The sequence below is a fragment of the Rhodopseudomonas sp. RCAM05734 genome (genome assembly GCF_052658035.1).
In genome coordinates, this window is the sequence record NZ_CP199742.1 from 283,655 (window position 1) to 392,206 (window position 108,552).

Below are 108,552 nucleotides of genomic sequence, written 5' to 3' on the forward strand. Positions count from 1 at the left end.
CGCGAGGCCTGCCCGCACAACCTGGCGCCGACCACCTCGTCGCTGATGCTGCTGGCGCTGGGCGACGCGCTGGCCATCGCGCTGCTCGAAGGCCGCGGCTTCACCTCGGTGGATTTTTCGGTGCTGCATCCGGGCGGCAAGCTAGGCGCCATGCTGAAATATACCCGCGACCTGATGCACGACGGCGCCGCGGTGCCGCTGAAGCCGCTGGGCACCAAGATGTCCGACGCGCTGGTGGAAATGTCCTCCAAGGGCTTCGGCTGCGTCGGCATCGTCGACGCCAGGGGCCACATCGTCGGCATCGTCACCGACGGCGACCTGCGCCGCCACATGCGGCCCGATCTGATGACCGTGGCGGTCGACGAGGTGATGACCAAAAACCCGAAGACCATCAGCCGCGACCTGCTGGCCGGCGAGGCGCTGGAGATCCTCAACTCCTCGAAAATCACCGCGTTGCTGGTCACCGAGGCGAAGAAGCCGATCGGCATCGTGCATCTGCACGATCTGCTCCGCGCGGGCGTGGCGTAACTCCACATTATCGTGTCCCGGACGCGCAGCGGCGCACTTGTGCCGCTGCGCGTCCGGGACCGCACCAAACACCGATGCTTGCATTCGTGACGACCTCAGCTCTGCGAAGCAATACTTCCGCGCGAAGCTTCGCTTCGCTAGGTTGCATCGCGTCCGAGGCACGAGAACGGTGCTCGTCTAAATCCCGGCCACCGTCAGGCTCGCCCCATCGGCCTGCACGATCCTGACCTTGCTGCCGGCGGGCGTATCCGGCCCCGCCACACGCCATACGGTGTCGTCGATCCGCACGATGCCTTCGCCGTCGACGATCGGCTTCTCCAGCGTGCAGATGCGGCCGACCAGCGCGTCGGAGCGCTTGTTGAGGAACGGGTTGGGATTGACGCCGGGTTTTTGCCGCGCGATGCGCCGCCACAGCGGCACGGCGGCGGCGGCGAACAGCGCAAACAGCAGGATCTGCGGCTGCCAGGACGGCGTCACCACGAAGGACACCACGCCGACCAGGAAGGCGGCGAGGCCGAGCCAGAACATGAAGACGCCGGGCGCGAGCAGCTCCAGTCCCATCAGCAACAAGCCGAAGATCAGCCAATTCCAAGTGCCCAGCGTGATGAACATGTCGGCCATTGTCAGCTCCTTGGCGGCACCGGCGGGACCGGCCCGGTCGGCGGCACCGAACCGCGGCGGGCCGCGGTCTGCGCCGAGGCGGCGCTTTCACCAAAGGTCGCCTTGGCAATCTCGCCGATCCCGGCCAGCGAACCCAGCACGCCCATCGCCTCGATCGGCAGCATGATGATCTTCTGGTTCGGCGAGTCGGCGATCTGGCCGAACGCCTTGATGTACTTGTCGGCGATGAAGTAGTTGAGCGCCGCGACGTCGCCGCTGGCGATGGCATTGCTGACCATCTCGGTGGCCTTGGCCTCGGCTTCCGCGGCCCGCTCGCGGGCTTGGGCGTCGAGGAACGCGGCCTCGCGGCGGCCTTCGGCCTGCAGGATCTGGCCCTGCTTGGCGCCTTCCGCACGCAGAATTTCCGACTGGCGCTGGCCTTCCGCCTGCAGGATATCGGCGCGCTTGACGCGCTCGGCCTTCATCTGCCGGCCCATCGCTTCCACCAGATCGGCGGGCGGCACGATGTCCTTGATCTCGATGCGGTTGACCTTGAGGCCCCACGGCGACACCGCGGCATCGACCACGCGCAACAGCCGCTCGTTGATCTCGTCGCGATGCGACAGCACCTGATCGAGGTCCATGGCGCCCATCACCGAGCGGATATTGGTCATGGTCAGCACCACGATCGCCTGGGTGAGATCGGAGACCTCGTAACTGGCCTTGGCGGCGTCGAACACCTGGTAGAAGGCAACGCCGTCCACCGTCACGGTGGCGTTGTCCTTGGTGATCACCTCCTGCTCAGGGATCGAGATCACCTGCTCCATCATGTTGACCTTGCGGCCGACGCGATCGAAATACGGGATGATGATGTTGAGGCCGGGCGACAACGTGCGGGTAAACTTGCCGAACCGCTCGATGGTCCAGTCATAGCCCTGCGGCACGGTTTTGACGCCGGCGAACAGGGTCAGGATGACCAGCACGACGAAGGCGATGGCAAAGATGTCGAAACCGGTCATCGAATTCTCCCAGCGAAACCGCGCAATGCCGCGCGTGATTAGGTCGCCGAATTCAGATGTAAGGTTCGATGCGGGGAAAAGCGAGCGATTGCCTCAAGCCCTTGCGAAACAAACTCCGCCGTCATCCTGAGGAGCGCGCACTTGCGCGCCTCGAAGGATGGGCCGCAGGTCCCGAACACCCATCCTTCGAGGCTCGCCCTGCGGGCGAGCGCCTCAGGATGACGGCGGAGCGCGTTGTCAGATCCAGCCCTGCAGCTCGCGCAGCACCAGCCGGCGGATCACGTCCATGCCAGGATCGCTGTCGTTGAGGCAGGGGATCGCTGAAAAATGTTCACCGCCGGCATGCTTGAAGATCTCGGCATTTTCCTGCGCGATTTCTTCCAGCGTCTCCAGGCAGTCGGCCGAGAAGCCGGGCATCACCACGGCGAGGCGCTTGACGCCGTCTTTGCCGAGCTGCTCGATGGTCTTGTCGGTATAGGGCTTCAGCCACTGGTCGAAGCCGAAGCGCGACTGGAACGTCAGCATCAGCTTCGATCCATCGAGCCCCATGCGCTTGCGCAGTGCCTGCATGGTGGCGATGCACTGCGCCTGGTAGGGATCGCCCTTGTCGATGTATTTCTGCGGCATGCCGTGGAACGACGCCACGATCAGTTCCGGCACGAACGGCAGCGCCGCCACATGGCTTTCGATCGAGCGCGCCAGCGCGTCGATATAATCCGGCTCGTCGTAATAAGGCGGCGTCACCCGCAGCGTGGGCTGCGCGCGCATGGTGCCGAGCACACGGAACGCCTCGTCGCAGACGGTGGCCGAGGTGGCCGCCGAATACTGCGGATAGAGCGGCACGATCAGGATGCGGTCGCAGCCCTGCGCGGTCAGCGCCTCGATCCGCGCCTGCATCGACGGATTGCCGTAGCGCATCGCCCAGTCGACGATGACATGGGTGTGGCCGGCGATGGATGCCGCCAGCTTGTCCGACTGCGCACGGGTGATGGTCTTGAGCGGCGATTCGTTGAGTTCGTTGTTCCAGATCTTCAGATAGTCCTTGGCCTTGCGGGCGGGACGCGTGTTCAGAATGATGCCGTTGAGGATCAGCTTCCACAGCAGGCCCTGATCCTCGATGACCCGGGGATCGGACAGGAACTCCTTGAGATAGACCCGCACCCCGCGCGCATCGGCGGTATCCGGCGTACCGAGATTGACCAGCAGCACGCCGACGCGTTGCATGGCCGTGGCGGTGGCCGCCGGGGCTCGCTCGATGGGAATGACGACGCTCATGGTATTGTGCTTTTCGTTTTGGCCGCCCCCGGACCCGGGCGCAGCGCGAAAGATCAGAAACAGGTGACGCGCTCGGCGGCGATATAGCCGAGCAGCAGGCCGACGCCAAACAGCAGCACCAGCCCGGCGGCGCCGAATTCGAGACCGCGCATCACCAGTGCCCCGCCGCCCTCGCGGGAACCGATAACGCGCCGGGCCAGGCCTTTGGCGGTAACAGCCATGACCGCGATGGTCGCCACCGTGATAGCAGTGCCCAGACCCATCACAAAGGTGGCGGCGACACCGGCCCAGAACAAGCCCTGCGCCAGCGCGAACACCAGCACCAGGATGGCGCCCGAGCACGGCCGGATACCGACCGTGAGGATCGCACCGAAGCCGCGCGCCCAGCCGCCCGGTCCGGCGAGCTGGTCCGGGGTCGGGCCGTGGGAATGGCCGCAATGCTCGTCATGGACGTGGTCGTGGTGCGCGTGCGCGGTCGCCTCGGCATGGGCGTGCCCATGGGCGGCATGAGCATGCGAATGGGCGTGTGCATGGCCGTGCTGATGACCGTGATCGTGATGCTCATGGCCGTGATGATCATGATGCACGCTGGCTTGCGCCGGGGCATGGGCCATCGCCAGTTGCGGCGCAGGCGGCGCTTGCGAGGCGCTCAGCGCGCAAAAAAAGCCGCGGCCCTTGCTCCACACCAGCCGGGCGCCGAACGCCGCAATCAGCGCGTAGCTGGCGATTTCGACGACGCGCTCGGCGCCGCACATGGTCTTCGCGGTGACGTTGAGCAGCCAGGCACCGATGCCGACAATCAGGACGGCCACCAACGCCTGCATCAGCGCCGAGACGAAGGACAGCACGATGCCGCGGCGAGCGGTCTCCTCATTGGCCACCAGATAGGACGAGATCACCGCCTTGCCGTGGCCGGGGCCGGCGGCGTGGAAGATGCCGTAGACGAACGAGATCACCAGCAGGGTCCACACCGCAGAGCCGTCGTTCTTGGCGGCGCGGATGGTCGACGACATCTCGCGGTAGAATTTGGACTGCTGCGTCAGCAGCCAGCCGACAATGCCACCGACCTGCGTGTCAGGCGCGGCACGCGGCGCGCCGAAGGGATTTTGCGCCAGCGCGTCGTGCAGCGAGGCGTCGGCGAGGACGGCAAGTGCAAGCACGGCTGCACATGACATGACCATAACCCAGGGCCGGGCATAACGGGGTGAGAGGCGGGGCGACAAATCGGCCATCATGGGCAGTTCACCGTGATTTTGTTGGCGAACATCGCGCCGAAGTTGGCATTGGCGCCGCCATCCATGAAATTGTCCTCGCCGATCTTCTGCGCCGTGGCGGCGCCGTCGCTGGGACGCTCGATCGCCGTGGTGCGGCTGGCCGGGGCGCCGACCAGCCGGATCGGGTCCTTCTTCTGCAGCCCGAAATCGACGAAGAACGTCGGATCGAACACTTCGAGCGCCAGTTGTTTGGTCTTGAACGGGGTCTTGAACGGCAGCGTGAAGTGCAGCACCAGCGCCGTGTCCTTGTATTCGAGATAGTAGTCGACCGGGTCGACAAAGCGCTGCTTCTTGCCGTCGGCCTTGGCGAAGGTGAAGAAGGCGAATTCCTTCAGCGACTCCACATTGGTCTGCGCCAGCGGCGCCAGTTCCTCGCGGGTGTAGACGCCCTTGGTCTTGGTCTCGATGCCCTGCAGCGCATAGGTCGAGAACATGTCGTCGAAGGTCCAGGCATGGCGCACGCCGGTGATGCTGCCGTCCGGCGCATAGACCAGTTCGCTCGCTGCGGTGACCCATACATGAGGGTGTGCGGCGGCGGAGCCGATGCTGCCCGCAAGAGCGACAACGAGCATCAGCAGACCGAGCGCGCGCTGAATCCCCCGGCGCACGTTACGCCGCCTCCGGCGTGTCGAGCAGGCCGCGGCGACGCAGCAGCGCGTCGGGCTCGGGTGCCCGGCCGCGGAAGGCGATGTAGGCATCCTCGGGGTCGCGCGAGCCGCCCGAAGCATAGATGTCGTCGAGCAGCCGCTTGGCTACCGCCTTGTCAAAGATGTCGCCGGCCTCTTCGAAGGCGCCGAAGGCGTCGGCGTCCATCACCTCGGACCACATGTAACTGTAGTAACCGGATGCATAGTGATCGCCGGAGAAGATGTGACCGAACTGGGTCGGCCGGTGGCGCAGCGAGATTTCCGCGGGCATGCCGATCTTCTCGAGTTCCTTCCTTTCGAAGGCCGCCACATCGGCCGACGCCGAGGCCGGCTGGGTGTGGAATTCGAGATCGATCAGCGCCGACGATACGAACTCCACCGTGGCAAAGCCCTGGTTGAATTTTCGCGCGGCGATGAAGCGCTTCAAGAGGTCATCCGGCAGCGGCTCGCCGGTCTGGTAGTGGGTGGCGAACTGCCTGAGCACCTGCGGCTGCTCCTGCCAGTGCTCGTAGAGCTGCGACGGCAGCTCGACGAAGTCGGTGAACACCGAGGTGCCAGACAGCGAGGGATAGGTGACGTCGGACATCATGCCGTGCAGGCCATGGCCGAATTCATGGAACAAAGTGCGGGCATCGTCCGGCGACAGCAGCGACGGCGCACCGTCGGCGCCCTTGGAGAAGTTGCAGACGTTGAGGATCAGGGGTGCCACGCTGCCGTCGAGCTTCTGCTGGTCGCGCAGCGAGGTCATCCAGGCGCCCGAGCGCTTCGAGGGGCGGGCAAAATAGTCGCCGTAGAACAGCGCCTTGTGCTGTCCCTTGGCGTCCTTGACCTCCCAGACCCGGACGTCGGGATGCCAGACTGGAACGTCCTTGCGCTCCTCGAAGGTCACGCCGAACAGCTTTGTCGCGGTGTCGAAGGCCGCCAGAATCATGTTGTCGAGCGCGAGATACGGCTTGATGGCGGCATCGTCGAAATTGGCGCGGCGCTGCCGCAGCTTCTCGGCGTAGTAGCGCCAGTCCCAGGCGGCGAGCATGAAGTTGCCGCCCTCCTCCGCCACCAGCTCCTGCAGCGCATCGCGGTCGGCCAGCGCCCGGGCGCGCGCCGGCTTCCACACCCGCTCCAGTAGCCCGCGCACCGCTTCCGGCGTCTTGGCCATGGAGTCCTCGAGCCGATAGGCGGCGAAGGTCGGGAAGCCCAGGAGCTTTGCGGTCTCCTCGCGCAGCTTGAGTATCTCGACGATGGTTTCGTTGTTGTCGTTGGCGTTGCCGTTGTTGCCGCGCTCGATGAAGGCCTTGTAGGCGCGCTCGCGCAGGTCGCGCCGCGTCGAGCTCTTCAGGAACGGCTCCATAGAGGAGCGCGAGGTGGTGATGATCGCCTTGCCCTTCAGGCCACGGTCCTCGGCCGCAGCCTTCGCAGCAGCGACGAAGGTCTCGGGCAGGCCGTCGAGATCGCCCTCGCCGATCTCCATGAACCAGTCCTGCTCGTCGCCTAGCAGATGGTGGCTGAACGAGGTGCCGAGATGCGCGAGCCGCTCGTTGATCTCGGCCATCCGCGCCTTGGCGGCGTCATTGAGGCCGGCACCGGCGCGGTGGAAGCGGGTGTAGGTGCGCTCCAGCAGCCGGGTCTGCTCCGGCGTCAGGCCGAGTGTCGCGCGATCGTCATGCAGCTTGGCGATGCGACCAAACAGCACGGCGTTCATCATGATCGGGTTCCAGTGCCGCGCCATCCGCAGCGACACGTCCTTGTCGATCTCCAGCAGCGCCGGGTTGGAATTGGCCGAGACGAGATCGTAGAACACCGCTGCAACCCGGTTCAGCAGCTTGCCGGACCGCTCCAGCGCGGTGATTGTATTGGCGAAGTCGGGGGCCGCGGGATCGTTGACGATGGCGGCGATCTCGGCCGAATGGTCGAAGAAGGCCTGTTCGAAGGCCGGCATGAAGTGCTCAGGCAGAATCTCGGCGAACGGCGGCGTCTCGAAGGGCGTCGTCCAGGCCTTGAGAAGCGGGTTGTCGAGCGCGGGCGAGGTGACCACCGTATCCAAGCTATCTGACATCATAAATCCTGATTTGCCGGCTATTTGAGGAGCGATCTATACCACGCGATGGGGCTTTTTTACGCCCTTTAGCGCTTGCCGCAGCGGGCTTTTTCAGAGAGATTGCCGGCCGAAACAGGACTTCGAGCCATGACCACTTCCACCGCCCCCCGCCGCATCTACTGGCCCAGCGTCGTCACCGTGATCTCCGCCGCGATTCTGATCGGCGCCGAGGTGTTCGGCGCGGCGTTCGCCGGCGGCTGGGCGCTGTCGATCTTGTTCGGGCTCGACACCATGGGCGAGCACATCCTGCAGGTGATCCTGTTCCTCGCCGGCGTCGCCATCATGGTGGGCTTCATCCGCAACGCGCAGCGCATCGAGCCGTTCACCCGCCGCGGCTGACGTAACGCTGTCGTCGCCCGGCTTGACCAGGCGACCGAGGAATCGCTGGCCTTGCGCTTCATCGCCGATGCCTGCGTTTACTGGCCCCCGCCTGCGCGGGGATGACAACTGAGTGCGTTACGCGCTCCGCCAACTCACTCACACTTCCTTCACGAAGCTTAACGCCCGTTCATCTTCGGTAGTTGAAGCACGCATCGCGCGACGCATCGCCACGCACGCGGGAAAAATTTTTCCCGCGACCAAAAAAATTGTTGCGCCCCCGAGTCAAAGGACCTATTTGCACTCTTGCCCAATTTCGCACGTGCCTGTGGTCGTGTGTCAGTCGGTAGGTATCCGGACAAGAGGCCGGACAGCCGCCAAGGGACAAGGAAGCCGAGGGTCGCCCGCTGATTTTTGCGGGAGGCCAGCATCTCTCTCCAGGGATGCCGTTGAAGGCGACTTTGATCCTTGCAACCGTGACTGGCAGCCGGAGGCGAACCGGCGCACCTCGTTCTCAACGGGGGACGCGACTTAAAGCAACGACGGATCGGGCTTTTTTGGTCTCTGCTGGCTTTCCATCAGCCAGCGCGAATACCGAAGAGGCTTGTCCTTCATTGCCAGGTGTGCGGGCGGGATCACTCCCAACCAATCCACGGCAGCACTTACGGTCTGAGCTTTTGGCTTTGCCGCGCCTCCATCGCGCGTCTGGGTCCGGAAGCGCTGAACCGTCATCATTTTTTGAACGTGACCCCTTTGCCGGGCCGTTTGGGAGAGTGCTATGACTGAACGTATTCAGGAATTCCTCCGCGCCCGCCGCAACGAAGGTCAGGACCTCGAGCCGTGTCTCGTGGTCGACCTCGAAGTCGTGCGCGACAATTTCCAGAGCTTTGCCAAGGCGCTGCCGGACTCCCGCGTGTTCTATGCGGTGAAGGCCAACCCGGCGCCGGAAGTGCTGTCGCTGCTTGCGTCCATGGGGTCGTGCTTCGACTGCGCCTCAGTGCAGGAGATCCAGATGGCGTTCGACGCCGGTGCCACGCCCGACCGCATCTCGTTCGGCAACACCATCAAGAAGGAACGCGACATCGCCCGTGCGCATGCGCTCGGCATTGGCATGTTCTCGGTCGACTGCAGCGCAGAGGTGGAGAAGATCGCCCGTGCCGCCCCCGGCGCACGCGTGTTCTGCCGCATCCTCTATGACTGCGCCGGCGCCGAATGGCCGCTGTCGCGCAAGTTCGGCTGCGATCCGGAGATGGCTGTCGACGTGCTTGAGCTCGCCAAGCGCCTTGGCCTGGAGCCCTACGGCATTTCGTTCCATGTCGGCTCGCAGCAGCGCAAGGTGAAGGCGTGGGACCGCGCTTTGGCGATGGCCTCGTCGGTGTTCCGCGACTGCGCGGAGCGTGGAATCAACCTGTCCATGGTCAACATGGGCGGCGGATTCCCGACCAAGTACCTCAAGGAAGTCCCCGCGGTCGTGCAGTACGGCCGTTCGATCTTCCGTGCGCTGCGCAAGCATTTCGGCAACGCGATCCCGGAGACCATCATCGAGCCGGGTCGCGGCATGGTGGGCAATGCCGGCATCATCGAGACCGAAGTCGTTCTGATCTCCAAGAAGAGCGACGAGGACGATGTGCGCTGGGTGTACCTGGATATCGGCAAGTTCGGCGGTCTCGCTGAGACCATGGACGAGTCGATCCGCTACGCCATCAAATCGCGCCACGACGGCGCCGAGATGACGCCCTGCGTGCTGGCCGGCCCGACCTGTGATTCGGCCGACGTGATGTACGAGAAGCTGCCGTATCCGCTGCCCGTAACCCTCGAGATCGGCGACAAGCTGCTGATCGAAGGCACCGGGGCGTACACGTCGACCTACTCCTCGGTGGCGTTCAACGGCTTCCCGCCGCTGCGCACCTTCCACATCTGAGCTTCGCTCGGACCTGAGTAAGCGGGGAGCCGGTCGTCCGGCTCCCATCCCGTCACCTTCCATTCCGGATGACAACACTCCGCCCCGGCGGAGTGGGGACCGACATGCCATGACCGATCTGCACGAGACCGCCACCGACACCCCTGTTGCCCTGCCCATCGCAGCCCGTCCGTACGAGATCCGTGCGGAAGTGGGCTCCGACGTCGCCGCCCGTGAATCTCTGCTGGATGTGTGCTTTGGCGCTGCGCGCCATGCCCGCACCTGCCAGCGACTGCGTGACGGACGACTGCCCGCCGAAGGCCTCGCCTTCTCGGTGGTGGCGCAAGGCCGGCTGGTCGGCACGATCCGGCTTTGGCATGTCGACGCCGGGGGCCGAGCCGCACTGATGCTCGGCCCCCTGGCGGTCGATCCCATCGTGCGCGAACTCGGCATTGGCGCCGCGCTGATGCAGCACGCCATTGCCGCGGCGCGGGCGCTCGGCCACAGCGCGGTCGTGTTACTCGGCGACGCGCCCTATTACAGCCGGTTCGGCTTCTCGCGCGACGGGATGGCGGAGCTGGCGCTGCCGGGGCCGTTCGAGCGCGTTCGCCTGCTTGGCCTGCCATTGAAGCCCGGTGCGCTGGACGGCGCCCGGGGGATCATCTTAGGGAGCGGTAAGTGGGTCCGCCGCACATCGACCCGCCGCCCGGAACTGGCCCACGCGGCTTGATTTGAACGCCAATAGACGGCATTTCCGCGCCTGTTCGCTTCCGAGGGACCCGCCATGACCCGCCGCCTGATTTCCACCGGATCGCCGTTCGAGAAGATCGCCGGCTACAGCCGCGCCGTGGTCGACGGCGATTTCGTCTTCGTGTCCGGCACCACCGGCTACGATTACACCACCATGACCATGCCGGCCGACGTCACGGTCCAGACACAGAACTGCTTCAAGACCATCGGTGCCGCGCTCACGGAGGCCGGCTTCGCCATGGCCGATATCGTGCGCGCGACCTATTACATCACCGATGCCGGCGATGCCGATGCGGTATTCGCGGTCACCGGCGCCCATCTCGGCGAGATCCGCCCGGCGGCCACCCTGCTGGTGGTCGCGGGCCTCTACAAACCGGAGATGAAGGTCGAAATCGAGGTGACGGCGAAACGTCGCAGCCGATTGCCAACGGCCGGTCGATCGGGCCGCACGCCCGTCAGCGCACTGTCAGCGGTTGACTTTCGCCACAGGACCCATAGGTTTCGACCATCATGACGAACCTGCCCCGCAACCGCCTACTGCTCCGCGCCGGTCACCTTCAAGCAGGAATGTGACCCGGACGCACGCGCGCGTGCCATCCGGGCTTGTTCGATTTCAACGTCGTCATCAACTTGAAATGCTCGTCGCGTTGCGCGCCGGGCCTCACTTGGCTGTGAAACCCATGATCCATTCCCTTCGCAAAGAACTGCCGTGCATCACGCTCCGCCGCAGCGACCGTGAGCGCCTTAACGTGCTCGCCGTGGCCGCGACTGACAAGTATCCGGTGACGGCCGAGTTTCTGGCCCGCGAGATCGAGCGCGCGACCATTGTGCCGGATACCGATCCCTTGCCCGGCATCGTCGGCATGGAGTCCGACGTCACGTTCCGCGACGACAATAGCGGGCAGGCAAAGCACGTCACACTGGTCTACCCGACCTCCGCCGATGTGGCAGCCGGACGGATTTCGGTATTGACCCCCGTCGGAGCCGCGCTTATCGGCCTTTCCGCGGGGCAATCGATGCCATTCGAGACGCCTTCGGGGGAACCGCGTTCGCTGACCGTTCTCGAGGTCGGCGAACGGCACTGAACGGCGTTCACGGCCGGCATGGATATTCGATCACGCGATTTCATTCCGACGTCACATCCCCACTGTCCTTTCTCAACCACGCGCGAAGCAGCGCATTCATCTTGATCCCGTCTGGAGCCCGAAGCTGATGTCCCCCTCCCCCGCCGCACCGATCTACGCGAAAATCACCGGCCCCATCGTCATGGTCGGCTTCGGCTCGATCGGCAAAGGCACGCTGCCGCTGATCGAGCGCCATCTCGACTACGACAAGTCGCGCGTTACCGTGCTCGATCCCAAGGACGAGGGCCGCAAGGCGCATTGCGAGAAGCAGAATGTGCGCTTCATCCAGCAGGGGGTCACCAAGGAGAATTATCGCGAGCTGTTGACGCCGCTGCTCACCGAAGGTGGGGGCCAGGGCTTCTGCGTCAACCTGTCGGTCGACACCGGGTCGAAAGACATCATGGAGCTGTGCAACGAACTCGGCGCGCTCTACATCGACACCGTCAACGAGCCATGGCTCGGCTTCTATTTCGACGCCTCGAAGGGCCCCGAAGCGCGCTCCAACTACGCGCTGCGCGAGGCCACGCTGGCCGCCAAGAAAGCGCGTCCCGCAGGCTCGACAACGGCCGTCTCCTGCTGCGGCGCCAATCCCGGGATGGTCTCGTTCTTCGTCAAGCAGGCGCTGCTCAATCTCGCCGCCGACCTGCAGCTTAATGCCCACGAGCCGAAGACCAAGGCCGAATGGGCGGACCTGATGCGCCAGGCCGGCGTCAAGGGCATCCACATCGCCGAGCGCGACACCCAGCGCGCCAAAACTCCGAAGCAGCGCGATGTCTTCGTCAACACCTGGTCGGTCGAAGGCTTCCTGTCGGAAGGCGTGCAGCCGTCCGAACTCGGCTGGGGCACCCATGAAAAATGGATGCCGGAGAACGCCCACACCCACGAGTCCGGCTGCGGCGCGGCGATCTACCTGATGCAGCCCGGCGCAAACACCCGCGTGCGCTCGTGGTGCCCGACCCCCGGCGCACAATACGGCTTCCTGGTGACGCACAACGAATCGATCTCGATCGCCGACTACTTCACGGTGCGCGACGCATCGGGCACGGCGGTCTACCGGCCGACCTGCCACTACGCCTATCATCCCGCCGACGACGCGGTGCTGTCGCTGCATGAGATGTTCGGCCGCGCCGCCAAGATGCAGGAGAAGCACCACATCCTCGACGAGAACGAGATCGTCGACGGCATCGATGAACTCGGCGTGCTGCTCTACGGCCACGGCAAGAACGCCTACTGGTTCGGCTCGCAGCTCTCCATCGAGGAGACCCGCGCACTGGCACCCTATCAGAACGCCACCGGCCTGCAGGTGACCTCGGCCGTGCTCGGCGGCATGGTCTGGGCGCTCGAGCATCCGAACGAGGGCATCGTCGAGGCCGACGAGATCGATTTCCATCGCCTGCTGGAGATCCAGGGCCCCTATCTCGGCCCGGTGAAGGGCTACTACACCGACTGGACGCCGCTGACGGATCGTCCCGGACTGTTCCCGGAAGACATCGACACGTCGGATCCCTGGCAGTTCAAGAACGTCCTGGTGCGCTGAGACTCTCCAAAAGTTCACATCGCGACAGTTCACCCGCGCAGTTATCCGCGCGGGTGAACGGGATGGTCGAGCGATGAAAATGATGAAGACCGCGGCGCCCTGACCCGAAGCTGCTGGAGCCATCGCAGATGCCGCATGTTCCTGCCCCGGTCCACGAGTGGCTCGTCCTAGCGGAACGCCACAAGAGCGAACTCAAGTTTCGATGGCGCCAGCCCCTGGATACTCGGGGTGATCGGCTTGCTCCGACAGCTTTAGCGAGTGGGCACCCCAGCGATTGATCGCGGCAAAGAATTCCGCCGGCTCAAATGGCTTGGATAGATAGTCATTCATGCCGGCGGCGAGATAGCCTTCGCGTTGCCCGACAAGTGCGTTGGCCGTGAGAGCGATGATCGGGACCAGTCGCTCGGGCCCGGGCAAGCCGCGGATCAGCCTGGCGGCTGTGACGCCATCCATCTCCGGCATCTGGACGTCCATCAAGACCAAGTCGTAGGAGATGCCCTGAACAGCATTGACCGCCTCCTTGCCGTTGCTGACCAGATCCGACCGATGCCCCCGCCTGGACAACAATTTTGATATCAACGCCTGGATCATCGGACTGTCCTCCGCCACCAGAATGCTGAGAGGCCGACCGATTTTCTCGGCAATCGGCTGCAACGAAGGCGCCGAGACGGTTGACCCCTTTGCGCGCCCGCACTGCACCGTAAACCAGAACCTGCTGCCATTACCGGGAACGCTGTCGACGCCGATCGTGCCTCCCATCATCAGACACAACTGTTTGCAAATGGCGAGGCCAAGGCCAGTGCCGCCGTATTTGCGAGACACCGAGGAGTCCGCCTGCGTGAAAGGGGTGAACAGGATTTCCTGAACCGCCCTCGATATACCTATACCGCTATCGCTCACATTGATGCGGAGTTCGACAACATCGTCGGCCAAAGAGCGATGCGACGCGATGATGTGGACCGCACCCCGCTCGGTGAATTTGATCGCATTGCTGGTCAAGTTCAGCAGGATCTGACGAATCCGGGAGGGATCGCCATTCAAGTACGCCGGCAGATCACCGTCCCTGGATGTCCTAAGCTGGAGACCCTTGGCGTGCGCCTTGGGGCCGAGCAACGATGTCACGCCGTTCACCAAGTCTTCGAGACTGAAGTCGATCGACTCCATCGCAAGCTTGCCGGCCTCCAGTTTGGAGAAGTCCAGAATGTCGTTGACGATGACGAGCAGTTCGTCAGCCGATTCGCGCACGATCGTGGCAAGACTCCGTTGCTCTTCGCTAAGCTCAGTGTCCGCCAACAGTCCGATGGTGCCCGTCATTCCGGTCATCAGCGTGCGGAGTTCATGGCTCATCATTGCCAGAAATTCGGACTTGGCTCGGTTGCCGGGGGCGCATGATGCGTTCCTCGGCAGGCACCGTAGTCCATTTCCGTCTTGCGGCGCAAATCTCGCAGTCAAGGTGACGCGGCGAACATAGCCACTCAACGTTGACCGGGGATGCTGACGTTCGATAGACGTCATCCGGCCTTTCGCCCAACAAGCGCACGACGGCGACAGGGACCGTACCATGTCCGATTCCGCCCTCATCACGCGACCGCCCCCCAGGGGCCCGCCGTGCGATCGATCTCCGGCAAGGCGCTGTTCGCGATCCTCATAGGCCTGAACGTCGCGACCTGCGCCTAGTTCGCCGATCTTGGCATACAGCGATTTGACATCGACTAAGGGCGCGAGCGCTGTGCCTCGCCCCCCGAAGACCCGAGAAGCGGCGCCCTCGAGTCGGGCCTTACAGGTCGTGATCTGTTTGGGGCGAACATCGAAAGGCTGGGCCAGCTACCCTGGTCATGCGATCTCCCTTGATGGCAGCAAGCGCCACCTTCGCGTTGAAAGCCGGTGAATAGTTCCCGCCCCGTCGTCTGTTCATGGTCGCCCCTTCACAGCGATTATCGCCGCTGTCAGGCGGGACTTCCACTTATCGTCCTGTGCAGGTTTTCGGGACCGGCTTTGACGGAGTTGGCATTTGTCTTGCTGGTATGACGGCGTAGCATTCTCGTGCATGTCGCCGTGTCGGAGTTGCGTCAGCATTTTGCGCAAACCCGACAAGGATCATAAGGCCAAACAACAGAGTGTCCCATGCCGGATATGGCGGAACTGAAGAAGAGAAAATTGCCGCTCAATCTGGCGATTGTCCATGTGGACCCGGACGCCTTCATCGCGAACTACCTGGGCTGGTTAGAAATCACGTCGTTCATCACCGCACACCAGGCTGGCGAAGCTACGATCCCCGCGGACGGAGAAACTCCAAAGCTGTCGCCGGAGCAATTACGCGAAGGCGGCGTTCATGATGTCGGCAACGACGCGATGTTCGCCTTCTGCATGACTGCAGCGATGAAGCAAGACAAAGCGGCGGTCGACAAGGTCGAGGCCGCCCTGATCGAAAGCATGGGAAAGGAATTCCCAGGCTCGTTCGGCCTCTGGCATTTCAGAGCGCAGATCGACGCGCCGGTCACGCTCGACGACTTCGTCGGCCAGGCCGGCAAGAAAATGCTGCTGGGCGGCATTTCACCGCCGCCGATGCGCGCGAAGGAAAACTGGAACAGCGGATTGCGCTTTTTCGAGAAGGCGCGCAAATCCAATTTCGTTCACGAGATCATGTATCCTCTCGCAAACTGGACCCGGGCGTGCTGGACCGAGACCCTGGAGAAAGGCGTCGCCTTCCTGCAGCACATCGAGGACAGTATTCCGGTGCTGCGCGCGGCTCTCGATGACCCCCGCAACGACCAGCCCTTCATTGCCAACACGCTGCTGAACCTGGCTCCTGCGGTGGATATGGAATTGACCGAGGAATACCAGGGAGTCCTGCGATCGCTGGCGCGGCGGGGTTAACGTTCTGCACCATTCGCCTGCAGCACTTCCGGTGCAATCAACGATCTGTCAATGATGGGCCTATCCGCACCTGAACATCGCGCGGCCGCGCCAGATAGGGTGACGACGTGACCACCACATCGGCGCCGACCTGCGCATAGGCAGCAACGTTTCCGGCATGGATGCCACCGGCGGCGGCAATGATCGGCCGTGGTCGCGCGGTCGATGCCACCCTTGCGACAAGGTCGACAATTTCGGTCGGCGTGAACTTCTCGGCTTGAATGACGTCAAAACCGGCGGAAGCCGCTACGATGGCGGTTTCCATCGTATTCACTTCGATCACCAACTTCTTCTCCGGCGCGGCGCGGCGCAGTCGTGCGACCGTTTCCTCGAGAAGTTCGTCGCCGAGGAACGTGCGGTGTTCCGGGAACACCAGCACCGTCTCCGATAGTCCGAGGCGGTGCATCATCGCACCTCCGGCTCTTACAGCGGCAACTGCGAAGCGCTTCGTACCTGGCGTATTCTTTCGCGTGCAGGCGACGGAAATATCGGGTGCAACGGCGGTGGCCGTTGCGACGATGGCGCGGGCGTCGGTTGCCACGCCGGACCAGATCTCGATCAGTGTCTGCGCGACCTTCCGGCTGCGCAACAAGCCCGCTGCCGGACCATGCGCGGTGAGTATCGGCGCCCCCGGCTCAAGGATGCAGCCGGAGGATGCGAATAGCTCGACTCCACAGCCGGCGATCTCGATGATCGCAGCTGCATCTTCCACCAGTGCCAGCACCATCGGGTCGCGCGCGGTAAATTGCATCATACCGACGGCGGCGCCGATACCCAACGCGTCGGTCGTCAGGTCGCCGTAAGGAATATCGTCGGCGATGAGCCGCTCGAGTTCGGCATGCGATGCGGCGGGCATCGGCGAGCCGATCGCCCCGCGCCGTTGAGCCGTCGCAACCGCTGGAACGAAGGATTTGCCTTGATGCATGGGGTCCTTCAGATGTTGTTCGGGTGTCATGTCGGGTCAACGACATGAATGTCGAGACTGCGACTATGACGCGCGCATTGGATCGGGATTTCGGCGCCAACGGCCCGTTACCCTCGCATCTAAGCAAGTCGTAGACCAATAGACGGCGGCATGCGGCTTGCTGGGATGACGGCATAGAACGGATCCCAAGGGCCATCAGAGCCGAAGCAGGAATTCAGATGAGATTTGCCAAATCAATTCGACATGTCACCTTTCTCGCCACTTGGGTTCTCACCGCCACCAACCTTCCGGCGGCCGAGACCAATGTGGCGGTCGCTGCCAATTTCACCGAACCCGCCAAGGAAATCGCAGCTGCCTTCAAGGCGAAATCCGGCCATGTGGTTGTGCTGAGCTTCGGTTCCAGCGGGCAGTTCTATGCCCAGATCACCCAAGGCGCGCCATTCCAGGTGCTGCTCGCCGCCGACGACGCCCGACCGAAGAGGCTCGCGGAGGATGGACTTGCTGTTCCCGCCAGCCGCTTCACTTACGCCATCGGCAAGCTGGTGCTGTGGAGCAAGATACCCGGCCTGGTGACCGGCGAGGAAACCCTCAGGGCTTCGAGCTTTGCGAAGCTGTCAATCTGCAATCCCGTTGCCGCCCCCTACGGTGCGGCCGCGGTTGAGGCAATGAAAGCCCTGAAGATCTACGACAGACTGCAATCGAAACTGGTCGAGGGCGCCACCATCACGCAAGCCTACCAGTTCATCGAGACCGGCAATGCCGAGCTTGGCTTCGTTGCGCTGTCTCAACTGGCGGGTCCGGCGACCGGCTCGCGCTGGCTGGTGCCCCAGGAACTCTATTCGCCGATCCGGCAGGATGCCGTGTTGCTGAAGGACGGCGCCGCCAACGAGGCCGCAACCGGGTTCATGACCTTCCTGAAGGGGCCGGAAGCCCGCGCCATCATCGAAAAGTACGGCTACGTCCTCGCCGGACAGAGCTGAACGGCATGGCTGGGCTGCCGGCTGTTCGTCCTGCAAGACTCCAAGAAGACAGGCTCACCGGACATCGGCACGGCACTTGTTGAAACACCCCCGGAAATTTAGTCGGACCACCCATGCGAGAACCCGCCATGACGCCAGACTTCCACGACATCAACCCCAACCATCTGGCTGCCATCGTTTATCGCCCCGACGACGACGTCGATGCGCTGCTCGCCGACTTCGCGACCGCTTTGCTGCGCGACGGCCAGCACATCGGCGGCATCGTGCAGCGGAACCTGAAGGATGAGCTCGGCCGCCCAAACGGCATGCACGTCATCGACCTGACGACCGGACGGCAGATCTCGATCTGTCAGCCGCTCGGCACCGGCGCCACCGCCTGCAAGCTCGATCCCGCCGGGCTGGCCGAAGCCTCGATCGCGGTATCACGTGCTGTCGTCGAAGACGCAGAACTCATCATCGTCAACAAATTCTCCAAGCAGGAGGTCGCCGGGCATGGCCTGCGCAGCGAAATCGCCGAGGCGATCATGGCCGGCTGTCCGGTTTTGATCGCCGTACCCGAAAAATGTCTGGATGCCTGGCGCGATTTCACCGGCGATCACGGCACCACATTGCTGTGCGCAATCAATGTCGTCGAGGAGTGGTGGCGAGACGTTTCGTGTCAACGAGCAGGCGCGCGCGCCGCCATGAAGGCGGGCGCGCCCCCCGGTGCTACTTTCCGATCATAACATCGGACGACTTGATGACGGCAGAAACGCTGTCACCAACCTTCAGCGCGAGTTCATCGACCGCCTCGTTGGTAATCGATGAGGTCACCATCAGCCCCGAGGCGAGCTCGATCTTGACATGCGCCGTGGTCGATCCCTTGGTCACTGCTACAATTTTGCCGGGCAGAATATTACGAGCGCTAAGCTTCATGAATTCTATTCCTTCGATATCGAGTAAGCAGATTTCTTTCCGCAGCATTGACGCTACTGCAATCTTCCCGATGCGTCATTCGGTTTCGCAGCAGCGCCGTACTTGCGACACGTCGGGCGACAGCGGTTATGGCATATCGATTGCTTATGCCTTCACATGGCGTTCGCCACAGGCAATCCCCACGGAGTTACGACATGCTCGGAATCGGAGACAAGCTGCCGTCGTTCAATATTGTCGGTGTCAAACCTGGCTTCCACGTGCAGGAGGAAAAGGGACAGAGCGCCTTCGAAACGCTCACGGAAACGAGCTTCCCCGGGAAATGGAAGATCATCTTCTTCTATCCGAAGGATTTCACCTTTGTGTGCCCGACGGAAATCGCTGAGTTTGCACGAATGTCCGGGGATTTCGCGGATCGGGACGCAGTCGTTCTCGGAGGATCGACCGATAACGAGTTCGTCAAGCTGGCCTGGCGCCGCGACCACAAAGATCTGCATCATCTGCCAATCTGGCAATTCGCTGATACCAGGGGCTCGCTGGTCGACGGCCTCGGCGTTCGCTCCCCCGATGGCGTTGCCTATCGCTACACCTTCATCGTGGATCCCGACAACGTGATCCAGCATGTCTACGCAACCAACCTCAACGTCGGCCGCAACCCGAAGGATACGCTACGCGTGCTCGATGCGCTGCAGACCGATGAATTGTGCGCCTGCAATCGTGAAACGGGCGGCGAAACCCTCAAGGTGGCGTGAGGCACATGTCGATCGATGATTTGAAGGATCGCATTCCGGATTTTGCCAAGGACGTCAGGCTCAACCTGTCCTCCATGGCCGCCGATGAATCACTCAGCGCTCAGGCCAAGTACGGCCTGTTCGTCGCTTGCGCCATCGCAACACGCAATCCGACGGTGATGGCGTCGATGGAAGCGGCGGCATCCGTCCATCTTTCACCGACAGCGATGACGGCGGCCAGGTCGGCCGCCCCCATCATGGCGATGAACAATATCTACTATCGTTTCGTGCACCTTGCCTCAAACAAGGAATACGCCACGATGCCGGCGCGGCTGCGCATGAATGTGATTGGCAATCCGGGCGTCGACAAGACCGATTTTGAACTATGGTCGCTGGCAGTATCGGCGATCAACGGCTGCGGCGCTTGTATCGATGCGCACGAGAAAGTACTTTTGGTCGCCGGCGTCACATCCACCGCGATCCAGACTGCGGTGCGATTTGCCGCGATCATCCAGTCAGTCGCGGTGTCGATCGAAGTCGGCGGACTCGAACTGGCTGCAGCGGCAGAGCAATCCTTACCCGCGCGGCACTGAGTTTGTTAAATATCCCGCGACGACTTCCGTCGCGGGATATTTTCATTCGACTTCCGAAATGTCGTGCGGCAGGCGGAAATCAAGCGGACTCGCTGCCGTTCCACCGACGAATGCGCCGAACCTACCCGAACTTGAACAGAACACCGTAACCGCCGCGCGGATAGCTCCACTCGATATCGCCACCGGGCTCACCGATGACCCGACAGGTACCACATTCGACACAGCCATCGACCGTGACTTCGACCTGGCCGCTGTCGCTGAGTTCGTAACAGCGGGCCGGACATACCTTCAGCAAGGTCAGCAGCGCCGGCGATGGTGTCGTATGCGGGCGCACCTTGATGTGCGCACGGCCGGCATCGACCAGGTAGCGGTTATAGAACAGCTTGTCCTCAACGCGGACGGCGGGCACTGTCGTCATGTTTCGATCTCCATGGTGAGGGTCGATCAGAGTCTTTCTCGGTCAGTCATCGCCAGGCTCGGGCGAACCGGAACGCATCCCCGAAGAGCCCGGTCCATGAGCGTGCCTTGACGAAGGAACGTATGGTGCTCTTTTCCTTTTCCACCTTTGGCGTGCCATCGACGCGCACGAAATTCTGCATCGCTTTTGACACCAGTTGCGGATAGGTGAGAAAGAAATTCCGCGACTGGATATGCATCAGCGCCGGCATATCCTTGTATTTCTTGAGATCCTTGATGACGAACGAAGCGTCCAGCATTGTCTTGTACAGCGCCAGATTCTTCGCTGTCATCGGATCCTTGCGCGACTTGATCTGGAAGATCGCTTCGGCGGCGATGCGGCCGGAGGTCATCGCGAGGTTCGAGCCCTCTCGGTGGATGGCGTTGTTAAGCTGCGCAGCATCGCCAACCACGACCCAGCCTTCGCCGTAGAGTTGCGGGATCGCGTTGTAGCCGCCTTCCGGGATGAGGTGCGCCGAATACTCCTTGACTTCCGATCCCTCGATCAGCGGCGCCACCGACGGGTGCTGCTTGAAGCGCTCAAGCAGGCCGTAGGGAGTCTCCCCGGTCTTCTGGAAGTCGGCGACGAGGCATCCGATGCCAAGCGACACGCATTCCTTGTTGGCATAGATGAACCCCATGCCCGTCATGCCTTGTGAGATCGTGCCGGCCGCTTCGATGACGGTGCCTTCATCGCCCTTGAGGTTGAACCGCGCCTCAATCGTCTCGCGCGGCAGAAAGTGCATTTCCTTGACTGCCAACGCGACATTGTCGGCCTTCGGCCGCTCACGCAGATGCGCGCGAGTCCCCAGCAACCCATTGACGCCTTCGGCCAGGACCACCACGTCGGCATGGACCTCGCCGTCGTGACGGTCGGTGCGCACGCCGATCACTTTTCCATAGGCGTCCTGAGCCAGTTCGACCACGGTGGTCTCGCACAGCACGACGGCGCCAGCTTCGCGAACCTTGGAGGAAAACCACTTGTCGAACTGGGCACGAATGATGGTGTATCGATTGGGTTTTTCTTCGTTGAAATCGTCGGAGCGATAATGCAGTCCGACATGGGCGCGATCGTCCATCATCCAGAAACGTTGCTCGACCAGATGGCGCTCCAGTGGCGCATCTTCGCGGAAGTCCGGGATCAGCTTCTCCAGCATGTCCGCGTAAAGGATGGCCCCCTGAACGTTCTTCGAGCCCGAATATTCGCCGCGTTCAAGCTGCAGCACCTTCAACCCGCGCTGCGCCAGGGTGAGTGCAGCGGCATTGCCGGCCATGCCGGCGCCGACAACGATCGCATCGAATCTCTCTTCGATCATGGCACGCTCCTCTAGCTTGCGAGTCGGTCGCGGGAATGCGGTGACAGCCGTGCACGGAACGCCTCGGTCAGCGCCGGCAGCAACCGGATGGCGTCGGTGACGATCCCGATATGGGCAAATTCGAAGATCGGCGCGTTCCTGTCGGTGTTGATGGCGACAATCATGTCGGCGCCCTCGACGCCGACGCGATGCTGAATCGCACCCGAGATGCCAGCCGCGATGTACAGCTTGGGCCGGATGGTCTTACCGGTTTGCCCGATCTGCCGGTCCGAGGTCACCCAGCCCTTCTGCACCAGCGGGCGCGAGCAGCCATACTCGGCCCCGAGTACTGCTGCGAGTTGCCGCACGAGCTGGAAGTTCTCCGGCGACCCCAAACCGAGCCCGCCGGCCACCACAACATCGGCGAAGGCCAGGTTCGAGTTGGCCGATTCACGGTCGGGGAGAAAGGACAGAACCTTGGTGACGATGTCCGCCTCGATCAGTCCGAGCGGATGGCTGACGATGCGTCCGACCGGGCGTTCGACCCGGTCCGGCATCTGCATCACGCGCGGCCGCACCGTGGCCATCTGTGGCCGGTAGTTGAGGGTGTAGATGGTGCACATCAGCGATCCGCCGAAGGTCGGCCGTGTCGCGGCGAGCGAGCCATCCGTATCGACATCGAGCGCCGTGCAATCCGCCGTCAGGCCGGTGAGCAGCGTGGTGGCCACCGAACCGGCGAGATCGCGGCCCAGCGTGGTCGCGCCGAGCAGCAGGATCTCGGGCTTGTAGGTGTTGACGACGTCAGTCAGCGCCTTGGTGTAGGACTCGTTGCGGTAGTCGGCCAGCAGATCGTCTGCGACAACGTAAGCGAGATCGGCGCCGTAGCAAAAGGCCTCGGCGGCCGCCTGACGCGTCGCTTCGCCCTCCGGCCCGACGACGACCGCCGCGAGTTCAACCTGGAGCTTGTCGGCAAGTTGCCGGCCAGCGCCCATCAGCTCCCACGACACCGGATGAACCAGGCCACGTTCCTGCTCGATGAACACCCAGACGTGCTTATAGCCCTTGAAATGCTCCGGCAGTTCCTTCTTTGTCGCTGCGCGTCCGGCAGCGGCAGGGGCTGGAGCTTTGATCGGTTCGCTCATCGTCGTTCCCTTCAATATCCGCGTGCCAGCGTGATAAGGTCCGCTTCGAGTTTCGGCTGCCGCTTGAAGATGCCCTCAATCAGTGCCTCAGCCGGCGGCTTGTCACCGATGTCGATCATGATCGCTTTCTCGGCGCGGGGTGCCGGTGCGAAGACCTTCTTGACGATGGTCGGCGAGCCCCTCAGGCCACATTTTGAGATATCCTCGACGCCGGCGTCCTGCGCACTCCATTTCACGATGGTGGAGCGAGCAGCGCGCAAGGCGTCGATCATGGCGCCGCGGCGGATTTCATTGGTCGCTTCCAGCATGGTGATGAGGCATGGCAGCTTGGTGCGCAGCGGCTGCACACCGCCTTCCGAGCGCCGCTCCACCTCAATGGTACGCCCCGCAAGATCGAGCGCACCGATCTTGGCCACATAGGTGAGCTGCAGCAGATCCAGCCGCTTCGCGATACCGGGACCAACCTGCGCGGTATCGCCATCGATGGTCTGCTTCCCAGTAAAAATGATGTCCGGTGCGCCATAGATCTCGCCGATCTTGCGGATAGCAGTAGCGAGCGCATAGGTGGTCGCCAGCGTGTCGGCACCGGCAAAGAAGCGGTCGGTCAGCAGGACCGCACGATCGGCGCCGAAGGTCAGCGCCTTGCGCAGGCTGTCTTCGGCCGACGGCGGCCCCATCGTCAGTACGGTCACTTCACCGCCAAACTTGCCGCGCAGCGCAAGGGCGGCCTCGAGCGCGAACAAGTCGTAGGGGTTGATGATCGTCGGTACGCCCTGGCGCATGATTGTGTTGGTGACCGGATGAACGCGGATCTGCGCCGAATCCGGAACTTGTTTGATGCAGACGACGATATGCATGCGATGACTCCGCGTCAGCTCGATGGCCTCAACAGAACAGGTTAGCAAGTGTCATACCAGCCGCCGCAGCGGCCGAAAATCGATGCTCACACAACGAATTGAACGAGAGCCGACATTCTTCGACGCGCATCGGCGCATGCTGAAACGAAACAATTGCGACACGCGTCGGGAAAGCGACAGCAGAGCGACGACGTACAATCGACGCGTCAACACGCCGCCAGGTCGCGCGCATGCATTGCACGTCTCCCCGCAGTCAGCAGGACGCGCCAAGCAAATGGAGTCTACGACCGTCGGCCTATTTCAGCGTCGTAAGCGAAACGAAATTCTGTGGCTTCGGAGGTGCAACAGCGTCTTTCAAGACCTTGAACACCCGCTGGTCGAGCGGCGACGACGCCAGGAAGTCCGCATAGGCCTGTTCGAGAACCGCCTTGCATCGTTGCGTGACATCGGCATCGGACATGCCTGCAAAATCTTCGCTGACGAGATATTGCCCCATCCGACGAAGAATATGCAGTCTCACCACATTGAGGTGCTTGGGGTCGTAATCAACGCCGAGCAACGCAAAAAAATCCTCCGCCGAGGATGCCTTGTTCAATTGATCGAGGACGCCCGACAGTTCCGATTGCGAGGTTGAAGAGCCTTTCATGGCGTGTCTCCTTCAGATCGATGAACTACATCCGCGCCGCCCCTGTCGTTGCGGTCCGGCGCGGTCCCTTCACGGACGCGCTTCTGCAGATGCGCGAGCCGCGCTTCGAGAAACTCGACGCGGTCCAGCACGACAGAGATCGCTTCGCTGACTGGATCGGAGATCAGGTGATGGTCGAGGTCGATGTGCCCTACGGCACGCCGGTGGCTCAATTGCGGGCGCACGACACGCGCGGGAATGCCGACGACCGTTACGTCCGGCGGCGTACTCTCTATGACGACAGAATTGGCGCCGACGCGGGTGCCTTGTCCGACAACGATCGGCCCCAGGATTTTCGCGCCAGCGCCCACAACCACGCGATCTTCCAGCGTGGGATGGCGCTTGCCGGGAAACCACGAGGTGCCACCCAGCGTGACGCCATGATAGAGCGTGACGTCATCGCCGATTTCCGCGGTCTCTCCAATGACAACACAGGCGCCATGGTCGATGAAGAACCGGCGGCCGATTTTTGCGCCGGGGTGAATATCGACGTTGGACAGAAAGCGGCCAAGCCAGGATAACAGTCGCGCCGAGAAGCGCCATTGGTTCGCCCACAGGCGGTGGGCCATACGATGCCAAATCAGCGCATGAACGCCCGGATAGGTCAGAAGTGTTTCAAACTCGCTGCGCGCAGCGGGGTCACGCAAGCGAACGCAAGCGACGTCTTCCCTGATGAGGCTCAGTAGCGACGGCTTGGCGGTCGTCGCCTCCGTGCTCGGTCTACTGACCGGAAATTCCATTGCGTCGGTCATGTGAGCCTCAAGCGCAATTGGGCAGGTGCTCGTTGCGGATCTCGCGCCAAATTTGCGCGACGGTCTCGCGGGCCACCGGACCCTTATGAGAAACCGCATATTCGCGGACGCGCGCCAGAATGCCGCGCGTCTGCTCCGGGTCCGCCGGCATGTGAAGATCCGAGAGCAGAGACGTGATTGACGCAAGGCCGGAGTGCTTGCCGATGACGATCCGGTTCGAGCGGCCGAACAACGACGGATCGAGCGACTGGTAGGTGTGCTGATCCTTCAGTAGCCCGTCGACATGGATACCCGATTCGTGGGTGAAGACGTGCTCCCCAACAATCGCCTTGTTGAGCGGAATCACTCTGGCCGCAGCCGTCGCCACGATTGCCGCAACGTTGCCAAGCTGGGACAACACAATGCCCGTCTCGCGCCGGTACAATTGCCGCAGCGCCACGGCAACCTCCTCAAGCGGTGCATTGCCGGCACGTTCGCCGAGCCCGATCACGGTGACGGAGGCATGGGTGGCACCGGCCTTGATTGCTGCAAGGGTGTTGGCCGTCGCCAGACCCAAATCGTCATGACCGTGAAACTCCAATTCGAGTTCGGTGGTCGCGCGTAAGGCTGCCATCAACGCGTAGCTGGCGTCGGGGTCGAGCACGCTCAGCGTATCGGCGACCCGAAACCGACGCGCGCCTGCTGCCTCTGCCTCTGCCACGACCTCGATCAGAAATCCGATATCGGCGCGTGACGAATCCTCACCACCAACAGCAACATCCAAACCCTTGCTACGCGCGTAGCCCACCACGCGTCGGAGCATTTCGAACGCATTGGAACGCTTCCCTCCGAGTTTCGCAGCGATTTGCACGTCGGACACGGGAACAGACAGATTGACCATCGAAGCGCCCGACGCTATTGCCGCGTCAACATCCTCGATACGCATGCGGCACCAGGCAATTGTGGTGAGCGGCAGTCCGGCCTCGACAATCGCGCGGATCGCGGTGATTTCTTCGCGACCCATCGCCGGTGTGCCGGCCTCGATCTCGGGAACACCCGCGCGCGCCAAGGCACGAGCGATTGCGACTTTTTCAACGGTGCTGAATGCCACACCCGGCGCCTGCTCGCCGTCCCGCAGCGTTGTGTCGTTGAGGACAACCCGAGCAGTTCGGCCGATTCCAACGGCTGCGCGATCAGAACGAAGGCCGCTGTGGGCCTTATCGAATTTCTGCGGCTCGCTCATCAATTAGGCCCCCTGATGTAACGGCGTCGCAACACGATCCCGGACGCACCCTCATAGGTGGATACAGAGCAACCGGCATGCCATCGCCCGTCGCATATATGTCATTGTTTTCGCTTTTATTTTTTGCTTCGACCAATTGTCGCAATCGCGACAGCGTCACGAACCTGACGCGATGTCTCGACACGTTCAGGGCTGAACCAGTATCTATTGCGGCACCAGATCGGGTCACGCACTCATCTCTGTTTTCGTCGCAAATGCACGATCACATCGATGCGCGAAATGGCGTATCCCGGCAGAGGCTCCGGCAGATTGTCAAGGATGACGCCTGGCGCGGGAACGTCGAGCAGCCTGTCCTCCTGATCGACGAAGAAGTGATGATGCGCTGTCGGATTCGTATCGAAGAAAGACTTCGATCCATCAACGCCGATCGACCGCAAGAGCCCGGCTTCCGTGAAGTGATGCAGCGTGTTGTAGACCGTCGCCAGCGAAATATGAACGTTCGCGGCCTTCGCCTCCTCGTGCAGCATCTCCGCACTGACGTGACGACCACCCTTTGAAAACAGCAGCCAGCCGAGGACCAGCCGCTGCCGTGTTGGTCGAAGACCGGCCCGGCGCAGCAGATTGACGTTATCGCTCTGGAAGATTTCCGTATCCCGAGCGCCGAACATGAGCTCAGATGGAACGTCGTTCTCGGCGGTGATGGTGGAGTCCGCCGAGACCATGTCCCAGTTCGCCGTTGTGACCTCCATGAACGCTACCTCGGTTACAATGAGAGAGATGCTGCCTGCGAAGCGGACGCCTGCAGCGAAGATTCGCGACGCCGGTCCGCCATCCGGCTTTCACCGGTTTCGTCGCCGAAGCAGATGTCGAAGTCACTGCAGTCAGTGCACACGGGCGTCGTGCACATTACGAAGCCGTCCTGCTCGCAGAGCATGCGATAGAAGAAGCGCTTCCACCGCATGTTCTGGGTATTGCGGCTGGCCATAGGAGCGAAATGTCGCAACAGCAGGCGCGTCAGCTCGGACCGATCGCGAAGGCCGAGATCCTCCCACAAATGGTTCGGCTCCATCGCCCGCCGGGCGATCATCGCCGCAAGCCAGCGACTAACGTCGCCATCGGTCGACCGATGGGTCAGCAACAGGTCGCGCACCATGGATGTTTCGTCGTCTTCCACCGCGACAGCATCGCGGCAAGCGAATACAGCGACAGCGTCAACGTCGGGAAACCATTGTAAAAGGAGGCTGACGATATCTGCGGTCGCGAGACCGGCACCAATCGCGATGCCACCGCAGTCCGACGCGGCAGCCGCAAGGATCGATGCCAGGACATGCTTGTCGAAATTGAAATCGTCGTCGATCAAAGCGTCAGATGAGCCGAGGCCTGTCAACATGCGGTAGGTTGCCGCCCCCAGGTTCTCAACGTTGTCGTCCTCGCCCATGGCAGCATCACGAACAGGCGGAGCCTCAATCAAGATTTCCTGCGGTGCCACCATCATTGCAAGCCGCTCCAAAGCCGTTTGTCCAGGCTCAAATCCAGATCGCGCGCGCATCTCGTTCAGCGGATGCGGCTGGTAGAAGCCGACCCCTCTTGAGAGGGGCCGGGTCGTCTCGATTGAAAGTCCTCAGGCGGACATCGCTGCCAGCTGATCGGCGGCGAGTCCGGCGGCGGTCTTGCCGACAACGCTCTCGTCGACCGGCTTCATGATGCCGTGCTCCATCAACATGTCCTCGAGTTCGTCCATGGTGATCGGGGTCGGGATGATGCCCTTGCCGCCGTTGGCGTGGATCTTGGTCGCCAGCGAACGGTAATGCTGGGCCTGTTCGGATTCCGGCGCGTATTCCAGAACCGTCATGCGGCGCAACTCGGCGTGCTGCACGATGTTGGCGCGCGGCACGAAGTAGATCAGGTGGGTGCCGAGCTTCTTCGCCATTGCTTCGGCCAGCTCCAGCTCCTTGTCGGTCTGGCGTTCGTTGCAGACCAGACCGCCGAGGCGCACGCCGCCGGAATTGGCGTATTTCAGAATGCCCTTGGAGATGTTGTTGGCGGCATACATTGCCATCATCTCGCCGGACATCACGATGTAGATTTCCTGCGCCTTGTTCTCGCGGATCGGCATCGCGAAGCCACCGCAGACCACGTCGCCCAGCACGTCGTAGGACACGTAGTCGATGTCCTCGTAGGCGCCGTTCTCCTCGAGGAAGTTGATCGATGTGATGACGCCGCGACCGGCGCAGCCGACGCCGGGCTCCGGACCACCGGACTCCACGCATTTGATGTCGCGGTAGCCGACCTTCATGACCTCTTCGAGTTCGAGATCCTCGACGCTGCCGGCGGCGGCGGCCAGGCTGAGGATGGTGTCCTGCGCCTTGGCATGCAGGATCAGCCGGGTCGAATCTGCCTTGGGATCACAGCCGACGATCAGGATCTTGTGTCCCATCTCGGCTAGCGCCGCCAAGGTGTTCTGCGACGTCGTCGACTTGCCGATGCCGCCTTTGCCGTAGAAAGCGATTTGTCGTAGTGCAGCCATTTTGTTCTCCATGAACCGATTGCAATTGAGCTCGCGCGATTGCACGAAACTTTTTCTGTTACAGAACCGGGCACATGGGTTACGGGAAGGAGCGCATCACTCGTCAAAGCGTCTGCGTGCACTCAGCCCTCACTCCTTGTTCCACCCCCTCAATAGCAACCGCCGTGCCATTCGCGCTAAGCTGATGATTCAGCTTCTGAAACATCAAATTTTTTCAATTTTTCTGGAAGCGGCAAACGCGACAGGTCGGTCCGGCTGTCTGGCGGCTGTTGGAAATCAGACAAGGATGTCACGATCGTCGCGGGCCGGACGCTGCCGCCTCGTGCGCTGCGACGTCCCGTGCGAATTCCGCATCTGCTTGCCCGGAATGGAATTTGCTTGGAGCCCTGCGGGCCCTACGACCGTACATGCTCGCAATCTCACGGAGGCTGAAATGCAGATTGGCGTCGAGACTTCAAAAGCCGTCGACCAGCGTCGGGTCTTCGTCATCGACGAGGATGAAATCACGCGCGCTGCATTGCAGTTCATGCTGCATGATGAAATCGAGACCCACGAATTGATCAGCCCCGAAGAGGCCTACGACAAGGGCGTCGGCTGGCTGCAGCCGCATGTCGTATTGCTCGGCGTATCCTTCCTTCGAGACAGGGGCAGCTCGCTGATCGGAGAACTCACGGCGAAATTTCCCGGCGTGCGCGTTCTCATCGTCTGTTCCAAAGCCGACGAGGCCGTCGCCATCGAGGGACTGAAGGCCGGGGCGCATGGCGCGATGGTCAAACCGCTGACGCTGGAAGCTGTCCGCAAGAAGGTCGACACCATCCTGGGCCGCGGCGGCGCATCACCGCTCGTTCAGCTCAGCGTCCTCTGACGACCACGCCCCATGACGGAAATCATCTTTTACGAGAAGCCCGGCTGCAGAACCAATGCCCGGCAGAAGCTGCTGCTGGCGGCTGCAGGCCATGTCATCACCGCGAAGAACCTCCTGACGGAGCCCTGGACCGGCGACCGCCTGCGCGAATTCTTCGGAGCGACTCCGGTCGCTTCGTGGTTCAATGCTGCCGCTCCCCGCATCGAATCGGGCGAGATCGATCCCGGGGCATTCGATGCCGCCGCGGCGCTGGCGACGCTGGTCGAAGATCCGCTCCTCATTCGCCGGCCGCTGGTAGAGGCGAACGGACTGCGGTGCGCAGGCTTCGATCGCGAACCCGTAATATCGCTGCTCGGCGGCACCGCGAACGCTGACGCCGAAGGCTGCAGTCGTCCTGGACCGTCGCAACACTGTCCGGACCCTGACCCGACATCGAAATCGTCAGCCCTATGATATTTTCAACGACATCGCGCCCGCGCATGACGCTGGCTCGTTTCCGATTGGCTACAAGGCCTGGAGCGCCACGCCTTGTAGCCGCCGAATGATGCCGGCAAACAGATCAGCGTCGCGTCAGGACCATGACCAGCCGATCGACCCGCTTGCCCTGCTTAAAATGCGACTCGACGATCTCGTCGATATCTTCCGCAGTGGTCGGTCGGTACCAGATGCCTTCCGGATAGACGACCATCAGCGGACCGGCGCTGCAAAAGCCGAGACACCCAGATGCGGTGAAGCCGATATCGCCGAGCCGTTGCGTCTCGAGAGCCTTGGCCATTCTGTCCCATAGCGGCTGCGCACCGGCTGCGCCGCAACTTCCGCGCGGATGACTGGGCGGACGTTGCGTGTGACAGGTAAAGACGTGATGCTTGTAGAGTTGGGGGATTTCGAACGCGACGTCCTCTGCCGTGTCGCTCATGTGGCCGCGCTCGCGATGCCCTTGTCGGCGAACAACACCGCAAGCTCTCCCTCCTGAAACATCGCACGCACGATATCGGCGCCGCCCAGGAACTCACCTTTGACATAGAGCTGGGGGATGGTCGGCCAGTCCGAAAATGCCTTGATGCCCTCGCGAACCTGCGGGTCGGCCAATACGTTGACCCCCTTGAACGGAACGTTCAGCCCGTTCAGAATCTGCACGACGCTGGCGGAAAAGCCGCATTCCGGCGCCGCAGGGACGCCCTTCATGAAAAGAACGATATCGTCGCTCCCGACGATTCCCTTGATACGCTCGACGGTGGGGTTGGTCATGTTCGGTCCTCTCGACTTGTGTTGGTGTGTGGGTGGCGGAGCAAAACCGGTCCAGTCATTTCAGCACGATCGTTTCGAGCGCTAGCGCGTGAAGCGCGCCGCCCATCTGTCCCTGCAAGGCCTCGTAGACCATCTTGTGCTGCTGGATCCGGCTTTTGCCGAGGAACGCCCCCGACGTCACACGCGCCCCGTAGTGATCGCCGTCTCCCCTGAGATCGACGACAACGACCTGCGCGTCCGGGAAGGACTGCTTGATCAGGCGTTCGATTTCGATTCCGTCCATGGCCATTGCGACGCACTCCAGGGGTCTATCGCCATCGCCATGCAAGCTCTAAACCAACTTGCAAGGCATCGTTGATATCAGCAGGACCACGTTGCAAATGCCGAAACGCTGAACGGCATTTTAATTTTCCTGATTGTTGCGAACTCGTCGGCTGGCCGGTGTCGTGTTTCCGACATCCGGGCTGTTGCGAATGCGACTTGATCAGCGACCGCCCACCTGTCGACGCCTGATTGTTGTTGGTTTTTCACGTTTCCGGCGCACGGCCCGGCTCTTGCTTTATGGGACGAACGTCTAGCACCGGAGCAGCACAAAAATGCGATCCGCCTTTCCCCACCGATTTGCCGTCATCCTCGGTACCAACGAGATCGCATCTGCCGTTGCAGTCCAGCTCTGTCGGAGCAATTTCCGGACTGTGCTGTCGCATGATCCGCTGCCGCCCGTGATACGCCGCAAAATGGCCTTCCACGACGCCCTATACGACGATGGTGTTGCCGTCGAGGGTATTGGCGCCCGACGCGCCGACACCGGACTTCAGATCGGGACGAGCCTTGCACAAGAAAACGGAGTCACCGTTACCGAACTCGGGCTTCTGGACCTGATCGTGGTTCGGGCCATTGACGTTCTCATCGACGCGCGCATGCAGAAATATCTCGCGACACCCGATTTGCGCCGACTTGGCCGTTTGACCATTGGCCTCGGCCCCGGCTTTGCAACCGGCACCAATTGCGACGTCGCGATCGAGACCCGGCCCACAAAGGCCGGACGCATCATTCGCGAGGGACATACCGATCAACCCGACGGCGTCTCGCAGCAACTCGGTGGCCATGCCGGCGAACGCTTCGTGCGCGCGGACTTCACCGGCCGATGGAATACCGCGATCGAAATTGGCACGCGGGTTTTCAAGGATTTTGTCGTCGGCCACTTGGGGACGATACCGGTACGCGCTCCTTTTGATGGAATCCTGCGCGGAATTGTCCGCGACGGGACCGAGGTGCCTGCCGGCGCCAAGCTGCTCGAAGTCGATTCACGCGGCCGAAACGCGAACTGGACAGGGACTGACGAGCGCGGACGGCGGATCGCGACGGCTGTGACTGAAGCTATTTCGAGGGACAGCGCGGACGTTTCTGGATCGACCAAGCAACCGTTGCATCTGGTAAAGTGAGGATCTCGGTTGAGTACCTCCACGGCTGCGGATGAGGATCTGCTCAGAGAGCCCGCCCCCATCGCCTTCGGAGAGCTGCCCGAAGCCATCGACTCGCTGCTGCAGCGAGGTGTCATTGCCTATCGGCATGACCGGTCGCGCGCCGACGGTCTATTCCGGCAGGCGCTCGCCGCCGCGCCGGAAGTGCTGCCCATCAACTTCTGTCTGTACAAGATCCACACCTATCAGGGCCACCTGGATCAAGCGCAGAACGCCGCCGAGAGCGGCCTGAAGGAGGCGGCCAGCCAGGCGCAGTGGCACCTCGACTGGCGTCAATGGCAGTCGCAAACCACGTTGCCGGATGGCCCCGGCCGCTTCGCGCTCTACACATTGAAGGCGCTCGCCTTCATTCAATTGCGGCGAGGAAATCCGCGACAGGCCGCGGAGATGCTTGGCACGCTGAAGCAACTGGACCCGGCGGGGACTGTCGGATGGCCCGTCGTCGCCGCCCTCGCCGAAGGCATCAGCTAAGCGAAGCTTCTATGGCACTGGGCTTGCAAGTGGCTCCGAGACAACATCCGATTGCGGAGACAGCCGGACATGACAAATCTCGATGACCGCAGGTCTTCCGCCGCGACGGCGCCGATCACAGAAGCACAAGCGCATATGGCAGGTGACGCGAATGACGTCGTCGAAGCTATCATCGCGGCTTTGCGTACCGTGCATGACCCCGAAATTCCCGTGAATATCTACGATCTCGGGCTGATCTACCGGATCACGCCCGACCATCGGGGAGCTGTCGAAATCGACATGACGCTCACCGCGCCGGGCTGTCCGGTTGCCGGCGAGATGATGAATTGGGTACGGACCGCCGTAAGCGACGTCGATGGAATCGATACCGTGACGGTCAATCTGGTGTTCGATCCGCCGTGGGACAAATCGAAGATGTCCGAAGACGTTCAGCTCGAGCTCGGCCTGCTCTAGCCGGGTTAGAGGCTTCGAAACAAATGGGCGCAACGTCGCTTTGGTCCGCCGAAACCAGCCCCTCTGCCTCGTGGGCGCCATGCCCGGCCCCGCTTTTCAATTGGCACTCAATCTGCATGAGCGAGCGGTGACACAATGGCAGAGGGCGACCATAAATGACGATTGCAGAGGGCTTTTTCGTCGATTGGGACGGCAATACACGTTCAACAAGCGATCCCGGCGGAGGCTATCTCTGCGAGGCCGATCCAGTCGCGCGTTATGTGGCCATCACCACCAAGGGCGGCACATTGGTTCACGAGGCTACCTACTACAAGAGCATCGCCGACATCGAGAAGGCAGGCATCAAGGCGCCACTGGTGTCCGGTACGCACCCGTGGGGTCGAAAAGCCGAGGGATTCTAGAGTACGACGTAACGGAGCGAGCCGCGGATGCTGCCAACCACCATTCTGATCGACGAGGCGCCGCGCTGCGTGGTGCGCCCCACCGACACCAAGGATCTCATTCGCTTCATCCGTAACGGCAAGACCTACCTGCTCGCTGACAATCCGGATGGCAGGATCAGTCACCGCATGGCCGACCATGCCGAAGCGGTGCGGTGGCATAACGCGCTGGCGCTACACAAGGCCTGGGGCGGCGCAGAGGAGGATTTTTCGGAACCCCGGTCTGAGCCTCCCTGTCAGGGGCGCACTGTTCCCGCGTCGTGGGGATTGCCGGCCTGGTTTCGCATCCAGTCGGCGAGCTTGGTCAGCGCCGCATCGAGCTCCTGGCGCGCGCCGTCATCCGAAATCGTTTCCGCCATCGCGCCACGCATGCAAAGGAGCCACGCATCGCGTTCCGCATTGCCGATCGAAAACCCCATGTGACGCTGCCGAAGGCGCGGATGGCCCTTCTCCGGAGAATATAATTTCGGTCCGCCGGTCCATTCGCTCAGGTACCGCTTGAGAACGCTTCCGACCAGCCCCAGATCCGGCGCATGCATGGCGCGAATGACCCTGGCCTCGGGCAGCGTATCCATTCGATGGTAAAACGCCTCCACGAGCCGGTCGATGACCACCGCGCCGCCGATCCGCTCGAACATCGAAACTTCCACCACCGCGTCGGACATTCCTGCTCTCCTGATCACTCATCCATGCTCGGCAACAGCAGCACTTCCGCCGGCGCCCCCCGGCCCGCGCTGCTCGACGAATTCCAGCGCGCGACAGGCCGCCACCACTTTCGATCAGCACGACGGCCTCATTTGGCAATCTCGACAGCGCATCCATCAGTTGGGACACGGTCATGAAAGCTGCGACCCCGCATCATCGAAGGTCATGGCAACCGGCTCCTCGTCCAGCATCACGATCTCCACCCGCCGTAACCGGCCGCTACCGTGATATTCGTAGCGGTGCGACAGTTCAACCTCTCCGTAGACCAGCTTGTCGAAGCCGCTGAGCATTCCGGCACGATCGAACCAGGCACGAATGAACGTATTGCGGTTCGAGAGCGCTTCCGGCTCAATCGCGTTGACTAGGTTGAACGGCAGCTTGACGCCGCTGTAGGTCAGGAAGAACCGACATTCCTGCTGGTTCTCGTCTCCCATCATCCGTCTTCCAGATTCCGATTGCATCGCGCCAGCGCTCACCCCTGTTAACCTGGTTGAATCGTGATTTCCATGGTGTCGTCGCCGTCGTCGAACGGATTGGGTTGTCCCCCTCCTCCAGGTCGATGCCGCACAGGCAGACGTCGCCATCGATGACGGCGAGCGCGATCGGCTCAAGGCTGCGATCCTTGCAGGGGCCGCTAATGCACAGCCCGGTGTCGATCTCGAACATCGAACCGTGCCGTCCGCATTTCAGGAAAGTCCTGTCCCGCGTAAAGAACTCACCTTCACCGAAATTGAGCCAGATGCCCTGGTGTGGACAGGAATTGACATAGCCGATGTAGTCATCCGCATGCGTCCGAATGACCAGGACCGCGAATGGTCGGCTCTCTCCTGATTCATCGACGCGAAACAGACTGAAGGCTTTCGCACTGCTGCGCTCTATGGCCTCGGCCGCGCAAATCACGAAGACTTTCGATGTTCCTATCGCTCCCCTGGCAGCTCCACGGCAAACCATCGCCACACCTGCCCCTGTCGCAAAAATGACATCGCTGTTGGACCCACGCCAACAGCGTCCCCGATGGCCCTCCCGCCAGGCCTCGATACGCCGGAAACGACGGCCTGTTTCCAGACCGCCTTTCCCTCATAACCAGAGCAGCAATCGCTATGCTGCCGTGGGTGCATACTCGGTCTTGAATGCGCCGAGCTCGTCTGCCGTCAGCCGAAATACGCCACGGCCTCCGGAGAGCGCCTGGTATGCGTTGCCTGCCTTTTCGCTCAGGATGTTGAACCATTCCTGCGGAGTCAGCGACTTCGGTCGTTCGCTGATCTCCACCACCGAAGCGTCTGGCGCGAATCGCAAATGGATCAGAACTTTCTGCGGCTCCATCATGTTCTCCTTTCTAGACGCCGGAGCCGAAGCCCAGCAGTTCAATGGTAATGTTCTCGGTGCCCAGCACCTTGCATTGGCAGGCAAGGCGCGACTTGGAGCCAATGCCAACGATGGTGTCGAGCCGTTCGTTTTCCTCGCGGGCGATCTTGGACAAGCCCTTGCGACCTTCCTGCACGTAGATGTGGCAAGAGCCACATTTCGCCTGTCCCTCGCATTTGTGCAGAATGCCCATCTCCGCTCCGAGCAGCGCCGCGAGCAGGGTCGTTCCCTCTGCCACATCGATGGTTTTCCCCGACGGCAGCACAGTCAATGTCGTCATGTTTCATTCCTCCTGTTGTTGAACAATCGCGTTCAAGGTCCTAGTAGATTGCCGCGCCCGCCCCGTCATTGATCGACGCCTCCTTCATCGTCTCGACGATAAAGGAAATCTGATCCTCGGTGAGATGGGTGTGGAAAGGCAGCGCGACCGCCCGATCCGCCACTTTCTCGGTGACGAAATACTCACCGCGGCGATGGCCACGCTCGAAATAGTACCGCTGAAGATGCAGAGGATTGCAGTAGGCAGCGGCCTCCACCTGCTCAAGCCCCAGATCCTCCACGATGGAGTCGCGACTTGAACGGGTGAAGCGGGTCCCAAGATGCACCACGTAGAGAAACCAGTTCACCTCGGTGACGTCGGGAGCGATGTAAGGCGGTTTGATGCCCTCGAACGACTGTACATACTTGTAGTAGAGATGCTCTATCAGCCGCCGCCGCTCCAGGATTTCATCCAGTCGCTGCAGCTGGGCCAGCCCTAGGGCCGCCGCGATATTGCTGATGGCCGCCTGATAGGGAGGCGTCGAGCTGACCACCACAGATGCCCGCTCGTCCCTTCGATGGGAACGCAGCCGTCGCAGCGTCACCGCGATATCGACGTCATCCGTCACCACCATTCCACCCTCGCCGCAGGTCAGCGCGGACGGTTGGGAGAAGTCGAACACTGCGACATCGCCGAAGCTGCCAACCAGTTCCCCCTTGTACCGTGAACCGATCGCCTCGGTGGAATCTTCGATCAGCAGCACGCCATGCTTGACCGCAATCGCGCGCAATTCCGTCCATGCAGCAGGATGCCCGTTGGTGTTGCTGACAACGATAGCCCGCGTGTTGGCCGTGACGCGAGCCTCGACCTTGTCCGGCGCCAAAGTGCCCGCCCAATAATCGACATCGGCGAATGCCGGCGTCGCACCAGCGATCGCGATCGCATGCATGGTCTCCCGGAACGAATAGGACGACGCGATCACCTCCTGGCCCGCGCCGATTCCGTGGGCCTTCAGCGCGAGCAGGAGGCCGATGGTGCCCGAGGGAACAGCAATGGCATAGCGGCGGCCGAGATAGGACGCAAAGGCCTGTTCAAACTCTTCCACGAGCGGACCGCTCGACAGCCGTGCCGACCGCATGACCCGGTCCACCGCTTCGATTTCGGCCATTGTGATATCGGGATCCGACAATGCAATGAGCCCCTGCCCGGCATCATCGTCGGCGACGTCGCCCTGATCCACATCCAGCATAATGGCGAGTTCAGTCATGACGTCGCATTCCTCTGAGCCAGTACGATGCCCGTGGCGCGTTCCGGATCGGCCGTGATCCCGACACAATGATCGCTGCGATCGAGCAGATGAATTTCAAACCGCGAATAGCTGCGGAATGGCGTCTCCGTCACATCCGACGCGTCGCATCTGGTCCACGACAAATGCGGAAACCGGCTGCGCAACTGCGCGAAGAGGCGCTGGTCGGCGTCCGGCGCCGACAGCAGGCCTTCGATCTCCTTCAAGTCGTCCGGGTTCAGGGCCATTTATCCAACTCGCTATTCTATGTTCACAAATGCCAAAACAGACGGCATCACTGCCAAAACGTCCGTGCCGGATCGACATTCAGTCTCTCCAATGCCGACGGCAGTCGTTGATGCGTGGAGTCGAGCTGCCAGCGGTCATGCGCATGATCCTTCCGGAACAGCTCCCATTGCCCTCCGTCGGGGTCATGCAGCAGCAGCGCGACGTCGACCATGCCGCCGTCCTTGTCGATGTTCCGCGAGCAGCACGGACTTTCTATCCGATAGCCACCGATCGTCGTTACGACTTGCGGCGTGACATATCGATATCGCTTGCGGGTCTGCAGGCTCCGCTCGATCCGCTTGCGATCTAAATCGTTCGGATGAGCGAACGGCCGCGTAATGTTCCGGCTCAGCACAGCAGATTGCATGATGTCTGATCCTTCTAGAGGGGATGAATCTCTTCTTCGAGGCAGCCGACGACGAGGTGGTCGCCGAACTCAACCAGATAGACCGGGACATTCTCTTCGGCATGCGTCCCGACTTGAACGATTTCACCGACATTGCCCACCGTCACCAGCAAGGCTTCAATCGCAGCGTCAGGAAAGCTGCCATCATTGTGTAGGTCGACCAGCGCCTTGACGCGCTGGCCCCATTGAAATCGCGGAACTCGAGGTTCGATCATGATGCGACAGCCTCCGGCAGCGGAAGATCGGCCATCTCGTCGCGCGCGTGCACTGGATCGAGCTCCTTACGCTTCATTCCGACACGGTTGCCGCTCTCAAGAAACTCGACGCCGTAAATGTAAAACTGCTGAAGGAAGGTTCCGATGCTGACGACGTAACCCTCCTCGCCTTTCTTCGCGAGGACGTCGCCGATTTCCTTGCCGGCATATGTGCCATCGTTACGGATGGTACGCTTGGCCCTTACCTTTTCGCCGTAGCTGAAGACCGGTGGGGCGGAAATCTCCACCACATCGCTGTCGCGGACGATATTACTCATGCCGGATACCTCCCGATCGCGCGCCGGTCAGGCGGGATAGCGCCAATTCCTGCACAAAACTGTCACTGTCTTGTGCCAGATCGCTGATCTCATCGACGGCGATTCTGCTCGCCACCTCGTAGCGGACGCGCCAGTCCGGATCGTAACGCAGCCGGGACAGCAACTCTGGGGTCAACCGCTGCGCGATCTCCAACCGCACCAACGCATCCTGGTCGCTCGCCATACGTAGCAGCCAGTCCGGCGGGATCCGGCGCGCCACGACACGGCGAACTTCCGGCTCGGCGTCGCCGATCAAGGCGCCGAGAAGCGGTGGCGCAATGCGCCGCGCAATCACCAGCCGGACATAATAATCCGGATCGTTCATCATTGGCATCAGTTCGGCATCGTCGAGCACAGATGCAATGCGAATCCGGACCTCGCGGTGGACGTCGTCGCGCAACCGCAAGACCAGTCGTTTGGGCAGCCGCCGTGCCGCGTTCCAGCGCACCGTTTCCTCGGTGTCGTCGAGCAACGGCGGCAGCAGGAAGACGCTGGCGTGCTTGGCTGCGATTGCACGCACCTCGAAATGGGGATGTTTCACATAGGAATTTGCGAGATCCGGATTCCAATTGAAGAAGCGGTCGATGCGCCGGGCATAGCGATCATGGACGCAAGCGTGCCGGAGGCGGCAGAGTTGCACATCCTTCAATGCCTGATGGGGGCAAGAGCCACAATCGACCTCATTGCCTTGCCAGTCGCGGGCTTCGTCGATGTCATCCATCGTCGTCGAGCCCCATTCGGTCGAGGACTTCGAGCAAGACCCTGGCGCCCACCTTGTCGCTCGGATCGAGCTCGAGCAACTTCATGACGGCGGCGCGCCCCTCATCCAGTTTGCCTAGCCGCATCTGCAGGTAGGCGTATCCCTTGAGGGAAAACAGGTAGAACCGGGGCAGGATGTTCGCATAGCAGCCGAATGCGGCATCGGCTGCGGCGACGTCGTGCCAGTCCGGCGCCAGCCCGCTTTCATTCGCCGCTTTCACCAGGCATTGCTTGGCGATTGCCAGCGCGTCAGCCAAGCGCCCCTTGTAGAAGTAGAAGCGATAGAGGCCGATCAGTACAGCGGCATGAGCCGGTGCTAGCATCTGGGCTTCCCGCAGGTGCTGTTCGGCGACATCGTCGAGGTGATAGGAGAGGCTGGCTTCGCACAGATGGAACTCAGCCTCCGGCGGAAGCCCGCTGCCGAGCAACGCATCGGCCAGCACCGCCTCCATGGCGGATCGCGGCTCGTTTCGCTCCACAGCTCCCATCATCCGACGGCTCCCGTCTAGTGGCTCGCGCAGGAAACCTGCTTCGGATCCTTGAACACCAGCCCCGTCTGCGACGGGGTGTCGGAGAAATCGATGGTCACGCCGTAGAGCAGGATGCGGCTCTCCGGCGGCAGGAACAGTTTGACGCCATCGCGCTCGACCACCGCCTCGCCTTGTGCCGGCTCGCGGCGCACGCTGATATCGGCGGCAAGACCGGAGCAGCCGCCCGGGCTGACGGCGAGCCGGAACCCGCTGTTGGCGTCGCCGTCGGCACGGATCATCATGCGGATGAACTTTGTTGCGGCGGGAGTCATGGTGAAATTCATCGGACGGGTCCTATGCTGGTGGCTGATAGCGCGGGAGAGACGTGTCGATTACGCAGGTATTGTCGACCGGGCAGACCGCCGTGCATTGCGGCGTATCGAAATGCCCGATGCACTCGGTGCATTTCTTGGGGTTGATCACGAAGGTTCCGTTTTTCTCCGAGATGGCCACATTGGGGCACTCCGGTTCGCACGCCGAACAACTCGTGCATTGCGAGGCTACGATCTTCAGCGTCATCGATTGCTCCTGGTGTCGGTTGTCGTGGCTTCAGGCGGCTGAGATCAGGGCGCCCTGACGAATTTCGGCATCGCCGCGTACGACGTGCTCGATCTCGCCGCTCTTGACCTTGTCGAGGTAGGACTTGAACCAGGCGATCGCCGATTTCTCGATGAACTCGTGGGCGAACTGATCGACAGGCTCAATGCCGGCGGCCTGCAAATCCGCCTTGGGGCAACCGCCTATCTTGGCCACGAATACCGCGTGACAATCGTTGATGGCGCGGATCACCGTCTCAAGGCTCTCCTCATCGCCAAACCCACCCTGGCAATACAGATCGACGCGACGGTGGCCGACAAATTTCGCACCGGCGGTCGACAGTTCGTAGACCTGGAATTCCTTGGCATGGCCAAAATGCTCGTTGATCAGGCCCGAGCCCTTGGTGGCAACCGAGACCAGCAACTTGATGTCGCTCATCTCGCCGACAAGTGTCTCCAGCTCTTCCTGCTTGGCTGCCACTTTGGCAACGCGCTCGTCTTCCACCTTGGCCTGGTAGGCCTTGCGGCTGTCGAGGTCGTAGTTGACCTCCATGGCCATGATCTTGTCGGTGGTGAACTCCGCGCTGCGATCTTCGCCCAGCAGTCCGACGGCATCGGCGCGGCACTGCCGGCAATGCCGCATCATGTTCATCTCGCCCTCGCAGGAATCCTGCAGCGCCTTCAGCTCCTGCGCCGTGGGTCCGCGCTGGCCGGTCAGGCCAAATACGGTGCCGTGCTCGGGCGCGGAAATCAGCGGCATGATGTTGTGCAGGAAGGCTCCGCGGGACTTAACCGCTCGGTTGACTTCGACCAGATGCTTGTCGTTCACCCCCGGAATCATCACGGAGTTGACCTTGCACAGGATGCCGCGCTCGGTGAGCATTTCGAGACCCAGCAACTGGCGATCGGTCAACAGCTTGGCGGCCTCAAAGCCCGTGTAGCGCTTATGCTTCCAGAATACCCACGGATAGATCTTGGCCCCGATCTCGGGGTCGACCATATTGATGGTGATGGTAACGTGATCGACGTTGAAGCCGGCAATGGTGTCGACGTGATCTGGCAGCGCCAGGCCGTTGGTGGAGAGGCAGAGCTTGATGTCCGGCGCGGTCTTGGCGATGAGTTCGAAAGTCTTGAAGGTCTTTTCGGGATTGGCGAGTGGATCGCCCGGGCCGGCGATGCCGAGCACGGTCATCTGCGGGATCGTGGAGGCGACCGCCAGAACTTTCTTCGCCGCCTGTTCCGGGGTCAGCTTCTCGCTGACCACGCCGGGACGCGATTCATTGGCGCAGTCGTACTTGCGATTACAGTAGTTGCACTGGATGTTGCAGGCCGGTGCTACCGCCACGTGCATACGCGCATAGTGATGATGGGCTTCTTCACTATAGCAGGGGTGGTTCTTCACCTTTTCCCAGATCTCGGTCGGCAGATCGCCCTGCCCCGCGGCGGAGCCGCAACTCGCCTTGCCGCTACCGCCCGTCGTTCCGCAACCCTTTTGGTCAGCGACGACCTGCATGACCTTTTCAATGTTCGCAATATTGCCGGCTGCGGTACCTTCGTGCGGTGCTGACGTTTGCATGGTCGTTCCTCGTGCTGGCCAATCCAGAATTGGGAAGATCTCGATAGGAGAGATTAGCAACTCGCGTGCCACCGCGGACGGCCCCGCATTTTTTCGCTTTTTCAATGAGTTAGAAATTTTCTTGGGGCTGTCGCTTTGCCAACACCGCCAAGCGACATGATCTCGTTGATGTTAGAAACGTTACAGACAGCGTTCGCGCTTATTGAAACGGCTGCGTCATGAATTCATCGCGAAGGCCAACGCATGGCGCGCCCGGAGAACGCCGGTGGCGCCGGGCACTATGCGATAAGCCGAACTTTTTCAGGCTGCGCTGAGCAGAACCTCCACCGCCCGATCGAGCGGGGTCGCGATGGGTGTCAAACCCTGGCTGACGAAGAACTTGACCTCGTTCTTCGACAGCGTCTCAGGCTGGACGATGACGTAGTGCAACGCCGATGAACGCTTGGTGACCTGGCGCGCGTAGGTCCTCAGCAGTTGGTCGTTGAAGCGACAGCCGATGAACAGAAAACTGCGCTCGGTGCGTCGGTCCTTCACCGCATCGGGGATCGGTGTCTGGATGTCAATTTCGGTCAGCACCTCGACATAGTCGGCATCTGAAATCAGGAAATTCTTTGCCGGAGTGATAGAGCCGTGCGGTTTGTAAAGCAGTGTTTTCCAGCCGCTGGCAGCCGAACGATCGGATTCGGCGCCTGCCGCGTCATAGAATCGATACCAGCGGTCTTCGCCGATCCCGGCGCGGGTGATGCCCTGGATTTCACCCCAATCGCTGCGCTGGGAGAGCACCGTGCGCATCGCGCCATCATACCAGCTATCGACGATCATCGGCAGCTGCAGCGTGGCGAGGTAGTGATGCAGGGCCGTGGGCTCGACCGGCGTTGCAAACGCCTCGGACATCAGGGAAGTGACCGTCGAGCGGTGCTTGAAACTCTCGATGTGCTGCGCGGCCGCCCAGGCATTGCCCTTGGCACGCCGCGGCAACGCTACTTTGGTGCCGAAGAATGCCGCCAAGGTTTCCGGATTCATCGGCGCGAGCGGCTTCAGGGTGTCGGCAAGGCCCGGGCCGAGATAGGGGACGATGCTGCCCGCGCGCAATTGCATCGCTAAGTTTGCCAGCGCTGTTTCGGCATCCGCGTGTTTGATGAAGTCGATCGGGGAAATTGGAGCGTTCATCAGTCCTCACTCTCTTGGCCGCCACGCTTCTTCGCGTTGACCGTGATCGGCAGCGACGTGCCAACCGCCATTTGCGGCAGATCGAGCACCCATCCGTTGGCGATGCGGATCCAGCCACCCCACAGCGATTCATGTTCGAATTCGACAATCGGCTCTTCCAGATCCTTCTTGGGCACGTAAATGGAAAGGCCCGTCTCAGGAGAGCGGCGAATCATGATTTTCATCAGGTAAGTTCCGAGGCTGGGGACAGGCTCGCCGTCATTGGCGCCTGCGTACGTGCAGAGGGTGACAGCGCCCTCAGCTTGGCGACAATGTCGGGCATCAGGCTGAGGACGCGGGCGACATCGTCAATCGTGTTGTCGCGCGACAGCGAAAAGCGGATAGCACCGCGCAGCGCCGAAGGCCGCACATTCATCGCGCGCAGCACATGCGACGGCTCCATCGATCCGGACGCACAGGCCGAGCCGAGAGAGGCAGCGATACCCGCCTTGCCGAGGTGATGGAGAATGGCCTCGCCCTCGAGATGCTCGAATGCAATATTCGATGTATTCGGCAGCCGGTTCTCCGTATCGCCCAACACCATGCATTGGCCGAGATCGAGGATGCCCCGCTCGAGATGGTCACGCAGGGCGCTGACACGGCCCTGCTCGCCCTGCATGAGCGACAACGCCAGTTCGGCTGCCTTGCCCAGGCCCACAATGCCCGGCACGTTCTCGGTGCCCCCGCGCCGACGGCGCTCCTGCGGGCCGCCGCGCATAAGCGGATTGAACGGCGTGCCCTTTCGCAGGTAGATCGCTCCAATTCCTTTGGGACCGTGTAGCTTGTGTCCCGAAAGCGACAGCATATCGATCTGCGTCGCTTTCAGGTCGAGCGGCACTTTGCCGACGGCCTGCACGGCATCGGTGTGGAACAGCGCGCCGGCGCGATGCGCCATTTCAGCGAGTTCCGCGACCGGAAACAGCGTCCCGGTTTCGTTGTTGGCAGACATCACCGAGGCCATGGCAGTACGTGGGCCAAGCGCCCGGCGGAACGCTTCGATGTCCAGCCCTCCGCGCGCATCGACGCCGATCCGATGCACCTTGATCCCGCGCGCATGCTCAAGATAATCAAGCGGAGTCAGGATGGCGGGATGCTCGACTGCCGACGTCACGATCTCGTTGCGGCCATCCCGGTTGTCGAGCGCGGACAGAATGGCGGTATTGTCGGCTTCGGTTCCGCCGGACGTGAAGACGATTTCATGATCGAAGGCCGCGCCCAGAAGCGCCTGCAGGCTTCTGCGCGCGTGCCTAAGGGCACCAGCGACATCGTTACCAAAGGCGTGGGATGACGAGGCATTCCCAAACTGATCGCAAAAGAACGGCAACATCGCCGCGACCACGGCAGGATCCGTGCGCGTGGTCGCATTGTTGTCAAGATAGACTGGTCGCACGGGCGCCCCTCTAATGCCGCGGTTTCGCGGCTCCTGCGACCGGGATAATGCGAACAAGCTCGCCGAGCCTCTCCACCACCTTGGACTGGATGCCCTCGAGTGTGGCACTGCTCAATTTGCAGAACACGCAGGCGCCCGTGAGCCTGACCATGATCTTGTTGCCGTCGATTTCGATCGGCTGGCAATCGCCTCCGTCACGCTGCAGGTTCGGACGAATTTCCTCGATCACCGCCCTGATGATCCGGCTGCGCTCGTCATCCTGCGACGGCGCCTGCTTCATAACTTCTGGTTCAACCAGCATGGCCCGGCCTTCTTCCATAACAGACCTCAAAAATCGATCGCGTCAGCGTCTCAGGCGAATGACTTGCCGCAACCGCAGCTCGCCTTGGCGTTAGGATTCTCGAAAGTGAATCCCGATCCCTCGAGCGCCACCACGAAATCAATGGTGGTGCCGGCCAGGTATTCGTGGCTTTTCATGTCGACAAACACCCGTACGCCATCGCGTTCGATCACGGTGTCGTCGGGATCGATGGCGTCGACGAGACCCATATTGTATTTGTAGCCTGCGCAGCCACCCGCCTCGACCATGATGCGCAGGCCGTCGACCGGCTTGTCGGCTGCCGATATCGCGTTGCGCACCGCGTTGAGTGCGCTGTCGGTCAGATTGATCATCGCTCGCTCTCTCGCTTCCACGGGACTTTCGAGCTATTAACTGGCAAGACCTATGCCATCTATTAACCTGCTGATATTGTTTAGATATCGCGTGCGCGCTGTTGGCTTTGCGACGCGTGTCAGGTTTCCGACAGGATGGCTTGCCGCAGTCCGGCGTTGACAGACGCCGTCGTCGGGCTGAGATCGATGCCACGGAAGATCGCGCAACGCTCGAACACGACTTGGCAACCAACAGCGACCGCTCCTAACCGGCAGACAATTTGCATAGCGGCTTGCGGCAGCGGCGTCTCGTCGCGCTTTATACGAAACCGGAGATGTTAGATGACGACGATTGAGATGAGTGCGCCCACGTCGATCGAGACCACCGCCCTCGGCCGGCTGGACCGGGAAGGACGTCTGCTCAATGCCGTTTTCAAAGGACCGACAACGAAACTAGGCCGGTTTGGCTTCAGGGGCGATATCGCGCTCAAGTTCCAGACCCAACTCGCTGACGAAAAGCGCCCGCCGGAGTTTTCGGTCGAGCAAGTCCTGACCGTGGTGCAGCAGGACGACGCCACGATTCCGATTCTCGTCGGATATATCCACTCCTTCGCCTATCTCGATGTGGTTTCTGCCGTGTTGGACGGCCTGCTTTCGCCGGGCGGCACCTACTTTATCTTCTGCAACAACATCGATCTGCTGGCCAAGTACCGTGTCAGCCTTCGCGGTGTGACCTTCTTCGTGCTGCCTTGCGATGAATCGACCGTGTGGAAGGAGATGATGGATCTGATGAGCATCGACAAGAACGACGTGAAAAAGCTCAACACCGCCGGAAAGCTCGACTACCTGCTCGACGCGGCCATGGGCTTCAACGAAGAATACGACGTCATCACCTTCGAAGAAGGCGTGACCCGCATGGAGCCGGTCAAGAACCGCAACGAAAACCGTCCGGTCTAAGCGTCTCTCATCTCCGTTCTCGAACGCCTCGGGTCAGGCCTCCACCTTGTTGGACTCGACATCTTCATCTTCGATCAGGGTTACACCGGTAACGCAGATGTCGTTGTCGAGCACCGTCAGTGCCACCGGCGTCAGGTTCTTTCCCTTACACGGGCCGTCGACACATTTGCCGGTCCCCAGTTCGAAGGTTGCACCGTGCTTGCCGCACATGAGCCGGGTGCCATTCTGGTCGAGAAACTGGTTTCGCTCCCAATCGAGATTGACCCCGTCATGCGGACACCTGTTGAGATAGCCGAATACCTGCCTGCCCCAGCGCACCACGATGATCGGCCAAGGCTTGTGGCTACCGTCTTCAGCCACGATCATCAGATGAAACCCTCTCGCCTTCTGGCTCGGTATCTCGTTCATCCCGCAAATCGCATAGGCGACATGATCGGTCATATTGGCCTCCTTCGTGACGAAACGCTTGTGAGAGCCACTGACCTGGGGCGGTGACCGCCCGAACTGGCCTTCGCGACCAGCAGGCGGTTGGCAGCGAGCGAGAACTCCAGCCAGGCCGCAGCGATGTCGCCCAGGATAACCTGGCGGTATTCCTGGGACAGGTGATGCTCGTCGGGAAAGTTCGACAGCGCGCACGACGTCCGGTTGAAGGCGACGACATCGTCGAACACCGACCGCATGAGAATGCCGAACGGCTGCTGAATCTCCGGCGTCAAAGGCGATCTGCCACGTTCAACTGGCACCGCGCTCATCGCGAAGGGTAACGCTTCCAGCATTTTGAGCGCATCGTCGAACAGGTCTTCCATCGCTTCGAGAAGCGCGTGCTGGGTCGGCTGCTCTCTCTGCTGGACCGCAAGATTCTGGTTGAGGCGGTGACGATAGGTATCGAACGTCACATTCTGCTGCTCGAACACCCACTTGGAAAACCGGGCAAGACTGGTTGCGTTGATTGACGCCGGACTGTTGTCGGAGGGCGACGCGTCAGGCCCCCCGCCCGCCGCTTTGGTCGAGCCGCGGTTTAGCGACAGATCCACCCGCCTAGCAGCCTCCAGCGCGCCTTCGAGATAGCCCGCCCCCGTCGCTGCCGTCTCCGCGCCCGCCAGATACAACCTGCCATCCCATTGCGGCCGTCGCAGCATTGGGTTGACGGCAAATGCGTATTCGCTGGCGGGCGAGGCGCGATCTCGTGCACTGCAGGTAAAGGTCTCGTTTGCCCAATCCTGGTAGAGCTGTTCCGCCGGTTCGAGCATGGATCCAAAAACCTGTACCATCTGGCTGGTCATCAGCAGCGGCAGCCCGGCGCTGAAACTGGCGCGCATATCCGGCGACAGAGCGAGGAACCCGCCCAGCGCTGCGTAACTTGCATCGCCGTTACAGGCGTCGAATATCTCACCGACAACTGCCTGCCCATGCGTAACGAAGGCATTGCCGGATTGCCCGGCATCGCGCCAGAAAGCCCGGCTGTAAGGGAAGACCACCTTGGCCTGCGCCGCCATCCAGGTTGCGCAGCCCTGCATGGCCTCCAACGTGGCCTCATCGAGCGCCGGCGTGAAACGGACCCCCTCCTCCAGCAAGCGCGGCGGAACGGCGAGCACGACATGCCGCGCGCTGACCTCGACGATATCGTCGCCATTGCCAAAGGTCAGCACGACGTGGTCGGTGCAATCCCTGACCTCGGTCAGGACATGATCGAGATACACGAGATCTGGCGGCAGCTCCCGGGCGATCAGCTCAATGAGTTGCCCCATTCCTCCCGGCAGACGTCGCGCACCAGCATGCAACTGTTTGCCGACGACGCGATCCGGCGCCTTGTCGGGATCGCTCAGATGCAGCGACGAACCGTCATCATGCTGCGGGATACTGGCCAGTCCGAGTTCTGCGACCAGGTTCTTCATCAGAGGCTGCGTATCGGGCCAGAACCACGTCGGACCGAGGTCCACCTTGGCTCCGGTATCAGCGGTCGCGACCGTCAGGATGCGGCCGCCGAGCCGCTCCCGCGCCTCGAACAAGGCCACGGATCTGCCCTGCCTCAAAAGACTTCGCGCCAGCGCGACGCCACTTAAGCCGCCGCCAACGATCGCCGTATCCAGCATCGATCAGCTCCACCACCTCGCTCCTTTCCGTGGCTCTGCAAGATTCAGGCAAGCTCGGACTCTTGATCGAATAGACAGCGAGCTGCGGCGTCGACATTCAACTGGCATAGAACTTGATAATCGCTATCCAACGCACCAATGCGAGGAGATTGACATGAATGTCACAACGGATTTGGCGGCTTGTTCACTCGATGAGCTGAAGGCACTGCTCGATGGCGGTACGCTGACAGTCTATTCGGTGGCCCGCCCGTCGACCGCCGATCTGCCGATTGAGCGTAGCGCGCCGTTGGCGACATTCACCTTTGCGTCGCCGGCCTTCACCGCCGCGAGCGACGGCATCGAAAGCCCGGTGTTTGCCGCCAACCCTGTCCCGGCGAGCAGCGTCGGTACGCCAGGCTTCGCCCGGGCGCGGAAGGCGGACGGCACTGTTGTGGCGGATTTTTCCGCCGGCCCCGGCAATCGGGAGGTCAAATTCAGCGAGGTCTCTTTCTCACAGGGCGCACCGGTTAAGATCGCAACATTCGAGATCATCGCGGGAGGCGGATGGCCGGAATACTACGATACGCGCCCCCGTACCGGCTATCCAATGCCGACCGCGTAGCGCCGACCGACGGGTCAGGTCATTCCTGAATTTCCGGACGGTTGTCTTTTGGTGACTTTGTCTGCTTTCTGACAGGGAGATTTCACGGATATGAGTTATGCAAATCCCGAACCGCTGGTGAGCACAGAGTGGTTGGCGGAGCATCTCGGTGACCCCGATCTCCGGGTGCTCGATTGCACCTGGCATCACGCCAGCACCAATCTTGATGGACGCACGCAGTACCGGGGGCGACATATTCCGGGATCGGTCCATTTCGATATCGACCACATCTCCGACAGGGCTAACCCGCTTCCGCACATGCTGCCCACCGCCGCCGACTTTGCCAAGAAGGTCGGCCTGCTCGGGATCAGCGATGGCGATCGCATCGTGGTTTACGACCGCCTGTACGGCGGCGCTGCAGCAGCTCGGGTGTGGTGGATGTTTCGGGCGTTCGGCTTCGGCAAAGTCGCGATGCTCGACGGCGGATTTGGAAAATGGACCAACGAGAAGCTGCCGGCCGACATGTCGATGGTGCGGCCGGAACCGCAATCGTTTTCTGCAACATACCAGCCTGCTCTCGTGCGCGGATTGCACGACATGACGCAAAATGTCGTAACCGGCGCGGCACAGGTAATCGACGCTCGCGGCCCCGGCAAGTTCGACGGCACCCAGGAGGACGTGTTCCCGTTCAGGAAGCTCGGGCACATTCCAAACGCCACCAATATTCCCTGGGCCGATCTCATTCACGCCGAGAGCGGAACGGTCATTGCACCGGAAGCCCTTGCGGCGCGATTTGCCGCCGCCGGTATCGACCTGCGGCGTCCAATCGCGACCAGTTGCGCATCAGGCATCACATCCTGCGTGGTGGCGCTCGGGCTCTACCTGCTCGGACATACCACTGCCGCCGTCTATGACGGTTCGTGGGCGGAATGGGGACTGGCCGAGCATACGCCGGCGGTCGCTGCCTGACACATCCATGCAAAGGAGAGCTGCGTCCATGAGCGAGGTTCAAGCGCCGATGAGCATGATCGCAGACGGCAAGGATTACGAACTGTTGACGACGCTGGATCACACCTTGTTCATCCTGCGCTCAAAAGCCGACTTCTATACAGCCCATCTCCAGGGAGAAGATGCGACGCGGTTTCAAGCGGACTACCAGGCAATCCAGCTGCAATACCCAGACTGGAAGGCGGACCAGACTCTGGCCCAACTGTGGGACCAGGGCGGCTATAGCTGGCTCGCAACGCAAGACGGAGAGTGACATGGCGACCCTCATCAAGACCACGCAGGACGGGCGGAAGCTGGAGGTGATTGGGCTGGCAATCTGTCTCGATGGCCAGCTCGAGGCCTTCGAGCTGATCGAGGTCAAGCTGCACCCGAACCAGCGCGCGATATGGATGGCCGCACCTGATGCGACCCATATGGCAGGACGGGTGACGCTGACGCGCGAGGAAGCAGACTCCGTGGCTGCCGCCTTCAGTGAGGCCGAAGCGCAAATCCTGGCCAGCCCGGCCGCCATCAACGAGCGGTTCAGGATCGCCGCCATGTGGAAAGCCCGCGAACAGGGCATCGAGTAGTCTCTATCGCTCACGCGATGCGCGCGAGGCTAGTTCAGCATCGCCCTGCGCGGTCGATAGCCGCCATTTTCGTCGCGCTCGAACATGCCGTCCACCTCGGGATGGCTGACCGGCTCGTCGGAGGTGTCAGCCAGCAAATTCTGTTCGGACACGTAAGCGATATAGGGCGCCTGTTCGTTCTCGGCGAACAGATAATAGAACGGCTGATCCTGGCGTTGTCGCCCCTCGATCAGGAAAACCCGATCGTACGAAGGCGTACTATCGGCATATTCCGGATCAACGTCGAACACCACGCCGCGAAAGGCGTGCACTCGGTGCCGGGTAACCTGCCCGATGTTGAATTTGGCAACGGACGTTTTACTCATCGCGCAGCCTTCCGCCTGGCGGCGGCGCTATTCCCTCCGTTGCATGTGTCTGGCAATTGGTCGGGCAGACCCGGGCACAGGCACCGCAACCGATGCAGGCTCCCTGATCGTTCATCACCATGATCTTTTTCTCGACCTCGTCCTCGTCGTCGTCGAGATCGACGAACTCGCCTTCGTCGGTGAGCCCCTTGAGCGTCATCACGTCACGGCCACACACCTTGAAGCAGCGGCCGCAACCGATGCATTTCTGCTCGTCGATCGCCAAGAGGTAGGCGGCCTGCCAGTCGCGGCCGTCTCGGGTGATGTTGCTCACGGTCAATGCCCCCTGCTAGGCGGATTCGAGGCTCTTCAACGCCGCACGCTTCTGCTCCAGTTCGGCGAACGCATCGTAGGCGCGTTGCGCAACGGTCAGAATCGTTTGCCATTGCAGCGGCAGTTCCTCGGACAGATCATGGAGATCCATCTTCGACTGGGTCGCTTTCGCCGACAGCTTCTTGATCTCGGCTTTCAGGGATTCCAGGTCACTCATGGGACACCTCAGTATTCTGCGACTTCTTTGAATTTATCGATCATCTCGATGCCGGCATTGACATACTTGGTGCCTTCGTCGGCCAGTTTTCCGAGATTGTCGAAGCCGAAGCGATGCACGTCGCGCAACTGCTTGTTGACGACAATCAGTCGGCCGCCGATGAGCACCATGCGGCCAAAGCCCTCATGGCTCATCTTCAGCATCGGCGAAACCATGACGCCAGTGGCGCGTTCGATCGACAGCGCAACCGCATTAAAGAACAGCTCGATCCGCCAGATGGTCTCCGGATCGGGATCTCCGATGATCGGCAGCGCCCGGCGCGCTTCCTTGTCCAGTATGTACGGATCGAGAAGAGATAAATCGCTCTTTCCCTCCCACGCGCCATGACTGTCCTGCGCGCGCCATATCTTGATCAACTCCTTGATGAAAGGAGCCTCGGCGGCGGGATTTGGTTCGATCACTGCAGCAATATCAGTCATGTTGATCCCTTAGTCCTCAAAATCCAGCACACGTTCCTTATCCTTCGCCAGGGCCTTGCGCAGCCATGGCGGCGGCGTGCCCTTCAGCACGTCTTCAAGCTTGGCCAGAAGATCGGTGATTTCCTCGGGCTGATTCACTTTCATGGGATGGATGTTGTTAGCGACGACCCTTGCCGCTCCGGAACCGCCGATTGCCGCGACATAGAGAATTGCGCAATCCTTGATGGCGTCGATCTTCGGCGCGAGCTTGTCCTCCTTGCCATCTTCCTTGAGGTCGCCCTCGAACTGGATGGCCTCAAGGAATTTGTGCCCCCAAGGGCCGATCTCATAGATCGCGATATTCTTCGCCCAGCCAAAATGGGCGTCGACGCGTTTCAGGTCCTGGGTCGCGAATGCGATCTTCATCGGTTTCCGTCCTTTCGTCTCGCCTCAGTGCAAGGTTGCAGCGTCGATCGTTGCCGGCGGATCGCTCTCGGCGTTGCGCCACGTATCCGGCGTCGCCTGGTGATTTTCCTCGTGGTCGGCGATGATCATATTGGCTATATCGAAGATCAGATCACGGGTGCCGCGATAGCCGACCGAAAGCTGATGTCCGGCGCCGAGCCGATCGAACATCGGAAATCCCGCGCGATAGAACGGGATCTGCAGCCGTTCCGCGGCCTGACGGCCATGCGAATGAGAGATCAGCAGATTGCAGCCGCGCTCCTTTGCGAGAGTCTCGAGGTCCTCGAGATCGCCGATCAGCACTTCCTCGGCCTTGATCCGCTCCAGCACCGGCGACTGCGTGGTCGTGATCGCCACCGTCACCTTGGTTCCCATCTCGTGAAGCATGCTCGACAGATCGAACAGAAGGTCCGGCTCGGCGCCAATCGCCAGCTTGCGACCGCCGAGGTGGAAATGCGCGTCGAGCATGGCATCGGCTAGCTGGCCGCGCAGACGGCGGTACTTCAGCGGCACCGGACGTCCGGAAATCTCGCTCAGGAAAACCAGGAACTCGTCATTGGGACGCAGGCCACACAGCCGCTCGAACAGCCGGAACGGCACCCCGGCCTTGGTCTCCATGGCCTCGGCAGCCCGTCGCATCTGCGCGCCAATGGCAATGGTCCAGGAGGCCTGGCCCATGGTGGCAATCTCTTCCACGCCGATGCCGCCAATCGTGGTCGGCACGAACTCGTCGGGAATATGGCCGTCAAGCGAGCCCGCTAGATCGGGCAGGAACGACGGCTCAAGCCCGAAATCCTCGATCATGTTCCGGATTTCGTCGAGGTCACCGGGCGTGAGATGGCATCCGGGCAGCACATTGACCCGCTTGGGATCACGGCGCGTGTCGTTGACGGGTGTCTTCACCAGCACCTCGACGATGCGCGCCACGGTCTTCTCCCAGCCATCCTGGAACGCATCCTTGAAGTCGGGAGTCGACACATAGACCAACGGAAACGCTGCCAGTTCCGGATGCTTCTGCCGGATCGTCTTGATATAGCCCTCGACGTCATCGCCCTTGGTTTCGGTGACGCCGGTGGAGCAGATGCCGATGATCTCCGGCTTGGTCCGCTTGTGGATGTTGAGGATCGCCTGTTCGACATTGTCGTACCCGCCGAGCACCGTCGCGACTTCACTCATGGCCGTCGTTTGCAGCGGGACGGCTTCTTTGAAGTGCCGCACGAACAGGGTCAGGCCGAATGACGTGCAGCCCTGCGATCCGTGCAACAGCGGCATCGATCCGCGCAGCCCCATAAAGGCGAACGCCCCCCCGATCGGCTGACTCATCTTCAGCGGATTGACCGCGCACGCTTTTTTTCCGACCGTGACCTTTGCCATCTGAAGTCCTATTCCGCCGCCTGAAGCGCCGGCGTGGCAACTACGGTCGGCGCAGTGGCGAGGATCTTCGCGATTCGCACCGAGCAGAAGCTGCAGCCGCCGGACGCATTGGTATGCTGCTTGATCCCGTCGACCGTGGTCAGTCCATGAGCTTGGATTGCATCCTCGATGGTCCCGAGATCGACCGACTTGCAGTTGCAGATCTTCGCGGCGCGGCGCGCGGCTTCTGCGGCCACCGGGTCGGCGGCCAGCCGGGCCGCCTCGGCGCCCATTTGCTCGATCGCCTTGGCCTGCCAGTTGCTGGCAACATTGTCCCAGGGCGCCGGCTGGCGAAGCTGCTCCCAGACCGGATTATAGAGCGCCTTGTCGATCTCCTCCATCAGCTTCGGCATGCCGACGTAGCCCATATAGGCATGGCTGCGCTCCTGGTTGATGTCGAGCCAGGGCATCGCGGCCTTGAGCGCGACAAATTGCGATTTGCCACCCGACAGCATGATGTCCGCTTTGGCGTCCTTCAGCATCTTGTACATCTCGCGCGGCGTCATATCGTCGATCATGTGGGCATCCTGGCCCATCAACTCCTTGATCCGCTCCTTGTCCTCTTTGGTGGATTTCTTGACGCTGGTGCCGACCATTTCGAGGCCCGCCTCCTGCAGCGCAGCCACCACCGACCAGGACTTGACGCCGCCGGTAATCAGCAAAACTTTCTTTCCGGCAAAGCGCGGCTTGTAGGGCTCGATCGACGCCCAGGCCTTGGCCTCCTCGCGGGCAATCACCGCTTCCGTACGGGCCATCAGCTCATCGGGCGCGCCTCGCTCGATCAACAGCCGGGCAATCTCGCGCAGCGAATCGCTGGTATCCTGGATGCCGTAGAACGAGCCCTCGAAGAACGGAATGCCGTAACGTTCTTCCATCTTGCGTGCCACGTTGATCATGGCCTTCGAGCACACCATCATCGCCGCGCGGGCACGGTGCGAATACGCAACCTCGCGATATTTTCCGTCGCCGGAAATGCACGACAAGATCCGGATGCCGAGTTCGTCAAGCAGCGGCTTCACCTGCCAGAGTTCACCCGAGAGATTGTATTCGCCGATAATATTGAGATCGTAGGGGGTGGTGAACTCCGGTTCCTGCGTCCCGATGACGTGATCGAGCAGAGCTTCCCCCGCGAGCTTGTTACCGAGATTCTTGGGCCCAACGAAGCCGGGTGCGTTCACCGGAATCACAGGCGTGCCGAATTTCGCTGACGCCGCCTTGCAGACCGCATTGATGTCGTCGCCGATCATGGCTGGCACGCAGGTCTGGTAGACGAAGACCGCCGGGGGATCGTACTTTTCGATGATCTCCCTGACCGCCTTGTAGAGCCGCTTCTCGCCACCGAATACGATGTCGGTTTCATTGATGTCAGTGGTGAAGCCGGTGCGCCAGATATTCGACCCCGATGATCGCGATCCACGATTGTCCCAGGAGTTACCTTCACAGGCGATCGGGCCATGGACGAGATGGGCGACATCGGTCAAGGGCTGCAACGCGATCTTGGCACCGTCGAAGGCGCAACCGCCGGCTGCGCCGCCGGGCTGCAACTGCTTGGTGCATCCCTTCTTGCGTTCCGCCTCCGTCTTGTTCGCATTCTTGCCGCAACCGGGCTCGTTGAACACATCCTGAATGGTAGCCGACAGCGAGCTCATTCGTCTCTCCTGAACAACGGGGACTGATGCGGAACGAAAGTCTGCCTTTGTCTTCTCGCTTGATCTGCCCGGCCGTCGTCCGCAACGTCGCGAGCGGCGACCGGGCCTAACGCTCGCTCAGCGAATAATATCGAAGCTGAAATCCGTCTTGGAGGGAACGTTGGTGTTCCTGTCGATCTCGTCAAAGATCTTGTCGAGGATCGTCACCAGGACATTCATGCCGCCCTGGTAACCCCAGACCGGGTAACGATGATGGTGATGCCGATCGAAAATCGGGAAGCCGATACGGATCAGCGGCGTTCCAGTATCTCGCTCCAGATACTTGCCATAGGTGTTGCCGATCAGGAAATCTACCGGCTCGGTGAACAGCAGGGAGCGCATATGCCAGAGGTCCTTGCCGGGATAGACATGGCAGTTCTTGCCAAACGGCGAGGCGTCGAACACTTCCTGAACCTTCGCCGCCCACGCCTTGTTGCCGTTGGTTGCCAGCACGTGGGTCGGTTCGGCACCGAGTTCAAGCAAGAATGCGGCAAGGCCGAGACAAAGGTCCGGATCGCCATAGATCGCGAACTTCTTGCCGTGAATATGCGCAGCAGAGTCAGCAAGCGCATCGACCAGTCGGCCGCGCTCCAGGGTCAACGCCGCCGGAATTTCTTTCCCGGTGATCCGCGACAGCGCCATCACGAAGTCGTCGGTGGCGGAAACGCCGATCGGATGATTGAACGACAGCACTTCCTGGCCATGACTTGCGATGAACGGAAGCGTCTTCTCGGTCGAATAATGCTGCATCGAGATCGTCGCCTTGGCATGGATCGCATTGGCTGCATCTTCCAACGTGGTGCCGCCGTCATACATCCGGAACTCGCCGTCAGTCGGCGTGTCGAACACGTCGCTGTTGTCGGCAAGAACGGTGTGTTCGATCCCCATCAGATTGAAGATGCGCTTGATTTCCCGGGTGTTTCCGACGGTGTAACCATCGAAGCCGCCGATGAAGTTGATCTTCTCGTTGGGCTTGCGCTCGAGCTTCGGCGCGGTACCGGCCTTGCCATCCCAGAAGTGTTCAATAATGCCCTTCAGCGCATTGTCGTAGCCGGTGACATGACTGCCGACGAAGGCCGGCGTGTGGGCGAACGGAACGTCGTATTCCTCCGGCACAGACCCCTTTTCCTTCGCCGTCTTGATGAACGCGTTGAGGTCGTCGCCGATGACTTCCGCCATGCATGTCGTGGACACCGCGATCATCTTCGGCTTGTACATCGCATGCGTGTTGGCGAGGCCGTCGATCATGTTGTTGAGGCCGCCGAATACCGCCGCGTCTTCGGTCATGGATGACGATACGCAGGAACTCGGCTCCTTGAAGTGGCGCGACAGATGGCTGCGGTAATAGGCAACGCAACCCTGCGAACCGTGAACGAAAGGGATTGTTCCTTCGAAGCCGACGGCTGCGAACACTGCGCCGAGCGGCTGGCACGCCTTGGCCGGGTTGATCGTCAGGGCCTCGCGGGCAAAATTCTTTTCGCGATACTCCGGCGTCTTGGCCCATTCGCGGATGCGCTCGACTTCGGCGGGATCGCGGGGATTCTCGAACATCTTCTTCTTGTTCGCCAGCATCTGCTGGTATTCCGGGCCGCGGAAAAGCTCGAAGTGATCGAGCACGTGTTCAGCATTCTGCGTCATGGTGACACCCTTTCAAAATTGTCTGTGAGCGGAAGGCCTGGCCCTCCCAAGCCGGGAGAGCCAGGAGCGCGATCTATTCGGCGGCCATCAGTGTCGCCTGCGGAACGACCTTCCACGGCGGGATCGTCTTCTTCCAGATCGGCGAATTGATCGCCATGTCCATGTCGCGCGCGAAGATCGCGAAGCCGTCATAGCCGTGATACGGGCCGGAATAGTCCCAGGAGTGCATCTGCCGGAACGGCACACCCATCTTCTGGAAGACATACTTCTCCTTGATGCCCGACCCGACCAGATCCGGCTGCACCTTTTCGACGAACTTCTCGAACTCGTAGCCGGTCACGTCGTCGTAGATCAGCGTACCGTCCTTGACATAGTGCTGGGCGGTTCGCTGGTAGTCATCGTTGTGGCCGAATTCGTAACCGGTGCCGACGACTTCCATGCCGAGATCCTCATAGGCACCGATGACGTGGCGCGGGCGAAGACCACCAACGAACAGCATCACCGTCTTGCCCTCGAGGCGGGGGCGATACTTGGCGATCACCGCATCCATCAGTGGCTGATATTTCGCGATGACGCGCTCGGCACCTTCCTTGATCTTGTCATCGAAGAACGATGCGATCTTGCGTAGCGATTCCGCAATCTTGGAGGGGCCGAAGAAGTTGTATTCGCACCACGGAATCCCGTACTTTTCTTCCATGTGGCGGGAGATGTAATTCATCGAACGATAGCAATGCAGCACATTGAGCTTCGCTTTCGGCGTTGCCTCGAGTTCTGCCAGACTTCCGTCGCCGGACCACTGGGCGATCACCCGAAGCCCCATTTCCTCGAGCAGGATGCGCGATGACCAGGCGTCGCCACCTATGTTGTAGTCGCCGATGATGGCGACGTCGTAGGGTGACTGCTCGAACCTGGCCGGCGCATCCGCCGGAATTTTGTCGAAAACCCAGTCGCGGATCGCGTCGTTGGCGATGTGGTGACCGAGCGACTGCGACACGCCGCGGAAGCCTTCGCAGCGAACAGGAACAATCGTCTTGCCGTCGTATTCCTTCGACTTCTGCTTCGAGACGGCCTCGATGTCGTCACCGATCAGACCGATCGGGCATTCCGACTGCACGGTGATGCCGTTGTTGAGCGGAAACAGCTCCTGGATTTCGTCCATGATCTTGGCGAGCTTCTTGTCGCCACCGAAGACAATGTCCTTCTCCTGGAAGTCGGAGGTAAACTGCATGGTCACGAAGGTGTCGATCCCAGTGGTGCCGATGTAGTAGTTCCGGCGGGCCGCCCAGGAATATTGGCCGCAGCCCACCGGGCCATGGCTGATGTGGATCATGTCCTTGATCGGTCCCCACACCACGCCCTTCGAGCCGGCATAGGCGCAGCCGCGGATGGTCATCACGCCCGGAACCGACTTCAGGTTCGATTTGACGCCGCAATCCGACTTACCGGCTTCATGCACGTTCAGGTGCTTGGCGCGCCGCTTAGCGGTCTTCTCCGGGTAAACCGCCAGTACTTCGGCGATCAGTTCCTTGTTGCGCGCCTTGATCTCCGCAACACTTTCCGTCTTTGCTAAGCTCATCTGATTTTCCTCGCTATCCGTTTGCGGTGACGGGGGGACCGGCCCCTCTCGCGAGGGGCCGGATCGTCTCGATTGAAAGTCCTCAGGCGGACATCGCTGCCAGCTGATCGGCGGCGAGTTCTGCGGCGGTCTTGCCGACTACGCTCTCGTCCACCGGCTTCATGATGCCGTGCTCCATCAGCATGTCCTCGAGCTCGTCCATGGTGATCGGGGTCGGGATGATGCCCTTGCCGCCGTTGGCGTGGATCTTGGTCGCCAGCGAACGGTAGTGCTGGGCCTGTTCGGATTCCGGCGCGTATTCCAGAACCGTCATGCGGCGCAGCTCGGCGTGCTGCACGATGTTGGCGCGCGGCACGAAGTAGATCAGGTGGGTGCCGAGCTTCTTGGCCATGGCTTCGGCCAGCTCCAGCTCCTTGTCGGTCTGGCGTTCGTTGCAGACCAGACCGCCGAGACGCACGCCGCCGGAATTGGCGTATTTCAGAATGCCCTTGGAGATGTTGTTGGCGGCATACATTGCCATCATCTCGCCGGACATCACGATGTAGATTTCCTGCGCCTTGTTCTCGCGGATCGGCATCGCGAAGCCGCCGCAAACCACGTCGCCCAGCACGTCGTAGGACACGTAGTCGATGTCCTCATAGGCGCCGTTCTCCTCGAGGAAGTTGATCGAGGTAATGACACCGCGACCGGCGCAGCCGACGCCGGGCTCCGGACCGCCGGATTCCACGCACTTGATGTCGCGATAGCCGACCTTCATGACTTCTTCGAGTTCGAGATCCTCGACGCTGCCGGCGGCGGCGGCCAGACTGAGGATGGTGTCCTGCGCCTTGGCATGCAGGATCAGGCGGGTGGAATCCGCCTTGGGATCGCAACCGACGATCAGGATCTTGTGTCCCATCTCGGCCAGCGCCGCCAAGGTGTTCTGCGACGTCGTCGACTTGCCGATGCCGCCTTTGCCGTAGAAAGCGATTTGTCGTAGTGCAGCCATTTTGTTCTCCATGAACCGATGCGGTGTATCCGTCGTCGCAAGCCGCACAGCGTGGTCTTGATGAATCCCGTTGCGCGGCGCGGTCGCAGATTGCTCTTCCGCTTCGAGGATGCAGCCAGCAACCATCGCCTTGCGAGAACGAGGGTTTGCAACGACTGTGCCAGCGCACGCGCCGATGAAAAATTCTTTTGATTTGAAGTACATAGATGTTTGATACGAACGACGGGCGGCTTGTTGCAAACCCGACATGATGATGCGTCGTCGGACGCTCGGCTATTCGGCTGTCCCAAACAAAACATCGCTGCAGACACGCCTGTCCGGCCAATGGGCGATGCCAGTGTCGTCTTCTGTCAGGGACCAATCGCGGTACGACGTTTGCTTGACGCAAGGCGCCACGACAGCGAGGACAACAGAATGCCCGTCGATTTTGCACCCTTCAACTCCAGGGATGACGACATCGTGTTCGTGATCGAGGGCAATGATGTTATTCGCTCGGCGTTGCATTTCATCCTGACCCACCAGAATGAGACGCACTCGTTTGCAACCCTCGATCTCGCTTATGCACGAGCAGGAGACATGACGCCGGACCTGATACTGCTCGGCATCGACCTTCTTGGACAAGAAGGCCGAACCGTCCTGAGCCAGATCTGTCGAAGGTTCCCAAGCGCCGAGATTATGATCGTGGCGAACACCGTCGATGATCCATTGGCCTTGAAAGCGCTGCGGTGGGGGGCACACGACGTCCTGGGCAAGCCAATCAGCTTCGATTCGATCCACCGTAGCGTCAACGGGGTGCTCCGGCGCCGGAAACAGGCAGCGACCTTGCTCGGGTTGCTGCCGCCCTCGGCAGCGTGGTGACCGATATGCCGGGCGCAGCGCCAATGAACCAGGAGAAGGGTGGCCAAATGAATAACGCAGGCGCAGGTATCCCGCCGATCGATGACATCATCGAGAACTTTGCGCTGCTGGATGATTGGGACGACCGCTACCGTTATGTCATAGAACTCGGTCGCGGCATGCTCCCGTTGCCCGATATCCATCGCAGTGCCGCCAACAAGGTCCCCGGCTGCGCCAGCCAGGTCTGGCTCGGCACTTCGGTCCGGTTCGAACATCAACGGCTGCTGCTGGATTTTCGCGGCGACAGCGACGCGCATATCGTGCGCGGGTTGGTCGCCATTCTGCTCGCGGTCGTCTCCGGCAAGCCGGCCGATCAGATCCTGACAGCGGACCCGATTGCCCTATTCGACCGCCTTGGTCTGGGCGAGCATCTCACTCCGCAGCGATCCAATGGATTTCGATCCATGGTCAACCGCATCCGTGCCGATGCGCAGCGGGCCCTGACAGACCAGGCGGTATCCGCCAGATAGCCAAAAGCCCCGCGATCAGTGTGCAGGGCGCCGGCCACCGCGCAGCGCGGCTTTCGCCATCTCCTCGCCGCGCATGATCACGACGGCCGCATTGGCAAAGAATTCTACGGTATAGTAAGTCTCACCAAGAAAACTCCAGCTTTCGCGGACTACACCGACATCGCCACCATTGACCAGGATTTCGCCGATATCGCGGTGCGGATAGATCCCATCATTGATAACACGCGTCAGTGACCGTACAGCCTCGCCCGCTTTGAACTCGCGCTGACCGGCGATGCTCGTACCGCATTTGAAGCTGCGGCGGCGAGGATCGTGGACCACGCGGGCAATGGCGGTCGGACGCAGCCGCGGATTTGGGTGATTCATGTGAAGAACTCCTGCGCCCTGGTAAGGGCTCGCGCCAGAACATCGACCTCTTCATGGGTATTGTAGAGCGCGAATGAGGCCCGGCACGTAGCCGAGACACCAAAACGCTCCAGCAGTGGCATGGCGCAATGGGTGCCGGCCCGCACCGCGATGCCGGCGCGATCGATCACTGTCGCGAAATCGTGGGCGTGGGCACTCTTCATCTCGAACGAAACGATGGCCCCCTTCTCCGCCGCGGCTCCGATGATGCGCAGCGAATTGATCTCGCCGAGCTTTTGTTGGGCATAGGCAAGCAACGCGCCTTCGTGCGCCCTGATCCGCCCCTTGCCGATCGAATTGATGTAGTCGATGGCGGCACCAAGCCCGATCGCCTGCACGATGGCCGGCGTCCCGGCCTCGAACCGGTGCGGCGGCGCACCGTAGCTGACACAATCGCGCTGCACCTCGCGGATCATCTCGCCGCCGCCATTGAACGGCGGCATCGTCTCGAGATGTGCGCGCTTTCCGTATAGTGCGCCGATCCCGGTTGGCCCGTACAATTTGTGGCCGGTAATGACGAAGAAATCACAATCGATGTCGCGCACATCGCATTCCATGTGCACGGAAGATTGCGCGCCGTCGACCAGCACCGGGATCCCCCGGGCGTGCGCGATGCGGACCACTTCCTTGACTGGCACCACAGTGCCCAGCACGTTCGACATCTGCGTGATGGCGACCATCTTGGTGCGTTCGGTCAGCAGCTTTTCGAATTCGTCGATCAGGAAATTGCCGTCTTCGTCCACCGGCGCCCACTTGATCACGGCACCCTGCCGTTCCCTGAGGAAGTGCCAGGGAACGATGTTCGCATGATGCTCCATGATCGAGAGAACGATTTCATCACCCGGTCCTATCCGCTCACGCCCAAAGGTCTGCGCCACAAGATTGATGGCCTCGGTCGCGCCGCGGGTGAAGATGATCTCTTCGTTGCTGCCGGCATTCAGGAAGCTGGCGACCTTCTCGCGGGCGCCCTCGTAGCCCTCGGTGGCGGCATTGGCGAGATAGTGCAACCCACGGTGAACGTTGGAGTATTCCGAGGTGTAGGCCTGCGTCATGCGATCGAGAACCGCCCTGGGCTTCTGCGCCGATGCCGCATTGTCGAGATAGACCAGCGGCTTGCCGTAGACCTGCATACCAAGAATCGGAAAATCCTCGCGAACGCAGCCGACATCATAGCTACCGTTACTGACCGCCGGATGCAGCTTCATCCCCGTTGTCCCAGCCAGTTGACAATGACTTCCGTCAGCGCGTCGCGGACGCCGTCATGCTCGATCGCGTCCACCACTTCGGCGGCAAACGCCTGGATCAGCAAAGCCTCCGCCTGCCTTTCTGGAATGCCACGCGCCATCAAATAGAATTTCAACTGATCGTCCAGATTGCCGGTGGTGGCGCCATGGCCGCATTGGACATCGTCGGCGAATATTTCGAGCTCCGGCTTGGCGTCGGCCTCTGCATCATCCGACAACAGCAGCGCCCGCGTCATCATCTTGGCGTCGGTCTTCTGCGCCTGCTGCCGCACCGTAATCCGGCCCTGGAACACGGTGCGTGCTTCGTCATCGACGACGGCCTTGAACAATTCGCGACTTTGGCAATTCGGCGCCGCGTGCTCGACCGTTAGCGTGGTATCGGCATGCTGCCGCTCGGCCAGCAGGCTGAGACCGCGCAGATCTCGCGATCGTGCCCTCCCCCGAGAGCAGCACGAACTGCTGATTGCGGACGACAGCCCCGCCGGTATTGAAGCCGCATTCGTTGAACTTCGCACGCGCACCGACGTGAGCCAGCAGCGTTCCGATATGAATAGCTCCCTTGCTTTCACCGGTGACCTTGATGTGATCGACTTTCGCCTCATCGCCGATCACAAGCTGCAGCACGGTATTGACCTGATAATCTCCCTGACCGCGACTTTCATGGGTCTCGATCAAGGTCGCCGAGGCGCCCTTGCCGACCACCACCAGCGATCTCGTGAACATCGCAGCAGGCGTTGCTCCGGTAGTGACAAAGACCAGATGGATGGGCCGCGCAATGGAGGTATCCGGCGAAACCGTGATGACAACTCCGTCGCCGGCTAGCGCTGTATTGAGCGTGAGCGCCGAGTCATCGGCGGGCACCGTAACGCCGAGCCCCTGCGACAACATCGGTTCGTCCAGGGCCAGCGCTTCCGCCATCGAGCGAATCTTGAAGCCGGGCTCAAGCTCAACCAGATCGGACAGCTCTTCGACGAAGGCGCCGTCGACGATCATCAGCCGGCGAAAGCCAAGTGCGGACAGCAGGCCCCCGGCTTCCCGGGCCGTCTGCTTCGCAATGGCATCCGGCGGAGCTGCCAGCGGCCGGGCATCCCGCATCAAGCGCCGCAGGTCGGTATATTTCCAGGCTTCAACCCTGGGGTTGGGCAATCCCGACAGCACAAAATGATTGAACGCAGCAACGCGAACCGCGGCGATGTCGCTGCCGCCCGGCAACCCCTGCCGGGCCATGTTGTAGATGTCGACGAGCCCAAGTTCGGCCTGGGTTCTGACGGGGCGAATGACAGCGGTCATGGCCGTTACGCCGCCACGTTCTGAAATTGCGCGTAACCTGTCGCTTCGAGTTCAAGCGCCAGTTCCTTCCCACCAGTCTTCACAATGCGGCCGGCCGCCAGCACGTGCACAACATCGGGCACGATGTAGTCCAGAAGCCGCTGATAGTGCGTAATCACGATCATAGCGCGATCGCTGGAGCGCAACGCATTGACGCCGTTGGCCACGATCTTGAGGGCGTCGATATCGAGGCCGGAGTCGGTTTCGTCGAGCACACAGAGCAACGGCTCCAGCAGCGCCATCTGCAGCGTCTCGTTGCGCTTCTTTTCGCCGCCGGAGAAGCCCACGTTGAGCGGGCGGCGGAGCATATCGGGATCGATGCCGAGTTTCTTCGCCAGTTCCCGGACACGCTTGAGCAGATCGGGCGACGTCAGTTCTTCCTCGCCGCGCTTGCGACGCTGGGCGTTGAGCGCGGCGCGCAGGAACGTGACGGTGGCGACGCCCGGGATTTCCAGCGGATACTGGAAGGCAAGGAACACACCCTTGGCGGCGCGCTCGTCAGGCGCCATCGCCAGCAGGTCCTCGCCCTTGAACAGAATTTCGCCGTCGGTGATCTCGTAGCCGGGCTTTCCGGCCAGCACATACGACAGCGTCGACTTGCCGGCGCCGTTCGGGCCCATGATGGCGTGAATCTCACCGGCATCGACCCTAAGGTCGAGGCCCTGGAGAATTTTCCGTCCGGCGATTTCGGCCCGAAGACCGCGGATTTCGAGGAGCGGCGTCATCGGCAATTACCTCCTTACATAGTTGATACGACACCATCACCCGACGCTGCCTTCCAGCGAGATCGAGATCAGCTTCTGCGCTTCCACCGCGAATTCCATCGGAAGCTGTTGCAGCACATCCTTCACGAACCCGTTGACGATGAGGCCGACGGCTTCTTCCTGGCTCAGCCCACGCTGCACGCAGTAAAACAGCACGTCCTCGGAGATCTTCGACGTCGTCGCTTCATGTTCGAACAGTGCCGACGAGTTCTTCGCCTCGATGTATGGGACGGTATGGGCGCCGCATGTGTCGCCGATCAGGAGCGAGTCGCAGGCCGTGAAATTGCGCGCACCCGTCGCTTTCCTATGCGCAGTGACGAGGCCGCGATAGGTGTTTTGCGAAACGCCGGCAGCTATGCCCTTGCTGATGATCCGGCTCGATGTGTTCTTGCCCAGATGGATCATCTTGGTTCCGGAATCGACCTGCTGGTGGCCATTGGAGATCGCGATCGAATAGAATTCGCCGCGAGAATTGTCGCCGCGCAGGATGCAGCTCGGATATTTCCAGGTGATCGCTGACCCGGTTTCAACTTGGGTCCAGGAGATCTTTGAGTTGGCGCCGCGGCAGTCGCCGCGCTTGGTGACGAAATTGTAAATGCCGCCGACACCCTCGGAATTTCCCGGGTACCAGTTCTGCACTGTTGAATACTTGATCTCGGCATCATCGAGCGCGACAAGCTCAACCACCGCGGCGTGCAACTGGTTCTCATCGCGCTGCGGCGCGGTGCAGCCCTCGAGATAGCTGACATAGGCGCCCTTGTCGGCGATCAGCAACGTCCGTTCGAACTGCCCGGTGTTGCGTTCGTTGATGCGGAAATAGGTCGACAGCTCCATCGGGCAGCGCACGCCCGGCGGCACGTAAACAAACGAGCCATCAGAGAACACCGCCGAGTTCAGCGTCGCGAAATAATTATCCGAAGTCGGAACGACTGTGCCGAGATATTTTTGGACGAGTTCCGGGTACTCGCGGATTGCCTCCGAGATCGGCATAAAGATCACGCCGGCCTGCTTCAACTCTTTCTGGAAGGTCGTCGCCACCGAAACCGAGTCAAATACCGCATCGACAGCGATCCGGCGCTCGCCCTCAGGCCTCACAACGCCTTCAAGCATCTCGACTTCGCGCAGCGGAATGCCCAGCTTCTCATAGGTCTTAAGGATTTCAGGGTCGATCTCGTCGAGCGATCCGATCTCCTTCTTTTTCGGTGCCGAGTAATAGTAAAGGTCCTGATAGTCAATTTTCGGATAGTTGACCCGGGCCCAGTTCGGCTCAGTCATGGTCAGCCAGCGCCGGTAGGCCTGTAGCCGCCACTCCAGCATCCACTCGGGCTCGTTCTTTCTGGCAGAAATGTACCTGACAATATCTTCGGACAGCCCCTTGGGCGGCTTTTCCGATTCGATAAGCGTCTCAAATCCATACTTGTACTGTTCGACGTCGATGCTTTGCACCCGTTCGACGGTTTCTTGTACGGCTGCCATTCGTTACTCCGCCCGTCGACGGGACGCCGGATCGTATCGGGCGCCCCAATGGTTCATTGGATCTGGACCGCGGTGTGGACGCGCGCGCCTGACAGCGCACGCGATCGTTTCGCGCAGCCGCTCGTCCTCGCCGGCCACCACGGTCATGAGCAATGCGCCCAACCGGGCGACCACGTCACCCAGCGCCAGGGAGATGTTGCCACGGCATGCCATGGTCCTGTTCCTCATGCGGGCACGCAGGTATTTTCGACCGGGCACACCACCGCGCATTGAGCTGTGTCGAAATGCCCCTCGCATTCGGTGCACTTCTTCAGATCGATAATGTACATGTCGTTTTTCAGGCGGATGGCGGCATTGGGACATTCAAATTCACAAGCGCCACATACCGTGCATTGCGAGGCGACGATTTTATAGGCCATCTTCAAACTCCGAATGCGTGTCGATGCCGGATAACGACACCCTTTCAAGCCGCGTGCCAGAACGCAGGCATTTGATTTCACACTGCTATTTCAGCGCTGGCGACTCGCCGCGCTGTCGCGCCCACGACAGGCTGTCGCAACTCCGACAAGTCGCACCAAGGGTGATTTCAACAAAAGGCTGCGCGCCATGCGCCAGCGCGGCGATCGACATCTTCTTGGGTCAACCATCCGCCACGGCGCGATGTCGCGCCGGCTTCACTTCTCAAGGAGAAATAGCAGAGCTGGAGCAGCTAGAGGTGCTTGACCTCGATGCCGTGCTTTTTAAGCGCATAGCCGATCTGACGCGGCGTCAGTCCGAGGATGCGGGCCGCCTTGGCCTGGACCCAGCCCGACTTCTCCATCGCCGCGATAAAGCGCTCGCGATCCGGAACCTGCCCGTAGCTGGTTGCTTCAACGGTGGCCGGAATCGAGTCGACGGCAGGCTGGATTGGCGAAGGTCCGTAACCTTCTGCGCTGCCACTTGCGGTGCGCGGCAGCACCGGGAGCGGGACCGCTGGCCGAAGCCGTGCCGGCGGAAATTCCGAAGGCCCTTTCCACAGCATTGCCGAGAGGCATTCGTTCTTGCGGCAGGCGAAATCGTCCATCACGATCGAGCCTCCCTGCGCCAGAGTCGCCGTCCGCTGCACGCAGTTTTCCAATTCGCGCACGTTGCCAGGAAAGCCGCACCCCATCAGCACTTCCAGTGCGCTGGCGTCAAGCGACAGAGTACGGCCGTTCTCCTCATTGAAGCGCTTGAGAAATTCGGCGGCCAGCGGCGCGATGTCGCTGCGTCGGTCGCGCAGCGGCGGCATCAGGATCGGCACCACGCTGATGCGGTAGTACAGGTCGGCGCGGAATTCGTTTCGCGCGACCGCTTCTTCGAGGTTGCGGTTCGTCGCGGTAACCACGCGCACGTCGACCTTGAGGGTGTGGTTGCCACCGACCCGTTCAAACTCCTGCTCCTGCAGGACGCGCAACAGCTTGGCCTGAAATGCCGGCGAAATCTCGCCGATCTCATCAAGAAAGATGGTCCCCTTGTCGGCGAGTTCGAAACGCCCCTTGCGTGAATTGATGGCGCCGGTAAAGGCTCCCTTCTCGTGGCCGAACAATTCGGACTCGAGCACCGATTCTGGCAATGCCGCGCAATTGATCTTGACGAAGGGGCCCTTGGCGCGCGGCGAAAGCTCGTGGATCGCCTTGGCAATCAACTCCTTGCCAGTGCCCGACTCGCCACGCAGCAGCACGGTGGAGTTGGATTTGGCAACGATAATGATCTTGTCGAGCAACGAGCGCAGCGCGGGGCTGTCGCCGATGATGCCCTTGATCAGCACCTTCTTGCGCTCGCGCACCGGCTTGAGTTCGGACAACTCCTTCTGCAGGCGGTGGCTCTCGGCCATCAGCCGATCGCGGTCGCGCGAGACCACCCGGTAGAGCTGAACGGTCTGCCCGATCAGATTGGCGATCATGGTCAGGAAACGCACATCGGAATCGAGTCGGAAAACCGAACGACCGTCCCAGACCCGGTCGATCGTGAGGGTTCCGATCACCTTGACGCCAATGCGAATTGGTACTCCGATGAACGACACACGATCGCTGCCAACGGCGCCTAGTGCGGCCGCATCGGTAGCAAACAATGAATGTTTCGCAACATCTTCGACGACCAGCGGGACGGCCGTCGCAACGATCTGTCCAATGGCCTTCTGCGGCAAACGAGCCCGGTAACGCTCGTCGGCGCCCTCATTCCAGCCGACGCCAACGGTGATATCGGGAACATCGTCGTCTGCCAGCAGGGAAATCACGCCATGTCGCATTTGCAGGAACGACGACAGCACATTCAGAACGCTGGCAAGCGTCGTCTGCAGTCGGTTCGGGGCATTGAGGATCTTTGAGATTTCATAGATCCCGGTCAGCGCAATCTCGCTGAGCGGCATCAGCGGAGTACCAGATCGCGCGTCCAGATTCGCGGATTCGATCGCGTCAACATGCGCCATGGCAGTCTCTCCATAGTCCATGACGTTCCCTGCCGGCTTTTTTCGGATTGTTATGATCTTGTCCCATCTTCACAACGATGTCGTGCTCAACTTTGCTGCATTAGTGCAGAACATAGAGGCGTGTACCGCAGGCTGAACGCCTTCGAACTTTGGGGATCAACTACTCTCATAGCAGGCGCAAGCGATCGTCTGTGACAGTGCATTGACTTAGATCAATACGTCGCGACCAAAGGGACGGCACGCGATAGTCTATCATGAGCCAATTCCAGCTCGCTGAAATCGTCGCGGCTCTGTGAACGGTAGCTGACAGATCAGACATGCTGTCCGCCGTTGATCTTGATCTCCTCTCCGGTGACGTAGCTCGCCGCATCCGAGCAGAGAAAGTAAATGACCTTGGCCACCTCGTCCGGCGTCCCAATTCGGCGCATCGGTATTACCGGCACAAGCATCGCTTCGGTTTCCGGTGACAGGATATCGGTCTTGATCTCACCAGGGGCGATGGCGTTGACACGAATACCGTAGGGGGCGAAGTCGTGGGCCATTTCCCGGGTCAGACAGGCCAATGCGGCCTTCGAGGTCGCATACGCCGTACCGGCGAACGGATGCACGCGGGAACCGGCGATCGACGTAACGTTGACGACGGTGCCTGCACCGTCGTTGAGTTCATCAAACAGTCCTCTCGCCAGCAGGATCGGCGCGAGAAAATTGACATGAAAGACACTCATCCAGGTGTCGACCGGCGTCGTCAGCGACGTCAGCCGGCCTCCTTCGTCATTTTTCGGAGAGAGCCCCGCATTATTGATCAGCGCATGAAGCGGCAAGCCTCCGAGGCGCTCCTTGATCTCTGCAATCGCGCCGGGCAACGCCCGGTGGTCGCTCAGGTCAACCTCGACATGATCGTCGGCCCCTGAATTCCATGGACAGAGATCGCTGTCGAACCTTTGGCGTGAACAGGTAATGATCCGCCAGCCTGCATCGGAAAATAACTTGACCGTCGCATGTCCTATGCCGCGCGAGGCGCCGGTTAGCACCATGTTCTTTTGCTCCGCCAAGGACGGCTCGATCTTCGGAGGCATGCCGGGATAGGGACAGAGCACTATGTTCTCCAGCGCTGATCCGAGCCGGATCGGCGTTCATCGTTGCGCGGTCAGCGGTCGGATCCGCGCGGCGACCATTCACAGCGCGGGGGGCATGATGTTTCCGACACAAGGGCGATTTTGCATGATCCGGGCCAACCTGATCATCCTGTGTTCGCGAGGCAAAGCCGCCGAATCGCACCCATTGCGAGTATCGCGTGGCCTTGGAAGCGGCAGCATGTCGACGTTCCGACACTTCCGTTCGGTTCGATACAAAATCCGCCACTATCCGACATCAACTCACGCCGACGCCCCGCAGCAACGCTGCCTTACCGATTGGTCCGGTTTCTGCACTATCGATTTCGCCAGAGATATCCATTGCCGAACGGGGGAGGGACAGCCATGCCGCTTTACAGTTTTCACTGCGCAAAATGTGACGGCGACGTCGAACTCCTGATCGGGTTTTCCGAGAAACCGGCCTGCCCGGCATGCGGCAGCAAGAGGATGCAGCGGCTGATGTCACTCACGGCGCCGCAGGGCAAGACCAAGGCCTTGATGAAGGCCGGACGTGCGCAAGCCGCGCGCGAGGGCCATCTGAGCAATTTCAGCCGTGCTGAACGGCGCCGCTGATCAATTATCGGTTCGACGATCGGTCAATCCGCGGTGATCTGCACCTCCGGCATTTCATCCGGCTCCGGGATGTCGAGCCCGTCCTCTTCGGCCAGATCGATTCCGCTCAAGCAGATATCGCCATCATCAATGATCAGCCTGATCGGCGTGAGTGCCTTCCCCTGGCAGGGGCCGATGAAGCAATGTCCGGTATCGAGATCGAACTGAGCATGATGACTGCCGCAGGTGATGAAGTTGCCGTCCTCATCCATGAACTCTCCGGGCACCGTATCAAGCCGCGAGCCCTGATGGGGGCAGGCATTTTCAAACCCGAAGAAGTTGTTACCCTTGCGCGCGATAAGAATTGGCCAGGGCTTGGCCGAGCCGTCCGGCTCTCTGCGCATGAGCATGAAGCCTGTAGCCTGGCCGTCATCCACCTGATAGGTGCCGCATATCGCAAAAAGCGTGTCCATTCACGGATCCCTTCCAGCCATCATTGACGCTTCGGCCTGCAGGCGCTGAAGCGAGATCTCTCACTCAGCAAGCGATGTGCCAGCGACAGAGTGTAGATTGGTGCGGGTTCTCTCCTCGGATCTACTTTCGGTGTCGGACCGGTCCATAACTTACCAATACCTGCTGCGCGACAGGCTTATGGCCGTACAGCAAACGCGAATCGCGCAATGGCGGTCAAAACGCCCCTTCGACATCGTCGAAATCCCGGGCACCGGCTATCATCGAGCCGACAATCTTCGAGCATGTCCAAGCACCGAAAATACGAGGACGACGGCGCCACGGATCGTCAACGGTCCATCGTTACTCGCAAGGTCGCGCGACAATCTCCGTCGACGCGGAAAAGATCGACGTGTTTGCGCGACTGATGACAGATAAACTGGAAAACGGCGATGTTACCGGTCGTAAGGCCTACGTCCACGCCGTGGTCATCGCCATCGAGGTAGGTGACAAGACCATTCGCATTGTCGGCTGCAAGGCCACCCTGCAGGAGGTCATTACCGGCAAACAAACCACGAACGAGAATGTTCGTGGTTTTGTACGCAAATGGCGCGCCCGAAAGGATTCGAACCTCTGACCCCTAGATTCGTAGTCTAGTGCTCTATCCAGCTGAAGCTACGGGCGCGTGCCGCGGAAATCGTGAGGACACAAGGCCCTGTTGAAGTCGCATGCTTTTCGAAACAGGTTGTTTGCGAAAGCGCGCCATAGCTACCGGCTCCGGCCGGGCTTGGCAAGCACCTGTGCGACCGTTCGACGACAGGAATTGCCGATACCGGCGGCTGAAGCGGATTAAAGTGAAGGAAAATCGTCGCTCGCCGGGTTCGGGAGCGGAAGTCCGGCCGCCACGGGACGACGGCCGTCGAATCAACGCGTTCATTAGCTCACGCCCGCGCCCGTTCGCTGCGGATGCTGTGCAGTTCCACCGGACGGTCCGGCATGCTGATGCGGAACGTGGCCCCCAGTGTGCCTTCGACCAGATGGATATCGCCGCCATGGGCGCGAACCAGTTCCGCGGCAATCGCCAACCCTAATCCGCTACCGCCCGGACGCGCCGAGCCCTGAAAGGCCTCGAACAGGTGGTTGCGGGCCTTCTGCGGCACGCCGGGACCGGTATCCGAGACTTCGATGATGGTCACAGCGCCTTCGCGGCGTCCGGTGATGCGGATCTGCTGCGGGGCGGCCTCGCTCGGCGGCTGGCCTTCCAGCGCCTGGGCGGCGTTGCGCACCAGGTTCAGCAGGATGCGGAACAGCTGGTCGGGGTCAGCATCGATGGTCAGGCCACGCTCGATGGCATTGATCCAGGAGATCGAGGCGTCCGAGGCGAGGCCGGCAGATTCCCTGACCTCATTGACCACCGGCTCGACCAGCATCATGCGGCGGTCGGGCGGGGCTTCCTGGGCCCGGCCGTAGGACAGGGTCGACTGGCAGAACGCGATCGCGCGTTCCAGCGAGCGCATCAGTTTCGGCGCGAACCGCTGCACCCGCGGGTCGGGCACGCTGGCCAGCTGGTCCGACAGGAGCTGCGATGACGCCAGCAGGTTGCGCAGGTCGTGGTTGATCTTGGAAACCGCGAGGCCGAGCGCGGCGAGCCGGCTCTTCTGATGCAGCATAGACACCAGGTCGCGCTGCATGTCGGACAATTCGCGCTCCGCCACCCCGATCTCGTCGCCGCGCTGGCTGGGAACGATGATCCGCGCCGAACTCTCCGGATTTTCGTGGAACCCGACCAGATTGGCAGTCAGCCGCCGCATCGGCCGCACGAACAAGTAATGCAACGCCAGATAAACCAGGCCGGCGGTGAGGATGGCAATGCCCAGCGACACCCAGAACAGGTTTCTGGAGAATCGGTACATGGCCTGGCGCAGCGGCAATTCATCGATCACCACCTCGATGAACTGGGCGCCCGATGGCGCCGGGCCAATGACCCGGATCGACTGGTTGCCGGTTTCCAGCATGACCTCGAACGAATCCATGATGGCGGACCACACCGTCATGTCGCGCATGTCGATGTCATGATCGATCTGTGCCGGCAGGTCGGCGCTGGCCAGCAGGCGGCGCTGCTGGCCCATCTTGATGGCCACCGCGCGGGCGCCAATACTGCTGAGGATCTGCCGGGCCAGCGATTCCGGCACCATACCGGAAGGCGCGGCGTCCAGCACCAGCGCCGCCGTATTGGCCGCGGCGAGCTTGTCATTCAGCCGATTGATCCGGAAATTGGCAATCGAAGGGACGTAGATCAGCACCTCGGCAATCAGGACCAGCGGAATGGTCAGCAGCAGGAGCTTGCCGGACAGCCCGAGCCGGCGCAGCGGCCTGCCCGGCCGCGCCGTTTCCGTCCCGATTTCGTTTGCAGCCGACACTATGTTGCCTCTGATCCCACGCCGCGACGCTGCACCTCGACGAGATACGGCTCAAAATGACGATTCGATCTCGCCATTCGTGCATCCGCCGCCGAAAGTCTGCGGCCGCCCCCCGCGCCACACACCGCAGAAGCGGAACGATCCGCTCCCTACCTTAGAAAAACACCCTGGATATGGGTATAATCCGCCGAATTTCACGATTTTCACGTTCAGCCGTCACCCTGCAGGGCAAGATTGACGAAAACAGGACGCTCCCGTATAAGCCCGCCAACTGTCCGCGATGGCCCGGTCTTGACCGGGGCGGCTCTTATGGGCCGGAAACGGCTCATATTGAGCCAGCATCTTTGGACTATCCTCATTTCTCGGCTAATTGCCTCGGCGAATTGCCCGGTCCCGGAGAACGACCCGTGAAGCGGACTTATCAACCCAGCAAATTGGTGCGCAAGCGCCGTCACGGCTTCCGCGCTCGCTTGGCGACCGTCGGCGGCCGCAAGGTTCTGGCTGCGCGTCGTGCGCGTGGTCGCAAGCGCCTGAGCGCCTGAGCGGACCTTCCTGAGATCTCATCATGGACCGGTTACGGCAGCGGGCGGATTTTCTCGCCGCTGCCAATGGGCCGCGGATGAACAGCCCTGCCTTCGTGTTGCAGAGCCGGTTGCGTGACGATGACGGCCCGGTCAGGGTCGGTTTTACCGTGACCAAAAAAACGGAACCGCCACCGAGCGCAACCGTATCCGCCGCCGGCTTCGCGAACTGGTGAAGCGCGTCGACGTCGTATCCATGCGACCCCACAGCGATTATGTGTTAGTCGGCCGTCGTGTCGCGCTGAACCGCGACTTTGCAACCATGCTCGACGATCTCCGCTCGGCGCTGCACCGCCTCGACCGGCAGTCCTCTAAAATAACCGTGACCTGATAGTCCCAGCCTGCGACAAGCGCGCAGCCGGCCGCCGAAGCCGCACCCGCCTTTGAATGACGAGACCTGAACGATGACCGACAATCGCAACACCATCCTTGCCGTCATCCTGTCCGGCCTGGTGCTGATCGGCTGGCAATATTTCTTCAACATCCCGCAGATGGAGAAGCAGCGCGCGCAAAGCCAGATCGAAGCGCAGTTGAAGAACCCGACGGCTCAGCCTGGCGCAACGCCCGGTACCACGCCGCAGGCCGGCACCGCTCCCGCCGGCAGCGTGCCTGCCAACCAGCCGGCATCGGCCGCGCCAATCGTCAGCCGCGATGCCGCCATCGCCGCCGCGCCCCGCATCAAGATCGACACGCCGCGGGTGTCGGGCAGCATTTCCCTGAAGGGCGCACGCATCGACGATCTGGCGCTGGTCAAGTTCCGCGACACCGTCGACCCGACCTCGCCGGCCATCGTGCTGTTCTCGCCTTCGGGCACCGCCGCGCCCTATTATGCCGAATTCGGCTGGGTCGCTGGCGCCGGCGCCACCGTGAAGGTCCCCGACCAGAACACCCAGTGGCAGCAGGAAGGCTCCAACGCCCTGACGCCCGCCACGCCGGTGACATTGAAATTCGACAACGGCGAAGGCCTGACCTTCAAGCGCACGATCGCCATCGACGAGCGCTACCTGTTCACCATCAAGGATGACGTCACCAATATCGGCAATGCGCCGGTGACCCTGTATCCGTTCGCGCTGATCTCGCGCCACGGCACCCCGCATGTGGAAGGCTACTACATCCTGCACGAAGGCCTTGTCGGCTATCTCGGCGACCAGGGCCTGCAGGAATACGGCTACAAGAAAATCGACGAAGCCAAGGCGGTCAACTTCAAGGTCACCAACGGCTGGCTCGGCATCACCGACAAGTACTGGGCCTCGGCGCTGCTCCCCGACAACAATGCGCAGCTGCAGGCGCGCTTCTCTTCCAATCTGGTCGGCACGGTCCACACCTACCAGACCGATTACCTGCAGGATGCGCAGACCATCGCCATCGGCGGCACCGGTACCGCCAACGCCCGGCTGTTCGCCGGCGCCAAGGAAGCCGCCACCGTCGGCATCAACTTCCCGCTCGCTGTCGGCCTCGGCGGCTACAACCAGTCGCTCGGCCTCAACCACTTCGACCTCTTGATCGACTGGGGCTGGTTCTACTTCATCACCAAGCCGATGTTCCTCGCACTCGACTGGTTCTATCATCTGGTCGGCAATTTCGGCGTCGCCATCCTGCTGGTGACCGTGCTGGTCAAGACGCTGTTCTTCCCGCTGGCCAGCAAGTCGTACGCGTCGATGGCCAAGATGAAGGCCGTACAGCCGCAGCTCGCCGCGCTGAAGGAACGCTTCCCTGACGACAAGATGAAGCAGCAGCAGGAGATGATGGAGATCTACAAGAAGGAGAAGATCAACCCGATCGCCGGTTGTCTTCCCGTCGCCTTGCAGATCCCGGTGTTCTTCTCGCTCTACAAGGTTCTGTTCGTCACCATCGAAATGCGCCACGCGCCGTTCTTCGGCTGGATCAAGGATCTCTCCGCACACGACCCGACCAACCTGTTCAACCTGTTCGGCCTGCTCAGCTTCGATCCGACCCAGTTGCCGGTGTTCGGCCACTATCTCGCGCTCGGCATCTGGCCGATCATCATGGGCATCACGATGTGGTTCCAGATGAAGCTGAACCCGACGCCGCCGGACCCGACCCAGAAGATGATCTTCGACTGGATGCCGCTGATCTTCACCTTCATGCTCGCGGGCTTCCCGGCAGGTCTGGTGATCTATTGGGCCTGGAACAACACCCTCTCGGTGCTGCAGCAGAGCTACATCATGAGCCGCAACGGCGTGAAGGTGGAGCTGTTCGACAATGTGAAGTCGACGTTCGCCAAGAAACCGCCGGTCGAGAAAAAGACGTAACGCAGCCCTCATCCTGAGGAGCGGCCCCTTCGGCCGCGTCTCGAAGGATGAGCGCCACACTCCTCATGGTTCGAGACGGCGCAAGATGCGCCTCCTCACCATGAGGAAGCCACGATGAAGGACCTTCGCATGACCGCTGAAACCGATGCGAAGCTGATCGAAGACAAGAAGCTGATCGAACAGGGCCGCCTGCTGTTCGCCGGCGAGTGGAATTTCATCTGGGCCTCGCCCTCGATCGAGACCCTGCCGCCGATGGCCGGCGTCGAGGTGGCGTTCGCCGGGCGTTCCAACGTCGGCAAATCCAGCCTGATCAACGCCCTCACCGGCCGCAACGCGCTGGCGCGGACCTCGCACACCCCCGGCCGCACCCAGGAACTGATCTTCTTCGAAGGTCCGGAAAAGGCCGAATTCCGCTTGGTCGACATGCCCGGCTATGGCTACGCCTCGGCGCCGAAGGTCAAGATTGCCTCCTGGACCTCGCTGATACACAACTTCCTGCTCGGCCGCAGCAGCCTGGCGCGAGTCTATGTGCTGATCGACTCCCGTCATGGCCTCAAGGATGTCGATTTCGACGTCCTGAAGACCTTGGACAAGTCCGCTGTCAGCTACCAGATCGTGCTGACCAAGACCGATCAGGTGAAGCCGGCCGAACTCGAAAAGCGCACCGAGGAGGTGCGGACCACGCTGCTCAAGCACCCGGCGGCGTTCCCGGAACTGCTGCTCACCTCGTCGCGCACCAGTGCGGGCATGCCCGAACTGCGCGCCGCCATGGTGCGGCTGCTGGCGGAGCGCAGCCGATGACACGGTCCGGCCTGTTCCGCATCCTGATCATTCTGGCCGGCGTGATGGGCGTCGATGGCGTGATCCTCGCTGCCGCCTCTGCGCACCAGCCCGACGCCGCACGATTGGCGTCGGCATCCTCGATGCTGCTGTTCCATGCCACCGCGGTGCTCGGCGCCGTCGCCCTGCTCGAGCGCGGCGTGCTGCACCTGCAGATCGGCCTCTCCGCCGCCATCGGCTTCGTGGTTGCAGCGGCGTTGTTCGCCGGCGACCTCACGATGCGGACCTATGCCGGCCATGGCCTGTTCCCGATGGCCGCGCCGACCGGCGGCACGCTGCTGATCGTCAGCTGGCTGGCGCTCGCGGTGGCTGCGGCCTGGCCGAATCGCGTGTAGAGAGCGGCCGCAGCGAAGCTTTGCGCCGCGCCGGCCAATCGGCTAGAACGCGCCGCAGATCGCCCCCCTGTGAGACCCGCCTCATGACAGACGCGCCCGAAATCAGCCCGCTCGATCAGGCCCGCATCCTGTCGGAAGCGCTGCCGCACATGCAGCAATATGACGAGGAAACCATCGTCATCAAGTATGGCGGCCACGCCATGGGCGCGGAAGACATGGCAAAGGCCTTCGCCCGCGACATCGTGCTCCTCGAGCAGACCGCCATCAATCCGGTGGTGGTGCACGGCGGCGGCCCGCAGATCGCCACCATGCTGAAGCGGCTCGGCATCCAGTCCGAATTCGCCGCCGGCCTGCGGATCACCGACGCCGCCACCATCGAGATCGTCGAGATGGTGCTGGCCGGTTCGATCAACAAGCAGCTGGTCGGCTACATCAACGAGGCCGGCGGCAAGGCGGTCGGCCTGTGCGGCAAGGACGGCAACATGGTGACCGCCACCAAGGCGACCCGCACCATGGTCGATCCGGATTCGCATATCGAGCGGGTCGTCGACCTCGGCTTCGTCGGCGAACCCGACAAGGTCGACCTGACGCTGCTCAACCAGTTGATCGGCTACGACCTGATCCCGGTGCTGGCGCCGCTCGCGACGTCGAAGAACGGCCAGACCTTCAACGTCAACGCCGACACCTTTGCGGGTGCCGTCGCAGGCGCCTTGAAGGCCAAGCGCCTGCTGCTGCTGACCGACGTGCCGGGCGTGCTGGACAAGTCGAAAAAGCTGATCCCGGAACTGTCGATCAAGGACGCACGGAAATTGATTGCCGACGGCACCATTTCCGGCGGCATGATTCCCAAGGTCGAGACCTGCATCTATTCGCTCGAACAGGGCGTCGAAGGCGTGGTCATCATCGACGGCAAGATGCCGCATGCGGTGCTGCTGGAACTGTTCACCAACCAGGGCACCGGCACGCTGATCCACAAGTGACGAGCGCGCGCACCAAAGTCGTCGTCATGCCCGGCCTCGTGCCGGGCATCCACGTCTTCCTTGTTGCGCTCGCATCTCTATTTGCATCCATCGGCACGGCCCGCGCCGACCTCAAGCTCTGCAACCGCATGAGCTATGTGGTCGAGGCGGCGATCGGAATCGATGACAAAAGTGCCACCGCCACCCGCGGCTGGTTTCGCATCGACCCGGCGCAATGCCGCGTCGTCGTCCAGGGCACCCTCAGCGCCGACCGCATCCTGCTGCATGCCCGCGCGCTCGGTGTCTACGGCGCCTCGCCAATGCCGCAGAACGGCACCGACAGCCTGTGCGTCGCCCCGGACAATTTCATTATCGCTGCGGCGCGTCAGTGCCGCCCCGGCCAGACGCCGGCATCCTTCACCATGATCAAGCCGTCGACGACCGACGACGGCCAGATGGTCGCTTATCTCGCCGAAGACAGCGAATATGACGACGAGCAGGCGCGGCTGGCGGCGATCCAGCGGCTGCTGGTGGTCGCCGGCTATGACGCCGCGCCCATCGACGGCGTCGACGGACCGAAGACGCAAAACGCGCTGGCCTCCTTCCTGAAGAGCCGCGGGCTGGCCGCAGACATCGTGAAGGCGCCGAATTTCTTCGACACCATGATCAATGCCGTACAGGCGCCGTCCACCAGCGGCCTGACCTGGTGCAACGATACCCAGTACAATGTAATGGCGGCCATCGCGACCGGCGATGGCAAGGCGATCACCAGCCGCGGCTGGTATCGGATCGAGCCGGGCAAATGCCTGCACCCCGATCTTGTCGGCCAGCCCAGGCAGGTTTTCAGTTTCGCCGAAGCCACCGACGCGGTCGGCCGTGCCGTGAGGCTCAAGGACCGCGTGCTGAACTGGGGCGGCGCCACCAGGCTATGCACCCGCGAGAGCAAGTTCGAGATCAGCGACCAGGCCGATTGCGGCACCCGCGGCCTCGCTGTCACCGGCTTTGCTGCGGTCGACATGAGCAGCGGCGGCAGCACGATTCGTTTCGAGCTGCCGTGATGACAAAGGAGAATCTTGTGACCCTCGCACAAAGCCCGGCCCGCGGCTTCGGCCATATCGAGACCTGGGTTTTCGACCTCGACAACACGCTGTACCCGCACCACGTCAATCTGTGGCAGCAGGTTGACGTCCGCATCCGCGACTTCGTCTCGAACTTCCTCAAGGTTCCGCCGGAGGAGGCGTTCAGGATCCAGAAGGACTATTACAAGCGCTACGGCACCACGATGCGCGGCATGATGACCGAGCATGGCGTGCACGCCGATGACTACCTCGCTTATGTCCACAAGATCGATCATTCGCCCCTGCAGCCCAATCCCGCCATGGGCGAGGCGATTGCAAGGCTGCTGGGCCGCAAGCTGATCCTGACCAATGGGTCGGTCGCGCATGCCGGCGCGGTGCTCGACCGGCTCGGGATCGCCGAGCAGTTCGAAGCGGTGTTCGACATCGTCGCCGCCGAACTGGAGCCGAAGCCGGCGCCGCAGACCTACGACAAGTTCCTCAGGCTGCACGGCGTCGATCCGGCCAGGGCCGCCATGTTCGAAGACCTGTCGCGCAACCTGGTGGTGCCGCATCAGTTGCAGATGACCACCGTGCTGGTGGTGCCGGACGATTCCGCCGAAGTGGTCCGCGAGGACTGGGAGCTGGAAGGCCGCGATGCTGAGCATGTGGATTACGTCACCGATGATTTGACCGGGTTTTTGGCGGCGCTGAACGAAGCGCGATAGCTGCTTTCCCCTCTCCCCCAAGCAGCACTTGCTGCGCAGGCGGGAGAGGGTGGATCGAAACCGCGAAGCGGGTTCGAGCCGGGAGAGGGGGCTCTAGCCATCGACGTCGCTTGCGGCCTTCCCTCTCCCGCCCTCACTTCGTTCGGGCACCCTCTCCCACGGCGCGCAGCTTCGCTGCGCTGGGGGAGAGGGGAAGAACGCCACCTTGACTCTCCCTCCCCAAATCCCGACAAAAGCCATCCAATTCGCCTGCCGGCCCAATATCCCTGAGGAAATACCGATGTCGCTGTCCGCCCTTGAATCCATCATCAACACTGCTTTTGAGGCGCGCGACAGCGTCAACGCCGCCACCAAGGGCGAGGTCCGCGAGGGTGTCGATTACGCGCTCGACCTGCTGGACAAGGGCGAGGCCCGCGTCGCCGAACGGCAGGCCGACGGCGTCTGGAAGGTCAACCAGTGGCTAAAGAAGGCCGTGCTGCTGTCGTTCCGCCTCAACGACATGAGCGCCATCCCGGGCGGTCCCGGCGGATCGTCGTGGTGGGACAAGGTGCCGTCCAAGTTCGAAGGCTGGGGCGACAATGCATTCCGCGCCGCCGCCTTCCGCGCCGTGCCGGGCGCCATCGTGCGCCGCTCAGCCTTTATCGCCAAGAACGTCGTGCTGATGCCGTCCTTCGTCAATCTCGGCGCCTATGTCGACGAGAGCACCATGATCGACACCTGGTCGACCGTCGGCTCCTGCGCCCAGATCGGCAAGCGCGTGCACATCTCCGGCGGCGTCGGCATTGGCGGCGTGCTGGAGCCGCTGCAGGCCGGCCCGGTGATCATCGAGGACGACTGCTTCATCGGCGCGCGCTCCGAAGTCGCCGAAGGCGTGATCGTTCGCAAGGGTGCGGTGCTGGCGATGGGCGTGTTCCTGGGCGCCTCGACCAAGATCGTCGATCGCGCCACCGGCGAAGTGTTCATCGGCGAGGTGCCGGAATATTCCGTGCTGGTGCCCGGCAACCTGCCGGGCAAGCCGATGCAGAACGGCGAGATCGGCCCTTCGACCGCCTGCGCCGTGATCGTCAAGCGCGTCGACGAGCGCACCCGTTCCAAGACCAGCATCAACGAACTGCTGCGCGACTGATCGAACCGAATACTCCCCAATCCGACCAACTTGCGGACGGCGTGCAATTTTGCCGTCCGGAGGTTGGGCGATGGGCACCACGCGAAAACTGTTCAGTCCTGAAGGGCGCAGCAACCGCCTGCACTACTGGCTGGTCGGGCTGACCAGTTCTTTCGCGCCGCTGCTGCTGATGTTATTATTGTCGGCTGCCGTCGGCGGCATGCATCGCGGCGATGGGATCAGCTTCGACATGGCGGACCTGTTCCGTAATCCGCTGTCGTTCGGATTCGGCGATAGTTTTATCGGCGCAGGTCCCGTGGTCTCGCGGCTGCTGTATGCGATCGCCGCACCGGTCGGTCTCGCCGCTGTATGGGTATTCGCCGCTGCAACGATCAGGCGGCTGCATGACCGCAACAAAAGCGGCTGGTGGATTTTCCATTTCTACGTAGCCCCGGTGGCGTTGAACAATTTTGCAGCGCGACTGGACTTCTCGTACGCAACACTCGCCATCGGGCTGATCGCCATGGCCCTTTCCGTTTGGGGCTGCGTCGAGACGCTTTTCCTCCAAGGCACCCGCGGACCTAACAGGTTCGGCGCGGACCCGCTGGCCCTGCCCGATACACGACCCGGCTGGGACCAGCAGGGCGAACTGGAATTTGTCTCGCACAGCGCTGGCCCATCGCCGGGAGGCCATGTTATGCGAGGGCATGACTGACGCCCTCACCATCGCGCAGGACCTGCTGCGCTGCCCCTCCGTAACACCCGCGGATGCCGGCGCGCTGGGCGTGCTGGAGCGACTGCTGGGCGATGCCGGCTTCGCCTTGCACCGCGCCACCTTCTCCGAGGAAGGCAGCCCCGACATCGACAATCTCTATGCCCGCATCGGCAGCGCTGCTCCGCATATCAGTTTCGCAGGCCATACCGACGTCGTGCCGGCCGGCGACGAGTCCGCCTGGAGCCATGGCGCCTTCTCCGGCGACTTGAAGGATGGCCTGCTCTACGGCCGCGGCGCCGTGGACATGAAGGGCGGCATCGCGGCGAGCGTCGCCGCCGTGCTGGACTATCTCGCGGCCAACGGCGGCCAGCCGAAAGGTTCGATCTCCTTCCTGATCACTGGCGACGAGGAAGGCATTGCCGTCAACGGCACCGTCAAGCTGCTGAAATGGGCGGCGGCGCGTGGCGAGAAATTCGATCACTGCATCGTCGGCGAACCCAGCAATGTCGAGGCGATCGGTGACACCATCAAGATCGGCCGCCGCGGCTCGCAGTCCGGCACGCTGATCGTCGATGGCGTGCAGGGCCACGTCGCCTACCCCCACCGCGCCTCCAATCCGGTGCCCGACATCGCTGCCTTGATCGTGGCGCTGAGCAACGAGCCGCTCGATAACGGCAACGATCAATTCCAGCCGTCCAATCTTGAGTTCACCACCGTCGACGTCGGCAACACCGCGAGTAATGTGATCCCGGCGCAGGCGCGCGCCCGCTTCAACATCCGCTTCAACGACCAGCACACGCAAGAGAGCCTGCGCGAACTGATCGACAAGCGCCTGGCCGCCGCGGCCGGCAACCGGATCAAGGCGTATATCGTCTGGGAACCGTGCAATGCCGATTCCTTCGTGACCAAGCCCGGCGCTTTCACCGATCTGGTGTCGGCAGCGATCGAAGAAGTCACCGGCCGTAGGCCCGATCTCAACACCGGCGGCGGCACCTCGGACGCGCGTTTCATCACGCGCTATTGCCCGGTGATCGAATTCGGCCTCGTCGGCCAGACCATGCACCAGATCGACGAACGCACGCCGGTCGCCGATCTGGAAAAGCTCACAAAGATCTATCGCAGCGTACTGGACCGCTATTTCACATGACCACGAAAATTCTTGTTCTGACCGCGCTCGACGCCGAACTCGACACCGCTCGCGCCCCTGCCGGGGTCGAAATCGTGTTCACCGGAGTCGGCAAGATCAACACCACGATCGCAACCCTGCTCGCCGTGCAAGCGAAGAAACCGGCGCTGGTGATCAACTACGGCACCGCCGGCAAGATCAGGAATCGCTGCGCGGTCTGGTGGAGGTCGCCCATGTCGTGCAGCGCGACATGATCGCCGAGCCGCTGGCGCCGCGTGGCACGACCCCCTATGCGCCGGAGCTGGACCGGCTGTCGTCCGGCCACGGCGAGGTCATCTGCGGCACCGGCGATAGTTTTGTCACCTCATCCGATCCATGGTTAACCGCCAACGGCGTCGACATCGTCGACATGGAACTGTTCGCGCTGGCTTCGGTGTGCCGGCACCAGAACATTCCCTGGCGCGCTTTCAAGTTCATCACCGACGACGCAAATGATTTCGCGCACGAGCACTGGACCGCGAATGTCGCGGACGGCCAGCAGCTGTTCTGGGATGCAGTGAAACATCTGCTGTAAGCGAGAAGGCCGTCGCTTGCGCTCAGTCTGTCGTCACCCGCGAAAGCGGGTGACCCAGTAGACGCAGCTGCTGATGTTCAACACGCACACCTGCGTGTACTGGATCGCCCGGTCCTGATGCGCAAGTGCGCGCCGGCCGGGCAACGACAGCTCGTGTGAGCCTCAGTAATCCACCTTCACCAGATACAGCCCGTCAGGTGGCGCCACCGGACCGCAGGCGCTGCGAGTCTTCGCCGCCAATGCCGCGGCGAGATCGTCGGCGCTCCAGCGGCCGTGGCCGACCCACACCAGTGACCCCACCATGGACCGCACCTGGCTGTGCAGGAAGGCGCGCGCCGAGGTGACGATGTTGACGGCCTCGCCGTCGCGGACCACGTCGAGCTGGTCCAGCGTGCGCAGCGGCGATTTCGCCTGGCATTCGGTGTCGCGAAAGGTGGTGAAATCGTGCTTGCCGAGCAGCCGCTGCGCCGCCGCGTGCATGGCGTCGCTGTCGAGCGGTCGCGGCACGCGCCACACGTGACCGATGTCGATGGCCAGGTTCGCCCGCCGGTTGACGATTTTGTAGATGTAGTGCCGCCGCGTAGCGGAGAACCGCGCCTCGAAATCGTCCGCGACAACCTCCGCGGACAGGATGCCGATCGGATGCGGTCGCAGATGCGCATTGAGGCCATCGCGCAGCCGGCCGGGGACGAATGGCCGTTCGATGTCGCAATGCGCGACCTGACCCAGCGCATGAACGCCGGCATCGGTGCGGCCGGCGCCGTGCACGCGGACGGACTCGCCGCAGATCGCCTTCACGGCATCTTCCAGCGCGGCCTGCACCGAAGGCGCATTGTCCTGCACCTGCCAGCCGGAATACGGCGCGCCGTCATATTCGATAAGGAGCCTGTAGCGTGGCATCAGCCTAACCGTAGAGGCGGCTTGAGCGGCGTGCCGCGCAGAAAATCGACCGCCTTCATCGGCGCCTTGCCGGCGCGCTGCAGCTCGACGATGCGGATCGCGCCCTCGCCACAGGCAATGGTGAGTTGATCGTCGAGCAGATCGCCCGGCGCACCTGCGCCGTTGGCCAGCGCGCAGCGCAGGATCTTGACGCGCACCGCCTCGCCGTCGAGCGGCACCTCGCACCAGGCGCCGGGAAACGGCGACAGGCCGTGGATATGCCGCAGCACCGCACGCGCCGGCTTCGACCAGTCGATCTTCGCCTCGGCCTTGTCGATCTTGGCGGCGTAGGTGACGCCCACCTCGCTCTGCTTGCTGAACGTCAGCCGGCCGCGCTCCAGCGCGCCCATCGCCCGCACCATCAGGTCGGCGCCGAGCGGCGCCAGCGCATCGTGCAGATCCTGCGCGGTCATCGCATCGGTGATCGCGATGCGCTCGGCCATGGCGACGTCGCCGGTGTCGAGGCCGACATCCATCTTCATCACCATCACGCCGCTCTCGGCATCTCCTTCCATGACCGCGCGGTTGATCGGCGCCGCACCACGCCAGCGCGGCAACAGCGAGCCGTGCAGGTTGAAACAGCCAAGCTCGGGCACATCGAGAATGTTCTGCGGCAGGATCATGCCATAGGCGACGACCACGGCGGCATCGGCTTCGTGCGCGCGAAACGTCGCCTCGGCCTCCGGCGTCTTCAGCGTGGTAGGTGTCAGCACGGGAATGCCGAGCCGCGTCGCCTCGCGTTCCACCGGTGTCGGCTGCAGCTTCATGCCGCGGCCGGAGGGCTTGGCCGCGCGCGTGTAGACCGCCACGACCTCATGGCCGTGGGCCACCAGTTCAAGCAGCGTCGGTACCGCGAAGTCCGGCGTGCCCATGAAGATCAGACGAAGGGGCATGTTGCGAGCCGATCTGTGGGAGACCGGGAGGAGACTAATCCGCCCGCTTCGCCAGTTTGGTGAATTTCTTCAGTACGCGATCGCGCTTCAGCTTGGAGAGGTAATCGACGAACAGCACGCCGTTGAGATGGTCGATCTCGTGCTGGATGCAGGTGGCGAACAGGCCTTCGGCGTCCTCTTCCTGCACCTTGCCGTCAATGTCCATGAAGCGGATGCGGACTTGGGCTGGGCGCTCGACCTCCTCGTAATATTCCGGGATCGACAGGCAGCCTTCCTCGTAGACCGAGAATTCTTCCGAGGATGACACGATCTCCGGATTGATGAAGACCCGCGGCTTGGGGCCGCCTTCATCGTCCTTCTTGGCGAGGTCCATGGTGATCAGCCGCAGCGGCACGGCGATCTGGATCGCGGCGAGCCCGATGCCGGGCGCCTCATACATGGTCTCGAACATGTCATCGGCGAGCTTGCGCACCTCGGCCGTGACCTGTTCGACAGGTTTGGAGACAAGCCGCAACTGTTTGTCCGGCAGGATGATGATTTCACGAAGGGCCATGGGGGCGATTTAATGCGGGCGGCGGACGCGGTCAATGCACCCATGGGAGGCATCGCGCCGGTCCGCTCAGGTCAGCCGGCGACCTGAATTTACGGACTGTTGACCACGCTCGTTAGGAGAACGTTAACCATGCCGGTTAGGTTTTTGTTAACCAAGAAAATTAGCTCGATGTTAACCATAAATGTTCTCGCTTCGTTCGCGCCATCATCCGAATCTGCTACGATGGCGGCATGAACGACATTCTTGTCATGCTCGGCGACACCCCGATCTCCGTCGGCGAAGCGCTGGTCGGCTTCGCCGCCATGGCGCTCGCCCTGTTGCTGGTCATCGCCATCGTCATTGCGCGCTCCGGCAGCCGCGGGGCGGCGCTGGCCATTGCGCAGGCAATCCGCGCTGACGAGTTGGAGGAGCGTCTCAGCGAGATGCTGCGGGCGCAATCCGAGGCCACCGGCCGGGTCGACGCCATGGGCCAGGCGCTCGCCAGCCGCCAGGCCGAAATGGGTCGCGCCGTCAGCGAGCGGCTGGATTCGGTGACCCATCGGGTCGGGCAAAGCATGGAACAGAGCACCCGCAACACCATGGACAGCCTTCGCGTGCTGCATGAGCGGCTCGGCATCATCGACAGCGCCCACAAGAACCTCACCGACCTCACCACCCAGGTCACCACCCTGCGCGACGTGCTGGCCAACAAGCAGTCGCGCGGCGCGTTCGGCCAGGCACGGATGGAATCCATCGTCCAGGACGGCATGCCGGCCGGTGCCTACGCATTCCAGCACACGCTGTCGTCCGGCAAGCGGCCGGACTGCGTGATCTTCCTGCCCGATCGGCGCCCGCTGTGCATCGACGCAAAGTTTCCGCTGGAGGCGGTGACGGCGCTGCACGACGCGCGCACCGATGACGAGAAGAAATACGCGGCGCAAAGGCTGCGCGCCGACGTGATGAAGCATGTCAGCGACATCGCCGAAAAATACCTGATCGCCGGCGAAACGCAGGACACCGCGCTGATGTTCGTACCGTCGGAGTCGGTCTATGCGGAAATCCACGACGGTTTCGACGACATCATCCAGAAAGCCTACCGCGCCCGCGTGGTGCTGGTATCGCCATCGCTCTTGATGCTGGCGATCCAGGTGATGCAGCAGATCCTCAAGGACGCGCGCATGCGCGACGCCGCCGACCAGATCCGCACCGAGGTGATGAATCTCGGCGACGACCTCGGCCGGCTGCGCGACCGCGTGCTGAAACTGCAGACCCATTTCAGCCAGGCCAATGAGGATGTCCGCCAGATCCTGATTTCCGCCGACAAGATCGAGAAGCGCGCCGGCCGCATCGAGGAGCTGGACTTCAGCAAGAGCGAACCGGCGACGGAGGCGACGCCGCTGGTGAAACCGGCACCATCGCTGAAGCCGGATCTGTTTCCGTCGCCAATCGAGTTACGGGCGGGAGAATAGTGGGCCCTCACCTCTCCCCGCATCTTGCGCGGGGAGAGGTCGACCGGCGCAGCGAAGCCGGGCGGGTGAGGGGCGAGGCACGCTGCTTACGACAACAGATGCTTTTCGAGTCGAAAAGTCTGCAGTCCGCGTCTCAGTTCGAGAGACCCGGTGGGCTGCACGTTCGATTTGACTCGGTGCCAGGCCCCTCACCCGGAGCCTTCGCTTCGCTCAGGCCCCGACCTCTCCCCGCGCAAGATGCGGGGAGAGGTTAAGGAAGAGGAAGCCGAATCTGCTAGCACTGGGCCATGACCAACGCGCCCCAGCCGACCGAATCGTCCGTCGCTCTCAAACCGCGCGCCTCATGGCGCGAGGCGCTGGCGGTGTATTTGCAGCCGCGGGTGCTGATCGTGCTGCTGCTCGGCTTTTCCTCGGGGCTGCCGCTGGCGCTGTCAGGCTCCACGCTGCTGGTGTGGATGACCGAATCCGGCGTCAACCTGAAGACCATCGGACTGTTCGCGCTGGTCGGCACGCCCTACACGCTGAAATTTCTTTGGGCGCCTTTGGTCGACGCGCTGCACGTGCCGCTGTTCACCCGCCGCTTCGGCCGTCGCCGCGGCTGGCTGGTGTTCTCGCAATTGCTTCTGATCGCGGCCATCCTGCTGCTGGCGCTCACCGATCCCGCGAAGTCGCCGTTGTTCGTGGCGCTTGGCGCGCTGCTGGTGGCGGCGATGTCGTCGACCCAGGACATCGTGGTCGACGCCTTCCGCGTCGAGAGCCTGCCCGAGGAAGAACAGGCGGCCGGCATGGCGTCGTATGTCGCGGCGTATCGCATCGGCATGCTGGTCTCCACTGCCGGGGCGCTATTCATGGTCAGCGCCTATGAAGGCACCGGTCTGCCGCGCGGCACCGCGTGGATGTGGGGCTATGTGACCATGGCGGCCATGGTGCTGATCGGCACCGTCACCGCGCTTGCTGCCACCGAGCCCGCGCAATCGGCCCGCGCCGAGGCGGCCACCGGCGCCGACAGCGCGATGCAGCGGGTGACGAAAGCGGCGATCGGCGCGCTCTCTGAATTCCTGGCGCGCAAGGATGCCTGGGCGGCGCTGGCCTTCGTGGTGCTGTTCAAGTTCACCGACGCATTTTCCGGCACCATGACCGCGCCGTTCGTGATCGATCTCGGCTTCACCCGCAACGACTACGCCGCCATCGTCAAAGGCGTGGGCCTCGCCGCCACCTTGCTCGGCGGCTTCGCCGGCGGTTTCGTGGCGCGACGCTATTCGCTGCCCACCAGCCTGTGGATCGGCGGCGTGCTGCAGGCGGTGGCCAACCTGTCATTCTCCTGGCTGGCCATCATCGGCGTCAATCAGTGGGCGCTGGCCTTCGCCATCACCGCAGAGAATTTCACCAGCGCCATCGGCACCGTGATCTTCGTCGCCTACCTCTCGGCACTGTGCAAGAACCCGCTGCACACCGCCACACAATACGCCCTGCTCACCGCGCTGGCCGCGGTCGGGCGCACCTATCTCTCGGCCAGCGCCGGCTATGTGGCTGCGACCATCGGCTGGCCGCTGTTTTTCGCGATCTGCGTGGTGGTGGCGGTCCCCAGCCTGATCCTGCTGGTCTGGCTGCAGCGGCGCGGGCATTTCGAGGGGCTGGAAACGACACGAAGCTAGCTCGATTGTGGTCCCCGCGCATGCGGGGACCCAGTAAACGCAGGCGTCTGTGATAAATCGCAACCGCCGGTGTTTACTGGATCGCCCGGTCCTCGCGCGCAAGTGCGCGCCAGGCCGGGCGACGACAGCGGAGAGTGTCGCGGGCGACCACAGCGGCACGTGGGTCAGTTCGTTTTGCTCACCACGCTCCACTTGGTGACCAGCGCTTCGCTCATCTGGCCGGCCTGTTCGGCGCAGGCGACTTCGGCGACCTTCAGCGCGACTTCCTTGCCGACGAGCTTTTGCAACTGCGCGGCCTGAGCGGGATTGGCGGCCACGATTTCAAATGTCTCGGGGCCTGTTTCCAGATTGCAGAGTCCCGCCGGCGCCGGCAGCCGGCGCGGCTCGCTGACCAGCTGGAACTGCTTGACGCGCTTGCCCTTGCCCTGCGGCGCCCGCACCTGCATCGCCGTCAGTTGGCCGCTGAGCACATCGCCGATCTTCATCATCTTCGGCGCGGCAGGTGCGGCCGGCGGCGTCGACGGCGTTTGCGCCATGGAGCCATCGATCGCGAACATCAGGGACAGGCCGAGCGTAACGGCGCCAACCATCAGGGTCTTGAAGTCTGGTCGTGTCATGAAGCTTCTTTCAGTTCTCAGAACAGCGTCCGCTGCCGCATCGCTGCGGTCAGGGTGCCGTCATCCAGATAATCGAGTTCGCCGCCGACCGGCACGCCGTGCGCCAGCCGGGTCACCTTCACGCCGGCCTCCTGCAGGAGGTCGGTGATGTAATGCGCCGTGGTCTGGCCATCCACCGTCGCATTGAGGGCCAGAATCAGTTCCGTGACCTGGCTCCCATGAGCGCGCGACACCAGCGCGTCGATGGTCAGGTCGTCAGGCCCGACGCCGTCGAGCGGCGACAGGGTGCCGCCGAGCACATGGTAAGTGCCGGTGGTGGCCGTGGCGCGCTCCAGCGCCCACAGATCCGATACGTCGGACACCACCACGATGATGGAGGGGTCGCGCCGCGGATCGGTACAGATGGTGCAGGGGTTTTGTGTATCGATGTTGCCGCAGGTCTTGCACACCTGGATCTTGTCGATCGCCACCTGCAACGCCCCAGCCAGCGGCGTCATCAGCGCCTCGCGCTTCTTGATCAGGTGTAGCGCCGCGCGCCGCGCCGAGCGCGGCCCAAGCCCCGGCAGCCGGGCCAGCAACTGGATCAGTTTTTCGATTTCCGGACCGGCAACCCCACCCGCCATGTCAGGTGAGGCCCATCCCCGGCGGCAATCCGAGGCCCCCGGTCAGCGCCTGCATCTTCTCCTGCATCGCGATCTCGGCCTTGCGCTTGGCGTCACCGAGCGCAGCGACCATCAGGTCCTCAAGAATCTCGTGCTCGTCCGGCTTCATCAGCGAGGGATCGATCTTGATGCTCTTCACATCCATCTTCGCGGTCATGCGCACCGTGACCAGGCCGCCGCCGGACATGCCTTCGACCTCGACATGTTCGAGCTCGTCCTGCATCGCCTTCATCTTGGACTGCAGTTGCGCCGCCTGCTTCATCATGCCGAGAAAGTCAGCCATGAATTGCTCCTCTGGAATGGATTAGTCGTCATCGCCGTCAGGCGTCTCGGCGGGGTCTTCACCGGTCGCATCGGATTCCGGCAGTTCGGGGGCAAGCCGGCGCACCTCGACGACCTTGGCGCCGGGAAACCGCGCCAGCACTTCCTGGACGCGCGGATCGGCTTCCGCCGCTTGCTGGCGCTCGCTCTTCAACTGGTCGAGCTGCGAGCGAAGCGTCGGCTGGCCCGGTTCGTTGGAGACGATCACGCTCCAGCGTCGGCCGGTCCACTGCTCAAGTTTTCGCGAGAGATCGTTGATCAGGGTGCGCGATGCCGTGCGCTCCATCGACACTTCGAGCCGGCCGTCTTCCATCTTGACCAGACGGACGTCGGCCTCGAGCGCCGCCTTGAGCATCAGGTCGCGCTTTTCGGCAGCCAGTGCCACCAGTTCGGGGAAGGTGACGATCTTCATCACCACCGGCGCCGGTGCCGCATCGGATACGATCATCTGCGGCCGTGGCTGCATCTCGGCGCCGCCGCGCGGCATCGACGGCCCGCGCGGCAAAGACGCCTGCATGGACGACGCCCCTGAGGACGATCCGCCGCCCTGCGGCGGCGCACCGCCCGGAATCACCGGCGACGAACCGCCGCCATTCTGGTCGAGCATGCGAATCGCTTCGTCGGGCGTCGGCAGGTCGGCCACATAGGCGATCCGCACCAGCACCATCTCGGCGGCGGCGGCGGGGCGCGTGGCCCCCTGCACCTCGGTGATCCCCTTCAGGAGCATCTGCCACATTCGCGACAGCACACGCATAGACAGTTTCGATGCGAAATCGCGGGCGCGCAGCCGCTCAGTCTCGCCGAAGGCAACATTGTCAGCGGTGGCCGGCACGATCTTGACCCGGGTGACGAAGTTGACGAATTCGGCGAGATCGCTGAGCACCACGATGGGATCGGCACCGACATCGTATTGTTCGCGGAACTCGGCGAAGGCGCTGGCGATGTCGCCACGCGCCAGCGAATCGAACAGGTCGATGACCCGTGTGCGGTCGGCAAGGCCGAGCATCGTCCGCACCGCGTCGGCGCGGACGATGCCGGCGGCGTGGGCAATGGCTTGGTCGAACAGCGACAGCGAATCGCGCACCGACCCTTCGGCGGCGCGGGCGATGATGCCCAGCGCTTCCGGCTCGACCTCGACGTTCTCTTTTCCGGCGATATTCGACAGATGCTTCATCAGCACGTCGGCATCGACGCGGCGCAGATCGAAGCGCTGGCAGCGCGACAGCACGGTCACCGGCACCTTGCGGATTTCGGTGGTGGCGAACACGAACTTGGCGTGTTCCGGTGGCTCTTCCAGCGTCTTCAGAAACGCGTTGAAGGCCGCGGTCGACAGCATGTGGACTTCGTCGATGATGTAGACCTTGTAGCGCGCGCTGGAGGGCGCATAGCGCACGCTGTCATTGATCTGGCGGACATCGTCGACACCGGTGTGGGAGGCGGCGTCCATTTCCAGCACGTCCATGTGCCGGCTTTCCATGATCGCCTGGCAGTGCACGCCGGGGGTGGGCATGTGGATGGTCGGCCCCTTGATCGAGCCGTCCGCCATTTCATAATTCAGGGCACGGGCCAGAATGCGCGCCGTGGTGGTTTTGCCGACCCCGCGCACGCCGGTGAGAATCCAGGCCTGCGGAATCCGGCCTGTCTCGAACGCATTCGACACGGTGCGGACCACGGCCTCCTGGCCGATCAGGTCGTCAAAACTGTTGGGGCGGTATTTTCGCGCCAGCACCCGGTAGGGCGTGCCGGCCGCGGCGGCTGCGAGCTTGTTGCCGCCAAGATCGAAGCCCTCGGCCGCGGATGCAATGGGAAGGCCAGCCTCGGTCATCGGTCGATCCGCAATGTGATGTCTCTCGAAGCAGGTTTGCGGAACAACAGCCGCGTTTCCGGCCGAACGGCGTGCCTGTTCCGCCGAAAACGCTGGTCTTCCATCGCGCGGGACGCTGAATTGCGCGAAAAAACAAGTAGGAGACTGACGAGCGACCCGATCCGGATCTCGTTAGGGCTGCTTCCTTCCGGACCTGACCCGATTGGCGAGTGGCTCGTCCACCGCCAATCTCCCGGAGCTTATTTGGGGCCAAAAGCTTCGGAAAGCAAGCGCGGCCCGGCGGGTCCGAACAGCCGCTTTCGCGCGCGATCCCGCCTTGATATGACAGGGGCGGCCGGCACCCGCAGGCCGGACCGCAAAGCCCGGCGCAGAACGGGTCGATGGAACCAAGATGACTGCTCCTGCCTGGTCGCTGCACCCCCAATTGCAAAAAGACACGATCGACATCGGCGACCTGCCGCTCTGCCGCGTTCTGGTGATCAAGGACGCCAATTACCCCTGGCTGCTTCTGGTGCCACGCCGCGCCGACGCCGTGGAAATCATCGACCTCGACGAGGTTGCGCAGGCCCAGCTCATGACCGAGATCACCCGGGTGGCCCGCGCGGTGAAAGAGATCACCAAATGCGACAAGCTCAACATTGCCGCGCTGGGCAATGCGGTGCCGCAGCTGCACGTTCATATCATCGGGCGCCGCACCTCCGACGCTGCCTGGCCGCGCCCGGTCTGGGGCGTGGTGCCGCCGCTGGCCCACGACGCCGCCGAGGTGCAGTCCTTCATCAGCGAACTGCGCCGCAAGATCTGGCTGGGTTGAACCGATGACAAACAACGCATTCACGCTGGGCAACCCGGCCTTCGTTTCGCACCAGCTCGACCGCGCCGCGCATCTGCGCACGAGCGACGAAAAGCTGTTCGCCTTGGAGAATCATCGCGATGCCCGCGCCTATGTCGTGTATCGCGATTCCCTGGTGATGAAGCAGGAGGCCGCCGGCCCGCGCGCCCTGCTGACGATTCCCGAGGCGCTGAAATTCGGCGCCAACCCCGGCACGATCTTTCTAGGCCTGCGCGACGGCGCGCCGGTGTTCGGTATGGGGATTTCGGCCGCTGCGGCGGAAGGCCTGCTGCCCCGCAGCGATGTCGCGGTCAGCGAGTTGCGCGGCATGGCGATGCAGGGCGTGGTGCCGGCGGACCAGCTATCAGCCATCGCCATGGCCAAATCCATGGTGAGCTGGCATCAGCGCCATGGCTTCTGCGCCAATTGCGGCGCCCGCTCGGCGATGTCCGACGGCGGCTGGAAGCGCACCTGCCCGAGCTGCCACACCGAGCATTTTCCGCGCACCGACCCGGTGGTGATCATGCTGGTGCATTCCGGCGAGAAGTGCCTGATGGGCCGGCAGAAGCAGTTTCCGCCGGGCATGTATTCGTGCCTCGCCGGCTTCGTCGAAGCCGCCGAGACCATCGAGGATGCGGTCAAGCGCGAGATCCTCGAGGAATCCGGCATCCATTGCACCGACGTCAAATATTACATGACGCAGCCGTGGCCCTATCCGTCGTCGCTGATGATCGGCTGCTCGGCGCGCGCCACCTCCGAGGCGATTACGGTCGACCTGATGGAACTGGAAGACGCCCGGTGGTTTGACCGTGACGAGGCTATGCTGATGCTGAAGCGCAAACACCCGGACGGGCTCGCCGGACCGCATCCGTTCGCCATCGCCCATCACCTGCTCGGCCAATGGCTGCAGGCCGGACCAACGATCTGACAGAACGGGATATTCCATGAGCGAGTCCAAGCGAAAGCCGCGCATCCTGTGCATCGGCATGCCGGTGCGCGATCTGACCTTTGGCGTGCAGGCGGTGCCCGGCCGCGGACAGAAGTTCAACGCCGACCGCTTTGCGCAGATCTGCGGCGGCAACGCGCTTAACGCGGCGATCGGGATCAGCAGGCTCGGCGGTCATGCGACCCTGACCGGCCCGATGGGCGACAAGAGCGAGACATCGAGCCAGTACCTGTTCGACGATCTGGCCAAAGAGGGCATCGACACCTCGCAACTGGTGCACATGCCGAGCCTGGTGACGCCGATTTCAGGGATCATGATGGATCCATCCGGCGAGCGCACCATCATCTCGTTCCGCGATCCCGCATTGTGGAAGGTGAAGCTGCCCGACGCCGACGGGCTGCTCAGGGACTGCGACGCCATCATGATCGAAAGCCGCTGCGCGCCATTCGCCACCCATCTCTGCGCCGAAGCGCGCAAGCGCGGCATCCCGGTGGTGGTCGATATCGACAGCACCATGTCGCAGAGCGAGGGCCTGCTCAGCGCGTCGTCGCACCTGATCTTTTCCGACGAAGCACTGCAGTCCACCGCCGGAATTACCGAGGATGCTGCGGCGCTGCGAAAGATGGCCAAGCTGACCTCGTCCTTTCTGGCCGTTACCCTTGGGCCGAAGGGCACGCTGTGGCTCGACGACAAGCAGGATCTGCAGCGAACGCCTGCCTTCCCGGTGCACACCGTGGACACGCTGGGCGCCGGCGACATCTTCCACGGCGCCTTCGCACTGGAATTCGCCGCCGGAAAGTCCATCCCCGAGGCGTTGCGCTTCGCTTCCGCCGCCGCGGCGCTGAAATGCACCCGCTATGGCGGCGCCTTCGCCTGCCCGCAACGCGCTGAAGTGGAAGAGCTTTTGAGCCATTCCACGGATGCAGGCCCGGCAGCCCGTTGACTGGGGCTTGATTTGGAATATTGTTCTATATATTAGGTTTTAGGACCTTTTAATTAGAACAAAGTTCTTCAAATGACCGATATCGCCGCCCAGGCCCCCGAACCCAACCGTCGCCTTGATGCCATCGACCGCAAGATCCTGATGGTGCTGCAGGAGGACGCGTCGCTGTCCGTCGCCGAGATCGGCGATCGCGTCGGGTTGTCGTCGACGCCATGCTGGAAGCGCATCCAGCGCCTCGAGGCCGATGGCGTGATCCTGCGCCGGGTGGCGCTGGTCGACCAGAACAAGGTCGGGCTCGGCCTGTCGGTGTTCGTCTCGGTGGAAAGCGGCGACCATTCCGAAGCCTGGCTGAAGACTTTTGCCAACGCGGTCAGCGCCATGCCCGAGGTGATGGAGTTCTACCGCATGGCCGGCGACGTCGACTACATGCTGCGCGTGGTGGTCGCCGACATGCAGAGCTACGATGTGTTCTACAAGAAGCTGATCAGCGCGGTGGCGCTGAAGAACGTCACGTCGCGCTTCGCCATGGAGAAGATCAAGTCGGTGACCGCGCTGCCGGTCCCGGCCGCATCGGCCGCCTGAGCGCCGGTCCTACTGTTCCAGCACCATCCTGCCGTTTGCATATTCGAAGCGCTTCAGCTTGCCGAGGAACGACAGGCCGAGCAGGTTCTCCGACAGCGCCTCGTCGGGAAGCACCATGGCATCGACATCGCGCACCACAATGCCGCCGATGTCGACCATGGCCAGGCGGGTCCGCGCAGCCTTGATGGTGCCATTGGCGGTGGTCACCGTGGCATTGTAGTCGGCGCGTGACGGCCGCAGCCCAAAACGAGCGGCGGACTTCTCGTTCAGCGCGATCACCGACGCGCCGGTATCGACCATGAAGCCGATGCGCTGACCCTCGATGTGGCCCTCGGTCTGGAAGTGGCCGCGCTGATCGCGCGGGATGCTGAGACTGCGGATGCCGGCCTGCACGATCGGAGGCTCTGCCGCCAGCGATTTGGCCATGGCCGGCGTGGTCGCCGTCATCTTGTCGGCCTGCTGCGCCATGAAGGTGCCGAGCCCGACCAGGATCGCGGCGAAGACCAGGATGTTACGCATTACTTCAGCCTCACTGAACCGCCGCCCTACGCGCGACGATTGGAACACAGGGGAGCAGCCGCCGTCTGTCACGGCTGCGTCCACGGGCCCCATTTTGGCGAAAAGGATGAGCAACGGGTTAATGGGGGAGAAGATTGAAGCCTCGTGCCCCGGATGCTGCGCAGCGCGTCGCGTTTGCGACGTGGTGCGCTGCTGATCCGGGGCCTTCCCAACCGCCGGTGTCTTTGGCGGTCCCGGATCTGCGGAGCAGCACTTCGTGCTGCGCCGCGTCCGGGACACGAGCCCTCACGTGCCCCGTGGCTTGACTCGTCGCGTCGGCAACGCGCCGGCGGGATCTTCCGGCCACGGATGGCGGGGATAGCGGCCGCGCAGGTCGGAACGCACATCCTGGTAGCTGCCCTTCCAGAACCCCGGTAGGTCGCGCGTCACCTGCACCGGGCGATGCGCCGGCGACAGCAGTTCCAGCACCAGCGGCACCTTGCCCTTTGCCACGGACGGATGCGCGGTCAGTCCGAACAGTTCCTGCAGCCGCACCGCGATGGTCGGGCCCTGCTCGGCCTCGTAGTCGATCGGCAGCATGGTGCCGGTCGGCGCCTCGAAATGCGTCGGCGCCTCGCGCTCGAGGCGCGCGCGCAGATCCCACGGCAGCAACGCCATCAGCGCATCCGACATGTCGCCCGCCGAAAACTCCTTTAGCGCCGTCTTGTCGTACAAAGCCGGCTCCAGCCAGGTGTCCGGCGCGGCCGCCAGCGCGGCGTCGGACAGATCCGGCCACGGCTCGCCCTCGGCGGCGCGCAGGAACATCACCCGGCCGCGCCACTGCTGCAGTGGTTTCGACCAGGGCAGTCGTTCGAGGCCGGCGGCGATCAGGCCTTCGGCGAATACGCGCGCGGTGTCCGCCGACGGCGTCAACGCCGTCGTCGCCTCGGACAGCGTGATGGCATGCAGCGTGCGCTTGCGCCGGCCGCGCAGCGACATCGAGGCGCGATCGAAGGTGACCTCGTCGACGGCTTCGATCTGGTCGGCGAAGCGCGTCTCGATCTCGCTCTGCGTGATCGGCGCCGCCAGCAGGATGCGCCCGTTGGCGGCCGTGCCGGTCAACTCGGCCACCGCGATATAGGGCGCGCGTGCCAGCGCGGAAGCACGATCCACCGCCGAGCCGCGGCCATTGGCGAGCACGAAACTGCCATTGCCACGATTCCTGGCGACACGATCGGGAAAGGCGAAGGCGAGCATGACGCCGGTGGTGAGTTCTTCTTCGACCTGGCGCGGAGCTCTCCGCTCCCTCTCCCCACGCGAAGCGAAGCTTCGCTAGGCGGGGAGGGAGCCCCAGCCGCGGCGCGTGTGGCTTCCTTCTCCGTAGCCGCCACCTGCGAGGCCCAGCGCTGCGCCAGTTGCCGCGCGCTTTGCGCGCGCTGGCTGCGGTCGCGGCGGAACTGGTCGAGGCGGTAATCGAGATCGACGCTGTCGCCGCCGAGCCCGCGCTCGGTGAGGATCGCGGCGATCTCCGCGGCCTCCTCGCCAGAGCCGAGCCGGTGCGAGTCCACGATCATCCGCGCCAGCCGCGGCGGCAGCGCCAGCGCGCGCAGGCTTTGCCCCTCCTCCGTGATGCGACCGTCACCGTCGAGCGCGCCGAGTTCGCGCAGCAAGCCGCGCGCCTCGCTCAGGGCCGGCGCCGGCGGCGCGTCGAGAAAGGCCAGTTGCGCGGGATCGCTGACACCCCATTGCGCGAGATCGAGCACCAGCGAGGACAGGTCGGCACTGAGAATTTCCGGCTGAGTGTAGGGCGCGAGGGAAGCCGTCTGCGGCTCATCCCACAGCCGGTAGCAGATGCCGGGCGTGGTGCGGCCGGCACGACCGCGGCGCTGGTCGACCGCGGCGCGCGAGGCACGCACGGTTTCCAGCCTTGTCAGGCCAATGTCCGGTTCGTAGCGCGGCACCCGGGCGAGGCCGCAATCCACCACGATGCGAACGCCCTCAATGGTCAGCGAGGTTTCGGCGATCGAGGTCGCCAGCACCACCTTTCGCTGCCCGTCCGGTGCCGGCTGGATGGCGCGATCCTGCACGGCGGCGTCGAGCGCGCCGAACAGCGGCACGATCTCGATACTGGCATCGTGAATCCGCTCGGCGAGAAAGGTCTGGGTGCGGCGGATTTCGGCGGCGCCGGGGAGGAATGCCAGCACCGAGCCGGGATCGGCACGCAAAGCCATGGCGATGGCGTCGGCCATCTGCCGCTCGATCTGGACGTCCGGCTTGCGGCCGAGATAGCGCGTCTCCACCGGGAACGCGCGGCCTTCGCTTGATATCACCGGCGCGTCGCCCAGCAACTTTGCGACCCGCGCGCCATCGATGGTCGCCGACATCACCAGAATGCGCAGATCCTCGCGCAGGCCGACCTGGGCGTCGCGCGCCAGCGCCAATCCCATGTCGGCATCGAGCGAGCGCTCGTGGAATTCGTCGAACAGCACCGCGGCGACGCCGGTGAGTTCGGGATCGTCGAGGATTTGCCGCGAGAAGATGCCCTCAGTGACCACCTCGATCCGGGTGTTGCGCGAGATCTTCGAGCCGAAACGGACGCGGTAGCCGACGCTCTCGCCGACCCGCTCGCCCAGCGTCTTCGCCATCCGCTCGGCGCTGGCGCGGGCGGCGATCCGCCGCGGCTCCAGCATGATGATCTTTTTTCCCTTGAGCCACGGGGCATCGAGCAGCGCCAGCGGCACCCGCGTGGTCTTGCCGGCGCCGGGCGGCGCCACCAGCACGGCGGCGTTGCCGGCCGCAAGCGTACCCGCGATGTCGTCGAGCACGGCATCGATCGGCAGGGGGGTGTCGAAGCTGCGGGTCACAGGAGGGTCCAGAGTCGCTGAATGCCCCGTGTCATAACCGGGTTAGCCCGCGTTAACCACCCGGCCCCGCTCGCGCGACCGTGACCGATAACCGGCATATTCCTTGTACAAGGAAACGCGAAAGAAACCGTTCAAGCCGATGGTGGCGCGAAAGCGCCTCGCAAAGGGACGAAGATGACCAGAAACGGCACACCCGCTGCCGCCGCCAGGCTTGCACCCGGCGTGGCGGACCGGATCGACTGGGTCGACTACGCCAAGGGCATTTGCATCGTCATGGTGGTGATGATGCACTCCGTGCTGGGCGTGGAGCAGGCCGCCGGCCACGCCGGGTTTATGCATGTGCTGGTGGCCTTCGCAAAACCGTTCCGGATGCCGGACTTCTTCCTGATCTCCGGCCTGTTCCTGGCGGTGGTGATCGACCGCGACTGGCGCACCTATCTCGACCGCAAGGTGATGCACTTCGCCTATTTCTACGTGCTGTGGGTGACCATCCAGTTCGCCTTCAAGGCGCCCGGTCTCGCCGGGCAGCACGGCTGGCCCAATGTCGGCCTGCTGTATCTGGAGTCCTTCATCGAGCCGTTCGGCACGCTGTGGTTCATCTATCTGCTGCCGATCTTCTTCGTCGTCACCAAGGCGACGCGGCCGTTGCCGCCGCTGCTGATCTGGGGTGTCGCCGCAGCGCTCGAGATGACGCATCTGTCGACCGGCTGGACCGTGATCGACGAATTCGCCGCGCGCTTCGTCTACTTCTATTCAGGCTACCTTTTCGCCGCCCGGGTGTTCGCGCTATCGGACCGCGCCCGCGCCCGGCCAATGCTGGCGCTGGCCGGCCTTGCCGCCTGGGCGATCGTCAATACGGCGCTGGTCTATGACGGCTGCAGCGAGTGGCCGGTGATCTCGCTGGCGCTGGGCTTTGCCGGCGCCATCGCCATCATCGTCATGGCGACGCTGCTGGCGCGCCGGCAGTGGCTCGGCTTCCTGCGCTTCTTCGGCGAGCATTCGATCGTCATCTACCTCGCTTTCTTCCTGCCGATGGCGGCGGCGCGGGCGCTGCTGCTGAAATTCGCCGGCTTCCTCGACATCGGCACCATCTCGCTGATCGTGACGGTCATCGGCGTGCTCGGCGCGCTGGCGATCTGGCGGTCCGCGCTGGCGGTCGGTGCCAACTTCCTGTTCGATCGGCCGGATGCCTTCTGGATCGCGCCACGCAAGAAGTCGGCGGCGCTGCAGCCTGCGGAGTAACCCTCACGGCACCAGATACAGCGAACCGCTGGTGCGCCCCGCCTCCAGATCGGCCTGCGCAACGACGGCATCGACGAGCGGATAGGCACGCCCGCTGGCTCGCAGTACGCCCGCCGACAGCGCGTCCAATACCGCAGCCGCGCCGCGGTGATAGTCCTCGGCATTGTTCACGTAGGCCATCACGCTCGGCCGCCCCAACAGGATGCTGCGCCGCGGACCGAGATCGTTAACGTCAAGCAGGGGAATCGGGCCGCCCGCCTGACCGAAGCTCGCCACCACACCGAACGGCCGCACACAGCCGAGCGTCTTGGCCAAAGTGGTTCCGCCGACGCCGTCATAGGCAACATCGACACCGCGGCCATCGGTGAGCACCGCCACCTCGGCTGCAAAGTCGGCGTCGCGGCCGACGATGACCTGCTGTGCGCCGGCGTCACGCGCGATTACGGCCTTGGACTCAGAGCTGACGGTCCCGACGACCGTGGCACCGAGGTGCCGCGCCCAGCGTATCAACAACTGGCCCAGACCGCCTGCCGCGCTGTGTACCAGCATCGTGGTGCCGACACCGGCCGGAAAGACCTTGTTCAACAGCATGTACGCCGTGATGCCCTTGAGCAGGGATGACGCCACGACCTCATCGGAAAGATCGTCCGGCAGCCTGATCGCGCGCCACGCCGGCAGATTACGCTCGGAGGCATAGGCCCCGACCGGGCTGCCGGCATAGGCGATGCGATCACCGATCTGCACCGAGGATACGTTAGTGCCGATCGCGGCGACGACGCCCGCCGCCTCGACCCCGGGAACAGCGTCTGCCGACAACGGATACATGCCCATGCGGTGATAGATATCGATGAAGTTGACGCCAATGGCGGTGTGCCGGATCCGGATCTCGTCGGGTCCCGGCGGCGGCAGTTCGACAGTGACACATTCGAGCTGCTCGATGCCGCCGGGAGCCTTGAGGCGAATGATGGTGGTCACGGGTCATCTCCTTGAATTCGGGTGCGCTCTCTTTGCCGCAAGCCGCGACTATGCAAAATTCTCCAATAACGCACCCTTGATGTGAGATTTCACCCATGCCCGACTGGGAAGACCTGCGGCACTTCGTGGCGCTTGCACGCGAGGGCTCATTATCCGCTGCCGCCCGCATGCTGCGCGTCGACCACGCCACCGTGGCGCGGCGCGTCGCCGCGCTGGAAGCCGAAACCGGCATGAAGCTGGTTGATCGCCGCGCCCGCAGCTATGCGCTGACGGAGATCGGGCGGCGCGTGGCGGCAGCGGCAGCACCGATGGAAGACGCAGCGTTCGCCGTGCAGCGCGCCGCGCAGGCAGCCAAGCCCGGCCTGCGCGGCGACGTCACCATCAGCTCGCCGCCGTCACTCACCAATATCCTGATCGCGCCGCAATTGATCCGCCTGCGGCAGCGCCATCCCGCCATTCGCCTGACGCTGATCGGCGAGAAGCGCGCTGCGTCGCTGAACCGGCGCGAAGCCGACATCGCGGTCCGCCTCGCCCGCCCCACGGAGCCCGGCCTGGTCGCCCGCAAGGTCGGCCATTTCGGTTTCAGCCTGTATGGCTCGCCGCAATACCTGAAAGACACACCGCCATCGGCATTCACTTTCATCGCCTACGACAAGAGCATGGACGATTCCCCGCAGCAGATATGGCTCAAGGCGGTGACCGCCGGGCGCGACATCGTGCTGTACAGCAGCGATCTGGAGAACCAGATCGCGGCCGCCCGCAGCGGAGTCGGACTGGTCGCGCTGCCGCATTTCATCGGCGATGCCGATCCGCAGTTGCGCCGCTATGCGGCGAATTCGTCGACCTCGGTAGCCCGCGACGTCTGGCTGATCGTGCATCGCGACCTGCGCAGCGCCCCAGTGGTGCGCGCGGTCATGGAATTCCTGGCCGACTGTCTCAAAGACCTTCGGGGCTGAACCGCCCGATCAACCGGCAACCAGCGCGACCTGGAACTGAACCGTACGCGGCACCGGCATTTCGGGAGCCACGCCTCACAAAGAAGCATCGATACTCCCTAGATGTTTGGTCCCAGCATTTGATGGTGCATTATTCTCCGACGGTTGGAAGGATGCGCTATGGGACAGGTTCACCACGGGAGCGCCACAACGACAGCGGCGGTCCGTCGAGCGATACAACATAGTCAAGAGAGCCTGAGGGTCTTGGCCAGGCGGCATGGGATCAATCCCAAGACCGTCGCCAAGTGGAAGGCGCGGGCCTCGGTCGAAGATCTACGAACCGGGCCGAAAGACCCGAAGTCGACGGTTCTGACGGTCGAGGAAGAGGCGCTTATTGTCGCCTTCCGGCGGCACACGCTGCTGCCGCTCGATGACTGCTTGTATGCCCTGCAACCAACCATCCCGCATCTGACGCGCTCGTCACTGCATCGCTGCCTGCAGCGCCACGACATCTCGCGATTGCCTGAAGTCGAGGGCGACAAGCCAGATCGGCGTAAGTTCAAGACCTATCCGATCGGCTACTTTCACATCGACATCGCCGAGGTCCGCACCGAGCAGGGCAAGCTCTATCTGTTCGTGGGGATCGACCGGACCTCAAAGTTCGCCTTCGTCGAGTTGCACGAGAAAGCCACTCGGCGCATCGCCGGCGACTTCCTGCGCCACCTGATCGCGGCCGTGCCCTACAAGATCCACACCGTGCTGACCGACAATGGCACGCACTTCACCACGCCCGGTGCCGGTGGCTCAGCGGTCCCTGAGATCAAGCTGGCCCTCGAGCGTGGCGAGCCGGTCTGGGCCCATGGCTTCGAGTTGGCTTGCGCCCAGGCCGACATCGATCATCGCCTCACCAAGCCCAAGCACCCCTGGACCAATGGCCAGGTCGAACGGATGAACCGGACTATCAAGGAAGCGACCGTCAAGCGCTTCCACTACGAGACCCACGACCAACTCCGTCGCCACCTCGGCGACTTCATCGACGCCTACAACTTCGCGCGTCGGCTAAAGACCCTGCAGGGCCTCACACCCTACGAGTACGTTTGTAAGATCTGGACAAAAGAGCCCACCAGATTCAATGTTGATCCGACCCATCAAAGTCCGGGACTAAACATCTAGAAATTGATTGTCGTCCGGACGCCGAACACCGCGGCGTCTCGGATGCGCCGGGTCTGCGAGGGATCGTTCGGATCGACCGCTCCGCCGGCGGGGTGCATGACGTATTGAAACAGCGGCTGAATCGAAACACCGGTCTTGACCTCCGCGAGATAGGTCATTTCGACGATGGCCTCGAAGTCGCGAACCGGAGTGGCGATCCCGGTGAACTGCTGCAAGTCGCGATCGAGCTGACGCGCGCCATCGGACATGCGCGCATAAGTCATCGCCAGGCCGATCTTGTCGTTCGGCCTGCTCTCGCTGAAACCGGTGAACTGGATGCCGCCATCGAGATAGATGCTGACCAGATTGCGATCCGACGGGCTGACCGACGCCCGCGCGAACAGCCCGATGCCCTTCTGCGGATCGAGCGCGCTATGCGCCAGCTTCTGCTCATAGACCGCGAAGATCCCCTGGTTGCGTCGTCGGATGGCCGGCTCGCCCGATCCATCGGGATCCGCGAGGGACAGACCCTGCGCCGTCAGGTGCAGATCGTCGAACGTCCCCATGTGATACCAGGCCCCACCGGTGATCGATCCCGGCAGCGCATCCGCCCCGAGTTCGAAGCCGTATTTGAGCTGGCCGATGAACCACGGCGGATCGTTGACGCGAAACAGCAACCCGTGCGGATTCTTGATCTGCGGGTCTTCGGGGCCTGGCGGCGCTGCATCGCCGTCGAACACCGCGAAATAGGCGGTGATGCGCTCGGATAGTTGCGCCTTGATGCGAATGCCCGGCACTGCCAGCGGCGGCGAAGGCCCGCCGCTCGGCAGGATCACCCCGGTAATACCCGGCCAGCCCAGCGCGGAATTGACGAAGATGTCGTCGTACTTGCTGTCGATGAATTCGAGGTCCGAGGGCTGCTGGCCGACCTTGATCATCAGCCGGCCGCCCAGCAGCGACTGCTCGATCCACATCTCGTAGAGCCGCGTCGCCGGCAACGCCTCGATGCCGCTCATCAGCATCAGGTTGCCGACATAGTCGCGCGACAGGCCGCCGCCATGGATCTGATAGACGTTGGCGTGGAAGGTCGCGCCGCTCCACCCCACCAGTCGCTCGAGATCGACGTCGGTGCCCAGATCGAGCCGCCCTGCATAGATTGCGCCGCGGCGAAGGCCGCCGGAGGCGTCACCGAGGGTTTCGCCGATATAGGTCGCGGAAAAGGCGATGCCCCAGTCGGCGAGGATCTGTCGGGCGTCCCTGGTGGCAATGTCGGCGTTCGCAACGACCTCTGAGGCGCGCGCCGGAGCAACATCAGCGACTGCAAAAATGAGCCACATCGCCCCGATCGCCGCCGCGCGCACCCTGCCTGTCCATCGTGTCGGCATGGACGATTACCTGATCAGGCCAAGGCGCTTCATGACGAAATAGGCCGATGCCGACGACAGCACGAGCAACACGGCGGCCCACAGGAAGGCGCTCTCATTGTCGGTGAACGGCAGACCCTTGGTGTTCATTCCGAAAATGCCTGTGATCAATGTCGGCGGCAGCAACAGGGAGGTCAGCACCGACAGCACGCGCAGACTTTCATTGCCCTGCTCCTCGATCTGCAGATGCAGCTCTTCCTGCAAGAGCCGGCTGCGTTCGCGCATTTCGACAATGCGATGGTCGAGCGAGTCCAGGCGTTGCGCCAGTTTGCCGGCGCGAAGCTGCAGCAGCGGCTTGAGCTCGCTGGCGCCCTTTTGCTCCAGCCGGTGGAATACGACGCGCAGCCCGGACAGTTGGCGATGCAGCCGCACGCAGGTGCGGCGCAGCCGGCCGAGCCGCTGCAGCATATCTTTGGAATTGTCCGACAGGATCTGCTCCTCGATCTCGTCGAGAGCCACCGCGATGCGGTCGGCGACGCGGTCCATGGTTGCCGCGACGTTCTCCACGATGGCTTCGAGCAGCGATGCCATACCGTCGACGCGGTGGCCGCCTTCGAGCAAGCGGCGGGTAGCGTCAACCGCGCACAGCGCGTGATGGCGACCGCTAACCAGAAGGCGCTCGGTCATCACGAAGCGCAGGTAGCCGGTCTCTTCTGTGGTGTCGTCAATATCCCGCAGCAGATCGGAAATCACACCATGGACGCTGTCATCGGTGGCGTGCAACTGCTGATATGTATCCTTCGAAAGCAGCAGCGCGCGCGCCTGTGCCGGCACACGCAGATCGGCCTGCGTCAGCCATTGCAGCGCGCGCGAATCGGTGAGGTTGAAGTGCAGCCATAGCAGATCGCCATGCGCGATATCGATCGGCGCATCGATCGCGAGCTGCTCCGGTCGGCCGTCCGGATGAATGCGGAACGCCCAGATCAGGCCGGGGATGACTGCCATCGCGGAAGCGTCAGGCACAAGCATTGCCGAAAACGAGAGGTCAGTCGACACAAGACACCCAGTACTTTCCACGCCACATGACGACGCCTGCCCTCAGCGGGCGCAACGACCCGATGCCAGCGCCGACCTCGGCGCGGCACAGACATGAAATGACATTTCCGTTACAGGGACATGTCAGCCGGAACTATTCAGCGGCTTCGGCGAGCGTCGCACTTTCCTTGTTGTAGTCATGAACCACGCGGCCATAGGGCAGCGTCAGGTCGGCGACGAAGTGATGCGCCCCGATCACCTGGCGCACGGGAAAATCCGCGACCGGTGCGTTGACATGCGGCACGAGATGCAGCCGGCCGGGGCCGAACCAGGAGCCCTTCACCGTGATGTCGACCAGATTGATCGCCACCGGCTGGCAGACCTCGGCGCTGCCATCGACGCCGGGGATCAACTTCAGATTGATCTGGGTCTTCGACAGCGTGGCAAGGGTTGCCTCGCCGTTGCCGGCCATTGCGCCGTGCTTGTAAGCCATGGTCCCCATGGCGACCTGCTGCCCGGCATATTCCAGCGTGCCGGTCAGCGTGTCCTTGACGATCTCCAGCTTGGGATGGGCGTATTTCTTCGGAAAGCCCCAGATCTCGCGGCCCGCGGCGATCGGCGGATCGTCATCGAGATACATCTGCGAGACGAAGTTGACATCCTCGCCCTTGAACCGCGCCGGGATCACCAGGCCGGATTCGGTGTAGCTGCCGAAGCCGGAGCTGTCGGGCATCTTGATCCACTCGTAGTGCACGATCGGCTGCTCGATCGGCTCCAGCGGTTCCGGCAATCCCATGCGGATCAGTTCCGGATCGGTCTCATAGGTGATGACCAGGAACTCCCGGTTCACGAAGCGATAGGGCCCGGCGGGATAGCTCGGACCGGCCATCGGCATCGACGGCAGCCGAAGGATGTCTTGCTTGCGCATCGGGGAATTCCTTTGTTCAGTGAGCGGTCCAGCCACCATCGACGGGCACTGTCGTGCCGGTGATGGAGCGGGCGCCATCGGTACAGAGAAAATTGACGAGAGCGGACAGTTCTTCGACCGTGACAAAGCGTTTGGTCGGTTGTGCCGCGAGCAGCACGTCTGTGATGACCTGCTGTTCGGTGATGCCGCGCGCCTTGGCCTGTTCGGGGATCTGCTTCTCGACCAGCGGCGTCATGACGTAGCCCGGGCACACCGCATTGACAGTGATGCCGTGCTCGGCCAGTTCCAGCGCCGCGGTCTTGGTCAGGCCGGCAATGCCGTGCTTCGCCGCGACATAGGCCGACTTGAATGGCGACGCCACCAAGGCATGCGCCGAGGCGATGTTGACAATCCGCCCCCAGGACTTCTTCTTCATGCCCGGAATGGCGCAGCGCGTGGTGTGAAACGCGCTCGACAGGTTGATCGCGAGAATGGCATTCCATTTCTCGACCGGAAACTCCTCGATCGGCGCGACGTATTGAATGCCGGCATTGTTGACCAGGATATCGACGCCGCCGAACTCTTGCTCGGCATGCGCGACCATCTCGCCGATCGCCGTGTCGTCCGACATATCGGCGCCGCTGTAGAGCACCTTGATATTGTGGCCGTTGGCCATCTCGCTACGAATCGCTTCGATCTCGGCTGCGTCGCCGAAGCCGTTCAACATGACGTTGACGCCGTTTGCTGCAAGACCACGCGCGATGCCAAGTCCGATACCGCTGGTCGAACCGGTGACGATGGCGGATTTTCCGGACAGCATGGCAAAACCTCAAATGAAATGCAGGACAATTTCGATCAACTGGTATCGAGGACGTTTGACACCGATATGAGACATTTCCATCAGATGCATGACACGCAGCGAGCTGCCGTTCGCCAATGCGGCATCACCGCCCTGCCCTGTCACGACCGTGTCATCGCCGCCGAATTGTAGTGCTCCGGCATCGATCAATATGGCAGCGAGGGATCACCATGGACGCACGAACACCGGATACAGAAGTTGACGCCGTCACCGGCTGGCGACCCGAGCGTTGCGACCGCGTGGCGCTTGTGCTGCAGGGCGGCGGAGCGCTCGGCGCCTATCAGGCGGGCGTCTATCAGGCGCTGCACGAGGCCGGCATGGAGCCCGACTGGGTATGCGGCGTCTCCATTGGAGCTATCAATTCTGCGATCATCGCAGGCAACCCGCCGGCCCTGCGCCTCGAAAGGCTGCAGACGTTCTGGGAACGCATCACGGCGCGAAAGGTCTGGCACTACACGCCGGACGGCGACATCTACCGCAAGGCGCGCAACATGGCGAGTTCGTTCATGACGACGACGCTGGGGCAGCCTGGCTTCTTCAAGCCGCATGAGGTCGGTCCGTGGCTCAGCCCCGCGGGCGCAAAGTCCGCGACCAGCTACTACGATACCGGACCGCTGCGTGAGACGTTGCTCGAGCTCGTCGACTTCGATCTCATCAACTCGCGTAAAGTTCATTTCGCCGTCGGCGCGGTGAATGTGCTCAGCGGCAATTTCCTCTACTTCGACAACAAGAACGAGGTGATCGGGCCCG

The 108,552-nt window shown here is 62.4% G+C and carries 122 protein-coding genes, 1 tRNA gene, 1 other RNA gene and 6 pseudogenes (2 of these 130 only partly in view); 49 read left to right on the forward strand and 81 right to left on the reverse strand.

The window, feature by feature from the left end; genetic code table 11:
* Positions 1-528 carry the 3' portion of a KpsF/GutQ family sugar-phosphate isomerase gene (locus tag ACUXVA_RS01405; RefSeq protein WP_413776445.1) on the forward strand. The gene continues 498 nt to the left of window position 1, outside the view, so only the last 528 of its 1,026 coding nucleotides appear in the window; its start codon lies beyond the left edge, outside the window; the stop codon is at positions 526-528.
* Positions 529-705: 177 nt separating this feature from the next.
* Here ACUXVA_RS01405 and ACUXVA_RS01410 read toward each other — a convergent pair whose 3' ends face one another.
* The 6 genes from ACUXVA_RS01410 to ACUXVA_RS01435 all read right to left on the reverse strand — a co-directional run bounded on the left by ACUXVA_RS01410 (position 706) and on the right by ACUXVA_RS01435 (position 7,396).
* The gene (locus tag ACUXVA_RS01410; protein ID WP_445490497.1) at positions 706-1,149 is read right to left on the reverse strand and encodes an NfeD family protein; all 444 of its coding nucleotides are present in this window, start codon (positions 1,147-1,149) and stop codon (positions 706-708) included.
* A 2-nt stretch (positions 1,150-1,151) separates the two neighbouring features.
* Positions 1,152-2,147, reverse strand: coding sequence for an SPFH domain-containing protein (locus tag ACUXVA_RS01415; protein WP_265081876.1), 996 nt, complete (start codon positions 2,145-2,147; stop codon positions 1,152-1,154).
* Between the two features lie 237 nt (positions 2,148-2,384).
* Positions 2,385-3,422 (reverse strand): ferrochelatase, encoded by a 1,038-nt coding sequence (gene hemH, locus ACUXVA_RS01420; RefSeq protein WP_445490500.1) that lies wholly within the window; start codon positions 3,420-3,422, stop codon positions 2,385-2,387.
* 53 nt (positions 3,423-3,475) lie between these two features.
* Complete coding sequence (locus ACUXVA_RS01425; RefSeq protein WP_445490502.1) at positions 3,476-4,603, reverse strand: nickel/cobalt transporter; 1,128 nt, start codon at positions 4,601-4,603, stop codon at positions 3,476-3,478.
* A 50-nt stretch (positions 4,604-4,653) separates the two neighbouring features.
* Positions 4,654-5,268: a DUF1007 family protein gene (locus ACUXVA_RS01430; RefSeq protein WP_445493382.1), complete on the reverse strand. Its 615-nt coding sequence runs from the start codon at positions 5,266-5,268 to the stop codon at positions 4,654-4,656.
* Between the two features lie 37 nt (positions 5,269-5,305).
* Complete coding sequence (locus tag ACUXVA_RS01435; protein ID WP_265081874.1) at positions 5,306-7,396, reverse strand: M3 family metallopeptidase; 2,091 nt, start codon at positions 7,394-7,396, stop codon at positions 5,306-5,308.
* A 129-nt stretch (positions 7,397-7,525) separates the two neighbouring features.
* On the opposite strand from ACUXVA_RS01435, the gene ACUXVA_RS01440 reads away from it, so the two are divergent.
* The 6 genes and pseudogenes from ACUXVA_RS01440 to ACUXVA_RS01465 all read left to right on the forward strand — a co-directional run bounded on the left by ACUXVA_RS01440 (position 7,526) and on the right by ACUXVA_RS01465 (position 13,067).
* Positions 7,526-7,777: a hypothetical protein gene (locus ACUXVA_RS01440; RefSeq protein ID WP_265081873.1), complete on the forward strand. Its 252-nt coding sequence runs from the start codon at positions 7,526-7,528 to the stop codon at positions 7,775-7,777.
* Between the two features lie 757 nt (positions 7,778-8,534).
* On the forward strand, positions 8,535-9,677 hold the full coding sequence (locus ACUXVA_RS01445) for a type III PLP-dependent enzyme (RefSeq protein ID WP_265081872.1): 1,143 nt from the start codon (positions 8,535-8,537) through the stop codon (positions 9,675-9,677).
* A gap of 109 nt (positions 9,678-9,786) precedes the next feature.
* Positions 9,787-10,386 carry a GNAT family N-acetyltransferase gene (locus ACUXVA_RS01450; protein WP_265081871.1) on the forward strand — a complete coding sequence of 200 codons (600 nt, stop codon included), beginning with the start codon at positions 9,787-9,789 and terminating at the stop codon, positions 10,384-10,386.
* 54 nt (positions 10,387-10,440) lie between these two features.
* A pseudogene (locus tag ACUXVA_RS01455) lies at positions 10,441-10,824 on the forward strand (RidA family protein); the annotation flags it as partial.
* 262 nt (positions 10,825-11,086) lie between these two features.
* Positions 11,087-11,491 (forward strand): nucleoside diphosphate kinase regulator, encoded by a 405-nt coding sequence (gene rnk, locus ACUXVA_RS01460; protein ID WP_265081869.1) that lies wholly within the window; start codon positions 11,087-11,089, stop codon positions 11,489-11,491.
* Positions 11,492-11,618: 127 nt separating this feature from the next.
* Entirely contained in the window at positions 11,619-13,067 is a 1,449-nt protein-coding gene (locus tag ACUXVA_RS01465; RefSeq protein ID WP_265081868.1) for a homospermidine synthase, read from the forward strand.
* Between the two features lie 192 nt (positions 13,068-13,259).
* On the opposite strand, the gene ACUXVA_RS01470 is transcribed toward ACUXVA_RS01465, so the two are convergent.
* Positions 13,260-14,648 (reverse strand): ATP-binding protein, encoded by a 1,389-nt coding sequence (locus tag ACUXVA_RS01470; protein WP_445493383.1) that lies wholly within the window; start codon positions 14,646-14,648, stop codon positions 13,260-13,262.
* A 543-nt stretch (positions 14,649-15,191) separates the two neighbouring features.
* Here ACUXVA_RS01470 and ACUXVA_RS01475 point away from each other — a divergent pair.
* A complete protein-coding gene (locus ACUXVA_RS01475) occupies positions 15,192-15,944 on the forward strand; it encodes a hypothetical protein (RefSeq protein WP_445490505.1) in 753 nt (250 codons plus the stop codon).
* Positions 15,945-15,981: 37 nt separating this feature from the next.
* Here ACUXVA_RS01475 and modD read toward each other — a convergent pair whose 3' ends face one another.
* Positions 15,982-16,839 carry a ModD protein gene (modD, locus tag ACUXVA_RS01480; protein WP_445490507.1) on the reverse strand — a complete coding sequence of 286 codons (858 nt, stop codon included), beginning with the start codon at positions 16,837-16,839 and terminating at the stop codon, positions 15,982-15,984.
* Between the two features lie 287 nt (positions 16,840-17,126).
* Here modD and modA point away from each other — a divergent pair, with 287 nt between their 5' ends.
* Positions 17,127-17,888 (forward strand): molybdate ABC transporter substrate-binding protein, encoded by a 762-nt coding sequence (gene modA, locus ACUXVA_RS01485; protein WP_265081865.1) that lies wholly within the window; start codon positions 17,127-17,129, stop codon positions 17,886-17,888.
* 128 nt (positions 17,889-18,016) lie between these two features.
* Positions 18,017-18,613 carry a DUF2478 domain-containing protein gene (locus ACUXVA_RS01490; protein WP_445490510.1) on the forward strand — a complete coding sequence of 199 codons (597 nt, stop codon included), beginning with the start codon at positions 18,017-18,019 and terminating at the stop codon, positions 18,611-18,613.
* Here ACUXVA_RS01490 and ACUXVA_RS01495 read toward each other — a convergent pair.
* Entirely contained in the window at positions 18,597-18,803 is a 207-nt protein-coding gene (locus ACUXVA_RS01495; RefSeq protein ID WP_265081864.1) for a TOBE domain-containing protein, read from the reverse strand. The genes ACUXVA_RS01490 and ACUXVA_RS01495 overlap by 17 nt on opposite strands.
* A gap of 194 nt (positions 18,804-18,997) precedes the next feature.
* Here ACUXVA_RS01495 and ACUXVA_RS01500 point away from each other — a divergent pair, with 194 nt between their 5' ends.
* Together ACUXVA_RS01500 and ACUXVA_RS01505 are read left to right on the forward strand one after the other, a co-directional pair.
* Complete coding sequence (locus tag ACUXVA_RS01500; RefSeq protein ID WP_265083556.1) at positions 18,998-19,552, forward strand: peroxiredoxin; 555 nt, start codon at positions 18,998-19,000, stop codon at positions 19,550-19,552.
* 5 nt (positions 19,553-19,557) lie between these two features.
* On the forward strand, positions 19,558-20,124 hold the full coding sequence (locus ACUXVA_RS01505) for a carboxymuconolactone decarboxylase family protein (protein ID WP_445490512.1): 567 nt from the start codon (positions 19,558-19,560) through the stop codon (positions 20,122-20,124).
* 121 nt (positions 20,125-20,245) lie between these two features.
* Here ACUXVA_RS01505 and ACUXVA_RS01510 read toward each other — a convergent pair whose 3' ends face one another.
* The 10 genes from ACUXVA_RS01510 to nifH (ACUXVA_RS01555) all read right to left on the reverse strand — a co-directional run bounded on the left by ACUXVA_RS01510 (position 20,246) and on the right by nifH (ACUXVA_RS01555) (position 29,060).
* Complete coding sequence (locus ACUXVA_RS01510) at positions 20,246-20,542, reverse strand: ferredoxin family protein (RefSeq protein ID WP_265081862.1); 297 nt, start codon at positions 20,540-20,542, stop codon at positions 20,246-20,248.
* A 46-nt stretch (positions 20,543-20,588) separates the two neighbouring features.
* Positions 20,589-21,896: an FAD-dependent oxidoreductase gene (locus ACUXVA_RS01515; protein ID WP_265081861.1), complete on the reverse strand. Its 1,308-nt coding sequence runs from the start codon at positions 21,894-21,896 to the stop codon at positions 20,589-20,591.
* Positions 21,897-21,907: 11 nt separating this feature from the next.
* Positions 21,908-23,017: an electron transfer flavoprotein subunit alpha/FixB family protein gene (locus ACUXVA_RS01520; RefSeq protein ID WP_445490515.1), complete on the reverse strand. Its 1,110-nt coding sequence runs from the start codon at positions 23,015-23,017 to the stop codon at positions 21,908-21,910.
* An 11-nt stretch (positions 23,018-23,028) separates the two neighbouring features.
* Positions 23,029-23,874, reverse strand: coding sequence for an electron transfer flavoprotein subunit beta/FixA family protein (locus ACUXVA_RS01525; RefSeq protein WP_445490517.1), 846 nt, complete (start codon positions 23,872-23,874; stop codon positions 23,029-23,031).
* Positions 23,875-24,169: 295 nt separating this feature from the next.
* Positions 24,170-24,520 carry a nitrogenase stabilizing/protective protein NifW gene (gene nifW, locus ACUXVA_RS01530; RefSeq protein WP_445490519.1) on the reverse strand — a complete coding sequence of 117 codons (351 nt, stop codon included), beginning with the start codon at positions 24,518-24,520 and terminating at the stop codon, positions 24,170-24,172.
* Positions 24,517-25,311 carry a serine O-acetyltransferase gene (cysE, locus tag ACUXVA_RS01535; RefSeq protein ID WP_265081859.1) on the reverse strand — a complete coding sequence of 265 codons (795 nt, stop codon included), beginning with the start codon at positions 25,309-25,311 and terminating at the stop codon, positions 24,517-24,519. The genes nifW and cysE overlap by 4 nt, the downstream gene beginning before the upstream one ends.
* A 7-nt stretch (positions 25,312-25,318) precedes the next feature.
* Positions 25,319-26,533 carry a homocitrate synthase gene (gene nifV, locus ACUXVA_RS01540; protein ID WP_265081858.1) on the reverse strand — a complete coding sequence of 405 codons (1,215 nt, stop codon included), beginning with the start codon at positions 26,531-26,533 and terminating at the stop codon, positions 25,319-25,321.
* A gap of 233 nt (positions 26,534-26,766) precedes the next feature.
* Positions 26,767-27,201, reverse strand: a complete 435-nt coding sequence (gene irr, locus ACUXVA_RS01545; RefSeq protein WP_265083555.1) for a Fur family transcriptional regulator Irr — start codon at positions 27,199-27,201, stop codon at positions 26,767-26,769.
* 95 nt (positions 27,202-27,296) lie between these two features.
* Positions 27,297-28,028: a nitrogen fixation protein NifQ gene (locus ACUXVA_RS01550; protein WP_413776444.1), complete on the reverse strand. Its 732-nt coding sequence runs from the start codon at positions 28,026-28,028 to the stop codon at positions 27,297-27,299.
* Positions 28,029-28,154: 126 nt separating this feature from the next.
* Positions 28,155-29,060 (reverse strand): nitrogenase iron protein, encoded by a 906-nt coding sequence (gene nifH, locus ACUXVA_RS01555; protein ID WP_265081857.1) that lies wholly within the window; start codon positions 29,058-29,060, stop codon positions 28,155-28,157.
* Positions 29,061-29,493: 433 nt separating this feature from the next.
* On the opposite strand from nifH (ACUXVA_RS01555), the gene ACUXVA_RS01560 reads away from it, so the two are divergent.
* Both ACUXVA_RS01560 and ACUXVA_RS01565 read left to right on the forward strand, forming a co-directional pair.
* A complete protein-coding gene (locus ACUXVA_RS01560; RefSeq protein ID WP_265083553.1) occupies positions 29,494-29,925 on the forward strand; it encodes a response regulator in 432 nt (143 codons plus the stop codon).
* Between the two features lie 12 nt (positions 29,926-29,937).
* The gene (locus ACUXVA_RS01565; protein ID WP_445490523.1) at positions 29,938-30,378 is read left to right on the forward strand and encodes an ArsC/Spx/MgsR family protein; all 441 of its coding nucleotides are present in this window, start codon (positions 29,938-29,940) and stop codon (positions 30,376-30,378) included.
* 106 nt (positions 30,379-30,484) lie between these two features.
* Here ACUXVA_RS01565 and ACUXVA_RS01570 read toward each other — a convergent pair whose 3' ends face one another.
* Genes ACUXVA_RS01570 through ACUXVA_RS01580 form a run of 3 tightly spaced genes read right to left on the reverse strand, consistent with a single transcriptional unit; the run spans position 30,485 to position 31,462 of the window.
* Positions 30,485-30,841, reverse strand: coding sequence for a (2Fe-2S) ferredoxin domain-containing protein (locus ACUXVA_RS01570; RefSeq protein WP_265081855.1), 357 nt, complete (start codon positions 30,839-30,841; stop codon positions 30,485-30,487).
* Positions 30,838-31,173, reverse strand: coding sequence for a Grx4 family monothiol glutaredoxin (gene grxD, locus ACUXVA_RS01575; RefSeq protein ID WP_265081854.1), 336 nt, complete (start codon positions 31,171-31,173; stop codon positions 30,838-30,840). The genes ACUXVA_RS01570 and grxD overlap by 4 nt, the downstream gene beginning before the upstream one ends.
* A gap of 55 nt (positions 31,174-31,228) precedes the next feature.
* Positions 31,229-31,462, reverse strand: a complete 234-nt coding sequence (locus ACUXVA_RS01580; RefSeq protein WP_265081853.1) for a BolA family transcriptional regulator — start codon at positions 31,460-31,462, stop codon at positions 31,229-31,231.
* 307 nt (positions 31,463-31,769) lie between these two features.
* On the opposite strand from ACUXVA_RS01580, the gene ACUXVA_RS01585 reads away from it, so the two are divergent.
* The 4 genes from ACUXVA_RS01585 (at position 31,770) to ACUXVA_RS01600 (ending at position 33,982) form a co-directional block, all read left to right on the forward strand.
* Positions 31,770-32,618 (forward strand): xanthine dehydrogenase, encoded by an 849-nt coding sequence (locus ACUXVA_RS01585; protein WP_265081852.1) that lies wholly within the window; start codon positions 31,770-31,772, stop codon positions 32,616-32,618.
* A gap of 9 nt (positions 32,619-32,627) precedes the next feature.
* Positions 32,628-33,128, forward strand: a complete 501-nt coding sequence (locus ACUXVA_RS01590) for a hypothetical protein (protein WP_265081851.1) — start codon at positions 32,628-32,630, stop codon at positions 33,126-33,128.
* 69 nt (positions 33,129-33,197) lie between these two features.
* Complete coding sequence (locus ACUXVA_RS01595; RefSeq protein ID WP_413776443.1) at positions 33,198-33,581, forward strand: iron-sulfur cluster assembly protein; 384 nt, start codon at positions 33,198-33,200, stop codon at positions 33,579-33,581.
* Positions 33,582-33,736: 155 nt separating this feature from the next.
* The gene (locus ACUXVA_RS01600) at positions 33,737-33,982 is read left to right on the forward strand and encodes a hypothetical protein (RefSeq protein ID WP_265081850.1); all 246 of its coding nucleotides are present in this window, start codon (positions 33,737-33,739) and stop codon (positions 33,980-33,982) included.
* Between the two features lie 275 nt (positions 33,983-34,257).
* Here the strand turns inward: ACUXVA_RS01600 and ACUXVA_RS01605 are convergent, their stop codons facing one another.
* The 20 genes and pseudogenes from ACUXVA_RS01605 to ACUXVA_RS01700 all read right to left on the reverse strand — a co-directional run bounded on the left by ACUXVA_RS01605 (position 34,258) and on the right by ACUXVA_RS01700 (position 45,572).
* A complete protein-coding gene (locus ACUXVA_RS01605; RefSeq protein ID WP_445490528.1) occupies positions 34,258-34,686 on the reverse strand; it encodes a group II truncated hemoglobin in 429 nt (142 codons plus the stop codon).
* Positions 34,687-34,857: 171 nt separating this feature from the next.
* Complete coding sequence (locus tag ACUXVA_RS01610; protein ID WP_413776493.1) at positions 34,858-35,160, reverse strand: DUF6156 family protein; 303 nt, start codon at positions 35,158-35,160, stop codon at positions 34,858-34,860.
* A gap of 47 nt (positions 35,161-35,207) precedes the next feature.
* Positions 35,208-35,677, reverse strand: a pseudogene (locus ACUXVA_RS01615) (Rieske (2Fe-2S) protein).
* 147 nt (positions 35,678-35,824) lie between these two features.
* A complete protein-coding gene (locus ACUXVA_RS01620; RefSeq protein ID WP_265081847.1) occupies positions 35,825-36,049 on the reverse strand; it encodes a hypothetical protein in 225 nt (74 codons plus the stop codon).
* 13 nt (positions 36,050-36,062) lie between these two features.
* Positions 36,063-36,371, reverse strand: coding sequence for a 2Fe-2S iron-sulfur cluster-binding protein (locus ACUXVA_RS01625; RefSeq protein WP_265081846.1), 309 nt, complete (start codon positions 36,369-36,371; stop codon positions 36,063-36,065).
* A gap of 40 nt (positions 36,372-36,411) precedes the next feature.
* Positions 36,412-37,617: a DegT/DnrJ/EryC1/StrS family aminotransferase gene (locus tag ACUXVA_RS01630; RefSeq protein ID WP_445490531.1), complete on the reverse strand. Its 1,206-nt coding sequence runs from the start codon at positions 37,615-37,617 to the stop codon at positions 36,412-36,414.
* A complete protein-coding gene (locus tag ACUXVA_RS01635; protein WP_265081844.1) occupies positions 37,614-37,883 on the reverse strand; it encodes a hypothetical protein in 270 nt (89 codons plus the stop codon). The genes ACUXVA_RS01630 and ACUXVA_RS01635 overlap by 4 nt, the downstream gene beginning before the upstream one ends.
* Before the next feature lie 47 nt (positions 37,884-37,930).
* Positions 37,931-38,290 (reverse strand): DUF3024 domain-containing protein, encoded by a 360-nt coding sequence (locus tag ACUXVA_RS01640; RefSeq protein ID WP_265081843.1) that lies wholly within the window; start codon positions 38,288-38,290, stop codon positions 37,931-37,933.
* A 14-nt stretch (positions 38,291-38,304) separates the two neighbouring features.
* Positions 38,305-38,544, reverse strand: coding sequence for a nitrogen fixation protein NifZ (locus ACUXVA_RS01645; RefSeq protein WP_265081842.1), 240 nt, complete (start codon positions 38,542-38,544; stop codon positions 38,305-38,307).
* Positions 38,541-38,861, reverse strand: a complete 321-nt coding sequence (locus ACUXVA_RS01650; protein ID WP_265081841.1) for a nitrogen fixation protein NifZ — start codon at positions 38,859-38,861, stop codon at positions 38,541-38,543. The genes ACUXVA_RS01645 and ACUXVA_RS01650 overlap by 4 nt, the downstream gene beginning before the upstream one ends.
* Positions 38,854-39,621, reverse strand: coding sequence for a 4Fe4S-binding leucine-rich repeat protein (locus tag ACUXVA_RS01655; protein ID WP_445490534.1), 768 nt, complete (start codon positions 39,619-39,621; stop codon positions 38,854-38,856). The genes ACUXVA_RS01650 and ACUXVA_RS01655 overlap by 8 nt, the downstream gene beginning before the upstream one ends.
* Entirely contained in the window at positions 39,614-40,111 is a 498-nt protein-coding gene (locus ACUXVA_RS01660; RefSeq protein WP_265081840.1) for a hypothetical protein, read from the reverse strand. Before ACUXVA_RS01660 ends, ACUXVA_RS01655 begins: the two co-directional genes overlap by 8 nt.
* A gap of 53 nt (positions 40,112-40,164) precedes the next feature.
* Positions 40,165-40,473 (reverse strand): HesB/IscA family protein, encoded by a 309-nt coding sequence (locus ACUXVA_RS01665; protein ID WP_265081839.1) that lies wholly within the window; start codon positions 40,471-40,473, stop codon positions 40,165-40,167.
* A gap of 10 nt (positions 40,474-40,483) precedes the next feature.
* Positions 40,484-40,708 (reverse strand): 4Fe-4S binding protein, encoded by a 225-nt coding sequence (locus ACUXVA_RS01670; protein WP_265081838.1) that lies wholly within the window; start codon positions 40,706-40,708, stop codon positions 40,484-40,486.
* Between the two features lie 30 nt (positions 40,709-40,738).
* A complete protein-coding gene (nifB, locus tag ACUXVA_RS01675; protein ID WP_265081837.1) occupies positions 40,739-42,301 on the reverse strand; it encodes a nitrogenase cofactor biosynthesis protein NifB in 1,563 nt (520 codons plus the stop codon).
* Between the two features lie 300 nt (positions 42,302-42,601).
* Positions 42,602-43,471, reverse strand: coding sequence for an SIR2 family NAD-dependent protein deacylase (locus ACUXVA_RS01680; protein ID WP_445490538.1), 870 nt, complete (start codon positions 43,469-43,471; stop codon positions 42,602-42,604).
* Positions 43,471-43,695 carry a putative nitrogen fixation protein NifT gene (nifT, locus tag ACUXVA_RS01685; protein WP_265081835.1) on the reverse strand — a complete coding sequence of 75 codons (225 nt, stop codon included), beginning with the start codon at positions 43,693-43,695 and terminating at the stop codon, positions 43,471-43,473. Before nifT ends, ACUXVA_RS01680 begins: the two co-directional genes overlap by 1 nt.
* On the reverse strand, positions 43,695-44,900 hold the full coding sequence (nifS, locus tag ACUXVA_RS01690) for a cysteine desulfurase NifS (RefSeq protein WP_445493384.1): 1,206 nt from the start codon (positions 44,898-44,900) through the stop codon (positions 43,695-43,697). The genes nifT and nifS overlap by 1 nt, the downstream gene beginning before the upstream one ends.
* Before the next feature lie 10 nt (positions 44,901-44,910).
* Positions 44,911-45,201 (reverse strand): NifU family protein, encoded by a 291-nt coding sequence (locus tag ACUXVA_RS01695; protein WP_445493385.1) that lies wholly within the window; start codon positions 45,199-45,201, stop codon positions 44,911-44,913.
* A 50-nt stretch (positions 45,202-45,251) separates the two neighbouring features.
* Positions 45,252-45,572: a HesB/IscA family protein gene (locus tag ACUXVA_RS01700; RefSeq protein WP_265081833.1), complete on the reverse strand. Its 321-nt coding sequence runs from the start codon at positions 45,570-45,572 to the stop codon at positions 45,252-45,254.
* Between the two features lie 321 nt (positions 45,573-45,893).
* On the opposite strand from ACUXVA_RS01700, the gene ACUXVA_RS01705 reads away from it, so the two are divergent.
* Positions 45,894-46,508 carry a hypothetical protein gene (locus tag ACUXVA_RS01705; protein ID WP_265081832.1) on the forward strand — a complete coding sequence of 205 codons (615 nt, stop codon included), beginning with the start codon at positions 45,894-45,896 and terminating at the stop codon, positions 46,506-46,508.
* A 33-nt stretch (positions 46,509-46,541) separates the two neighbouring features.
* Here the strand turns inward: ACUXVA_RS01705 and ACUXVA_RS01710 are convergent, their stop codons facing one another.
* Positions 46,542-46,949 (reverse strand): Rieske (2Fe-2S) protein, encoded by a 408-nt coding sequence (locus ACUXVA_RS01710; RefSeq protein ID WP_445490541.1) that lies wholly within the window; start codon positions 46,947-46,949, stop codon positions 46,542-46,544.
* Entirely contained in the window at positions 46,946-48,601 is a 1,656-nt protein-coding gene (locus ACUXVA_RS01715) for a flavin monoamine oxidase family protein (protein ID WP_445490543.1), read from the reverse strand. The genes ACUXVA_RS01710 and ACUXVA_RS01715 overlap by 4 nt, the downstream gene beginning before the upstream one ends.
* Positions 48,602-48,755: 154 nt before the next feature.
* Between ACUXVA_RS01715 and ACUXVA_RS01720 the strand changes: the two genes are divergently transcribed.
* The 4 genes from ACUXVA_RS01720 (at position 48,756) to ACUXVA_RS01735 (ending at position 50,758) form a co-directional block, all read left to right on the forward strand.
* On the forward strand, positions 48,756-49,202 hold the full coding sequence (locus ACUXVA_RS01720) for a hypothetical protein (protein WP_265081830.1): 447 nt from the start codon (positions 48,756-48,758) through the stop codon (positions 49,200-49,202).
* 90 nt (positions 49,203-49,292) lie between these two features.
* Entirely contained in the window at positions 49,293-50,150 is an 858-nt protein-coding gene (locus ACUXVA_RS01725) for a sulfurtransferase (protein ID WP_445490545.1), read from the forward strand.
* A 28-nt stretch (positions 50,151-50,178) separates the two neighbouring features.
* Positions 50,179-50,442, forward strand: a complete 264-nt coding sequence (locus ACUXVA_RS01730; RefSeq protein WP_265081828.1) for a hypothetical protein — start codon at positions 50,179-50,181, stop codon at positions 50,440-50,442.
* A 1-nt stretch (position 50,443) separates the two neighbouring features.
* Positions 50,444-50,758 carry a hypothetical protein gene (locus ACUXVA_RS01735; protein ID WP_265081827.1) on the forward strand — a complete coding sequence of 105 codons (315 nt, stop codon included), beginning with the start codon at positions 50,444-50,446 and terminating at the stop codon, positions 50,756-50,758.
* Positions 50,759-50,787: 29 nt separating this feature from the next.
* Here the strand turns inward: ACUXVA_RS01735 and hspQ are convergent, their stop codons facing one another.
* The 10 genes from hspQ to nifH (ACUXVA_RS01785) all read right to left on the reverse strand — a co-directional run bounded on the left by hspQ (position 50,788) and on the right by nifH (ACUXVA_RS01785) (position 59,878).
* Positions 50,788-51,123 (reverse strand): heat shock protein HspQ, encoded by a 336-nt coding sequence (gene hspQ / locus ACUXVA_RS01740; protein ID WP_265081826.1) that lies wholly within the window; start codon positions 51,121-51,123, stop codon positions 50,788-50,790.
* The gene (gene fdxB / locus ACUXVA_RS01745) at positions 51,116-51,436 is read right to left on the reverse strand and encodes a ferredoxin III, nif-specific (RefSeq protein WP_265081825.1); all 321 of its coding nucleotides are present in this window, start codon (positions 51,434-51,436) and stop codon (positions 51,116-51,118) included. Before fdxB ends, hspQ begins: the two co-directional genes overlap by 8 nt.
* 15 nt (positions 51,437-51,451) lie before the next feature.
* Complete coding sequence (locus ACUXVA_RS01750; RefSeq protein ID WP_265081824.1) at positions 51,452-51,652, reverse strand: CCE_0567 family metalloprotein; 201 nt, start codon at positions 51,650-51,652, stop codon at positions 51,452-51,454.
* A gap of 8 nt (positions 51,653-51,660) precedes the next feature.
* Positions 51,661-52,131 carry a NifX-associated nitrogen fixation protein gene (locus tag ACUXVA_RS01755; RefSeq protein ID WP_265081823.1) on the reverse strand — a complete coding sequence of 157 codons (471 nt, stop codon included), beginning with the start codon at positions 52,129-52,131 and terminating at the stop codon, positions 51,661-51,663.
* A gap of 9 nt (positions 52,132-52,140) precedes the next feature.
* Positions 52,141-52,536, reverse strand: coding sequence for a nitrogen fixation protein NifX (gene nifX / locus ACUXVA_RS01760; protein ID WP_445490548.1), 396 nt, complete (start codon positions 52,534-52,536; stop codon positions 52,141-52,143).
* 24 nt (positions 52,537-52,560) lie between these two features.
* Positions 52,561-53,949, reverse strand: a complete 1,389-nt coding sequence (nifN, locus tag ACUXVA_RS01765; protein ID WP_445490550.1) for a nitrogenase iron-molybdenum cofactor biosynthesis protein NifN — start codon at positions 53,947-53,949, stop codon at positions 52,561-52,563.
* A gap of 8 nt (positions 53,950-53,957) precedes the next feature.
* The gene (nifE, locus tag ACUXVA_RS01770; protein WP_445490552.1) at positions 53,958-55,637 is read right to left on the reverse strand and encodes a nitrogenase iron-molybdenum cofactor biosynthesis protein NifE; all 1,680 of its coding nucleotides are present in this window, start codon (positions 55,635-55,637) and stop codon (positions 53,958-53,960) included.
* A 117-nt stretch (positions 55,638-55,754) separates the two neighbouring features.
* Complete coding sequence (nifK, locus tag ACUXVA_RS01775) at positions 55,755-57,314, reverse strand: nitrogenase molybdenum-iron protein subunit beta (RefSeq protein ID WP_265081821.1); 1,560 nt, start codon at positions 57,312-57,314, stop codon at positions 55,755-55,757.
* A gap of 73 nt (positions 57,315-57,387) precedes the next feature.
* Positions 57,388-58,890, reverse strand: a complete 1,503-nt coding sequence (nifD, locus tag ACUXVA_RS01780) for a nitrogenase molybdenum-iron protein alpha chain (protein ID WP_265081820.1) — start codon at positions 58,888-58,890, stop codon at positions 57,388-57,390.
* Between the two features lie 82 nt (positions 58,891-58,972).
* Positions 58,973-59,878, reverse strand: coding sequence for a nitrogenase iron protein (nifH, locus tag ACUXVA_RS01785; RefSeq protein WP_445490555.1), 906 nt, complete (start codon positions 59,876-59,878; stop codon positions 58,973-58,975).
* 414 nt (positions 59,879-60,292) lie between these two features.
* Between nifH (ACUXVA_RS01785) and ACUXVA_RS01790 the strand changes: the two genes are divergently transcribed.
* Both ACUXVA_RS01790 and ACUXVA_RS01795 read left to right on the forward strand, forming a co-directional pair.
* Positions 60,293-60,736: a response regulator gene (locus ACUXVA_RS01790; protein WP_265081818.1), complete on the forward strand. Its 444-nt coding sequence runs from the start codon at positions 60,293-60,295 to the stop codon at positions 60,734-60,736.
* A 23-nt stretch (positions 60,737-60,759) separates the two neighbouring features.
* Positions 60,760-61,245, forward strand: a complete 486-nt coding sequence (locus tag ACUXVA_RS01795) for a SufE family protein (RefSeq protein ID WP_265081817.1) — start codon at positions 60,760-60,762, stop codon at positions 61,243-61,245.
* 15 nt (positions 61,246-61,260) lie between these two features.
* Here ACUXVA_RS01795 and ACUXVA_RS01800 read toward each other — a convergent pair whose 3' ends face one another.
* The 8 genes and pseudogenes from ACUXVA_RS01800 to ACUXVA_RS01835 all read right to left on the reverse strand — a co-directional run bounded on the left by ACUXVA_RS01800 (position 61,261) and on the right by ACUXVA_RS01835 (position 69,988).
* Positions 61,261-61,611, reverse strand: a complete 351-nt coding sequence (locus tag ACUXVA_RS01800; protein WP_265081816.1) for a nitrogen fixation protein NifZ — start codon at positions 61,609-61,611, stop codon at positions 61,261-61,263.
* Complete coding sequence (locus tag ACUXVA_RS01805; protein WP_445490558.1) at positions 61,608-62,855, reverse strand: cysteine desulfurase; 1,248 nt, start codon at positions 62,853-62,855, stop codon at positions 61,608-61,610. Before ACUXVA_RS01805 ends, ACUXVA_RS01800 begins: the two co-directional genes overlap by 4 nt.
* A pseudogene (sufD, locus tag ACUXVA_RS01810) lies at positions 62,852-64,184 on the reverse strand (Fe-S cluster assembly protein SufD). The gene ACUXVA_RS01805 and the pseudogene sufD overlap by 4 nt, the downstream one beginning before the upstream one ends.
* Before the next feature lie 5 nt (positions 64,185-64,189).
* Positions 64,190-64,948: a Fe-S cluster assembly ATPase SufC gene (sufC, locus tag ACUXVA_RS01815; protein WP_265081814.1), complete on the reverse strand. Its 759-nt coding sequence runs from the start codon at positions 64,946-64,948 to the stop codon at positions 64,190-64,192.
* 36 nt (positions 64,949-64,984) lie between these two features.
* Positions 64,985-66,463: a Fe-S cluster assembly protein SufB gene (gene sufB, locus ACUXVA_RS01820; RefSeq protein ID WP_265081813.1), complete on the reverse strand. Its 1,479-nt coding sequence runs from the start codon at positions 66,461-66,463 to the stop codon at positions 64,985-64,987.
* Between the two features lie 224 nt (positions 66,464-66,687).
* A complete protein-coding gene (locus ACUXVA_RS01825) occupies positions 66,688-66,882 on the reverse strand; it encodes a 4Fe-4S binding protein (protein ID WP_445490561.1) in 195 nt (64 codons plus the stop codon).
* Positions 66,883-67,172: 290 nt separating this feature from the next.
* The gene (nifA, locus tag ACUXVA_RS01830; protein WP_445490563.1) at positions 67,173-68,912 is read right to left on the reverse strand and encodes a nif-specific transcriptional activator NifA; all 1,740 of its coding nucleotides are present in this window, start codon (positions 68,910-68,912) and stop codon (positions 67,173-67,175) included.
* Between the two features lie 311 nt (positions 68,913-69,223).
* On the reverse strand, positions 69,224-69,988 hold the full coding sequence (locus ACUXVA_RS01835; protein ID WP_445493386.1) for an SDR family NAD(P)-dependent oxidoreductase: 765 nt from the start codon (positions 69,986-69,988) through the stop codon (positions 69,224-69,226).
* Between the two features lie 402 nt (positions 69,989-70,390).
* Between ACUXVA_RS01835 and ACUXVA_RS01840 the strand changes: the two genes are divergently transcribed.
* The gene (locus ACUXVA_RS01840; RefSeq protein ID WP_265081811.1) at positions 70,391-70,618 is read left to right on the forward strand and encodes an FmdB family zinc ribbon protein; all 228 of its coding nucleotides are present in this window, start codon (positions 70,391-70,393) and stop codon (positions 70,616-70,618) included.
* A gap of 23 nt (positions 70,619-70,641) precedes the next feature.
* On the opposite strand, the gene ACUXVA_RS01845 is transcribed toward ACUXVA_RS01840, so the two are convergent.
* The gene (locus ACUXVA_RS01845) at positions 70,642-71,070 is read right to left on the reverse strand and encodes a Rieske (2Fe-2S) protein (RefSeq protein WP_445490564.1); all 429 of its coding nucleotides are present in this window, start codon (positions 71,068-71,070) and stop codon (positions 70,642-70,644) included.
* 404 nt (positions 71,071-71,474) lie between these two features.
* Between ACUXVA_RS01845 and ACUXVA_RS01850 the strand changes: the two genes are divergently transcribed.
* On the forward strand, positions 71,475-71,684 hold the full coding sequence (locus ACUXVA_RS01850) for a hypothetical protein (RefSeq protein WP_265081810.1): 210 nt from the start codon (positions 71,475-71,477) through the stop codon (positions 71,682-71,684).
* Here ACUXVA_RS01850 and ACUXVA_RS01855 read toward each other — a convergent pair.
* Both ACUXVA_RS01855 and ACUXVA_RS01860 read right to left on the reverse strand, forming a co-directional pair.
* A tRNA-Arg gene (locus ACUXVA_RS01855) sits at positions 71,655-71,732 on the reverse strand. The two genes, ACUXVA_RS01850 and ACUXVA_RS01855, sit on opposite strands and share 30 nt — an antisense overlap.
* 256 nt (positions 71,733-71,988) lie before the next feature.
* Complete coding sequence (locus ACUXVA_RS01860; protein WP_445490567.1) at positions 71,989-73,467, reverse strand: sensor histidine kinase; 1,479 nt, start codon at positions 73,465-73,467, stop codon at positions 71,989-71,991.
* Between the two features lie 407 nt (positions 73,468-73,874).
* On the opposite strand from ACUXVA_RS01860, the gene rpmH reads away from it, so the two are divergent.
* The 12 genes and pseudogenes from rpmH (at position 73,875) to ACUXVA_RS01920 (ending at position 83,758) form a co-directional block, all read left to right on the forward strand.
* On the forward strand, positions 73,875-74,009 hold the full coding sequence (gene rpmH / locus ACUXVA_RS01865; protein WP_011471298.1) for a 50S ribosomal protein L34: 135 nt from the start codon (positions 73,875-73,877) through the stop codon (positions 74,007-74,009).
* A gap of 23 nt (positions 74,010-74,032) precedes the next feature.
* Positions 74,033-74,379, forward strand: a pseudogene (gene rnpA / locus ACUXVA_RS01870) (ribonuclease P protein component).
* A 73-nt stretch (positions 74,380-74,452) separates the two neighbouring features.
* Positions 74,453-76,321, forward strand: a complete 1,869-nt coding sequence (gene yidC, locus ACUXVA_RS01875; protein WP_265081809.1) for a membrane protein insertase YidC — start codon at positions 74,453-74,455, stop codon at positions 76,319-76,321.
* Between the two features lie 129 nt (positions 76,322-76,450).
* Positions 76,451-77,122, forward strand: a complete 672-nt coding sequence (gene yihA / locus ACUXVA_RS01880; RefSeq protein WP_265083549.1) for a ribosome biogenesis GTP-binding protein YihA/YsxC — start codon at positions 76,451-76,453, stop codon at positions 77,120-77,122.
* Positions 77,119-77,496, forward strand: a complete 378-nt coding sequence (locus tag ACUXVA_RS01885; RefSeq protein ID WP_265081808.1) for a DUF423 domain-containing protein — start codon at positions 77,119-77,121, stop codon at positions 77,494-77,496. The genes yihA and ACUXVA_RS01885 overlap by 4 nt, the downstream gene beginning before the upstream one ends.
* 83 nt (positions 77,497-77,579) lie before the next feature.
* Complete coding sequence (gene argB, locus ACUXVA_RS01890; RefSeq protein ID WP_265081807.1) at positions 77,580-78,476, forward strand: acetylglutamate kinase; 897 nt, start codon at positions 77,580-77,582, stop codon at positions 78,474-78,476.
* Entirely contained in the window at positions 78,473-79,513 is a 1,041-nt protein-coding gene (locus ACUXVA_RS01895; protein WP_265081806.1) for a DUF1036 domain-containing protein, read from the forward strand. Before argB ends, ACUXVA_RS01895 begins: the two co-directional genes overlap by 4 nt.
* Before the next feature lie 17 nt (positions 79,514-79,530).
* Entirely contained in the window at positions 79,531-80,238 is a 708-nt protein-coding gene (locus tag ACUXVA_RS01900; RefSeq protein WP_413776442.1) for a pyrimidine 5'-nucleotidase, read from the forward strand.
* 280 nt (positions 80,239-80,518) lie between these two features.
* On the forward strand, positions 80,519-81,364 hold the full coding sequence (gene dapD / locus ACUXVA_RS01905) for a 2,3,4,5-tetrahydropyridine-2,6-dicarboxylate N-succinyltransferase (RefSeq protein WP_265081804.1): 846 nt from the start codon (positions 80,519-80,521) through the stop codon (positions 81,362-81,364).
* 70 nt (positions 81,365-81,434) lie between these two features.
* Positions 81,435-82,058, forward strand: a complete 624-nt coding sequence (locus ACUXVA_RS01910; protein ID WP_265081803.1) for a DUF805 domain-containing protein — start codon at positions 81,435-81,437, stop codon at positions 82,056-82,058.
* Positions 82,051-83,205 (forward strand): succinyl-diaminopimelate desuccinylase, encoded by a 1,155-nt coding sequence (dapE, locus tag ACUXVA_RS01915; RefSeq protein ID WP_265081802.1) that lies wholly within the window; start codon positions 82,051-82,053, stop codon positions 83,203-83,205. The genes ACUXVA_RS01910 and dapE overlap by 8 nt, the downstream gene beginning before the upstream one ends.
* Positions 83,202-83,758, forward strand: a pseudogene (locus ACUXVA_RS01920) (phosphorylase family protein). Before dapE ends, ACUXVA_RS01920 begins: the two are co-directional and overlap by 4 nt.
* A gap of 162 nt (positions 83,759-83,920) precedes the next feature.
* Here the strand turns inward: ACUXVA_RS01920 and truA are convergent.
* Genes truA through def form a run of 3 tightly spaced genes read right to left on the reverse strand, consistent with a single transcriptional unit; the run spans position 83,921 to position 86,143 of the window.
* Positions 83,921-84,658, reverse strand: a complete 738-nt coding sequence (gene truA, locus ACUXVA_RS01925; RefSeq protein ID WP_265081801.1) for a tRNA pseudouridine(38-40) synthase TruA — start codon at positions 84,656-84,658, stop codon at positions 83,921-83,923.
* Positions 84,658-85,590, reverse strand: coding sequence for a methionyl-tRNA formyltransferase (fmt, locus tag ACUXVA_RS01930; RefSeq protein ID WP_265081800.1), 933 nt, complete (start codon positions 85,588-85,590; stop codon positions 84,658-84,660). The genes truA and fmt overlap by 1 nt, the downstream gene beginning before the upstream one ends.
* Positions 85,591-85,624: 34 nt before the next feature.
* Positions 85,625-86,143, reverse strand: a complete 519-nt coding sequence (def, locus tag ACUXVA_RS01935) for a peptide deformylase (protein ID WP_265081799.1) — start codon at positions 86,141-86,143, stop codon at positions 85,625-85,627.
* 230 nt (positions 86,144-86,373) lie between these two features.
* On the opposite strand from def, the gene ACUXVA_RS01940 reads away from it, so the two are divergent.
* Both ACUXVA_RS01940 and ACUXVA_RS01945 read left to right on the forward strand, forming a co-directional pair.
* Positions 86,374-87,591 carry a DNA recombination protein RmuC gene (locus tag ACUXVA_RS01940; protein ID WP_265081798.1) on the forward strand — a complete coding sequence of 406 codons (1,218 nt, stop codon included), beginning with the start codon at positions 86,374-86,376 and terminating at the stop codon, positions 87,589-87,591.
* Positions 87,592-87,878: 287 nt separating this feature from the next.
* Positions 87,879-89,246 carry an AmpG family muropeptide MFS transporter gene (locus tag ACUXVA_RS01945; protein ID WP_265081797.1) on the forward strand — a complete coding sequence of 456 codons (1,368 nt, stop codon included), beginning with the start codon at positions 87,879-87,881 and terminating at the stop codon, positions 89,244-89,246.
* A 164-nt stretch (positions 89,247-89,410) separates the two neighbouring features.
* Here ACUXVA_RS01945 and ACUXVA_RS01950 read toward each other — a convergent pair whose 3' ends face one another.
* From ACUXVA_RS01950 to ffs, 5 genes are all read right to left on the reverse strand, one after another.
* Positions 89,411-89,863 carry a hypothetical protein gene (locus ACUXVA_RS01950; RefSeq protein ID WP_413776441.1) on the reverse strand — a complete coding sequence of 151 codons (453 nt, stop codon included), beginning with the start codon at positions 89,861-89,863 and terminating at the stop codon, positions 89,411-89,413.
* Positions 89,864-89,880: 17 nt separating this feature from the next.
* Positions 89,881-90,486, reverse strand: coding sequence for a recombination mediator RecR (gene recR / locus ACUXVA_RS01955; protein WP_445490574.1), 606 nt, complete (start codon positions 90,484-90,486; stop codon positions 89,881-89,883).
* 1 nt (position 90,487) lies between these two features.
* Entirely contained in the window at positions 90,488-90,808 is a 321-nt protein-coding gene (locus tag ACUXVA_RS01960) for a YbaB/EbfC family nucleoid-associated protein (RefSeq protein WP_265081796.1), read from the reverse strand.
* Between the two features lie 21 nt (positions 90,809-90,829).
* Entirely contained in the window at positions 90,830-92,671 is a 1,842-nt protein-coding gene (locus tag ACUXVA_RS01965; protein ID WP_265081795.1) for a DNA polymerase III subunit gamma/tau, read from the reverse strand.
* A 136-nt stretch (positions 92,672-92,807) separates the two neighbouring features.
* Positions 92,808-92,904, reverse strand: an RNA gene (gene ffs, locus ACUXVA_RS01970) — signal recognition particle sRNA small type.
* A gap of 158 nt (positions 92,905-93,062) precedes the next feature.
* Here ffs and ACUXVA_RS01975 point away from each other — a divergent pair.
* The 4 genes from ACUXVA_RS01975 (at position 93,063) to ACUXVA_RS01990 (ending at position 95,971) form a co-directional block, all read left to right on the forward strand.
* The gene (locus tag ACUXVA_RS01975) at positions 93,063-93,482 is read left to right on the forward strand and encodes an HIT domain-containing protein (RefSeq protein WP_265081794.1); all 420 of its coding nucleotides are present in this window, start codon (positions 93,063-93,065) and stop codon (positions 93,480-93,482) included.
* A gap of 4 nt (positions 93,483-93,486) precedes the next feature.
* Entirely contained in the window at positions 93,487-94,428 is a 942-nt protein-coding gene (gene nudC, locus ACUXVA_RS01980; protein ID WP_265081793.1) for an NAD(+) diphosphatase, read from the forward strand.
* A 16-nt stretch (positions 94,429-94,444) separates the two neighbouring features.
* Complete coding sequence (locus ACUXVA_RS01985; protein WP_265081792.1) at positions 94,445-95,389, forward strand: sugar kinase; 945 nt, start codon at positions 94,445-94,447, stop codon at positions 95,387-95,389.
* Positions 95,390-95,461: 72 nt separating this feature from the next.
* Positions 95,462-95,971 (forward strand): Lrp/AsnC family transcriptional regulator, encoded by a 510-nt coding sequence (locus ACUXVA_RS01990; protein WP_265081791.1) that lies wholly within the window; start codon positions 95,462-95,464, stop codon positions 95,969-95,971.
* Between the two features lie 9 nt (positions 95,972-95,980).
* Here the strand turns inward: ACUXVA_RS01990 and ACUXVA_RS01995 are convergent, their stop codons facing one another.
* Both ACUXVA_RS01995 and hrpB read right to left on the reverse strand, forming a co-directional pair.
* Positions 95,981-96,490 carry a TIGR02281 family clan AA aspartic protease gene (locus ACUXVA_RS01995; protein WP_265081790.1) on the reverse strand — a complete coding sequence of 170 codons (510 nt, stop codon included), beginning with the start codon at positions 96,488-96,490 and terminating at the stop codon, positions 95,981-95,983.
* A 285-nt stretch (positions 96,491-96,775) separates the two neighbouring features.
* A pseudogene (gene hrpB / locus ACUXVA_RS02000) lies at positions 96,776-99,333 on the reverse strand (ATP-dependent helicase HrpB).
* Positions 99,334-99,507: 174 nt separating this feature from the next.
* Between hrpB and ACUXVA_RS02005 the strand changes: the two are divergent.
* On the forward strand, positions 99,508-100,575 hold the full coding sequence (locus ACUXVA_RS02005; protein ID WP_265081789.1) for an acyltransferase family protein: 1,068 nt from the start codon (positions 99,508-99,510) through the stop codon (positions 100,573-100,575).
* Between the two features lie 3 nt (positions 100,576-100,578).
* Here ACUXVA_RS02005 and ACUXVA_RS02010 read toward each other — a convergent pair whose 3' ends face one another.
* The gene (locus tag ACUXVA_RS02010; RefSeq protein WP_265081788.1) at positions 100,579-101,550 is read right to left on the reverse strand and encodes a quinone oxidoreductase family protein; all 972 of its coding nucleotides are present in this window, start codon (positions 101,548-101,550) and stop codon (positions 100,579-100,581) included.
* Positions 101,551-101,645: 95 nt separating this feature from the next.
* Between ACUXVA_RS02010 and ACUXVA_RS02015 the strand changes: the two genes are divergently transcribed.
* Entirely contained in the window at positions 101,646-102,506 is an 861-nt protein-coding gene (locus ACUXVA_RS02015; protein ID WP_265081787.1) for a LysR family transcriptional regulator, read from the forward strand.
* A gap of 159 nt (positions 102,507-102,665) precedes the next feature.
* Positions 102,666-103,658: an IS481 family transposase gene (locus ACUXVA_RS02020; RefSeq protein ID WP_265078738.1), complete on the forward strand. Its 993-nt coding sequence runs from the start codon at positions 102,666-102,668 to the stop codon at positions 103,656-103,658.
* Here ACUXVA_RS02020 and ACUXVA_RS02025 read toward each other — a convergent pair.
* The 5 genes from ACUXVA_RS02025 to ACUXVA_RS02045 form a co-directional block, all read right to left on the reverse strand.
* Positions 103,655-104,974, reverse strand: coding sequence for a carbohydrate porin (locus ACUXVA_RS02025; protein WP_265081784.1), 1,320 nt, complete (start codon positions 104,972-104,974; stop codon positions 103,655-103,657). The genes ACUXVA_RS02020 and ACUXVA_RS02025 overlap by 4 nt on opposite strands.
* 54 nt (positions 104,975-105,028) lie before the next feature.
* The gene (locus tag ACUXVA_RS02030; protein WP_265081783.1) at positions 105,029-106,006 is read right to left on the reverse strand and encodes a transporter; all 978 of its coding nucleotides are present in this window, start codon (positions 106,004-106,006) and stop codon (positions 105,029-105,031) included.
* A gap of 184 nt (positions 106,007-106,190) precedes the next feature.
* Positions 106,191-106,964 carry an acetoacetate decarboxylase gene (locus ACUXVA_RS02035; protein ID WP_445490580.1) on the reverse strand — a complete coding sequence of 258 codons (774 nt, stop codon included), beginning with the start codon at positions 106,962-106,964 and terminating at the stop codon, positions 106,191-106,193.
* 16 nt (positions 106,965-106,980) lie between these two features.
* On the reverse strand, positions 106,981-107,763 hold the full coding sequence (locus ACUXVA_RS02040; RefSeq protein ID WP_265081781.1) for a 3-hydroxybutyrate dehydrogenase: 783 nt from the start codon (positions 107,761-107,763) through the stop codon (positions 106,981-106,983).
* A gap of 9 nt (positions 107,764-107,772) precedes the next feature.
* Positions 107,773-107,952: a hypothetical protein gene (locus tag ACUXVA_RS02045; RefSeq protein WP_265081780.1), complete on the reverse strand. Its 180-nt coding sequence runs from the start codon at positions 107,950-107,952 to the stop codon at positions 107,773-107,775.
* A 20-nt stretch (positions 107,953-107,972) separates the two neighbouring features.
* Between ACUXVA_RS02045 and ACUXVA_RS02050 the strand changes: the two genes are divergently transcribed.
* Positions 107,973-108,552 carry the 5' end (the start) of a patatin-like phospholipase family protein gene (locus ACUXVA_RS02050; RefSeq protein ID WP_265081779.1) on the forward strand. It continues 581 nt past the right edge of the window, so only the first 580 of its 1,161 coding nucleotides appear in the window; it begins with the start codon at positions 107,973-107,975; the stop codon falls past the right edge of the window.

Coding starts and splice junctions, on each gene's coding strand:
- ACUXVA_RS01410 (WP_445490497.1), bottom strand. CDS start 1,149: ATGGCCGACATGTTCATCACGCTGGGCACTTGGAATTGGCTGATCTTC.
- ACUXVA_RS01415 (WP_265081876.1), bottom strand. CDS start 2,147: ATGACCGGTTTCGACATCTTTGCCATCGCCTTCGTCGTGCTGGTCATC.
- hemH (WP_445490500.1), bottom strand. CDS start 3,422: ATGAGCGTCGTCATTCCCATCGAGCGAGCCCCGGCGGCCACCGCCACG.
- ACUXVA_RS01425 (WP_445490502.1), bottom strand. CDS start 4,603: ATGGTCATGTCATGTGCAGCCGTGCTTGCACTTGCCGTCCTCGCCGAC.
- ACUXVA_RS01430 (WP_445493382.1), bottom strand. CDS start 5,268: ATGCTCGTTGTCGCTCTTGCGGGCAGCATCGGCTCCGCCGCCGCACAC.
- ACUXVA_RS01435 (WP_265081874.1), bottom strand. CDS start 7,396: ATGTCAGATAGCTTGGATACGGTGGTCACCTCGCCCGCGCTCGACAAC.
- ACUXVA_RS01440 (WP_265081873.1), top strand. CDS start 7,526: ATGACCACTTCCACCGCCCCCCGCCGCATCTACTGGCCCAGCGTCGTC.
- ACUXVA_RS01445 (WP_265081872.1), top strand. CDS start 8,535: ATGACTGAACGTATTCAGGAATTCCTCCGCGCCCGCCGCAACGAAGGT.
- ACUXVA_RS01450 (WP_265081871.1), top strand. CDS start 9,787: ATGACCGATCTGCACGAGACCGCCACCGACACCCCTGTTGCCCTGCCC.
- rnk (WP_265081869.1), top strand. CDS start 11,087: ATGATCCATTCCCTTCGCAAAGAACTGCCGTGCATCACGCTCCGCCGC.
- ACUXVA_RS01465 (WP_265081868.1), top strand. CDS start 11,619: ATGTCCCCCTCCCCCGCCGCACCGATCTACGCGAAAATCACCGGCCCC.
- ACUXVA_RS01470 (WP_445493383.1), bottom strand. CDS start 14,648: ATGAGGGCGGAATCGGACATGGTACGGTCCCTGTCGCCGTCGTGCGCT.
- ACUXVA_RS01475 (WP_445490505.1), top strand. CDS start 15,192: ATGCCGGATATGGCGGAACTGAAGAAGAGAAAATTGCCGCTCAATCTG.
- modD (WP_445490507.1), bottom strand. CDS start 16,839: ATGCCCGCCGCATCGCATGCCGAACTCGAGCGGCTCATCGCCGACGAT.
- modA (WP_265081865.1), top strand. CDS start 17,127: ATGAGATTTGCCAAATCAATTCGACATGTCACCTTTCTCGCCACTTGG.
- ACUXVA_RS01490 (WP_445490510.1), top strand. CDS start 18,017: ATGACGCCAGACTTCCACGACATCAACCCCAACCATCTGGCTGCCATC.
- ACUXVA_RS01495 (WP_265081864.1), bottom strand. CDS start 18,803: ATGAAGCTTAGCGCTCGTAATATTCTGCCCGGCAAAATTGTAGCAGTG.
- ACUXVA_RS01500 (WP_265083556.1), top strand. CDS start 18,998: ATGCTCGGAATCGGAGACAAGCTGCCGTCGTTCAATATTGTCGGTGTC.
- ACUXVA_RS01505 (WP_445490512.1), top strand. CDS start 19,558: ATGTCGATCGATGATTTGAAGGATCGCATTCCGGATTTTGCCAAGGAC.
- ACUXVA_RS01510 (WP_265081862.1), bottom strand. CDS start 20,542: ATGACGACAGTGCCCGCCGTCCGCGTTGAGGACAAGCTGTTCTATAAC.
- ACUXVA_RS01515 (WP_265081861.1), bottom strand. CDS start 21,896: ATGATCGAAGAGAGATTCGATGCGATCGTTGTCGGCGCCGGCATGGCC.
- ACUXVA_RS01520 (WP_445490515.1), bottom strand. CDS start 23,017: ATGAGCGAACCGATCAAAGCTCCAGCCCCTGCCGCTGCCGGACGCGCA.
- ACUXVA_RS01525 (WP_445490517.1), bottom strand. CDS start 23,874: ATGCATATCGTCGTCTGCATCAAACAAGTTCCGGATTCGGCGCAGATC.
- nifW (WP_445490519.1), bottom strand. CDS start 24,520: ATGAAAGGCTCTTCAACCTCGCAATCGGAACTGTCGGGCGTCCTCGAT.
- cysE (WP_265081859.1), bottom strand. CDS start 25,311: ATGACCGACGCAATGGAATTTCCGGTCAGTAGACCGAGCACGGAGGCG.
- nifV (WP_265081858.1), bottom strand. CDS start 26,533: ATGAGCGAGCCGCAGAAATTCGATAAGGCCCACAGCGGCCTTCGTTCT.
- irr (WP_265083555.1), bottom strand. CDS start 27,201: ATGTTCGGCGCTCGGGATACGGAAATCTTCCAGAGCGATAACGTCAAT.
- ACUXVA_RS01550 (WP_413776444.1), bottom strand. CDS start 28,028: ATGATGGTGGCACCGCAGGAAATCTTGATTGAGGCTCCGCCTGTTCGT.
- nifH (WP_265081857.1), bottom strand. CDS start 29,060: ATGGCTGCACTACGACAAATCGCTTTCTACGGCAAAGGCGGCATCGGC.
- ACUXVA_RS01560 (WP_265083553.1), top strand. CDS start 29,494: ATGCAGATTGGCGTCGAGACTTCAAAAGCCGTCGACCAGCGTCGGGTC.
- ACUXVA_RS01565 (WP_445490523.1), top strand. CDS start 29,938: ATGACGGAAATCATCTTTTACGAGAAGCCCGGCTGCAGAACCAATGCC.
- ACUXVA_RS01570 (WP_265081855.1), bottom strand. CDS start 30,841: ATGAGCGACACGGCAGAGGACGTCGCGTTCGAAATCCCCCAACTCTAC.
- grxD (WP_265081854.1), bottom strand. CDS start 31,173: ATGACCAACCCCACCGTCGAGCGTATCAAGGGAATCGTCGGGAGCGAC.
- ACUXVA_RS01580 (WP_265081853.1), bottom strand. CDS start 31,462: ATGGCCATGGACGGAATCGAAATCGAACGCCTGATCAAGCAGTCCTTC.
- ACUXVA_RS01585 (WP_265081852.1), top strand. CDS start 31,770: ATGCGATCCGCCTTTCCCCACCGATTTGCCGTCATCCTCGGTACCAAC.
- ACUXVA_RS01595 (WP_413776443.1), top strand. CDS start 33,198: ATGACAAATCTCGATGACCGCAGGTCTTCCGCCGCGACGGCGCCGATC.
- ACUXVA_RS01600 (WP_265081850.1), top strand. CDS start 33,737: ATGACGATTGCAGAGGGCTTTTTCGTCGATTGGGACGGCAATACACGT.
- ACUXVA_RS01605 (WP_445490528.1), bottom strand. CDS start 34,686: ATGTCCGACGCGGTGGTGGAAGTTTCGATGTTCGAGCGGATCGGCGGC.
- ACUXVA_RS01610 (WP_413776493.1), bottom strand. CDS start 35,160: ATGGGAGACGAGAACCAGCAGGAATGTCGGTTCTTCCTGACCTACAGC.
- ACUXVA_RS01620 (WP_265081847.1), bottom strand. CDS start 36,049: ATGGAGCCGCAGAAAGTTCTGATCCATTTGCGATTCGCGCCAGACGCT.
- ACUXVA_RS01625 (WP_265081846.1), bottom strand. CDS start 36,371: ATGACGACATTGACTGTGCTGCCGTCGGGGAAAACCATCGATGTGGCA.
- ACUXVA_RS01630 (WP_445490531.1), bottom strand. CDS start 37,617: ATGACTGAACTCGCCATTATGCTGGATGTGGATCAGGGCGACGTCGCC.
- ACUXVA_RS01635 (WP_265081844.1), bottom strand. CDS start 37,883: ATGGCCCTGAACCCGGACGACTTGAAGGAGATCGAAGGCCTGCTGTCG.
- ACUXVA_RS01640 (WP_265081843.1), bottom strand. CDS start 38,290: ATGCAATCTGCTGTGCTGAGCCGGAACATTACGCGGCCGTTCGCTCAT.
- ACUXVA_RS01645 (WP_265081842.1), bottom strand. CDS start 38,544: ATGATCGAACCTCGAGTTCCGCGATTTCAATGGGGCCAGCGCGTCAAG.
- ACUXVA_RS01650 (WP_265081841.1), bottom strand. CDS start 38,861: ATGAGTAATATCGTCCGCGACAGCGATGTGGTGGAGATTTCCGCCCCA.
- ACUXVA_RS01655 (WP_445490534.1), bottom strand. CDS start 39,621: ATGGATGACATCGACGAAGCCCGCGACTGGCAAGGCAATGAGGTCGAT.
- ACUXVA_RS01660 (WP_265081840.1), bottom strand. CDS start 40,111: ATGGAGGCGGTGCTGGCCGATGCGTTGCTCGGCAGCGGGCTTCCGCCG.
- ACUXVA_RS01665 (WP_265081839.1), bottom strand. CDS start 40,473: ATGAATTTCACCATGACTCCCGCCGCAACAAAGTTCATCCGCATGATG.
- ACUXVA_RS01670 (WP_265081838.1), bottom strand. CDS start 40,708: ATGACGCTGAAGATCGTAGCCTCGCAATGCACGAGTTGTTCGGCGTGC.
- nifB (WP_265081837.1), bottom strand. CDS start 42,301: ATGCAAACGTCAGCACCGCACGAAGGTACCGCAGCCGGCAATATTGCG.
- ACUXVA_RS01680 (WP_445490538.1), bottom strand. CDS start 43,471: ATGAACGCTCCAATTTCCCCGATCGACTTCATCAAACACGCGGATGCC.
- nifT (WP_265081835.1), bottom strand. CDS start 43,695: ATGAAAATCATGATTCGCCGCTCTCCTGAGACGGGCCTTTCCATTTAC.
- ACUXVA_RS01695 (WP_445493385.1), bottom strand. CDS start 45,201: ATGCTGGTTGAACCAGAAGTTATGAAGCAGGCGCCGTCGCAGGATGAC.
- ACUXVA_RS01700 (WP_265081833.1), bottom strand. CDS start 45,572: ATGATCAATCTGACCGACAGCGCACTCAACGCGGTGCGCAACGCGATA.
- ACUXVA_RS01705 (WP_265081832.1), top strand. CDS start 45,894: ATGACGACGATTGAGATGAGTGCGCCCACGTCGATCGAGACCACCGCC.
- ACUXVA_RS01710 (WP_445490541.1), bottom strand. CDS start 46,949: ATGACCGATCATGTCGCCTATGCGATTTGCGGGATGAACGAGATACCG.
- ACUXVA_RS01715 (WP_445490543.1), bottom strand. CDS start 48,601: ATGCTGGATACGGCGATCGTTGGCGGCGGCTTAAGTGGCGTCGCGCTG.
- ACUXVA_RS01720 (WP_265081830.1), top strand. CDS start 48,756: ATGAATGTCACAACGGATTTGGCGGCTTGTTCACTCGATGAGCTGAAG.
- ACUXVA_RS01725 (WP_445490545.1), top strand. CDS start 49,293: ATGAGTTATGCAAATCCCGAACCGCTGGTGAGCACAGAGTGGTTGGCG.
- ACUXVA_RS01730 (WP_265081828.1), top strand. CDS start 50,179: ATGAGCGAGGTTCAAGCGCCGATGAGCATGATCGCAGACGGCAAGGAT.
- ACUXVA_RS01735 (WP_265081827.1), top strand. CDS start 50,444: ATGGCGACCCTCATCAAGACCACGCAGGACGGGCGGAAGCTGGAGGTG.
- hspQ (WP_265081826.1), bottom strand. CDS start 51,123: ATGAGTAAAACGTCCGTTGCCAAATTCAACATCGGGCAGGTTACCCGG.
- ACUXVA_RS01750 (WP_265081824.1), bottom strand. CDS start 51,652: ATGAGTGACCTGGAATCCCTGAAAGCCGAGATCAAGAAGCTGTCGGCG.
- ACUXVA_RS01755 (WP_265081823.1), bottom strand. CDS start 52,131: ATGACTGATATTGCTGCAGTGATCGAACCAAATCCCGCCGCCGAGGCT.
- nifX (WP_445490548.1), bottom strand. CDS start 52,536: ATGAAGATCGCATTCGCGACCCAGGACCTGAAACGCGTCGACGCCCAT.
- nifN (WP_445490550.1), bottom strand. CDS start 53,949: ATGGCAAAGGTCACGGTCGGAAAAAAAGCGTGCGCGGTCAATCCGCTG.
- nifE (WP_445490552.1), bottom strand. CDS start 55,637: ATGAGCTCGCTGTCGGCTACCATTCAGGATGTGTTCAACGAGCCCGGT.
- nifK (WP_265081821.1), bottom strand. CDS start 57,314: ATGACGCAGAATGCTGAACACGTGCTCGATCACTTCGAGCTTTTCCGC.
- nifD (WP_265081820.1), bottom strand. CDS start 58,890: ATGAGCTTAGCAAAGACGGAAAGTGTTGCGGAGATCAAGGCGCGCAAC.
- nifH (WP_445490555.1), bottom strand. CDS start 59,878: ATGGCTGCACTACGACAAATCGCTTTCTACGGCAAAGGCGGCATCGGC.
- ACUXVA_RS01790 (WP_265081818.1), top strand. CDS start 60,293: ATGCCCGTCGATTTTGCACCCTTCAACTCCAGGGATGACGACATCGTG.
- ACUXVA_RS01795 (WP_265081817.1), top strand. CDS start 60,760: ATGAACCAGGAGAAGGGTGGCCAAATGAATAACGCAGGCGCAGGTATC.
- ACUXVA_RS01800 (WP_265081816.1), bottom strand. CDS start 61,611: ATGAATCACCCAAATCCGCGGCTGCGTCCGACCGCCATTGCCCGCGTG.
- ACUXVA_RS01805 (WP_445490558.1), bottom strand. CDS start 62,855: ATGAAGCTGCATCCGGCGGTCAGTAACGGTAGCTATGATGTCGGCTGC.
- sufC (WP_265081814.1), bottom strand. CDS start 64,948: ATGACGCCGCTCCTCGAAATCCGCGGTCTTCGGGCCGAAATCGCCGGA.
- sufB (WP_265081813.1), bottom strand. CDS start 66,463: ATGGCAGCCGTACAAGAAACCGTCGAACGGGTGCAAAGCATCGACGTC.
- ACUXVA_RS01825 (WP_445490561.1), bottom strand. CDS start 66,882: ATGGCCTATAAAATCGTCGCCTCGCAATGCACGGTATGTGGCGCTTGT.
- nifA (WP_445490563.1), bottom strand. CDS start 68,912: ATGGCGCATGTTGACGCGATCGAATCCGCGAATCTGGACGCGCGATCT.
- ACUXVA_RS01835 (WP_445493386.1), bottom strand. CDS start 69,988: ATGCCTCCGAAGATCGAGCCGTCCTTGGCGGAGCAAAAGAACATGGTG.
- ACUXVA_RS01840 (WP_265081811.1), top strand. CDS start 70,391: ATGCCGCTTTACAGTTTTCACTGCGCAAAATGTGACGGCGACGTCGAA.
- ACUXVA_RS01845 (WP_445490564.1), bottom strand. CDS start 71,070: ATGGACACGCTTTTTGCGATATGCGGCACCTATCAGGTGGATGACGGC.
- ACUXVA_RS01850 (WP_265081810.1), top strand. CDS start 71,475: ATGACAGATAAACTGGAAAACGGCGATGTTACCGGTCGTAAGGCCTAC.
- yidC (WP_265081809.1), top strand. CDS start 74,453: ATGACCGACAATCGCAACACCATCCTTGCCGTCATCCTGTCCGGCCTG.
- yihA (WP_265083549.1), top strand. CDS start 76,451: ATGACCGCTGAAACCGATGCGAAGCTGATCGAAGACAAGAAGCTGATC.
- ACUXVA_RS01885 (WP_265081808.1), top strand. CDS start 77,119: ATGACACGGTCCGGCCTGTTCCGCATCCTGATCATTCTGGCCGGCGTG.
- argB (WP_265081807.1), top strand. CDS start 77,580: ATGACAGACGCGCCCGAAATCAGCCCGCTCGATCAGGCCCGCATCCTG.
- dapD (WP_265081804.1), top strand. CDS start 80,519: ATGTCGCTGTCCGCCCTTGAATCCATCATCAACACTGCTTTTGAGGCG.
- ACUXVA_RS01910 (WP_265081803.1), top strand. CDS start 81,435: ATGGGCACCACGCGAAAACTGTTCAGTCCTGAAGGGCGCAGCAACCGC.
- dapE (WP_265081802.1), top strand. CDS start 82,051: ATGACTGACGCCCTCACCATCGCGCAGGACCTGCTGCGCTGCCCCTCC.
- truA (WP_265081801.1), bottom strand. CDS start 84,658: ATGCCACGCTACAGGCTCCTTATCGAATATGACGGCGCGCCGTATTCC.
- fmt (WP_265081800.1), bottom strand. CDS start 85,590: ATGCCCCTTCGTCTGATCTTCATGGGCACGCCGGACTTCGCGGTACCG.
- def (WP_265081799.1), bottom strand. CDS start 86,143: ATGGCCCTTCGTGAAATCATCATCCTGCCGGACAAACAGTTGCGGCTT.
- ACUXVA_RS01940 (WP_265081798.1), top strand. CDS start 86,374: ATGAACGACATTCTTGTCATGCTCGGCGACACCCCGATCTCCGTCGGC.
- ACUXVA_RS01945 (WP_265081797.1), top strand. CDS start 87,879: ATGACCAACGCGCCCCAGCCGACCGAATCGTCCGTCGCTCTCAAACCG.
- ACUXVA_RS01950 (WP_413776441.1), bottom strand. CDS start 89,863: ATGACACGACCAGACTTCAAGACCCTGATGGTTGGCGCCGTTACGCTC.
- recR (WP_445490574.1), bottom strand. CDS start 90,486: ATGGCGGGTGGGGTTGCCGGTCCGGAAATCGAAAAACTGATCCAGTTG.
- ACUXVA_RS01960 (WP_265081796.1), bottom strand. CDS start 90,808: ATGGCTGACTTTCTCGGCATGATGAAGCAGGCGGCGCAACTGCAGTCC.
- ACUXVA_RS01965 (WP_265081795.1), bottom strand. CDS start 92,671: ATGACCGAGGCTGGCCTTCCCATTGCATCCGCGGCCGAGGGCTTCGAT.
- ACUXVA_RS01975 (WP_265081794.1), top strand. CDS start 93,063: ATGACTGCTCCTGCCTGGTCGCTGCACCCCCAATTGCAAAAAGACACG.
- nudC (WP_265081793.1), top strand. CDS start 93,487: ATGACAAACAACGCATTCACGCTGGGCAACCCGGCCTTCGTTTCGCAC.
- ACUXVA_RS01985 (WP_265081792.1), top strand. CDS start 94,445: ATGAGCGAGTCCAAGCGAAAGCCGCGCATCCTGTGCATCGGCATGCCG.
- ACUXVA_RS01990 (WP_265081791.1), top strand. CDS start 95,462: ATGACCGATATCGCCGCCCAGGCCCCCGAACCCAACCGTCGCCTTGAT.
- ACUXVA_RS01995 (WP_265081790.1), bottom strand. CDS start 96,490: ATGCGTAACATCCTGGTCTTCGCCGCGATCCTGGTCGGGCTCGGCACC.
- ACUXVA_RS02005 (WP_265081789.1), top strand. CDS start 99,508: ATGACCAGAAACGGCACACCCGCTGCCGCCGCCAGGCTTGCACCCGGC.
- ACUXVA_RS02015 (WP_265081787.1), top strand. CDS start 101,646: ATGCCCGACTGGGAAGACCTGCGGCACTTCGTGGCGCTTGCACGCGAG.
- ACUXVA_RS02020 (WP_265078738.1), top strand. CDS start 102,666: ATGGGACAGGTTCACCACGGGAGCGCCACAACGACAGCGGCGGTCCGT.
- ACUXVA_RS02025 (WP_265081784.1), bottom strand. CDS start 104,974: ATGTGGCTCATTTTTGCAGTCGCTGATGTTGCTCCGGCGCGCGCCTCA.
- ACUXVA_RS02030 (WP_265081783.1), bottom strand. CDS start 106,006: ATGGCAGTCATCCCCGGCCTGATCTGGGCGTTCCGCATTCATCCGGAC.
- ACUXVA_RS02035 (WP_445490580.1), bottom strand. CDS start 106,964: ATGCGCAAGCAAGACATCCTTCGGCTGCCGTCGATGCCGATGGCCGGT.
- ACUXVA_RS02040 (WP_265081781.1), bottom strand. CDS start 107,763: ATGCTGTCCGGAAAATCCGCCATCGTCACCGGTTCGACCAGCGGTATC.